The following is a 115,343-nucleotide window of genomic DNA, read 5'->3' on the forward strand; positions in this document are numbered from 1 at the left end:
GCCGGCGGTGGTCTTCATGGTGATGTTGCTTTGAGGAGCGACATCACCATCAAAGGTGACAGTGCCCGCGATGGTCTCTATCCAGGAGGCACGGGTAAGGGTGGTCTGGTTGAGAATAATAGAACCGCCCTCGCTTTTGACGATTTGCTGGCCCGAGAGATTCTCTAGCGTGACAGAGCCAGCGGTATCCTGGATATTGGTGTCGCTCGTTTCGGGCGTGGTGATGTCAAGCTCCAGGAAGGTTGTCTCGCTGCTATAAGTGAGGTTGGAAGCCTCCTTCCTGGTCTCAGCCCGGTTGATGTATGAGGTAATCGTAATGGTATTACCTTGCTGTGAGTAATTGGCTTCGATGGTATCGCCGTGTGCGGTATGCTTCGTGCCCTTGATAATAACTTGCTGAGCGGATCCACTGTGGATATGTATAGTGGCGGCATCGCTCTGGATGGAGATTAAGGGGCGCCCAGAGACGGTATACATATCCTGCGAGACCTCTACATTTTGCTGATCATTGTAGAAAAAATGCGAGATCGTATCTCCACTGCACGCGTTCACGAGGAGCAAAAGCAGGCCCATGAAGAGCAGGAGCGGGCTAGCACGCGCCGAGGCATTGATCAGGCGCTTGCACGCAGCTTTATAGCTTGAAAATAGAAGACACATCTACTTTACCTCCACCTTTTCCACCCGCATTGATACTCTCTCGAAGATAAGATTTGCCGAACATGTGTAGCTAGAGTATGCTTCACTCAAAATTATACTCCTGCATACAAATGTAGTTAATAATGACCTGATGGGCATTAGAATATAACGTAAGTAAAAAAGGGGCTTCAACTCTACAACTGGAAAGTTTAGAGTAGCCAGCGTGGCCAGCACTAAAGGCCTGGCCTGGAATTTCGAGAATGTGCTCTAGAAGATAGGCTTTGATCTCCTCAAAACCGGTCTCTTCATTTACAGGAAAAACCATGTTCACTATTCCAGGGTTTCCACATATCCTTTCGTTCCGTTTACCCGGATCCTTTGTCCGTCTTTAATCAGCTTGGTTGCATTTTCTACGCTCACGACCGCGGGAATACCGTACTCCCTGGCGATAACGGAGCCATGGGTCATCATCCCGCCCACTTCCGTCACCAGGCCTTTAATCGATACGAACAGCGCTGTCCAGCTGGGGTCGGTAAAGGCTGTGACCAGGATATCGCCCTCCTCAATGTCGGCCTCCTCCAGTTTTAAAACGATCCGCGCCCGTCCTTCAATGGTCCCTGATGAAACAGGGACTCCTATCAAAGCGCCCTTGGGGAATGCGCCAGTGTCGTACTCACCAGTGATAATCTCACCATCAGATGTCATCACACGGGGAGGCGTCAATTTCTCAAAGACCTCGTAATCCCCTTTTCGCTTCGTGATGATACTGTAATCCAGTTGGTACGTGCTGGCAACCTTCCGGAGTTCCTCAAAGGTGAGATAATAGATATCCTCCGGCTCTTGAATCACTCTTTTCTGGACCAGCAGGGCAGCCTCTTTCTTTAAAGCCTGCTTATAAACATAAAAACGCTGCATAAGGGCATACTTGGGGTATTCCCGGAAGCCGACAAAATTGCGAAAAACGCTGATCATCTTCTTCGTCTTTTTCGCCTTGCGTTTGCCACCAGGCAGACATTCTACCCTGCTGATCAGCTCTTGTTCCTTCTGCTCTGCTTCCAGCCGTTTCTGCTCAAATATCGTCTTGTGGGAACCCGGCTCGAAATTCTTGACATTAGTGATGATCATGGGAATCAGCAACGTCGGCTTCTCAGCCCATCGTGTCCTGGTAATATCAATTTCTCCAGGGCCGCGCATGCCGTATTTTCTGAGATATCTCCGGATGGAATCACTGACGGCTTTGCCGCCTTCTAGCTTCTCCAACTCCTCAAAAAAGGTTTCATCGTCGGCATGTTGAAAATATTCCAGCACAGCTGGATATGGCCGGACAACGTCCGCCACGTCTAAAAGCTCAAGCCCCATTTCCGTGGTGACATTATTGGCTACCGCTTGAGAAAGGACATCGGTAATATTCTTTTCATCCAGCCATTTCTTCATGTTTTTGTTTAGCCAACTCGATGGATAGAATCCAACAATGCCCACGCCATAGTTGTCTAACACAATTGTCTTAAAGGCCTCATCCAAATCCTGCAAAATAAAATCGAACAGCTCGTCTCCTGATTTGCCGTTGATCCTCTGCGCTACATCCTGCGTCAGCGCGTCATTTTTCGCGATCATTTTTTGCATGAGACCCGCGTCATTTTTCCGATAGATTTTCATCGCCTGGAACAGCCCGGAAACCATCTGCCCGGTCGTGCCGCCACTCAAGCCCTGTGTTGTCTTCCCACGGGGCAATGACTTGATATACCCTTTCCTTTTCAGGACGTTGGAGAGCGCTTTCTGGATCAACATGTCTACCGAACCGAGACCGTTGTTCACAAAAATCTTTCTTGCCACTGGCGAAGCAAGATCATGAGAGATGTCCATATACCACCTGCCGCCAGCCTCGACCGTTGACGCACCAAGCTTGCTCAGCCACATCGGGGCAAAGGACAGGCCTAATGGTTTGAGGACATCTGTCATCATCTGCTGGTGACCAAGCGACATATAGACATGATTTTTCCCATCGTTCACCTTCGGCACCGGATATAAGGTGGTAATGGGACGACTCTGAACGATATACAATTGACCTTTAGAAAGACACCATTCAATGTCCTGGGGGCGGCCAAAATACGCCTCGATCCTTCTGCCTGTTTGCTCAAGCTGTAACATCTGCTCGTCCGTCAGAGTTTGTTTGTTCTGCTGGTCAGGCTCCAATGGCTGTTCCTTCGTGCCTCCTTCTGTTAACGCATAGATTGCCAGCTTTTTCGTCGATATCTTCTTACTGATTATCTTGCCCTCTTGTACTTTATAAAGATCAGAATCCACCAGTCCGGAAACCAGCGCCTCACCAAGGCCGAAGCTGGCATCGATGGATACCACCTTCCTGTTCGACGTGATCGGATCAGCTGTAAACAGAATCCCTGCTGCCTCTGGGAAAACCATTTTCTGGATGACGACAGACAGCTGGACCTTGTTGTGGTCGAAACCGTTCTGCATGCGGTAAATCACCGCCCGGCCCGTAAAGAGGGACGCCCAGCACTTGCTGATGTGTTTCAGGATGGATTCCTTTCCTAGAATATTCAAATACGTATCCTGCTGGCCCGCAAAGGATGCCGTCGGCAGATCCTCCGCTGTAGCACTGGAACGCACAGCATAGGCATTGTTCTCTCCCAGTTGTATAAGATGGCTGGTAACTGCTTCTTCAATATCCTTTGCAATTGCTGTTCCTTCGATGACGCTGCGCATTTTTGCGCTGATTTCACGAATCCTTTCCCTGTCCTCCACCTGTAAAAGAGAGAGTTGCTCCAGCAGAGCATGAAACTCTGGTGTTTGTCCGATGATGCTTTTATATGCTTCGATAGTGACGCAGAAGCCCTCCGGTACTCTTACCCCATCAATTCTGGATAGTTCCCCCAGGTTGGCACCTTTACCCCCGACCATCGCAAGCTTGGTTTTATCGATTTCCTGAAAGCCAAGTACATATGAGTTCATACATATTCTCCTCTGCATCTTTAACGTTTGGTGTGAATGAGAAAAGGGTTTGCTCTCGAATCATGCGAGGAGAGCCTGCCAGCGTGAGAAATCTTCGCTCCAGGACTGCCGCAGGCACCCTGGCTTCATGTCCAGCACTCGCTCTAGTGCGTCAGCCGTCGCCTCGCCAATCTGGACCAGCCGAGAGATGTCGGGATGCTCGCTCTCCTCCGCTAAGAGAAGTTCAACGGTGGCATATCCAAGATCTTCAAGCAGGGAGAGGATCATTCTCGCTGCCTGATCAGGATAAGGAGTGGTGAACACGCCTTCTTCTGTTCCCTGCTGAATAATCTGCGAGAGCCAGGGAGCCAGTCGTTTGACACGGGCCAGGTAGAGTTTCTGGCGAAAGAGGGCGTTCTCATCGGCATACCAGACGCGCATAAACGCGAATACCAGGTCCAGGTTTTCTTGTTTGTGCTGGTTGAGCACGGCAAAGACGCGCAACAGTTTGTCCTGGGCGGCCATTTCGCGAGAAGACACGATGGGAAGCACGAGTTGCTCGGCTTGCTCTCCAATGCGTTCCACCAGCGCCATCAGTAAGGCTTGCTTGGATTCAAAATAATGATAGAACGCGCCCCTGGAAATCTGGAGCGCCTCCAAGATGTCCTGGGTCGTCATCTGCTCATAGCCTTTGGTCGTAATGTAACGCGCTGCCACATCCAAAATGGCGTTGCGCTTCTCGGTGTATTCATGGACTTTGACACTTCGGGTCATCACATCTCTCTTTCTTAGACCGACAAACGGTTTATCTATAGAGAGAATATAGTTGACAGGAGAGCCGTTGTCAAGGACATTTTCTCGGATGGCGTGAGTCGATTTTCAGACTCACTGTAGTCCAAGGACAAAGCATGGAAAGGTTGGTTAGAGAAGGGGAACCTGTGGAAACGGCACCTGCGAACCCTCCTCCAAAGTTGCATCCAAAGGCAGCTGCGATTAGCCAAGCAAAGCGAGGGGAGCGCCTGACCCGCTATCAACAGGTGGTGGCCTTACGCAAGCTTGGCTTCTCGATGCTGGCGATCGCTCAGAGTGAGGGAAACCTCGCCACGACCTCGGTAACAACGACGTGCAGTATCCCTTGCAAAAAAACCTTGATGTCAATCCCCCATGCGAATTGTAGTGATGCAGTCGCCATTGTGGGAAGCATCTGGATAAGGTGGGAAACTGCAGGTGAGACGAAAGGGGAAGTTTCGCCTCACCGCGAGCGAGTCTCAGTTACCCATAGAGTTGGCGAAGCTTTTCTCGCGCTACTCCTCCCATATCGGTGTTATCGCTCCACTGATCGATGTTCCCGATCAGCCGCCCTGCCGCAAGCTGTCGGACTGCCGGGTCGGCAATCTGCGCCACAAGAGCTTGAGCGAACCGTTCTCCGTGAATGACGGGAAAGGGACGGTCATAGAAGCGAGACACGGTCGATGGCTGTGTCCGACACACTCCTAGCTTGTTTTGTAGACGGGCCAGCACCTCATACGCCTGGGCAAGCGCTTCGCTGCGTTCACTCCAGGTGCTCGCGATCTCGGCGCGCCAGAGGAGGGGCGCGAGTTCAGGTGCGCTACGTAATCGCCCAAAGGCTGTGCCAAACCACTTGGGGTAGGGAGCATACTGCCTCTCCAGCAGAAAGCACAGGTTCATGATATCACGCACCAGGCGCGAGCCGATAAGCGCCGAGCCAAGCTCGTCTCCCCCACTGCCAGCGCGCGGCATCAGATGCTCTTCCTGCCCGATCCGCTGCCAGCCACAGGCCAGCAGGTACAGCCACACATCATGAGGATACCAGGCAAAGCGCGCGCGGACCGCCGTGAGTTCGCCCACCTCGTCCTGGTAGACTTCCCCGGCAACCAACTCGCCCAGCAGATGCGACCGGAAGGTGAGCCAGTCGGCTGCCTCCAATGGTTGGGTCAGATCGTAGCCAAGCTGAACGCGTACAAAGTCGCGCACGGTAATCGCGATCACGCGATGCTTGATCGGTCCGGCAAGCGGTCTAGTCATAACGCGCATCCTTGGCTCGACAGGGGCTGGGAACGAGACAGGATACGCCGCAAATGTTTCAGGGAGGCTGTGGCTCAACAGGTCGCCAATCGCGTCCCTTTGCCCGATATCTTCCTCTTGCAGGAGAATGAACAAACGTGGCCCCCAATCGTGGTCAACAGACAGCTCATTGTCAAAACCAAGCACCTCGCTGCCTTGACCAAGCAGGGCGGCGGCATAGCGCAGGTCGGGAAACACGGAAGTTACCAACGGACGAACCGCCTCATGAAAAAACTGGCGGCTCAACTCAAGACCGGACACAAAAATGGGCATAGTCATTCCTTTCCACAAAGTCAGTGGGAAATCAACGAGGAATCGGAAAGGAAGGGGAGGCAGGAGTACAGAGACTCCCTCTACTTTAGAGGCGTCCGGCTGATTTGTTCACCAGAGAGCGATGCTCTCTACCATCGCACATGATGGGAGCTCAGAACTCAAGCCAGGGTCCCTTCCAGAAGGTTGAGGAGCAGAGATAGAGTTTTCATGGGAATAGCCCTCCTTTGCTTGATTTATCTTATAATAACCGAAGAACATACAGGATGTCAAGACCTACATACGAGACTCCGCTCACAGCGGACTGACCGCCCGCATCTGCGTGCCATACCGTGTGCACTGTCCACATGCTCCAGGTGAAGTTTGCCATTCAGTCAGCTTTTTTGCAAAGAATATTGCACATCGTTGTTACCAGGATCGTGGCGAGGTTTCATCATGGATCATGTTCTCTTAGGCAAATGACATAAGCAAAGCTGAAGAGAACCATAACACAGACAGGAAAAGAGAGCCTGTTTGCCAATCTAAGCGGAGTAGCCCTTGGTTTCTATGGGTCAAGGGCTACTTTCATTCAGGGCAGTTCGACTCCTTCCTGCCTGCTCAAGTGCTCACCTTATTGCACAAAAAAAGTATCTTATTGGCTGGCTAGATGCGGATGGGTCCTTGCCTGATACGTGCGAGTGCTTGCGGTACGCTGGTATGCCACTCAATGCGCTCTTGCATCCAGGTAACGCCAGCATTCATATAGGCCCTGGCGATTGCGCGGTCCTTTTCGGGGTCCGTGCCTGTTTCAAGTGTGCTCGCGATGACATCAAAAGGTGCGTCATTGGTGCGATATTGCTGGATATATGCGCGAATCTCGCGATAATCCTCGGCGGTCAAGGCTTTATCCCAACAGATAGGATTGATGCCATCCCAGCGTGCTGCGCGTTGAAAGGGCTTCTTATGTGGCCATGTTCCTGCCAGCCAGATGGGGATGCGTGGCTGCTGAACTGGTCTAGGCAGGAAAACTTCTTCGTTGACCTGGTAGTGTTTGCCCGCGTAGCTGAATTGCTCGCCGCTCCAGAGCCCCAAAAGCACCTCCAAACCCTCATCGAGCATCTCGCCGTGGCGCTTGCTGTCTGCGGACTCTTGAAAGCCACTATACTCCTGGCGGCGGTCGGAGCCGATGCCCAGCCCCAGGATAACGCGTCCTTGCGAGAGGTGGTCAAGAGTGACGATCTCGCGAGCAAGCTTCCAGGGACGACGGCGTGGCAAGGGCGTTACCAGCGAACCCAGTGTAATTTTGCTTGTTGTCATGACCATGGCGGCCAGCGCGATCCAGGGATCGGCTGTTGGCTCTACGAGGTTGCGGCCCGGATGAATGTGGTCCCAGATAAAAAAGCCATCCCAACCTGCAGCCTCTGCTTCCCGGGCGAGTTCCGCGAGCAAGCGGGGGTCGCTATAGGCGCCAAAGTTGGGAGTATTAAGCGCAAATTTCATGATGTAGATTGATCCTTTTCGCTTTTGCTGTGCCTGTATTGTATGTCTGTTTAATGGTAGAGGCAAGGCCTTTGGTCTGACGCAGAGACTCAAGTCGTCTTGTTGAGACTATTTATGCCTGTGATACGAGTTATATATGTGAGGGTATTCTTGCGATGCCATTCCCCCTACATAAAATGAGCAGACCCGCCTCGTGTGAAAGGTAGTAATAGATGCAAGTAATCAAAACTCCGGCAGAGACACAGCCGGAGGCCAACCTCCTGGTACATAAGAGAACCTACTTCGCGCTCTGGCGCCCCGCCGTTACCGATCCTGCTCCCAGGCTTCTTATCGGTGAGTTTGTGCCTGGGGAACCGCCAACGTTAGGCCAGGAGCAGGCTTTTACCCTATCTCCTTCGGCAAAAGGTGAGGGATTATGGGATATTGCGGCTAAGGACTGCCAGCTCGAAAACGGTAAGATCTATCACTACTGGTTTGAGGTCACCGATAGCAATGCCTACAAGGAAAGCCACCCGCGTATCCTCTGTACCGATCCCTTCGCCCTCAATGTCGATTGGCGTTTGCTCTCGCCAAAGCCAGAAGATGACGCGTTTGGCGACGAAGACCGCTATCCGGCGAGCGTGGTGAAGTATCGGGATGGTGAGCTGGTGTCGTGCGATCCCGAGGGCCAGAGTCCCGATTGGCGCAATGATCCCCCTCTGGAGACCCTGCCGGTCAACACGCAACTGGTTATCTATGAACTGCCCACAGCCTGGGCTAGAATGCGCAAAGAGGGCGGCGTGCAGGTCGCGGGTGGCAACTTTCGTGATGTCCTGGCGCTGGTCGATCCTGGGGCCATACCTTTCAGTTTCTTTGGCTTGACTGTGTTGCAGGAGGGGCGAGCGCATCTCCGTGACCTGGGCATTACGGCATTGGAGTTGTTGCCGCCCGCTGATAGCTATGTCGATGGTGGATGGGGCTATGCCACCACCAATTACTTTACTGCCGACTATAACCTGGGCAGTTATGGTAAGGGCAGGCGGCCTGCACCAACGACCGAGCTGGCGCGCTTGATTCGTGCCTGCCATCAAAATGGCGTGCGTTTCTTCGCGGATGTTGTCATGGCCTTTGCGGCCCGCAATCCCTACCGCTCAATCAACTACGCCGATTTCTTTGTCAAGGCGAATTCTGGCGATCCCGAAGAGTATGTGGGGGATATCAAGCGCGATGGCTTTGGTAGCGACCTGTTCAAGTATAACCACGAGGTCGAGGGCTATGACCCATTCACTGGGAAGCAAGGCAAATTTATTCCGGCGCGCTCCTTTATGCTGGCCTATCTCGACCACTGGATGCGTTACTATCGTATCGATGGCGTGCGCATCGATAGCATCGTGAATATCGCGAGCTGGGATTTTGTCGAGAGCTTTAAAGATCTGGGGCATCGCGTCTACCAGGCGCGTTGGGTGGAGCAGGGCAACGAGCCTGAGATCGCGGGCGCACGTTTCCTGGTCACCGGTGAAGAGCTGGACATGCCCCTCGACTTGGTGCATCAGCATCGCGTGGATAGTCTGTGGAACGAGTACTTTAAGCGCTATATACGCGCGGCCATTATCGGTCAGCAGCATCCCGATGAGGAGAGCTTCGAGAAGACCGTCAAGAAAATGGTGGATTGCCGCCTGGTGGGTTTTGGTGATGGCTCGCAGGCCATCAACTACGTCACTTCGCATGATGTCGAGGGCTATGGAAATGAGCGACTCTTCGACTACCTGAATAGCTGCGGGGTCGACGAGAAGGAGCAGCGCATCAAGCTGGCCTTTACCTGTCTGATTACCTCCGTTGGTGTCCCGATGATTCTGGCTGGCGAGGAGTTTGCCGACCAGCATGACACGCCTGCGGAGGGACCGGAGAAGCAGCGTGATGCCGTAAACTTTGAGCGGCGCTATGATCCCTGGCGTGCGCGCATTGTAGATCACGTGGCCCGCCTCGTGCGCCTGCGCACCAATTGCGAATCGTTATGGGTCAACGAGACGGAGTTTATCCATAGCGATTTCGCGGATGGCAAGCGGATTATGGCCTGGGTGCGTGGCGAGCCAGATAGCCGCAATAAAGTGGTCATCGTAGCCAACTTCAGTGATTACGGGACCCCGAACCCTAAGGGTAAGCGCTCGGAATACGTCATCAACAACTGGCCTCAACTGCCCAAAGGCATGCGCTGGCGCGAAGTCACTCAGGATCGTGTTGTGCCTACCAAGCGTGCCGGGCGCGAGCCAATTCTCCCCTGGGAATCGCGCGTCTACGTCGCAGAATAGCATCACTCAACCAGCTCCCCAGACCTGGGGAGCCGGTTATATACCCTTCTTCATACCTCCTTCTATCAAGCATTTTGTTTCTTTTTACTCCTTGATGTTTCTTTCTATGTGAGATCTACGAAGTTAACGACGTATAATTAGTGTAGGATAGTTAAGCAACGTATGTATACATTTTGGGTGAAGAGAAGCCGTACTATAGTGGCTTGGCGCTGCGAAATACCCTGAAGGGCGCAGGTAGATGCCGGTCGAGAGCGAAGGATCGACCTTTCTCCTCGTTATTGGCTTCACAACAATTGATAGGGCAGTATACGTAACTCCTCGCACGGCATCAGGTAGTCAGTTCATATCGACAACCTATTCTGTAGTCGTATTGTCTTTTTTGTGATTTAGTGTACGTTATAGCCTCAAAGGAGAGTTAATGTTATGCCTTCGGGTAGAAAACGCTCTATACTTATCTGGCCAGTGCTTCTTACCTTGCTGGCCCTGCTTGTTACCGCCTGTGGTGGTAGTTCAGGGGGAAATGGTAATGGGTCTGGAGCCAAGCTCTCTAACGACAAGCAGGTGTACGTCATTCCGGTGAGCGGTATATCGGATGTCGCGACACTCGATCCAGCCCTCTCGACTGACGCCCCTTCGATTAACGCTCTCAATCTGATGTTTGTAGGCCTGGTACAGCTCGATGATAATCTGAAGGTGTATGGCGAACTGGCCCAGAACTGGAGCACCTCCAGCGATGGTCTAACCTGGACTTTTAAGCTGCGCGACGGCCTCAAGTTCAGCGATGGCAATCCCATCACCGCAGACGACGTGATCTTCAGCATTGACCGTGCGCTCAAGCCGGAGCTGAAGTCGACGGTGGCTCCAGCCTATCTGAGCCTGATCAAGGATTCAGACAAGCGCTTTGCAGGCAAGGTTCCCACGTTGATCAATGATAGCCTCTTCGCGCCTGATCCTACAACGGTCAAGATCGTGACCAGCCAGAGCGCGCAGTACTTCTTGCAAGCCCTGACCTACCCGACATCGTATGTTGTGGAGAAAAGCTTTGTGCAGAAGTATGGCGATACGGATTTTCTCAAGCACCTGAACGAGGGTGGCTGCTCAGGTCCCTTCAAACTAGACCAGCATATCTCTGGTAAGCAGGTCAGCTTTGCGCCTAATAGCAATTATTGGGGGGGCAAGCCTCAGTTGCAGAAACTGGTATACGCCTTCTACAAAGACCCACAGACGGCCTACAAGGCCTACAAGACCAACCAGGTTGACCAGGCTGGCGTGCCAACTGCTAACCTGGATGAGGCGCGCTCCCTGCCCAATAAGCAGTATCGCCAGGTGCCTCAGTTGACCATCGACTACTTTGCGATGAACTACCTGGCCAAGCCCTTTAACAATATCAAGATCCGCCAGGCTTTTGCCCTCTCCATTGATAAAAACGCCATTCAGGATCGTATCAACAAGGGTGCGCGCCTGGCGACCAACCACATCGTGCCTCAAGGTATGCCAGGGTATAATCCCAACCTCAAGGCTCCTGGTGGCGTGACCAGCACAAAGGGCGATAAAAACCTGGCCAAGCAGCTTTTCCAGCAAGGTATGCAGGAGGAGGGTTACACCCTTTCAAACTTCCCTGCTGTGACGGTGACGGTCGCCTCTGGTGGCTCACAGACTGCCAAGAACCTCTTCCAGTTTGCACAGCAACAGTGGAAGGATGCTCTGGGTGTCACGGTGACCATTAACGACGAGGACTTTAACAAACGCCTGGATGATGTCTCCAATACCGTGGGCAATGGCAAATTGCAGATGTGGTTTGCGGCCTGGGGCGCGGATTATCCCGATCCTGAGGACTGGACGACCCTGCTCTTTGGCAATGGCTCAACTAACAACTCGACCAATTATGGGATGGGGAATTCCAAGACGGTCTCGATGCAGAAGCAGATGCAGGACTTGATGCTGAAGGCTGACGTCAATCAGAACAATACTGAGCGCCTCGCCCAGTACAATCAGATTGAGCAGCAACTTGTGGATGATGTCGCCTGGATTCCCATTGACCAGCGTGCTACGAGCTATGTCCTCAAGCCCTGCGTGCAGGGAGTTGTGGATAATGCGCAGAGCCTTGTACCTCCGGGCGATTGGGCCAAGATTTACAAGACCAGCGATTCCCCCTGTGCTAACACAAACGCCTATAAATAGGATGTTCCTGATAGTACAGGTTAGCAGGGAGACAGACATATCGCTTGTTCTTTCATGCCCTCTTGCCGGGAACATGCGAGGGAGAGTGTGCGCTAACGCACCTCTCCCTTTTTCGCTTTATCAAGCTGTACCGAAGGTGACGCCTTTCTCGCGCAGCCAGCGCCGGTAGGCGATAGAGAGCCTGTCTGAGCGCAGGTGTAGCTCGGCCTGGAGGTCCAGGGGCAGGAGTTCGGGCCGCTGTGATTCGACGACTGGAATATCCTCGAAGAGGATGCCCTCCTGGAACTTGATGATCTCCTCGTCCGGCTCATCCTTTGTCGTTGTCGCCTCATAGGTCCAGACCAGGGAGTGATCGATATCTACAGGCGTGATGGTAAAGAGCAGGGCCAGCCCTGAATTATCCTCGTCCTGCTTCGCCAGGTAAGCCGTGAGAGGGCGTAGAACTTTATAAATATAATGCATATACGCGCCTTGGCCTATGCCAATGGGATTAGGCTGCCAGACACAGATGTCGTTGGCGACAATTTCATCCGGCGTCACATCGACTTGATAATCAGAGAGAGCTGTATGCTCCAGGTCGCCCAGGCTTCCCTGGTGAACGAAGGGGAAGTGTGCCACATCCAGAAAGTTCTCGATCAGGCGTGGCCCTCCGGCGTGCACCTTGTAAGGGCCACAGACGACAGCCTTAAACCTCTGGTCGCCCCACTCGGGAAAGACGGGTATATCATGCTCTGGCTTTCCCAGCGAGACCCAGATGGTGTTGTATCGCTCACGGGCCTGGTAGACCTTCGCCTGGGCCTTAGCAGGCGGACACTGCTCAGGATGGGCGGGGAAGCGAATGCAGCGCCCCTCGCCGTTATAGACCCAGCCGTGATATGGGCAGGCCAGCGTCGTTTTAGTTGCCTTGCCCAGCGAGAGTTTCGCGCCACGGTGAATGCAGAGATCGCGCCAGGCATGGATCTCCCCATCCGCGCTACGCCATAATACCAGGTCCTCGCCCAGTAAACGTGCCGCAACCGGTTTCCCCTCGACAATATCAGCAGAACGGGCAATAGGATGCCAATCATTAATTAAGACAGTATCTTGAATCAGCATAGTTACTAGCTCTCTCCCGGATTACGCTTGCGCGCTTGTTAAAGCGTATCTTAACCCGAAAAAGGCTGAAGAGCAAGCGGCAAGCCCCTCTAAGTCTGTCCCGGCTCGCAAGCTCGCCTCTGGGTAAGGGGTGTAGGTGGCAAATGTTGCTTTGCAGCATTTGCCACCTACACCCCTTACCCAGAGGGCTGCAGGCGCGAAGACTTACCTGGGAGAAAACATACACTATACAAATACACGATTTATAGAGTATACTTATCTTGAGCATCTCAACACAATATAGCGACACTAATGTAGGGTATAGACACTTCTACTGATCCTGGACGTGGATATGTGATGGTGGAGGAGAATAGAATGCTTGGTCTAGATAATCCTCTGGTCGCGAAATTTTTTAGCGTGGTTGATAGCAACACCTGGCGTTGTAAGCAGACAGGCTATACCATTGCCGGGAATATCCTGAGCTTTTACCGCCTCTTTGGCACTACTGGCATGAATGGCCTGACGCACATTGGGTTACCCCTGGGCAACGCCTATACGCCCGAACCTGGCAAGCCTCGCTCATACCAGAAATTTGAGCGCGCCATTCTAGCCTATGATCCTCAGCACACATATGACCGTCCCCCTGGTAGTGGTGATGTCTACTTTATGCATATTGACCACCCCCTGCCTCAAGGCTCAACGCCGGTTCCACCCTCTCAACCCACCCCGGCTCCATCTCCAACGCCAACCCCCACTCCCGTTCCTAAACAACCTCCAACTCCCGTCCCGACTCCAACGCCTGCTCCTAAGCCACCACCTGCTCCTAAGCCAGTGGCTGGCAAGAGTAACAATTTTCCCGCAGGACAATGTACTTATTGGGCAGCCTACCGCTTTCACCAGGTGCATGGCGTCTGGGTGCCCTGGCTTGGCGATGCGTGGAAATGGCCTGACCAAGCCAAGAGCAACAACTGGGTAGTCTCACGCACGCCAACGGTGGGCGCCATTATCGCCCTTCAACCTTATGTGCAGGGCGCGGGCAGCCTGGGCCATGTCGGCATCGTCGAGTCAATAACCAGCAATAAGAGTGTACATACCAGTAACTACAACTGGTACGCTGACGGAGGAGGCTGGGGCATCTGTTCCTACTGGGACTTCCAGTATAACTCCTCCATTGATATCGCCTTCATTTCGCTGGCGAGTTAACCTTGCCCCGCCCTGTAGGGTCCATGCCAGCATGGACCCTACAGGGCGGGTGTACCACGTAGGCTTCGCCTACACTTGCACGGGCGAGATCTTATCAATGGCCTTGAGTTCATCCTCGCTGAATTCGAGATTCTTCAGCGCGGCGACGTTTTCTTCGATCTGCTCGACCTTCGAGGCCCCGATCAGAACGCTGGTCACGGCCTTGTGGCGCAGATTCCAGGCCAGCGCCATTTGCGCGAGACTCTGGCCGCGCTCCTGCGCAATCTTATTCAGGCCGCGAATCTGCTCCAGCTTCTCAGGTGTGAGCATCCTTTCGGCGTGCTGTTTGTCCCACCATTCAGCCGCGCGTGAATCACTGGGGATATTATCGCCCAGGTACTTGGTGCTCAGCAGACCCTGTGCCAGGGGGCTGAAAGTAATGACACCGCTCCCCGCGCGCAGCGTATGATCAAAGAGATTATGCTCTGGCCCGCGTCCCAACATGTTATAGTATGGCTGATGGATCGTAATAGGCGCCAGGCCCATCTGTTTGGTGATCGCTACCGCCTCCTCAAACTGCGCCCCCGTGAAGTTGCTCACGCCAATGTAGAGTGCCTTGCCTTGCTTCACAATCAGATCGAGGGCCGCCATCGTCTCTTCCAGCGGTGTCTCGGGATCGGGACGGTGCGCATAGAAGATATCCACATACTCCAGACCCAGGCGCTTCAGTGACTGATCCAGGCTCGCCACAAGATATTTCTTCGAGAGGCCATCGCCATAGGGGCCGGGCCACATATAATAGCCTGCCTTGCTCGAGATAATCAGCTCATCGCGTGGCATATCGCGTAAGATCTTCCCCACCACCTTCTCCGCGTTGCCCGGAGGGCGACCATAGTTATTGGCCAGGTCAAAATGGGTGATGCCCAGATCGAAGGCTCGATAGAGGCAGGCACGCGCCACCTCTTCGCCGCGATAACCACCAAAGGTCTCCCAGGCTCCCAGCGAAATCGCCGGCAGGCGCAGCCCGCTACGGCCGCTACGGCGATACTGCATCCGCTCATAGCGATCTTCAGCAAAGCTCGTCACTTGTGTATCTGACATACATACATCGCTTTCTAGCAAAAATACACACTTACTTACCACCAGGAGCAGCCAGTAGACCGCACCGGTTCCCCTATTAGTATGTCACGTTTTTAAGTTTATCGATATATCTCTTTGCTATTTTAGCCACACACTTAATGGACCAAGGAGCGTAAAGCCAGCGCGTAATGCAGTTTCCAGGCTCTCATCTTGCTCATATCCAACAATAGGAAGATCAGGATAGCAGGTAGCTATCATGCTGACCAATCCTTCCCAGTATTTTTCCGGCTCTTGCTCGGGAGTAAAGACGTTGGAGAGGCCTACTACTCCGGTAGTTCTATTAGCAATCGCTCCTGCTACGATCTGCTTTGCTTTGTAAGCTGCGATAAAGCAGATGTCTGCATCATGCAAGAGTGTAGGGAGGAAGAGTTGATTTTGAGACAAAGATGTTTGGGACCATGCCTCTTCCCAGCGTAGCAGTTCCTTCTCTGATGTGATTTGCCGCCACTGGAGATCAGTGTCTCTCGTCGAGGCAGTTTCTCCAGATAATTCCCTGAGGATCCATTGTGCTTGAAAGAGCTGCTCAAACCCAAAGGGGGCGAGATCCAGGGTCGCGAAACTATCCTTCACGGAAACACTGTATTCCCTTTTAGTAGTAAGAAGCTCAGCAAGAGTGTTATGCTCAAGGTTAATGTTGGCTTTTGGCATGAGCGTCACGAGATTGGGGTAATAGATTGGCGTTTGTCGTTGGCAAACCCAGAAATCATCATGAAACTCCCCCAGGATATTATGAGACCGGCAGATAGTATCGCACCAGACGGCGTTATTATATGCAGCTAGTTGAGTAAATGATTGCAATGGTTCTATTCCCCTTTTTCTTATGTATTCATCAAGGCACATTATTGTACACCATCGGTGATGGTAGTCCTTTTAGGTTGATCCATCCCTTCAGGCTGGGATTGAAGAGGAGGGAGATGGTTGAGAGCAGGTAGATGCAGCCGAAGATGAGGATTCCTGGTGTGATGCCGAGCCAGTCGACGAGGAAGCCAGCGATCAGCCCGCCGATGGGCATGCCCAGGAAAGCCATGGCGGTGAGGGCGCCGAAGACGCGCGCCCGCAGTTCTGCCGGGACTAACTCCTGCTCCATGGTGCTCAAGATGGGATTGATAGGACCGATTGCCACGCCGCCTAAGGCGTAAGAGACAATGAGTATAGGCAGGGGCAGGCCCAGGGCGAGCGCGAAGAAACGCAGGATCGTCGAAAAGCAGAAGCAGAGGCCGAAGGTGAGCCGCCTGGGGAGGCGATGACCAATGGCGGCGAAGAGGAGGGTTCCCGCGAAGGCCGCCCCCCCCAGGCCGCGCTCAGCCAGCCAAGCGCAACCGGGCTTTCCAGTATCTTCTGCCCATAGCTTGGCAGCAGTACGCCAGACATTCCCTGGTCGAGCATATTGGTAATCATGATGGTGATGGCGATGGCGAACATGACCGGTGTGCCGCGTAGAAATGTCAGCCCCTCTTTCAGATTTTGCAGATAGTTGCCCTGCTCTTGTCCCTGCTCACGTGGCTTTGCTTTGCTCGCTGGAATGCTCCAGGCGAGCAGGAGGGCCGAGAAGAAGAAGGTCGCGCCATCCACCCAGAGCAGGTTGCTGGTGCCAATAACTAGGATCAGTATGCCAGCCAGGGGCGCGCCAAAGAAGCCAGAGACACGGCTGACCCCATCATAGAGCGAGTTTGCCCGCTCGGCAGGCATCCGCGATAGCTTGATCAGGTCTGGTAGGAGGGCATAGCGTGCCGAACTGCCCGGCGTCATAAGCAGGCCTGCCAGGAAGACCAGGACCTGCAACTGCCAGAAGCTGAGGCCGATGGTCTCATAACACAGGGGAATGAGCATGACCGCGATGCCACTGGCCACGTCCCCCAGGATGCTGACGCGCTTGAATCCCAGCTTATCAAGAAGCTGGCTACCGAAGAAGGATGAGAGCACGACCGCGAGCATCTCAAAGAAGGCCGTAATGCCCGCTTTGGACGCGCTGCCCGTGGTCTGTAGGACCAGCCAGGGTATAGCGATAAACATCAATCTATCGCCAATCAGGGAGACCGTATTGGCGAGGAAGAGCGCGTAGATGGGCAGCGAGCGTTTCTCTGGTAGCTCTGTGTTCTGCTCAGCTTGAAGATTCTTTTCCTGTTTCATGTTTGCTTCCATTGCCTAACCTCCATAGATGCTGAGCACATCGAAACGCTCGCGAGTCGCGACGACCTCAATTTTGGCCGCACTGGTAATGCTTTCACAGGTGGCGACGAGCGCGGGCGCACCCTCGGCCTCAATCTGACGTGGTGGCAGGAGGCGGATGCGTGGATAGCGGCGGCGGAAGGCCTGGACCTCTGGCAGGTCGAAGGCCAGAGTATCCATACAGGTATGGCAGCGAGAGTCACAGTGATTACAGCGCAGGTCAATAACGATGCTGTTGTGCTGGCGTACCCAGCTTGACGTATCGGCAGGTATACCAAAGTTGAGTGGAATGGGTTGACCGCATTTGGTGCAGGTGACGGAGCCTTCTCGTAGAGCGGTGCGGTAATGGTTGCTGGACCATTTTTCCAGGCGTGTGAGCGCGGGCTTAAAGCTTTTGAGGCCCTCCAGGAACTTGATACCGGTATTCCAGGAGACATAGTCATTCACACGTGGACAGCAGCCGGGACACTTTAAGTAGAGATCACCCTGTACCGGGTCGAGCTTTCCCAGCAGGCGGTGTTGTCCGCAGTGGTGACACCAGAGCGCGAGCTGAGTCCATTCCGCGCTCTCATTGGGAGCGTAAGCTTCTGTTTCCAGTTTAAACTCGTCGGTCAGGACGCGGCGCAGGGCCAGGGTCCCGCGCTTGAGGCGCATAGAGGCGGTATGAATATTGACTCCCATCAGGCTGGCGACCTCGGAGAGCGATGACTGGCGCACATAGCGCTCAAGGAGTGAGGTGCGAGTCTCGGGTGAAAGCAGGTCCATGGCGCGGTCCAGTAGCTCGGCCAACTCTTTGCGCTCCAGCTCAACCTCCATGTCGAAGTTATCGGCCAGTGTCTCTTCAAGGATATTCAGGCTCTCATCTGGCCCTGTTTCTAGCTGAAGGCTTTGCTCCTGCTGGCGTCCCTGCTGACGGGCCCAGCGCAGGTAGACGTTGCGCGCGATCCCTGACAGCCATGCAGAAATCTTCTCTGGCTCGCGCAGGCCTTCTAGATGTTTCCAGGCCTCTAGCAATGTCTCCTGTACCAAGTCCTCTGCCACGTGTGCGTCTCCAGCCAGGCGGGTGCAGAGGCGCAGCAGGCGCGGTCTCTCGCTTATGAGGATGGTTTCTATATTGTGTATGGCTTCGTCCATATTCTCCATCGGTACGTCCCTCTCGAAGTAGTCTATCATGTCTATTACTTCTATGTCGCGATTTAGGGAAGCGATTTAACGCAAAATTTGACTGAATTTTGTATTTTCTCAGAATTTCTCTGTAGTATCAAAAAAAATGATGGATGCAATCGAAAGCCATTGCTAACGCCTGGGCTTGTAGGTGTGTTAAAGTAAGGATAGTTAGTTTGCATATTTGAGAGATGAGGATAAACATATATGAATGCAAATCGTGCTCAATTAATTGCTACTTTGGAGCAGACACATGGGGCGCTGGCGGGATTGACCGCGAGCTTAAGCGATGAGGTGCTGGACTTTCGCCTGGGCGCGGAGGAGTGGAGCACACGCGAGATCCTGGCTCACCTGGTAGACGACGAGATGTTTGTCATGCGCACGCGTGTGGAGCGTATGGTCAAAGAGGAACATCCTACGCTTGCTGATAATGATGAGAAGAAGTGGCATAGTCATCGCAACACCTCACGCGACGCTGTGAGCGAGTTGTTGCACGACTTCGCTATTCAGCGTGCGGCTAGCCTGAATATCCTGACTTTCCTGAGCGAGGAAGATTGGGCGCGCACAGGCTTCCATCCCGGCTACGGCGAATTTACCGTCGAGAAGTGGCTTGAGCATTGGGGCGAGCATGATCTCGTCCACATTCGCCAGATCGAGCAGAATAACACTGCATATACAGCTAGCCAGCGGTAGCACGTCCGCTACTTGCGTACGCGGCTACTGGTGGCTGGCCTGGGAAGTCATCACACACGATGACTTCCCAGGTTCTTATGTGGCAATTTGTTCGGACAAAATTTCCCAGTGAAGTCTTTGGGCGTGTGCCGAGATGTGGGGCCAGCAATTACCGTTGTGGTGGGAAGAGGTGGTTAAAGGGCCAGAGGCTGCTCAGGACGGTGAGAGGCGAGATGGAGGCGTTCATGCTGGCTGGTAACTGGTGCCTGACTGGCCTGGTGGGCTGGGAGTGCCAGAAGATGGCGCCAATGCCGACGAATACAAGCAGGATCTCGATGGTCAGGAGCAGCCATTCATCTCCCAGGTGGGCTTGAAAATTGCGCTTGAAGAGAACCTCAGCAAGCAAGAGGAGCAGGCAGAGCAGGCCGTAAGTGCTGAGATAGAGGCGATGCCGCGCAGGTGGGCTGTGGTGAAAGAGACTACAATGGGCGATGAAGACGCTGATCGCCAGCAGGGCAAAGGGGATGGGCGGTGAGTTGTCGCGCCACCACATGATGTTAATGAGGAGCCAGGAGATAGCTCCTTGAGCCAGGAGCGTGGGATACAGTGGCTCAAAGGCCGTACAGGCGCGTAGGATTCTACCAAATGTGCCTGGCTGATCTGTAGGCAGTTCGGCGAGTTTGAAGCCAAAGGTGAAGGTGAGGAGCCAGAGGAGACCGAAGAGCAGCCAGATGAGCACGATCTGGAAGAGATAGGGTACATCAGGCACGTGGCAGATGAGCGCGTCACTACTGCTAATCCTGGCCGAGGGGCAGAGCAGGCCATCCCAGGTCAGCATGCCCACGACAATGGCAAATGTACAGAGAAACGCGGCCAGGAGCCACCAGCGCGGGTACCAACCGGCATACTGGCGAATGATGTCTCTCAAGGGCTCAGATGACGGCTCTTCACTCTGAGTTTGAACTGGCTGGGTCGCTGTCGTGGTGGGCGTGGGTGTAGGTTCGTACATAGCTTTCCTCCGTTGCCAGCAAGTTGCCGCGACTAAAGGTGGCGATAATGAGCCAGGGATGTGCTTCGGACAGGTATACAGGGTAGGCGTCGTCAGGGATATGGAGCGCGTTCCGTTGTAGCTCTCTTTCACGCCCACACACAAAGGTCATGCTCTGCTCAGACATGCCAGGTCCCGGCTGGTAGAGTAGCTTACGCGCCTGTGTGAAGGCTTCGCGCCAGGAATCATCCTTCGTAAGAGCGGGACCGAGTTCCGTCATCTCGCCGGAGCAGTATGGTTGTATAATCTCCCGGGCGAAGGCTATGAGCTGGCGGCGCAGGTTATCCTGGTTGCTGGTAGGCAGGCTCTGGCCTGTCGCTGTAAGCGTGCGCAAGAAGTGCTGCTGGATGGCTGGCAGGGTCTGATGCCAGGGCTGTACGGGGGCGAGCGTGCGCATCTTATTAACCTGCTCGACGATCTCCTCAAGTATATTACTCAGCCCACGCTGCAAGAGCTCTCCATTGACCACAAGCACGTCGCGCGATCCAGCAGGGCTGTTGTAGAGCTCCTGCTGAAGGCGCTCGGCCTGCTCGTTAAACTGGTCGCGTAGAGTTACAAAGCATGGGGCCAGGTTATGCAGACGCTCGCGTAGATCGTGGACTCTGTCTTGTAGCTCCCGCAAGAGCTTTGTGCGCAGTTCGTCCTCGCGAAGCTCGCAGCGGTGGATATACGCCAGGCGATGGAAGTCTAGTAGGTCGGATCGGGCAACGCGCACGGCCTGCTGACGCTGATAATGAAAGAGGCCATGCGCGAGGAATGTAGCTGTGCTCACGCTTGCTATGATGTTTGCTAATACGCTTATGGGATATAGGAGAGGCAGGGTGATGAGTACGGCAATGAGAAAAGGGAGTGCGACCAGGGCCTGAGCCGCTGGAGAAGGTACTCGGATCTCACGCCGAGTGAGACGCTCCCCCAGGCGTTGAGCGATTTCTGCCTCTTCAGCGGTCAGGCCTGGCGAAGGCTGCTTGTCTGCCTGAGGTGGCTCTTTGGGTGCGCCAGGTGTGGCTTGAGGGAGGCCAGCGCGTGCTGCAAATGTGCGCATGGTCTCGTTATAGCCTCGTTGATGGACGCTCTGCCAGGCGAGGCAGCGCCTTTCGAGTTGTGCCACTTGCGCGGCAAACTCGTCGATATAGAGCATGGCGAGATGTAGCCCGGTCTCATCAACCTGGCCGGTCTCTGCAATGATCTGCTGAAGCCACATGTTAATGAGTGTAGACATGGCCTGCCAGGCGAGCGTGGCGCTTGCATTCCATGCGTTATAGCGCTCAGGAGCCTTCTTCGCGCGACACGCGACCAGCTCGCTCCAGTTCATAGCCGCTCCAGGCTGGTGAGTGAAGGCGTGCTGTACTGCTTCGGGCCAGAAGCAGGCGAAGAGCGCCTGCGCTTGCTCTGAGAGCTGGCTGTGTAGCCGAGCAGCGTCTTCAGAGTTTGGTACCTGAGATGGAGGCGTTGAGCGTAGCCCATCCAGGCTGGGGGCGAGGTGCTCTGGGTGCTGGTGTGGATGCATGCTCCAATGTAAGCCGTGTGTGGTATTGGTTAGAGGACGCTCGTGACTGTCCTCCAGCCAGTGGGTAAGCGTCTTGGCGAAGCCACGCGCCCCGGTCTGTAGCTCCTCCCGCCTGTTTGTCGCGATAGGCATTTCCTGGAGACAGCGCCGCCATTGCTCAAGGAGATCTCTACCAAGGCGTAACGCACAGTAGTCTTGAATGGTCTCTCGGGGAGAGAGCACCAGGCTGGTGCTAAGGCTACCCACAACAATTGGCGTGGCCGGACTGGTGCCACCACGAATCATTTCCATGAAGAAGGGTTCGGTCGTGATACTGGTGAGTAGCAGGGTAAAGAGCGCCTCCGCGATGGCATAGCAGGTCTCGTCCTCCGAGAGAAAGGCCTGCTGTGGCTGGATCGAGTTCCCTTGATAGAGGTAGCAGAAGTGAGCTGGGAGCACAAGCTTCAGAGGTGCTTCCAACTGGTTACTCTGCTGGGTGCGGAGCATAGAGCAGATGAACGAATGATTATTGTTGCGTTGTAGTTGAGCCTGTAGGGCTTGCTGAACCTGGGCGAGAGAGCTGCGTGTGGGATCTCCAATGATATAAATTTGTGCGCGAGGATCAGGTACAGGATAGCCCGCGCGTGTAATTCCCGTGATGAGCCGGTTGGATTGGATCTCTTGCAAGGTGTGTGTGACCAGGAGTTCAAAAGGTCTTGCCTCTGCTGTGGATATTTGCGCCTGCTCAAGTGGGCGGGTCAGGGGGAGTCGGGTTGCCATGCGTTTCTGTGTGTCGAGCTGAAGCAGGGCCATACCCTGGCAGAGAACACTGTCCGGCTTTGTCCGCTGGAGGAGCGACATGAACTGTGCGCAAATATGCTGCCCCGTCTCATCGACGAAGATGACCAGCCCCGGGCGAAAACGGAGATGAATAGGTGCACGCATGGTCCCCCTCCTTTCTTAGGATTCAGCGGGCTTCTGATCGCTTGTTTGCGACGTTGGCTGTATCACTGGAGTCGAGGAGCGGCGGATGACCATCTCGGGCAGGGGAAGAGCATAGCCGAGCGCGTTCCTGTCTGTAACCAGGCGTTCAGCCTCACCTGAGCTATGGACCGGCATCAGACCGGTGCCATGGCTCTCCTCCCAGGCGCGCTGGAAATGCTGGTAGCATTCCATGGCGCTATTGTGTTCGAGATAGAAGTCGCGCACCGTGCTGAGGCTCAGTGCGTGCAGGCCATAGCTGACTTGCAGACGATGCGGATCATGCATGACGTTGACCAGCGGGGTCTGCCCATGACTGGCGAAGGCGCTCATATGTTGTAGGGCCTGCTTGAAGAGGGCCTCCTGACTGCCATCGCGCCAGGCCAGCCCCATAAAGAGCGAGCTATCCAGCGTAGAGAGGCCCTCCGGCCAGAGTTCGGCCTCAAAGGTCACGAGGCTAGAGAGCAGGCCATAGATGTGCTCCAGGTGCGCGATGAAGTAGCCACTGATCTGCTCGCCACGCGTCTGCCCGTTATACGCCGGTGGCGTAGCCTTATCGAGGAGTTCAAAGAGATTCATATCCGCGAAGCGTTTCGTGTAGTACTCGCGAAAGAAATCGACCACGCGGTCCGCCAACCGGGCGGCGATATAGCGCTCAATGGAGAGCGTATTACTGCCGGGGGCGCTGGTCGTGCGCGCAAGAAACTCGGTACAGGGCTTGATGAAGTCCTGGTAGTTAATGGCCTGTTGCTCATCTTCCAGCGGCATGTCTCCAGCCGTGGACCAGCGATAGAGGCGCTCCACAGCGATGTTGTGATCATTGAGTGTACGCAGCGTGCTCAAGTCGAAGAGATGGCGCTGGTGAGGGTGAGGGTTTTCTAGCTTGCCATACCAGGCCATGCTGGCCTGACCCTTCAGGCGCAGTTCACGCGCCCGCTCGGTGGTGCTGGCGCTCTGAAACCAGGAGAGCGACTGATTGAGGGCCTCGCGCACGCGTTCATTGAGATCATGCAGGAGATGTTCCAGTAAGTGGTAGCGCGTAGCCAGGGCGTGGCGGCGCAGGCGCTCATTGTATGCCTCGGCCAGGGCACCGGCGTAGTCACGTGTGACGCGGCGCAGGGCACCAGGCAGGTGGGGCTGGTGCACAAGTCGTTCTTCAAGCTCATAGGGGCGCATGGGGACCCTGGGTGGCTCTCCCTCCTGCAAGCGCTCAAGCATAAAGCGATACTCCTGCTGGAGAGAACGCAGATGCTGCACGCGCCGGTTAAAAAGGCTTGTCTGACCCGTATCATTCTCCTCAAAGGTGCTGACGCCTTCAATATGTCGATGCTCTTCACGAGCCTTCAAGTCAATGACCTCTTGCATACGCGCCTCGGTATTGAGCTCGAAGCGCTCTAGTTTAGCCCAGAGGAGATCGAGATGGGCCTGCGAGGCCTCCTCGAAATCGCTGCTGCGGAAGACGCCCAGGCGCACTGCGAAGGGATTACTCTCGTCGGCCTCGATGCGCCCTACGCTATTCCATTCCTTGCTCCAGGCCCGCCGCTCGTTCTCGCTCGTCTCTCTTGTGGCAGGTTGATAACTGGCGAGGAGGGGAAGCAGGTAGGAGGCCGAGACCTGGGCGAAGGCTTGAGCTGTCTCGGGGGCAGGGAAGCGTACCTCAAACGGACAGGTCGTGCCAAAGAGTGTGGGCAGGCCACGGTCATCCGTCGAGCCAAGGGTGCGACGATCCAGCCACTTTGAATGCTCCAGGAAGCCAACTCCAGCCGCGTTCGTTGTACGTTGAAAGAGATCCATGCCGACTATGCGCGCTGTATCGATGCTGTCGTTCATAGAGGCATTGCCGATCAGGTAGATCTCGTTAGCGATGGGGTCGTTGGTCAGGCGGTGCATGCGGTTGCGCATATATTTCTGATACTCGCCCGTGGGAGATGTGGCGGCGGCGCGACTATAGGCCAGTACCTCTAGCAGGCAGGCGGTGGCATTGCTCTTGCGCCAGCGCAGATCGTTGGCGGTCGCGCCATTTATGGCCTCGGGAAGCATACAGAAGACATTGATGCGCTGTTTATACTGGTGGTGCGTCAGAATTTCGCGAATCATGACGGCGATATCTACCAGGATGCCGCTACCGGTGCCGCCGCCGAGGAAGGCGACAATATTGGCCTGCACGCCCACAGTCTTAGAGATATTCTGCTCGCTGCCCAGGCGTGCCACAGCTACCAGGGCGTGCTCCAGCACCTCATGAATATATTGATAATTGAAGCAGGCCGCGACATGACCGTTGTTGCGGATGCCGCCTGCGCCATTGGTAAAATATTGTGGTACGCGCTGCTGGATAAAGGTATGCTGGTCACTGGCATCGATGCGCGTGGCGCTGGAGATGCCAATAGGGACCGAGATGCGCAGGGGAAACTCCAGGAAGACATTGTTGTGCTGGTGGCGAAACTCGACCAGGGGGGGCGGAGGATCGTCGGTATCGATATAGACCAGGGCCACGCGCTGCTGATCGCCTGGCTTGAGGACTCGCATATGCCGCATCAATTCGAGACCGGCCAGGGCCGAGGTGCTCCCAAGAAGCACCACCAGGTTAGGTGTCAGGACGCGTGATGCCGCGACCGTCGCCGGAAGTTCAGACTCTAAACGGATCTCATCTTCATGCATGCTGGCCATACAGGTCTCTTTCTAGTCGCAGATTCTAAAAGATGTCATCTTCAGAGTTGTCTATGTGCGCGGCTTTGCGCCTCTTCTGGTGCCGGTTGGACCTGGAAGAGGAGGTGTCGGGCCGACCTGATTCTTCGTATAGCTTATCAATTTCCTCTGTGTCGGGAGTGTGACGGGCTTGGATATGATAGGTAGCCATCGCCTCGCCTGGATCTTCTTCGGGTGGGCGATAGTGTAGCTCGTGTAGCTCCTGGAAGGCTGGCTGGACTGGCTCACTATCGCTCTTGTGCCAGGAGGTGCCAGCAGAGGCATCCCTTGCCACCTCGATACCACCACCGTGTTTGAAGCGGAGGCGGAGGCCGGGTGGGAGACCAGCCTGACGGGAGCGCAGGAGCTGGGGATGTAGCAGTGCCTGGAGAGGTCCGCGACGCGCACGTTGCAGGCGGATGTTGCCTACAGCCTCGCCCTCCTGGCTGACCAGCACCTCGCCGAAGGGATGAGGCAGGAGCGCATAGCGCACGAGCAGCACCAGGAGCAGCAAGAGCAAGCCATAGAGCAGGGTAATCAACCAGGCCCGCAGCGTTTGAAGCCAGGTGGGGGCGACCAGGGCAACGCGCAGCTCACGCTGAATCGTTCCGAAGTCGCCATGGCTATCGGCGAAGCTCCCGCGCGTATGGAAGAGCAGGCGGTAAGGTCCGCTTTGTGCATTGGGCAGAGCTAGCGCAAAGCGTCCACCCTGGCGGTTTTGTACCTGCACGGGAACTGGATCTTTCGCGTTGGGCGGGATCGCCTCGGCCCGCACCTGGGCGTGAGTATATGCTTGCTGGCGTAGCAATGTCTGTCCCTCGATCGAGGCGGCGGGCTGAGCTGGAATTCCCTGGAGGGGCCACTGGCTCAGCCACGCTATGGGCGAGAATGGCAGACCATAGAGTAGGCGTAGGGCCGTGTCCCACTCAACCACTTGGACTGTAATCTCCTGATCGGTCGGTTGCTGCGTCGCTGGGGAGAGCAGGTTGGGCTCGGGAAAATGTTCGAGGCGCAGCGAGCGCAACTGACTGCTGAGCGTGTGCGCGAGGCTGACGCTATAGCTATTGACCGTGATATCGTAGGAGCCTGAGGGGGCGTTCTCAGGCACAAAGATGGTGCCCGTATATGTCCCAGGCGTTGCCTTGCTATCGAGCGCGAAGTCCTGACTATACTGGCCCCCAGCACCATTATAGGCAACATGACCAGTGAGCGAGACGGTATTATCGGTGATTGCTTCGCCATGATAGGTCAGGTGAGTGCTGACCGTGATGGGCTGGCCCAGGGCCAGTGCTGATTGTGCGCCGCTTTGCAGGTTGGCCTGTGAGATATCGAGGGCTGAGAGTGCCAGCGACGAGGCCTTTAAGCTTTTCATCAGGAAGCGTCCCGAGCCAGTCACGGCCAGGTTCCAGTCTCCCTGCTGGGGGCGGTCAATTGAGTAGATGACATAGTAGGGGTCAGCGTTAGAGACAAAGACGCCCGGTTGTGCGCTGATGTTATGTCCCTGCGGATCCTGGAGCACGACTGTAGTACCTGGCTGATCCTTAATGACGACTACGTCCAGGTTATCGGTATAGCTGGTCACATTGAAGGCGCGGCTGACGCTGCCATTGGGTTGGGTTAGCCCGATATCATCGCCGACCGTCCGGTGATTATGGCGGGCGAAGATATCCACAAAGAAAGGCGCGATATTCAGGGGCGAGGGCTGGCCCTGGATAACCCCGTTGGCATCGTCATAGAACTTGCCCGAGGTCGCATTGGCGAGGCCGCTGAGAAACTCGTGGAATGAGTGGTAGGGCGTTCCGGCCTGGATAGGCGCGTTATTGCCCAGCGCGATGGTATCGATGCTCCAATTGTGCTGCTTAAACTGTGGGAGAAGCTCGCTCTGAATGGCATTCACCTGGTCATTCGTGCCTGGATCGGGATTGCCATCGGTTAAGAGCACGACCGAGCCTGGGCGCGGCTGGTCCTGAGTAGCCTGCTGAAGCATCTGAAGCGCTCTGTGTAGCGCATCATAGGTCGGTGTAGTGCTATCGGGCTGGCAGTGATGCGATTGCTCAGTGATGGTCTTTTGCAGCGCCTGATGCTGCAAGGGCGTTGCCATCTCGCCGGGGTTGGCCCAGCTTTGAGCCAGGGGAAAATTATGTGGTCCGCCGGTCGTGCCATTGCCATCGAGGGCCACAACGCCGATATAGTTGCCGGGTCCACTTAGATCGATAAAGGCATTGGCCGCCGAGCAGCGCAGGCCAGCGGGATCGCTCGCGCTCATCGAGCCGGACATATCCAGGACAAGAATCGTGACTGAGTTCTGCTCAGCAGGTGTCAGGCCAGCCCCTCTGCGTATCGTCTGAGCTAACGCCTGTGAAGCGGGAGAAGTAATGGAACCTGTCAGCAAGAGAGCGCTGAGGAGTGCGCCAAGTATATAGCAAATGTGGAAGAAGGCCTTCATCACACACATTTCCAGATAGGTAGTAAGTTGACTGCTCTCTATTCACTATAGTCCCCACATCCAAGCCAGGCGATTACTGCTGCGTCATTTGCGCTCGCTTCCCTGCTCTTTGGCTTCAGGCGCTCCTCAGGCTTTATACATTAGATTGTGTGCTTATTTGCTGATAGGCGTCCCTCTAGAGTCTGCTGGGCGGCCAGCAGGAGAAAGGGAATGAGGATGAAGAGCAGGCGCGAAGCGGCCATGAGAAAGAGTAGTGTGTTCCAGGTGATTGGTGTGGCATAGAGAGCTAGCGCGACGCCGATCACCGCCAGCAGCACGCCTGTGACCAGGACAATCGTAGCCCAGCGATGCCAGCCTCGGGTATCGCGGCGGTCCTGGGCGATGCTCTCGGTAAATTGCCAGCAGACAAAGAGGCCATCGATGAAGATGAGGACTGCGATCAAATGTCCAGGTTGCGCGATCCAGGTTTGCGCCACGTTTGTACTCCAGGTCGCTGCGAAGTGCAAGGCCAGCGCGATCAGAAACGTGGCGAATACGCCGATGAGGATGTATACGTCGCGAATGGAGCGAGCAATCGTCAAAACCACGCGCATAGAGGTGTAATGCCTTTCTCATGCTTATAAAAAGCTGTATTTAACCCTGGAGTCCACGGCGTTCGCGTATCCCGCGTTCGATATTGGCGAAGATTAGCGTATCAATTGCCACGCCGATGGCGATAATAATGAGCATTACGGCCATGACCTGAGAGGCGTCAGAGAGATCGCGCCCGTTGTTGAGCAGGTTGCCCAGGCTCAGCGAGACGTAGATCAGTTCAGCAGCCATCAGTGAGCGCCAGGCGAAGGTCCAGCCCTGTTTCAGCCCCTCTATAATAGAGGGTAGCGCGGCCGGAAGAATGACCTGCGTGGCCAGACGCATACCGCGCGTGCCGAGCGTGCGCGCCGCCCTGACATACAGCGGGGGCGTATTCTTGATGCCATTGACGACGCCAAGTGTAATCGAGAAGAGGGCGCCCATCACGACGACAAAGGTGATCGCCTGTTCCGTGAGGCCAAACCAGAGTATGGCCAGCGGGAGCCAGCACACACTGGGCAGGGCTTGCAGGCCTAGGATCAACGAACCCACGGTCTCCTCCAGAAGGCGGAAGCGCCCGATGAGCGCGCCTAGCGCTACCCCTAGTACGAGCGAGATCGCGTATCCAATCGCCAATCTTTGCACACTTACCAGCGCACCCTGGATATACTGGCCACTACTGATGCCATCCACCAGGGAGGCGAACACAGCCAGTGGACCCGGTAGGGCATAGGAGGGCCAGATGTTTAGGATAGCAATGATGTGCCAGGCCAGGAGTAAAAGTGCGTAGAACACGAGGCGGCGCAGCCAGGGACCAATTGCTGCGTATGCTGGGCGTGTCGCTGTTTGCGGTGTCGAAAGTTGAGCGGTCGCCTTAGCCATTGTGTACCACCTCTTGTTCTCCCATAGCATCCTTCAGAACCGCCAGGATCTCGGCGGCCTGGTCTACCAGGCGATGATCTTCCAGCGAGCGGGGCCGGGGGAGATCAATGCGGAAGTCACGCACAATCGTGCCGGGCCGGGGTGAGAAGACAACTACGCGGTCGCCCAGGGCCACCGCTTCATGCACATTATGGGTGACAAAGACAATCGTTTTTTGTGTTGCCGACCAGATGCTTTCGAGTTCAGCATACATGCGGTCGCGCGTCAGGGCATCCAGGGCGCCAAAGGGTTCGTCCATCAGGAGTACAGCCGGATTGATGGCCAGGGCGCGTGCGATAGCCACACGCTGGCGCATGCCACCCGAGAGATGATGAATGTAGCTCTTCTCGAATCCGGTCAGGTGAACCATGTCGATGAACTTCTGTGTGAGCAAGGCCCGTTTCTTCGCGGGAAGACCAGCCTGGCGCAGACCGAACTCGACGTTGCCGCGTACATCGAGCCAGGGGAAGAGCGCCGCCTCCTGAAAGAGCAGCACGCGATCGGTACCCGGTCCCTGCACAGGCTTATTGCTAGCCCAGACCGTACCATTACTGGCGCTCTCCAGGCCCGCGATAATGCTGAGCAGGGTCGATTTACCGCAGCCACTAGGACCAACAAAGCAGACAAACTCGCCCGCCTCAATCTCCAGGTTGACCGGGCGCAATGCCTCGACGGCCTGTGTTCGCCCAGCGTAGGTTTTGCTAACCTGCTCTATTTTCAAAGGGATCCCATTAGGCTCTACAGATACACTCTGGAGCTGGGACGGTAACTCAATAACTGGCGAGCGCCGAAGCATCATCTCTCTTCCTCCTGCTATAGCTTGCACACACCTTTGGCATAACGGCTCGCGCCTGCGGCGCTCGCCGGGGGTAGTAGGTGTGATGGATGCTGGCAGCCTGCGGCTGCCAGCATCCATCACACCTACTACCCGAAATTATGGGGTAGAGATGGCCGGTTTCCCTTTGGCAGAGAGGACCGCGTTGAGATCGCTGAGCTGATACAGGTTCTTCAGATCGGGCTTGCTCTTGCCCAGGAAGCCGAGCGCGAAGGCCTGGTCAGCGGCCTTGTACAGGGCACTGGGCAGTGGATCATAGGTGATGCTCAGGTTGGCAAAGGCCTGATCGAGTTCATTTTGTGGGAGTGCTTTGCCTGAGAGGCGCTTGAGCTCGCCGTTGATGATCTTCTTGGCGTCATCGGGATGGCTCTGAATATAGCCAACGGTATCGACATGGGCCTCCAGGAACTTCTTGACCAGGTCGGGATGCTGATCATAGAAGGCTTTGCGTACGACAACATTGGTCGTCACAAACTGTCCCTCGGGCCAGAGGGTGCGCTCATCGACAAGAACCTTGCCCTTGCCCTCAACCACCAGGCGGGTGGCATAAGGCTCAGGCACCCAGGCGCCATCGATTTTGCCCTGTTTGAACAGAGAGAGAATATTGGCGTTATCGGTTGGGATAACCTGGACATTGCCACCCTTATCGGTGCTTTGCAGACCATGATTCTGGAGGTAGTTGCGCAGCGCAACGTCCTGAGTATTGCCGAGCTGAGGCGTAGCCAGCTTCTTATTAGCCAGGTCAGCGGGCGTCTTGATATTTGGTTGTACCACGAAAGAGGCGCCACCGCTGGCGGCCCCGGCAATGATGCGTAGCGCTGAACCCTGGCTCTTGATATAACCATTGATGGCCGGGTTGGGACCGACATAGCCGATATCGATGCTCTTGGCGAAGAGGGCCTCAATGAGCGCGGGTCCCGCGTTAAAGGTCGTGGTTTGCAGGGTAACATTTGATCCAAGGGCTTTGGCGAATGCCCCTTGCTGTACGCCGACGACTGCGACCGCGTGGGTGATATTAGGGAAATACCCCAGGTGGACCGTGACCTTGCCATTGCTGCTGGCATTCGCGTCCTGCCCAGCACATCCAAGCAGAGCAACGGCGAGCAAAGCAAACAGGGCCAGGATACTCCAACTGTGTGGGAGCTTCTGTTTCATTCCTTTGATTACTCCTCGAAAAAAGTTACTTCTTATCCGAAAACTCTGAGCGCGAAGCGCTAGTCACGTAAGTGACGTTGGGTTTCGGAATAAGATCTTAATAGAGTAAAGAGAACTCGTTTAGGTGAAAGCTTGCTTCGCATACGCCGTTGTATTTGTCACAGAGCAAATATATGGCGCGTCTTTATGCCACGGGTTCGCGCATGGCCTCGATAAGAATGCGGGCGACCTCTGGACGCGAGAACTCGCGTGGTGGGAGCGTCCCCTCACGCAGCAACTGGCGTACCTTTGTTCCGCTCAAGGCCACATGCTGTTCCGCGCCATGCGGACAGGTCTTCTGTGAGGCCATGGACTGGCACTCGCGACAGAAGAAGGCATTTTCAAAGAAAATGGGTGTAATGCCGAGCAGGGCGGGATCAAATTCGGCAAAAATCTTCTGCGCGTCATAGGTGCCGTAGTAGTTGCCGACGCCCGCATGATCGCGGCCCACGATAAAGTGTGAGCAGCCATAATTCTTACGCATTAAGGCGTGGAAGATAGCCTCGCGTGGGCCGGCATAGCGCATCGAGGCCGGGAGCACGCCCAGAAGGACACGATTCGCCGGATAGTAGTTCTCCAGCAGCACCTCGTAGCAGCGCATACGTACAGCGGCGGGAATATCATCGCTCTTAGTATCACCAACAAGGGGATGCAGATAGAGGCCATCCACGGTTTCCAGGGCGCACTTCTGGATATACTCATGCGCGCGATGCACTGGATTGCGAGTCTGGAAGCCTACAACGCGTTTCCAGCCGCGCTCGGCGAAGAGCTGGCGCGATTGCGTGGGTGTGTAGCGATACTGTGCGAAGTTCTGCTGCTGCAAGGACACGATGCGTACGGGGCCACCAAGCAGGACATCTTCCTGCTGATACACAACCTTGACGCCTGGATGGGCCTCTTCCTCGGTGCGGTAGACCTGGCGTGCCTCATGCCGCTTATCATAGGTATACTTCTCTTCCAGCGTCAGTACAGCCTGTAATTCGCCTGCCTGATTCACGAGCGCGACCTCGGAACCCTCCCGGAGCTTTTCAGCCTGCTCACTTGAGACTGCCAGGGTCACGGGTACAGACCAGGGGAGACCATTGCTGAGGTGCATCGTGTTTACGACGCTCTCATAATCCGCGCGGTTGAGAAAACCCTTCAAGGGGCTATAGGCACCATTTGCCAGTTGTTCCAGGTCCGCGAGCTGCCGCGAGCCGATGACGATGTGAGGAAGCGCCTGGGCACGTTCACGAAGCTCTTGTTGTTCGGCCTGGCTGGCAAGGTTGATGATCAATGTGCCGCCATGAGGAGCAATCAAGCCGTCTGTCATGAGTATCTATCCTGCCTTTACTGTAAATAAGAATTCTATGGGTGCGATGTCGTAGGGTCAGAGCTTGCTCGGACTAAGGCCAAGCCAGCTTGGCTTCTACAGGGTTGAAATTGGTGTTTCGAGATAGCTGGCATCCAGGTACTCTAGCTCCACGAGTTTGTGCAGGATGCGCTGCACGCTCTCCTCGATAGTCTCGGCATTGGTCTCGATGATCAATTCAGGATGCTCTGGCTCCTCATAGGGATCATCCACGCCGGTAAAGTTCTTGATCTTGCCCTCGTCCACCAGTTTGTAGAGACCCTTGACATCGCGGTCGCGACAGACCTCGATGGGGCATTTCACGTAGATTTCGGCAAAGTTGCCGATCTCCTGACGCGCCCACTCGCGAGCCTCGCGATAAGGCGAGATGGCGGCGGAGATGCACACTACGCCATTGCGTGTGAGCAGGCCACAGACGAAGGCGATGCGTTTGATATTGGTATCGCGGTCCTCGCGGCTAAAACCCAGGCCCTTGCTCAGGTGGGTACGTACGATGTCGCCATCAAGAATCTCAACATTGCGTCCATGCTGTCGCAGGCGCTTCTCAAGGGCATCGGAGAGGGTGCTTTTCCCGGCCCCGGAGAGGCCTGTAAACCAGATCGTAAATCCTGTATTTGCCATGCTTGACTCTCTTCCTTACTTCTCGCGCCTGCGGCGCTCGCCTGAGTTGTTGGTGTGGTGGATGCTGGCAGCCTGCGGCTGCCAGCATCCACCACACCAACAACTCGGAAAAATGTGCATTGTGTTGAATAAAAATACGCGTCACTTGTGCCTAGAAGGCGTAGGCTTCGTAGAGACGCCACTCGGGATTGAGGTCGAATTGAGCAATGTTCTGCTGCGCGACCTCGCCATGCTTGCGCCCACGTTTCAGGAGGATGCGCGTATGCTTGCCATCGACAAGCACCCAGGCGTTATGCTGCGCATTATAGCTGCAATCCTGGAGCCAGCTTGTGCCCGCATCCACCTCTTCCTCAATCGTGGTGCCGTGACCGGAGGAATTGAGGCGTACGAGCAAGGCTCTGCCGTGGACGGTGTCGGCGACGGTAAAATGCTCCTCATCCAGGATGCGTACTGAGTGGGGATGGTCCAGTCCTTCAAGGATGGTCTCCCACTTCCCGCTTTCGCGATCAATGGCGATAACCGTACCCTGGTGGAAGAGGGTCGCCAGGATGCGTCCATCGGGTAGCTCAGCCACGGAGTTCACATGGGTGGTCTGCTGGAGCGTGCCATATTTGATGATGCGGTGATCGGCCTCTTTATCAAGCTCACGGAGCTCGCCTGTGGGAGTGTGGCTAAAGCCATGGTCGGTGGCCCACCAGGTCCAGAGTACCTCGCCCGTAGGGCTGAACTCGACCAGGAGATCAATGCCTGTGCTGGCGACGAGATAGCCGCGACGGGTGCGTGAGACAGAGTGCAGGGCATTAAAGAGTGGAGAGCTAATAAAGTCGTTCTGAAGGGTTTGCAGTTGCGTATCAACCCGGTGGATGCTATCAAAGGTGGTGACCAGGACATCCTTCTCGAATGGTGCCAGTCCCGCCGCCATGCTCAGGTTGAGCACCTTCTGTGTGGCCCCCAGGTCATCGATAAGGCAGACCAGGCCGCCGAGATCACCCCCAGGCTTCTGTTTGCTTCCAAGGACGGTCAGCGGGCAGGAGGTCTCCTCGCGTGTCTGGGTCCAGTGTTGTTTGAGCGTCGAGTGTTGCGTGGAAATACAACTGAGCAATAGCTTCATGCAGGAACTCCGTTTACCTATATGCCTATCAGGATAGCCTGTCATCGTTATGACCAAATCAACACTCCGTTCCCTCTATGGAAGCCTGCAAGTCGCCCCTTTGCGCTCATGCTCTTATGCCGCTACCCGCAAATATGTTGACTTAGTTTATCAAGATACTAATAATATCCTTATTAACTATACCGTATAGGATTCTTGCTTGTCAATTGTTAAAGTGCAGCAAAAAGGGTGTGGGTGGAAAACTGAGCGAAGCTCAGTTTTCCACCCACACCCTTTTTGCTGCACTTTATTCTTAAGCCACTGGCAGTTCATCCTGCGGCTGGAGTAGTGGGACCTCTACCTGGACCGTATCGGGATATTTGAGGCCGGTGCCCGTGTTGAGCAGAACTACACGCTCGTCTGCTTTGATCCAGCCACTGGCGCGTAGTTGTTCCGCAGCGGCGAGGGTGGCAGCACCCTCGGGGCAGACGAAGAGACCCTCCGTGGCGGCCAGCCTGGATTGAGCCTGGAGTAACTCTTCATCGCTGATGGCGATGGCGCAACCATCGGTGTTGCGGACCGCTTCGAGTACGAGAAAATCGCCCAGGGCCTTGGGGACGTTGATGCCAAAGGCAATGGTGCGCGAGTTGGGCCAGAGCTGAGAGTCAGGCTTGCCCTCCTGCCAGGCCTGGACAATGGGGGCGCAGCCGGCGGCCTGGACCGCGACCAGCCGTGGCAGGCGTTCACCAATCCAGCCCATCTGCTGTAGCTCGCGCAGAGCCTTGTAAATACCGATGATGCCTACGCCGCCACCGGTGGGGTAGAGAATGACATCGGGGACATCCCAGGCGAACTGTTCCGCGAGTTCATAGCCCATCGTCTTCTTGCCCTCGATGCGGTATGGTTCCTTGAGGGTCGAGGCCTCGTACCAGCCATGGGCCTTGACGCCACGCCCGACGATGGCTCCCGCGTCATTGATCAGGCCATTGACCAGGAAGAGCCTCGCGCCATTGATGGCGCATTCGTTGCGCGTAATGGTTGGTGCTCCCTCGGGCATGACGATCACGGCCTCGATGCCCGCTCTCGCGGCATAGGTCGCCCAGGCGCCTCCGGCATTGCCATTGGTCGGCATGGCCAGGGTTTTAACGCCCAGCTCTTTGGCACGTGACACGCCCACGGCGGCGCCGCGCGCCTTAAAGCTGCCCGTAGGAATCACGCCCTCATCTTTTACATAGAGATTAGGCATCTCCAGCTGCGCCCCCAGGCGCTTGAGGGGAATAAGTGGCGTCATGCCTTCGCCCAGGGTGACGACATTCTCTGGCGAGCGCACTGGCAGCAGCTCGTGATAGCGCCAGAGCGAGGGCTCACGCCTCTGTAACTCTTGCTTTTCGAGCTGCTTGCTTGCAGCCTCCAGGTCATAGCGTACGAGCAAGGGTGAGCCACAGGTACAGAGATGCGCCTGAGTATCTGGATCATAGCTTGCGTGACAGCGCGGACATTCCAGGTGGTGAAGAAAGCTAAAGGCCAAGGTATACCATCCAATCTAGTAGAATAAGGGTATTGGTATGATTGTTACCAGTATTACAACACATTCACTCTCGATTACAAGGCTTGAAAGGAAATACATGAGATGTCAGCACAAGAGAAAACCACCCGTGAGCGCGTAGGGCTGGCGATATTTGGCGCCACCTCGTCTGAGGCTATTGCCGCGATTGTGGCGGCTGAAAAGGCTGGAGTGCGCCAGGTATGGATGACGCAAGGGGGACTGTCTCCCGATACGCTAACCATCTTCGCAGCCGCTGCGGTGCAGACGCAGAGTATTCGCATGGGAACGTCTATTGTACCCACGTATCCACGTCATCCCCTGGCTTTGGCGCAGCAAGCCCTGGCCTTAAGTGACATCGCTCCAGAGCGTTTGCGCCTGGGTGTGGGTCCAAGCCATCGTCCGATTATTGAGGGTGGCTATGGTATCCCTATGCATAGCCCGCAGGAGCACCTGCGTGAGTATGTGACTATCTTGCGTGCGGCGCTCTGGGATGGTAAAGTTGAGCATCAGGGGCGCTTCTTTACGGTCAAAGGCACACTTCCACGCGTGCCGCAGACGCCGATTCTGATATCTGCCTTGCGCGAAGGGGCTTTTCGCCTGGCGGGTGAGTTGACCGATGGCGCGCTCTCCTGGGTTTGTCCGGTTCCCTACCTGCTTGAGAAGGCCTTGCCAGCGCTACGAGCCGGAGCTGCGAAGGCTGGACGCCCGGTCCCACCCCTGGTGGCGCATATTCCGGTGGCCCTCAGCCAGGATCGGCAGGCGGTGAACGTGGCGGCGCGCAAGCAATTGGGGCATTATGGGCATCTGCCTTTCTACGTCAGCATGTTTGCCGAGGCGGGCTTCCCCGTTTCACCCGAGGGCGAGCTGAGTGACGCGCTGCTTGAGAACCTGGTGGTCACAGGGGATGACGCCGCGATTGCGGAGCACTTCAAGAAGCTACTGGCATCCGGCCTGGATGAATTGCTAGTTATGCCCATCGTTGTGGCAAATGCCAAAGATGAACGAGAGCGCCTGGCTCGCTTGATTGGTCAAATATAATACCAGGAGCGTGCGCCCGGGATGCTCGTACTGCTTTGAGGAGGTCTGAATATGTCTTTTCAGCCAGAGGCGCCGGGTGATTGGGGCGTCATGCGAGAGATCCCTGACGTGCGTGCGACTGCCGAGACACTGCTCACGGCGGACGGTTGCCCGCATTTTGTGCGTGGTTGGGTCAATGAACATGCCACGCGCGTGCTCTTGATCCTGCATGGACTCGGCGGACATAGTGGATGGTATATTGACCTGGGCAATGTCCTGGCTGAGCAGGGCATTACGGTCTATGCCATGGATCATCGCGGTTTTGGCCGCTCGGGTGGAATGGCTGGTCATATTGATCGCTATCGCACATATATAGATGATGTTGTATTTATGCTCGCCGAAATACGCAAGCGTCACCCAGAGGCGGCTATATATCTCCTGGGACATAGCATGGGTGGCCTCTTTGCCACTTATGTCGCGGCTCGACACGGCGAGGATCTGGCCGGAGTGATCCTGCTCAACTCCTGGATTCAGGACACGGCAAAGGTTCCCTCGTTAACTGTGCTGCAAATCCTCATGGGAGGTCTCCTGGGGTCCCAGCGCTACTGGACAGTTGGTGATGGCGCGAAGTCAATGACGATTAATCCTGAGGCTATACAAATGCTTGAGGCGGATAGTTACTGGGGGAAGCGCCAGACGGCGGCCATGCTCGTCCAGGTCTTGCAGATGCGTCTCGCGGCGCTCGCCCGGGCCAGGCAGGTCACAATTCCCGCGCTTGTCTTACAGGCCGAAGATGATGCCGCTGTCTCTATTGGGACCAACCGGAAGCTCTATGAGCACCTGGCCAGTCACGATAAGACCTGGAAAGACTATCCCGGCTACCACCATGATAGCCAGTTTGAGCATGACCGCTCCCGCCTGGATGCCGACCTGATTGCCTGGCTGAAAGAGCACGCGGGGTAGAGCGGATTTTCAATCCATAGGTGGCACCACCACGCGAGACGGCTCCCAGACCGGTATCTACCGCAAATAAATGTAATGACTACTTTGCGGTAGATGGCAAAAATTAGGTTTATGTATATTTTGTCGCTCTAGAGTTCTTGTGTGTGCCAGAGCCAGCGGGAGTGCGCACGTACCGCTATTGTTCCATTACGCGTGATGCGTTGCAGGCGGCTGAACTCCTCTCCAGCCGTAGGCCAGGGGTCGAACCAGCTCTGGATTGCGAATTGCTCGCCAAAACGAATGCTTTCGGCATACTCGATGTCGTAGGAGCGGATCTGGGGCATGGCCTTGTCGGGCGTAATGCCAGCCTGCGCATAGGCCTCCCAGGCAGCATTATCCAATGCCTCAACATAGGCTGCGTTGTTCATGTGCTGCATTAAATCAGTATCGGAGAAGCGTACTGTAGCCTCAGAGCGGTGTGGCTCGCTTTCGGGAAAAGGGGATAGTGGCGCCTCTGGCTGCTGAGGTTGCGGACCATCCGGTAGCCATATTTCGGCTGTACCTTCGGGCATACGCGTAGGACGCCCACGCTTGTCCACATAGACCCAGAGCGTGCGCGCACTAACTACAGGCGTATCGTGTGGCTCGCCCGCCAGGTAGGCCGCGTAGCCGCGTTGTGCAGTAATGCGTGTGAAGCCCATGCCAAAGGTCTTTAAATCAAGTTTGGTATGTATCTTGATCGGAGCCGCGAAGGAAATAACGGTTCTCTTTACGATCCAGTAGCCCTCTCCCCCCAGTTGTATGTCCTCAGCATCTAGAGAAGCGATCTCTTGCATATAGCGTAAGAATGCCGCTGGAGTGAGATAGCCATAGTTATCACATTCATCATAGCGAACGGTGTGTGTATGATAGAATTGTCGATTCATTCTCCCATAAGTTCCTTTATCCATTTCTCTGCAATTCTCTAGATTATAGAACACAAGCCGAATCTTTGTCATTCCTGATTGAGTGATTGGTGCTATTCAATGATCCGTAAACGCTCGTTACATGCGCCTACACACAGCTCGCGTGGTTTTTCGCAGGTGCCATCCTTTAGGCACTTGCAAATCGCGATTGTGCTGGTGCTGACCGTGCTTATCGTGGGCACGGTTGGCTACATGGAGATTGAGCAGCTCTCCTTCTTCGATGCCCTCTATACCACTGTGGATATGATGGCCACGATAGGTAGTAGCTCACATCCAGATACCGAGGCCGGTCGCATTTTTACCTTATTTGTTGTCGTCTTTGGCGTCGGCTCGCTCCTCTATACCTTTGGCGCGGGCATGGAGTTTATCATCGAGGGACATTTTAATCAGGCGGTCAGGAGGCATCTCATGGATAGAAAAATCGGGGCCTTACGCAACCATTGTATCATCTGTGGCTTTGGGCGCGTTGGTTCGCAGATAGCCGAGGATTTCACGGAGGAGCAGAAGGTCTTTATCGTGGTCGATGAGAATGAGCAGAATATTCAGACCTGTCTGCAATGCGGCTACCTGGCTCTGCAGGGCGATGCGACGCGGGATGATATCTTGCGCGAGGCAGGCATTGAGCATGCGCGGACCGTGCTGGTGGCGACCGATAATGATGCGCACAATATTTCGATCACCCTCTCGGCGCGCCATCTCAAGCGTGAGTTATTCATTGTAGCGCGCGCCAATCGCGATGAAACCAAGGTCAAGCTCAAGCTAGCAGGGGCGAATCGCGTGCTCTCACCCTACACGATCAGCGGTCACTATATGGCTAACCTGGTCTTTGAGCCAGCCATGGTCGAGCTCTTTGAAGCGATCATGCAAGCTGAGACTGGAGACCTGGTGGTTGAGGAGGTGGAGCTTGCGCCAACGGCAAAGATTATTGGTCAGACGATGCGAGATGCTCAGAATACGCTGTTGCACCAGGGGGTGGTGCTGGTAGCGCTTAAGCGCTACGGGTCTATATTGAGCACTCCTACACAGCACCTGCTCATCACCAGGGGAGATAGCGTGGTCGTTATTGGCAAGTTAGCGCAGATAACCGCCTTTTGTCATAAACACATGAGCGCTGCCCATAAGCAGATGTTTCAGGAGGAGTAGCCAGCCTGGCTTACAACATTCTCAGAGGCGCGTGATGGGTGCTTTCATCATCTTTTTTATACTATTTGCTCTTTCTTCTATCCTTGTATACGCCTCCCAGCTTTTTGGGATCACCTTTCCCAACCAGTTTTTCGCAGCTTGACAAATGCGTCTATTACTAGTTATGATATTTATGTTGATTTTATTGATCAACAATATCATATTTAGATAGGCGAGGACGTGTTGCGTCGCGTTTCTGCCTGCTGGTGTAACGGCTAAGCGAAAGGAGTAAGGATGCGCTTCTCCCTCTTCTACAATTTTGATGTCCACCCTGAGCAGATGACAACGACACTCTATCAGGAGGTCGAGGCTCAGGCGATTGCCGCGGATATGTCGGGTTTTGATGCCATCTGGCTGGCGGAGCACCATTTTGCTGCCTATGGGCGTATGCCCTCGCCGCTACTGTACCTGGCCCATCTTAGCGGTTTAACGCAACATATTGAACTGGGGACAGCGGTTGTGGAGGCATCTTTGTATAATCCCTTGCGCCTGGCCGAGGATGTGGCGCTCTTAGATGAGCTTTCTGGGGGTCGCCTCCGCCTGGGAATTGGTTCAGGGAGCGCGAGGAAGAGTGAAGAGTTCGCCCAATTTGGTGTTGCTCTGGAAGAGAAAACTTCGCGTATGCTTGAGATCGCGGAGATCTTGCGCCAGGCTTTTGATGAAAGGCGTATTGACTTTCAAGGGCGTCATTATCAGTATCGCGATGTCAGCTTGCAGCCTCAATCGCGTCGCGCCGCCTCACAACTTCTCTGGCTCGCGGCCAGTGGTTCGACCTCCAGGATTGCGGGCCAGCAAGGATATGGCTTGCTTGTGCCCAGGGGCGGCCAGTTCGAGCAGCATAGGCAATTGATTACTGACTATCGCCAGGCGCTTGCTGGCAAGCGGGGACATGTCTCGGTATTGCGCTTTGTCTTTGTGGCTGAAACGCTTGAGGAGGCTCAGTTCCAGACGCGTAAGGCGATTGCGCGCTATGCACAGTATGACTGTGGTATTACCTGGGATGGACGGACAGATACCAGGGAGTATCAAGATATTTTGCAGCGCTTAAATGTCATCCTTGGTACTCCAGAGCAGGTGGCTCTACAACTACAAGCCTGCCAGGAACAGCTCTCGTTTGAGGAGATCATGTGCCAGGTGCATGCTGCGGGTATAGAGTATGAAGATGCCCTCAAATCGATCCAGTTATTGGGGCGAGAGGTTATTCCCAGCCTCCAGCCTACACCGCCTGTCCGTTCCCAATTGGAAGCAAGCGCAATCAAGCCAAAGAGGCAGAGTCTTCGTCCTAGGCAGCAGCAGCGCCTTTGGGCTTGAACTGGACTTGAATTGCTAGAAGACGCAGAGAGGGCCCATGTATGCAAGAGATCATGAGAGGAGGAGAGTGATGCGAACTATGTCGAGGCAGGTATCCCAGAAAAGAGTCCTCCTGGTAGCATCCGATATTAACTCTGGCTTTGGACTGTCGCAAGCCATTAAAGAGGCAACTCCCTACCAGGTGATCTTTGCGATCAATGTCCTCCAGGCCCTCAAAATTCTGGCGGCGGTCCAACCTCATCTCGTACTGGTAGATGAGCAGCTACAGGGCATAGATGGTGCAAGCTTTATTGACCATATCCACTCATTACTGCCTAAGCAAGGGATTCCGGTTGTGCTGCTCACAAAAAACTGCTCTCAATATCCTCCCTTTATCGTGAGCGCGACCACGCTGAATATGGCCTGCGATCAAGACTTTCTGGTCCACCATTTGCAGCACCTCCTGGAACATACTCTTGCAATACCACCTCTCAAAGGGTAAAGAAGAATGGTGCCCGAATTTGACAGTAAGCTGTGGCGCATGGTACGGTTTGAACAAGCGACTATAAGGAGGATATTTTATATGCGTTTGCTTACTTTTCAATCGCCCGCCGGGCCACGTTTGGGTATCCAGACCACACGAGGCGTTGTGGATGTCGTGGTCGCGCGCGAGCAGCTGTTTGCGCACTCGACGGAATTTGTGCCAGATACCATTGAGGAGGTATTTGCCACAGGCGAGCGAGGCCTTGCGGCCTTGCGCCATCTGCTCAAGGTAGTAGAGGCTCAGGAGCAGCCGGGGACGTGGCTGCTGGCTGAAGAGTCCCTCCAGTATGGCCTCTGTGTGCCGCGCACTGGCAAGATCATCTGTGTTGGTCTTAACTACAGGCGCCACGCGGCTGAATCGGGCATGGCGGTCCCTGAGAGTCCGGTGCTCTTCCCCAAGTATGCCAATAGCTTCGCCGCCAGCGGTGAGGAGGTTCCCTTACCCGGGAATGCCGTTCAGTATGATTACGAGGCGGAGTTGGCCGTGGTCATTGGGCGGCAGACGCGCTTTGTCGGCGTCGAAGAGGCCCTCTCTTCGGTCCTGGGCTACTGCAATGCCAACGATCTGAGTGCGCGCGAACTTCAGTTCCGCACTAGCCAGTGGCTGCTGGGTAAAGCCCTTGATAAGTTTCTACCCGTGGGTCCCTATCTGGTCACAGCCGATGAAGTCGGTGATCCCCAGCGCCTGGGTATTCGGTGCTGGCTTAATGGAGAGCTGTGCCAGGATTCTACGACCGCCGACATGATCTTTCCCGTGGCTTATATTATCAGTTATTTAAGCCAGTATCTTACTCTGGAGCCTGGCGATGTGATCAGCACCGGCACGCCCGAGGGAGTGCTTATGGGTAAGCAAGATCCACAGTGGCTCAAGCCCGGAGACGAGGTCATTGTTGAGATCGAGGCGCTTGGTCGTCTGGTAAATAGCATGCGCTAATGCTCATCCCTGAGTATCGAAGTGAATAAATCTGGTCATGCCATTGTTGTGTATCTTTAGAGAAATTGTATCTGAAAAAGCGAAAAAGGATATAACATAGATGGCACTACCCCTCTCTGTGCTTGACCTCTCGCCGGTTGAGGCAGGTTCAAATAGCCGCGAGGCACTCCAGAACACCCTCAAACTGGCCCAGCTGACGGATCGGTTGGGATATACGCGCTACTGGCTTGCCGAGCATCATAATAGTAGCATGCTCGCCAGCTCATCCCCTGAGATCATGATTGGACACGTGGCCCAGGTTACCAGGCATATTCGTGTTGGCTCTGGTGGCGTCATGCTACCAAATCACTCACCCCTCAAGGTGGCGGAGAATTTCCGTATTCTGGAGGCACTCCATCCTGGACGTATCGATCTAGGGATTGGGCGCGCGCCCGGCACGGATGGTAAAACGGCGCTGGCGCTACGTCGCTCACGGGCCGCGCTGGGAGCCGATGATTTTCCCGAACAGTTGGCTGAGCTACTGGCCTATGCCGACGAGGGCGAAGAGCTTCCAGCGGGCTATCCCTTTAAGTCAGTCAAGGCGGTCCCCACCGATGTTCCCCTCCCACCAATCTGGCTGCTTGGGTCAAGTGACTATAGCGCGCAGGCCGCGGCCTCGCTTGGCGTTGGCTTCGCCTTTGCGCACCACATCAATCCCGCTTTTGCTGTGCCCGCAATCCAGATATACCGCGAGCTATTTACGCCCTCTGAACGCTTGCAGGAAGCTAGAGTTATTCTGACTACAACCGTCGTATGCGCGGAGACTGATGCGCAGGCACAGGAACTGTCTGACTCTATGGCCCTGGCCTGGGTGCGTTTGCGTACGGGGCGGCCTGCTCCCCTGCCCAGTCCGGAGGAGGTTCGGGCGTATCGCTATACCGCTATGGAGGAGGAAGTGGTGCGTGAGTATCGCTCGCGGCAGATGATTGGTCGTCCCGAGGTGATACGTGAGAAACTGCTGAGCCTGGTGAGTGAGACGGGTGCGGATGAACTGATGCTCTCTGCTATGGTGTATGGATATGCGAACCGGGCCAGAACCTACGAACTGCTGGCCGAGGCCTTTGAACTCTCCGCACCAGTTATGGCAGAAGACGGCCCAACCTGGGAGTAATACCCTATTTGAGAAGGCGTTGAATAAGGTCTTCTAGCTCATCCAGATCAAAGGGCTTGGCGAGGATGGCTTCAACGTGAATGCCTTTGATAGCGCGAGCTGTGCTCACGGCACTGAGCATAATGATAGGAGGCAGAGCCTGCCTCCTATCAGAGGCCTCTTCCTGGAGGGCTTTGACAAAGTCACCCCCATTGAGGACTGGCATCATATAATCTGTAATGATGAGTAGTGGCCAGCGTTCAATGGCCAGCGAGAGCGCCTCCTGCCCATTGTAGGCTAGCACAGGTGTATACCCTAGTTCTGTAACAAACTCGGCTAGTGTCTCAGCAATAGCCACCTCATCATCGACAATGAGAATGGGTGATGTATCGGTTGCGAGATGAGCACGGCCCTGTAACGTCATACACTCCCCCTCTCTGAGGGGGGGGCCTGGTAGATTGGCGAAAGGTAGCCAGAATGTCCACTTGCCTCCCTGGTGAGACCCGCTAGCGTGTCCAGGCCGCTCTCCTGAGGAGTCAGGACACGAACGCCTTCAGGCGAGGTGATGATAAATTCGCGCAAATTATGATCATGAGCCGAAAAGCGCATCTTGAGCACAGAGATGACACGATGCAGGCGGTTGTTGACCGCCAGGTGCTGTACCAGGATAACGTTTTCCGCCAGGATAGAAAGTGCGTCTGCGGAGAAATCCACGTCGGTTGAGACAGCCTTGGGGGACTCTTTGAGTGCGAGTAAGGTAATGTCTCTGGATCTTAACATCGCCAGCAGCGCTGCCAGGTAGTTGGAGACGCGATCCTTGCCACTACTTTCTATCACGGCACGTTCGAGTTCGGCGATGCTGTCAATGACGACGCGTCGTATGTTGTTCTCACTGAGTATGTTGAGCATGGTTGTCGCAACCTGGTCAGGATCAACTTCAACAGGTTCCCAGCGCTGCAATGTCAGGCCGCCACCAGGAGCCAGGGCTGCTCGAAGTTGTTCACCGAGCTGAAAAGACTCCGCTTTGAGCAGAAGCTGTTCACGTGTCTCGCGGAAAGTGAGAAATAAGGCGTTCTCACCTTTTGGGATGCCTGAAAGCGCGAATTGGAGCGCGAGGAGTGTCTTGCCTGTCCCCAGGCTGCCAGCCAGGAGCGTACTGGTCTGGCGAGTCAGGCCGCCTCCCAGGAGCGTATCCAGTTCGAGAAGCCCAAAGGTGACGCGTTCCTTTTTGTGTTCCACGCTTTTCGTGTCGGAACGAGTAAGCTGATGGCTGCAGGCCTCAAGGCGAGGATAAACCTGCACTCCATCCTCACTTAGCACCATACTATGCCGACCCAGCATTGGTGCGCGGCCACGTACTTTGAGTATTTCCAGGCTGCGGAAGGCGCGCGTCCCGTTAAGGGTGAAATAGAGGCCAATAAGCAAATCGCCGGTGGTCATCTCGGGGAAGAGGGTTGGATCACGCGGATCAGCTTCTGTCGTGATGATCGTTGTCGTTCCGAGCAGGCTCAGGCGTGCACCCAGGTCATACAACAACTGGCGGCTCGTAATAAAGTCTGGCTCCAGAGCACGAATTGCCTGAAAGCCGTCCAGAACCACCAGGTTAGCACGCGTCTGCCGGACAGCAGCCACGATATCCTGCGCTGCCGGTGGTTTGCTCTGTGTCAGGAACTGCTGTATGCTAAAGATCTGTACCTCATTACCTACAAGCTCGGGGGCAAAGAAGCTATATGATTGGAGATGACCGAGCAACTTCGTTGTTGGCTCCGAAAGTGCCGTTAAAAGTAGCGCCTTCTGCCCGCGCTTGGCGGCGGCGAACGCAATCTGACTTGCCAGGGTGGTTTTGCCGCTGCCGGGTGAGCCAAGGATAATCGCGAGCGAGCCTTTGGGTAATCCTCCCCCTAACACTGTATCAAGCTGAGGTACGCCTGTAGCTTCAATCATGGTTGACGATGAAGACCAGGTTGGCGTTTGATCCGCATCGAATGATGGTGTACTCACATTTTCCTCTTCTATCATTGCTTGCTATTTATTAGTATGACACAAAATGCTTGCACCTGACCAGTGTTAATGGCCTGCCCTCCAGCTAACTGTTTTCGCTAGTAATGGCGACGATTAGACCCGCCAGCAGTGCCACACGTTTAGGAATGGGAGGAAGTTTAACATACTCTGTGGCAGTATGAGCACCCGAGCCAATCGCGCCCAACCCATCAATGCTTGGGCACCCTTCGTCCGCCGTCTTACAGCAGTCCGAGGCACCGCCACGCGTCTCAGGGGCAAAGCGTGTATGCAGAATGTTTTCCGTGATAAACCGTATTTTCTCAGCCATGCCCAGGCTTACTTCCGTTGCAGCCATAGGAACCATAGAGTCAGGCTCGCTGGTCAATGTTAATTGGACGTCTGGCACAAGCTGATTGCGTAATAATTCACGCCAGCGTGCCTCGGCGTCGAAGCGGTCTTCAAGGCGCAGGAAGCGGATATCAAACATGATCTGGGCAAAGTCGGACACAATATTGGCGCGTGATCCTCCTTGAATAGGACCCGCGTTAATGGTAAAGCCTGGACGCCAGCCCATGAAGCTTTGGGCCTGGACAATCTGGTGAGCCAGTTCTAGAACTGCATTTCGACCCTTCTCAGGGCTACTACCCGCGTGCGCCGCTCTGCCCTCGGCGGTGAGGCGATAATGCGCGCATCCCTTGCGCCTGGTCACCACGGTCCCAATAGCGCTTGCGCCTTCCAGCCCAAGCACATAGGGTTTCTCATCGCGTGCAATCTGCCGTACGAGGCTGGCCTGGTAGCGATTCGAGATCTCCTCGTCGGGCACAGATAAGAAGATCAGCTTCTTAAAATTCCTGTAGTCATGTTGCTTGAGGATCTCCAGGGCATAGATCCCCTGGAGCAGTCCGGCCTTCATATCAACGGTCCCCGGACCATAGAATTTATCTTTATCAAGCTGTGTGTGTGTCTGGGCGGAACCTACCGGGTGGACGGTATCGTGGTGGCCAAGGAGGAGACAGGTGGGAGCGTGAGGATTATCTCCCACAAGGGTGCCGATGAGCGCATTGCCGCGTGCATGTTCTACAATGGTTGTTTGCATCTCAATGCGCTGGAGGAGAACCGCGAGCTGGTCCGCCATCGTATCCAGACCCTCTTTATGCTCGGAAGGGGAATCAATGAGCGTGAGTCTGTGCAGGTCTTCTGTGAAACGTGGTATCGCCTCTTGCATGTATGCCAGCCCATTTGTGACTACGGTCTGGACGGGATTTGAGGCATCAATGGCATAGCGGGTATCCAGGAAAAACGACTCCGATCTCTCCTCTGGCTGAAGCATGACAACCCCTTTTCACTTAAAAGCACAACAATTCATTGGCGGCTCAGGCATGATTAAGTGTAGCAGAGGATATACTACGATGCAAGAGAGTAGGATTGGTCGTTGCAAGATGTGAGTAAAGATATGGGCGTGGATTAGGGGCATTCGCCCGCAATCCACGCTCATATTTCTTACGCGTTCACCTGTTTGTCGAAGTTCTTGAAGAACTGGTCGAGCATGCCTTTAACGGCGGGCTTGACGATGAGTTCGGGAACAGCGGCGACCTTGCCCGAGAGGCTGGCAGTCGCTTTGTAGCTAAGCAGGGTGGTCGTACCCTCTTCGGCCAGGTCGACGGAGCAGTGAGCGCTAACACTGCCCAGAGAGCTCCGAGGCTCGGCGACATAGACGAGGTGGGAAGGCTCTACGATGTCTGTGGTCTGCAGGAAGACATCATATGAACCATTAAGAATCGCAAAATTGAGCGTGATATTCAGTTTAAGATAGCGTCCATTGGGGAGATCGACATACTCTGCACTCTGGCAATTAGGGATACTCTTCTTGAGTACTTCAGGGTTAAGGAGCGCGTTAAAGACGGTAGCACGCGGAGTTGGAATCCGCTGTTCTCCTGTGAAATCCATTCTTATCAATTCCTCGCAATAGATGATACTATATATTTTTGCAGAAAGCGGTTGGCTCTGATCGCCTTGCGCTTTACTTACATTTGCACTCTATTATATGCCTGAACATTTATTTTTATCAATGAGGATGCTAAATAGTACTGTCATAGAGCAAGGGATGTGGTGGCTTGGCGGAGCCAAGCCACCACATCCCTTGCTCTATGACAATAGCCGTCAAAGGCCGTGCAGCTCGGGTGAATAGTGGGGTGTGCGCGATGGATTCTTCTCCTCAAGATCACCACTAAGATAGTGCTGGCAGACGGAGCCAACAATCTTGATGAGTTGCTCGTCAGGAATTGTGCTCAGGGCCTCGGTATGCAGCAAACTGCGCATAATATTGACGCCAATAAGCTGAGATAGAGCCAGCTCGGCGCGCAGGCACCCATCGGGTCCGCCAACCTGCTCTGCGATAGGTTGCAGGAATTGCTCGTTTAGAGCCTTGCGGAGCATGTCAGAACTATCGTTGCTCGACGCGGAGCGGATCATAATGAGGAGCGGATCGCTGGCGTCCTGCTTGCTCCAATGTGATATATAGTGGTGAATCAGGTTATGACCCAGGCTCATTCCGTCTCCACCGGGAAGCCCACTACAGCCATCGCCTTTATCCAATGTCGCCAGGAAGAGATCTTCTTTTGAACCGAAGTAGCGAATGACCAGCGCGGGATCGATACCGGCTTTAGAGGCGATGTCGCGAATGGTGACGCGCTCATAGCTATCGTGCGCAAAGAGCGTACGCGCCGCCTCTAAGATGGCCTGGCGTGTCGCGCCCGCGTCACGCTCGCGCCGACAACGACGAAAAGTGTTTTTAGCGGTATCTCGTAAACTCATCTCGACTCCTCATCTTCCTGGACCCGCATGTACCTCTAGCAACTACTCAGTCCCTCTATTTTCATTATCAATCATAACATAGTCAACAGGCGTTGACAAAATAGGATGAGATAGTTTATAGTTGACTTACTAAGTCAACAGGTGTTGACAAATGGATATAGTCGGGCCTGAGGGTCCATAAAGAAGGGCGAATATTTATGTACTGGGTTGCGCTTGTCTTGCAGGTATTATTGGGGCTGGCATTTCTCGCGGCTGGTTTCTCGAAGGTAACACGTAATAAGCAGATGGTGGAGAACTTTCAGAACCACTATCACTATCCCTCTGGTTCATGGTCCTGACCGGGGCGCTTGAAATTGTGGCTGCCCTGGGTTTGATTGTGGGCATCTGGGTGCCGGTTCTGGCTACATTGGGCGCGGCGCTTCTGGTCTGTATCATGTTGGGTGCGGTCCTGACGCATGTTCGCCTAAAGGACGCGATCTCTGGTACCGCTCCTGCGGCGGTCCTGCTCATACTGGTGGTTGCCTTGCTGGCTATTCATCACCCTTTGGCATAAATCAAGTGTTGTGGACGTTGTGGTCGTGGGAGAGCCAGGCCACAACGTTTAGCGATGCGTATCCGAGCGGCGCTCAAGGCGACGAGGGTGCAGGCGCTTCTTCTCCTCAGGAGGTACACCATGTGACTCGTCAGCTTCCTGCTTGAGAAAGACCTTTTCCTCAAACTCCTCCAGCAATTTCTCACATTGTTCAATACTCTGTAAGGCCTCATCACGCCTGGCGGCTCCAAACCAGTCGCGCTCAACGGTGCGCTCATACCAGCGCCGAATTTTGTCGAGTTCCTGGCGAATCTCTTCGGCCTCGGCATAGGTAAAGTTCTGGCGAAAAGTCTCGAACTCGATCTCTTTCGTAAAATTTACCTGGCAGTTCTCGATGATCTCGTCGTATTGCAGGTTGCTTTGAGCCAGAAAGCCATCAATGATCTTCTGCTCCTCTTCTTCGGGTAAATTATTTAATGGGAACAGGTGATAGCTCCCTCCCAGTTCCGAGACACGCTCGCAGACCTTCTCCAGTGTCGCGAGCAGCGGCTCAGTATGGGGAAGGATACAGACGCTCTGTTGTAGGTAGAGCGCGCCAGTGCGTTTTAGCTCGCGCCAGATGCCGACGCGCGCCGCCGAAGGTTGGCTTGGTACCTGGTAGATGAGCAGAATATATTGATGAGAATCCACTTTTTCACCTTTGGGATAAGCAAACGGTGGCGGCGGGCCATGCCCACCGCCACCGTTTCCACACTAAAACTTTAACCTTTAACGATGGCGGCTATACGCCTCGCGGCTCAGGGTAGCGATGAGCACGACCAGCGCGGCTATGATGAGTATGAAGCCGCTAAATGGTCGCAGCGCGGCTAACACACTTACTGTGTAGATGAGCGCGAGGAGGATGAAGGCGATCAAGATTCCCACAAGGATAATCATATCGCCAACGATAAAATTATATACTGCTTTGATAGCATTGAGAATAGGCCTGAGTACAATCATATTGCTTTGCCTCCACGTAATGAGAGAAGACTATGAGCGAGCGACATTGGCGGGCGCGGCCAGTTGGCGCTGGCGTACACTCTTGAGCCAGAAGATGATTGCCAGCGAGGCCAACAGGTAGAGCGCGGCCAGTATGATCAAGAAGGCGTCCGCGAACGGCCAGGCAAAGCCAAAGCCCTCGGCGGTCCAGAAGGTGCCGAAGGTCGTTAACATGATGCCAACCACAAATTTCAGTGTGTTCTCAGGTACCTTGGTCAACGGAGCCTTGATTAACACACCAGCAAGGATGACCAGCAGACCCGCCGCGAGAGCTCCAATCGTAGCTGAGGCGATGCCCCCGATCCCTTGTTGAGTGACGGCGTTACTACCGAAGGTAATGACGATAAAGGCCACCTCAAGGCCCTCCAGGAAGACCGACTTGAAGGCCAGGGCGACAGCAGTAGGCTGTAAGCGCTGTGTAATGGCCTGTCCACTCGCCTTTAGCTCAGCCATAGTCTCCTCAAAGATAGCCTCCTCGTCATGAAGCGCCTTCAGCCCGCTATAGCGCAGCAAGGCTTTTTTGAGCCACTTCAAACCAAAGAGTATAAGAATACAGCCGACCGCCAGGCGTAGTGCGTCGAGTGGAACATACTGAACCAGGGTGACGCCAAAGATGGCTACGATAACGGCCAGGGCTGCCACCGCTGCCAGCGTGCCTACGATGGCGCTACGCCAGTTGATGGTGACACCGACGACAAGAACAATAGTGAAGGCCTCAACAAATTCAACCGCTGACGCCAGAAAGGCTGCGATAGTGATGGCCCATTGCATGAGTCAAATCCTCCTCGATAAGCTCCGAGTCTTTGCTTGCTCTGCGATAAAATCAACCAATTTTTCCGGGTAACAACGAGAAGCCAGGGGACTTCTCTCTATCTATTATGTAACATGTTTTGATTTGTAGCAAGTGTTACACATGAAAGAGGAGGGGGTGTGGTGGAAAGACAGGGCTAAGCCTGTCTTTCCACCACACCCCTTCCTCTAGGGTCCATACCAGCATGGACTGCTACCGGCGCTGAACTTTAATTGTGCCGACATTGGTACTCAGGTTGAGGCGCGCCAGGGGTGCATTCCCAACGATTTCGCTGCCGAAATCGTTATCTACCGTTCCCATATTGGTCTTTGCCTTCAGGGCGAAGGCGCTTGTCGAGGGAAGGGTGACATGAACCGTGCCTGCGTTGGTGTGCAGGCGGTAGTCGTACGCTCCACCTAACTCGCCATCGAAGTGGATCGTCCCCGCGTTGGTATCGACATTTGTGTTCCCTGCAAGCTTGACCCCCTCAAGATGAATCGTGCCTGCGTTACTGTGCAGGTCACTGCCTGTCTCAAGTATAGATTGAGAAATGTGAATGGAGCCAGCACTTGTTTTGGCCCTGGCATAACCTTGAATACCCTGTATATGGATGGCTCCGGCCTGGCTATCTAGATGTACCTGGCAGTGTTCGGGGACAAAGATATTCAGGTCCATGTGTCCCGATTTAATGCCCTGTGTAGCAATATTGCGGCTGACAATACTAATGTTGTCTCCCTCTTGCTGGCAATCAAGTACCAGGTCTTCATTTTTGCCAAGCACGCTGCTGATATGCTTGACAGCCTGGACCACGACTTTATCTCCCTCGCCGCGCTGAATACGAATAGGTCCCGCTGGGTTATTAATATGGAGCGTGGCTTGTCCGGAGACGGCAAACTGTTGTGGATGCAATGGGGTAGCCCGGTCGAAGCCAAATTTGGCAATAGCAAAAGCAATAGCGATAATACCTATAAGGCCGAAGATTGAGCCAAAGGCACCCGAAAACAGACCTTGCACGATGCTGGACAATATTGCCAGGCCAATGATAAGCAAGACGATTTGCCCGGCTGAAAGGTTGCGCGCCCGGATGAAGGGAAATGCCTGCTGCCCCGCCTGCTGTCCTGTCTCCTGTGCGTATTCATTATAAGTGGAGGCTCCGTTATAGCCCTCCTGGTAGGCGCGCTCCTGACCTGATCCCTCTGGATTGGCCTGCTCAGAGGCAGGCCTGTTATAGCGAGGGTAGGCCTCGTATGAAGCCTGAGGTTGCTCATAGGGATCATTATTGTAGATCTGTTGGCCGCCAGAGGATTGCTCCGGCGGCTGATACATAGATTCCTGGTTGCTCATTGAGATACCTCGCGAATGTCAATACCAGACTCAGAGGCGACGATACGAAAATGCCTGGCCTGTGGGTATTTCTGCACTTTCTCCTGAATGACGCTGTCCAGGCGCTGCTCAATTTCTTGATCGCTCACACCTGGCTGTCCGCCGCAGTTGTTAATATGTGCCTGCCAGCCAAAGATGGCTGCACCATGTTCCGCGGCATACTCCTCGCCCACGTTATTGGCCGCAGGCACGGCCGAGCCACCGGCATAGGATTCATGCCAGTAGTCGTTGGAGCTAAGTCCGCTTGCGCGCTCAAAGGCAGCCCGCGTGGCGGCCACGAAGCGCTTATCCATACAGGTACGTAAGAAACCAAAGGTTTTGCTATCGCTCATACTCACTTTTCCTTTTCCATCTATATACTACTTCTCCGAAAACCTGAGCGCGAAGCGCTAGGCACGCGAGTGACGTTGGGTTTCGGAATAAGAGCATAGTATGCCTGGGAATGTACCAGGTAGTAACTGTTCAGTCTGGGTACACTAAGATATACGTACGTTTGGGGGATTAGTCACATCAACATAGCAAGAGAGCCCCGACGACTCTGTCGGAGCTCTCTTGCTGGTTATCACCCCCCCAATGGATGTCTACTGGAGGATGGATTTTAGTGCACTTAGCGCATCTATCGGACCTAATGCATCAGGACCGGATTTGCGATCTCTTCGCTGCCCGCAACGGCCTCTTGCGTGGCCTGGCCCTGGCTGCTACCGCGTAGCGGCACTTCTTTGAGGAAGAACAGTAGAACGAAGCCAACGATGGTAAGCCCGAGCGAGATCAGGAAGAGGTTATGGATACCCAGCGCTAAGCCATCTTTGACGGCGCCCAGGATCTCGCCGTACACAGTCTTGCCCGCAGGGCCAAATTTGGCGAAGAACGCCTCTGTCTTCGTCTGAGCATCGGTCGAGAGCAGAATGTTAGGGTTATCAAAGCTAGAGAGAAGCTGATCACCCAGGCCGCCGGGAGCGTGACCACCAATCATGTCGAAGAAGCTCTTCACATCGGTTGATAGCGCATTATGGAAGGCCGGCTTATAGGTATTGAGCAAGACCGAGCCGAGGGCCGCGCTGGCAACCGAGCCACCAATCTGGCGGAAGAAGGTCAGCGACGAGGTGGCCTGGCCAATCTTTTTGGCTGAGACCGAGTTTTGCACGATCAGCGTATATAGTGACATGCCGAAGCCAAGGCCGAGGCCAAGCACGATCATGGCAATGATCAAATCTGCCTGTGTGGAGTTGACGCCTAGGCGCAGCAACAGGAGCATACCGCCAACGGTAACGATCATGCCCACGAAGGCGATCCATTTGTAGCGACCAAAGCGCGATACGAGCTGACCCGAAATGACGCTGGCAAGGATCAGTGAGAGCATCAGTGGCGCGAGCAGGAGACCGCTATTAGTGGCGCTGATGCCCAGCACGCCCTGCGCATAGAGCGGCAGGAAGAGGATGCAGCCAAACATCGCGATATTGGTGATCATAGTGATCGCTACCGAGACCGAAAAGACGCTGCTCTTGAACATGCTTGGCTCGATGATAGGCTGTGCGTCGCGCTTCTCAAGCGTATGTTCATAGACGAAGAAGAGCGTCATGAAGACGAGAGCCACAGCGAAGAGCCCCAGGATCTGCCAGGAGAGCCAGTCGTATTCCTGCCCGGCCCAGGTCAGACCCAGCATCAGGGGAATGGTGCCCGCCATCAGGAGCGCCGCACCAATATAATCGATGCGTGTATCCTTACTCTTGGATCTTAGAGTAGGCATCAGGAAGATCAGTACCAGCAGGGCAATGATGCCAATAGGCAGATTGACATAAAAGACCCAGCGCCAGGTCGAGTTATCCGTAATCCAGCCGCCGACCGTTGGCCCGAGAATGGAGGAGAGACCAAAGACGCCACCAGTCACGCCCTGCCACTTGCCGCGCTCGCGTGGTGAGAACAGATCACCCACGACGGCGATAGCGATAGGCATGAGGGCCGCCGCCCCCAGGCCCTGGAAGGCGCGGAAGGCGATCAACTGGTTCATTGACTGCGCGGCGCCACACATGACCGAGCCAGTCAGGAAGAGCACAATACCAATCAGAAAGATAGGTTTACGACCGAACTGGTCCGAGAGCTTGCCATAAATTGGCACCATGACCGTGGAGGCTAGCAGGTAGGCAGTCGTTACCCAGGTATAGCGATCAAAGCCCTGTAACTCTGAGATGATGCGCGGCATCGCCGTCGCGACAATCGTCTGGTCCAGAGAGGCCAGCAGCATTACAAGCAGCACGCCAGCCATAGTGAGGAGCGTTTCGCGGCGGGTGAAGCGAGGTTGCTCTACATCTTGTACAGGGGACGAGGCTGGGGACTGCATCTTGTCATGAGTTATTGTTTCCATACATATCCTCATATCTATTCTATAGTTATTCTGGCTGATTTTGTGTCATACCATAAAAGCAGAGTGTTTTTAATTGTTGTAGTAGCTCGTCTGGCGTTAGATCATGTTCCAGCAAGACGTGATCATGGGCGCGCGGTGAGAAGAGACTAAGCATCATAAAGAGCATGACGCGCGTCGAGACATCCGTGCGAAACTCGCCCACGGCCTTTCCTTCATCCAGCAGCTTACTCACTTTCGAGATCAGGCACTCCCACATTTCGCGAATTGAGCCTCTCTTCTCGTTTACCAGGCGCTTCAGATCGACGCCGGTGTAGGTCGAGGAAAGCAGTTTGGCGCGCCGACCATAGAGACCCTCATGCAGATAGGACATGATGTTCTCTAGTCTGGCGCGCGGTGTCAGCTCTGCCTCTAGGATAGCATCAAAGCCTTGCAAAAACTTCTGCATATCACGTGCGAAAATGGTAGCGACCAGCTCTTCCTTACTTGGGAAGTGCGTATAGATCGTACCCTTGGCGATACCGACGCGTGTAGCGATCTCGTCCATAGAAGTCTCGTAGTAACCCTTCTCCTCCAGGACCTCCTCTGCGGTCTGTAATATCAGGTTCTCACGCTCCTGACGTTGTTTTTCTTTTAATGTGAGATGTGGTGTAGGTGTTTGCATAGGTCTATCCAGGTTTCACTATGTCTTCTCGGCTATTCAGACGCGTGAGTAATAGTCTGACCACAAAGATGGTTTCTGACCAGCTCATATTTTATGACTTCATAGTCATTATTTTACGACAAGGTCACCAATCTGTCAAGAGGAGATTTTTTGCTTGTCAGCACAACCATTTGCTTGTATACTGTAAAACTGCATTGGTATATTTAATGGTATTTGTTGGGTTGTGAGCTGTAGTTATGGCTGAAGATTTTGAGATCCATCCTGTAGAAATCCACTTGCCTGGCTTGCTGAAAGTTCTGGTGAATACGCGCCAAAGATTACTGTGCGTATCGATCACGTTTCGCACCAGCTTTTGATAGAGGATAATGGCTCGGGCCTGACGCATAGCGAGATCAATACCTTTCTGGCAACTGTAGGCCGGGGCTATACGCGTGAGTTGCGTGAGCGCCTGGGGAGTGCCCAGCGTGAGGAGGCCCTGGAGTTGATTGGTATGTTTGGCCTGGGTCTGCTCTCCGCCTTTATGATCTCTTCACGCATCGAGATCACGACGCGCAGCTATCAGTCGCCTGAGGAGGCCTGGCGCTGGATTTCGGATGGTGGACAGAGCTATGCCCTGCGTGCCGCGACGCGCGACGCCATTGGTACCACCGTCCGGCTCGACCTGCGCGAAGACGCCCTCTTCCTGCTGGACACGAGCGTCTTGCGCGAGGTGATAGGTGGCTATGCGCAGTTCCTGCCTATCCCTATCATGCTTGGAGACGATCTCGAACCCATCAACCTGCATTCCGCGCCCTGGGCCGAGGAGCTTGAGGAGGGGCTAGGCCGTACCGCGCTCTATAGCGCCTGGGTGGAGGAGCGGACTGGCTCACGCCCTCTGACAGTACTTCCACTGACAACTATTACTCCCTCCGATGGGCGAAGCATTCCGCTGCATGGCGTGCTCTATGTGCCGCCGCGCTCGGTTATCTCGCTTCAGGAATACGGAGATGTGACCATCTATGTGCGCCATATGCTCATTACCGAGCAGGAGCGTGATCTCTTGCCCGCCTGGGCTCGCTTTGTCAGCGGTGTGATCGATTGTCCCGTGCTCAATCCAACCGCCAGCCGTGAGTCGCTGCGCCATGACGAGACCTATACCGCGCTCCGCGAGGCGCTGGAGAAGTTGCTGCTGGAGCATTTCTCCTACCTGGCCGAGAACGCGCCCTTCGATTGGTCAGCCATTGTGCAGGCCCATAATGACCTGATCAAGGGCTGGGCCGTGCGCTCGGCAGCGCTCTTTCACTATGTATCGGAGTTGGTGACCTTTAAAACCAGCCGGGGTACGCTGACCATTCCCGAATATCTGCGCGAGAATCCGGGGCGCATCTTCTACTATGAGGACGACGATGGGGTCACGCAAGCCCTGGCCCTCTTTGAGGCCCGCCGCCTGGCCGTAGTGGACGCCCGCTGGTTCGCCGACGTGGCCTTCTTGAAGACCTATGGCCAGGTCTATGGCGTCCCAGTCGAGGAGCTGACGCCCGCCGCCAGCTATCTCTTTACCCCTGTAGAAGATCCTGAGCAGCAGTGGAAGGCCCTGGTAGCCTCCTGTCGTGCCGAAGGTCTCCCGGTCAAACTTCTGGCTTATGAGCCTGAGCACTTGCCGATGATCCTGCTCTATCCTCCCGGAGCCGAGCGCCTGCGCCGCGCCCAGCAGAATATGGACCAGGGACGCTTTGTTGGCCCCATTCGCTCGCTGGTGCGTGGCTATTTAAAGCGCCAGCAGGTCGACGATGCCGTACTCAAGGGTGTGCTCCATCTCAATGTATGCAACCCGCTCCTGCGGCGTGTGCGTGACCTGGGAGTGGAACATCCCCAGTTTCAACCTCTGGTGCGTATCCTGGTTGCCAATGCGCGTATGTTTGCTGGCCAGGGCCTCTCCGCTCACGATGCCATCACCTGTTTTGAGCAGATCAACGGGGCGCTCTCGCAGCTGGCGGGTCTCGACCTCACCGCCTCAAATGCTGGCGTGCCCTTGAGCTCCTCCTTGCTCACTAAACTGGGCCTGCATCCCGAGGCCGCCGGGCGCCTCTGTGCCGCCTGCGAAACTATTGAAGACTTGCTTGCAGCTGATGTGCCTAGCTTGGCGGAGCGCACCCGTATCTCGCCTCTGATGCTGGAGACCATCCGCGAAGAGCTAAGCAAACAACCTGAAACCTACGACTCGGAGAAGGATAATTCAGATGGCTAACGATCCCACCGATATCTGGGCCTGGACGCATGCAGACGAAGAGCGTTTCGCGGCGGAGGATGGTCCAAAGAAGACTATGATCCGCTACTACTATGAGTTCTGGCAGCAGTATAAGAGCGATGGCGATTCCGCCAACCTGGCGATCAATCAGGCCCTCGACATAGCGCGCTCAACGGGTGACCTGTGTTGGCAGCTTCACTTACGCCACTGGCGGCTCCAGCTCTGGCTGCACCAGAACAATATCAAAAAGGCCTTGCCCGAGGCCGTGGATCTGCTGACGCTGGCGACCGATGAGCGTGTGCGCGATGTCCCACAGCGGATCTGTGCCTATCATGATATCGTTGAATGCTATGTCGAGATGGATGCCGCTGGCTACTATGAGGAGATTGTCGAGAACTCGCAGCATATTCTGGCTCAACTTCCAAAGCGTCATTCCTGCGCGACCTGTGCGCGTCTGCATATCGCCCAGGCCGCGGCAGATGCCGGGCGCGTGCCAGAGGCCGAGCTATGGCTGAAGCTCTGCGAGGCCAATATCACAGAGGGGCGCTATCCAGAGCTAGTCACCTCCTTTGGCAATAAGTACGAGGCGCTGGAGAAGTGGAAAGAGGCGGAGCGCTACTATCGCGAGGTCATGGATATAGCTCGCAAGCGCGAGAGCATGCCCGATTTTATGAACGCAGTATTAGGGCTGGCGCGTGCCAAGGTTGCTCAGGGCCAGGCTCAGGAGGCTGCCTCGCTGCTCGATAACGTACGCGGAAACCTCAAGTATCGTGGCTCTACTCCTCAACTCGCCCGGCTCTTAGAGGTTGAGGGCCACCTGGGACATGCCTTGAAGAACCCGCAACTTGCCGTCTCGTCCCTGACGCGTTCGGCGCTCATTAACCTGGACGTGGGCCGCTATCGTGCCGCGGCCCTGAATGCCTTGAGCGCCGTCGAAATTGCGCGTGCCTCCGACCTTAAGGAAAAAGAGAGCGAGGAGGCGCTTGAGATCGCAGCCCAGGCCGTAGGCTATATGCCGCCAGCCTCGCGCGATGTCTATGAGCGCCTCGCCACGCTTGGTCGTGAACCCATACCCGCACCCCTGGAGAAGCCGGGCGCGGTGCCTCTTACTCCTGAGCAAGAAGAGGAACGGCATGCGCGCAAGGAACTTATGGCCCTGGAGGAGATGCTTCAGCAGAACATGGCATTGGGTGATGCCCGAGGCGTTGCTATCATTCTCTTCCGCCTCTCCCGCTGGTACTACGGACACAAGGCCCAGCGCGCCGCCGTCGACTACCTAATCTGGAATGCCGCCCTGGAGCGCTGGCTCAAGCTTGCGAGCGAGCAGCGTGAGGATGCAGTAAGTGCACTCTCAGGCATTCGCCAGGAACTCCCCGATGGAACAGTCGATGCCGCCCTGGAGGCCGCAGCGGCCTCACTGCCTGAGCTGCTGAAGCCCTTGCTGGCAGAGCAGGTCTCGCCTGTACGCTGGTCCTGGCTTGTGCACTGCGTTGGGCAGGAGGTGCGCGGCGAACCTGTACTGGAGGAAGAGCCAACCGAGAAAGATGCCGATGGCGGCTTCAACGACTGGCTCGAATATAACGCGGGTACCATCGCGCTTATGCTTCGTTTCTCCCAGAAAGCCAGTTCCAAGGAGCGTGAGCAGTGGGCAAGCGCGCTGGATCAGCAAGGGAAAGCTATCTCAAAGCAGGCTCAGGAGCATCCCGTACAGGGCGAGGGTGCTGAGGAGCAGCTACAGGTAACGCTTGCGCTCATAAAGAGCCTCGCCGCCTTGAGTCGGGGAAGCACAGTCGAAGAAGCGCGTGCCCTCGCCCTGCCGCCCTTTGACAGGCTTATTGACAGGATTGGGGCCATCTCAAAGTTGCCCATCTGGGAGATGCCCGGCTTCGCGCCCCTCGATCTCATGGTTGAGCAGGCTGCACGCGACACTGTACGCGCCCTGACTCGTGTGGATGAGCACCGTAAGGAGCGCCTGCGCCGCCTGGCCTTCCGCCTGCAATTAATGCAATACGACCTGCTCGACGTGCCAGAAGCCGAGGAATTAGAACCCATCTCGCGCTTCCTCGAAGCCCTGCGCAAACTGCTCCTGAACGATGGCAAGCGCCTCCCTAAATTTGACGAGCCGCTACCCGAACCCTTCAACGGCCTGCTCGCCGCTACCTTCAAATCCGCCCAGGCTCAAGGTGTGATTGATAACGAAAGCCATCCTCCCACTCATAACTGAGTCAGAAGTGCCAGCGATGTGCGGGCGATCAGCCCGCACATCGCTGGCACTTCTTTATTCTTGCGAGCCACACAGTGGCGAGGATTCACTACACGATGTGTGATAGAAAGATAGATGCAGGTTTCTTGCTCTCTCTGCTCTATTCCTGAAGTTGTGGGCTTAAATGCTTGATAGACTGGTTCATGAAAAGGCTTCTGCGTTACTGATGACGTCAAGGTTTTTGTATCACCTGCTCTTGTGTCTTGTCTCGAAAACAGGCTGACTCGTTTCGAGAGAACATCATATGAGAAACCGCTATTCTTCCTCTTAAAAAGAAAGAGACAGTGAGTTAAAAAATACCACGATAAGGAGTGCTTTTGATGAGAAAAATTATCGTCCTCTCTTTCATAACGCTCGATGGGGTTATGCAGGGACCTGGTGGGCCAACAGAAGATCCCAGTGGGAACTTTACTTATGGTGGATGGACAGTTCCGTACTTTGATGATTCCCTTGGCAAGATCATGGAAGAGCAAATGAGTAGGCCATTTGATCTCTTATTGGGGAGAAAAACATTTCAGATATTTGCATCCTATTGGCCACATCATGAGGGTGAAGGAGCTGGCATCAACAAAGCAACAAAGTATGTTGCTTCGAATACACTTACAACACATGAGTGGAGTAAGTCGGTCTTTTTAAATGGCAATATTGTGGATGAAATAAAGAAACTCAAACAACAAGATGGTCCTGACTTACAAGTACACGGGAGTGGCAATCTCATTCAGACGTTATTGAAGCATGATTTGATCGATGAATTCTGGCTCAAAATCTTTCCTGTGACACTCGGTACGGGAAAACGCTTGTTTGATCAAGGGGCTATCCCCGCTTCCTATACATTGGTTGAATCTCAATCTTCACCAAGTGGAGTGATTATTGCTACATTCAAACGTGCGGGAGAAGTAAAAACAGGATCATTTGCCTAATTGCCCACGATGGAGCAGGCCTAAAGGCCATCCTGAATGCGGCGAAGGATCTCTGAACGTAGAGAAGAAGCTCTCTCGAATGTGAGAGCTTCTTCTCTACGTTCAGAATGACAATTCTATGAAAATTCCTGTACAGTACAAGTATTGTTTTGCAAACAACAATATACACTAAGAGTGTGTGTTGTGCTCCACAATACGCTGGAGCATGGTCTCAACCTCTTCCAGAGGCAGCTCACGCATAATCCTGATGCGAGACTTCAATGCGTCATGCAGCACAGGATACATATTATTGGGCCGCCAGGTGAAGGTCGTAGTCTTCTCGCCAATCAGGATGACTGGCATACCATCAAAGCGGGGAATTTCATAGAAGCTGGCGGAGCCGGGGAAGAAGGCAAAGGCGTTGAGTTCATAGCCCTCTTCATCCTGCTGTAGCGCGCCAGGATAATAGAAAGCTAAGCGCTGCTCATCGCTTAGCTCCTCTGCTCGCTGATGATCCTCAGGCGCCAGGTCGCGATTCTGCGCGTAGCGCACGGCCTCGGGATCAACGGGCTTTGCGTTAAGGTAGCCAGGCCCCACATGTTCTAGAAGCGTATACTGCAACAAGGCATAGCAGTGATACATGCGGTCCTGCACACCCTCCAAACGCACCAGGAAGCCACGCTTATCCAGCGGATCGAGAACGAGCAGCTCTTTATCATCCAGCAGATTCAGCAACTCTTTGATGTAGACCAGCGGATCATAGCGCTCACGCTGTTCCTCGCACAGTAGCCAGACATCATTTACAAGCTCACGTATATCCTGGCGTTGCTGCCACTCTTTGCGCTTCTGCTTATCGCGTGAGAGCATCGTCATCGCCGCCAGGAGCGTAAAGTTCAGTGCATAGTGCGCCCGTGTGGCTTCTGGAAAGTGCAGGAAGAGCTCCTCAGCGCTCAAATCACGACAGACTTTCCTATAGCTCAGTGCCTGCTGCAACTGGCGTAGCGTAAGCTCCAGGGCCACCTCAATTGGGAGCGCAACGTCGCCGCCCCGCTCTACCAGCGAGCCACACAGCAGAGCCAGCGCCCCCGCGTGAAAGCCATCCACGTTGGTCAGCAACGGAGCTAGCTCGCGCAACGCCTCGTCAACATCTTGTATCGAACGAATAAAATAGTGCACCTCTTGCCTCGCGAACACCTCCTGGCCCGCCTGCATCTCTTTCAGATCACTTGGCCGCTCCAGGAAAGCGATAAAGCGTTCCTTTTCCAGCATGAACATCCCTCTATCTAACTCTTTTTCCTCTATCGTACAACATATATACGTCCCACTACGCAGGAAGTAGGAAGTGTGAGGGATAGAAAAAAGACCCTGAAGCATCTTCGCTTCAGGGTCCACATGAGGGTGGAGGAATCAGGAATAGTCTTAGGGTATGACCACGTCCTGGAGGATGACCGGGCCCTTCGTGTAGTCAAGCTCACTGGACTGCTGCACGTTGCTGGGTGTGAGCACATCCATAACCTTGGGCACTGTGGCGGGATCGACTGTGCAGTGGGGATCACTGCCCACCGTCGCGCAGACGCCAAAGTTGTAGGGCTGGGGCGTCGAGGCGAAGCTGCGCGCCTGGTCAGGGCTGTAGCCGTCCTGCCCGGTCAGGGTGACCGTGAAGCCCCAGCCGGAGCCGGGCTGGCCCAGCGTTGCCTTGGGAACGCTGAAGGTGATGTAGCGTGAGATGGCATTGGCACTGATGTTGATCGTGCCCAGCATCGTCCCGCTAGTGTCGACGTAGCGTTGACCAAAGCCCTGGACCTCTAAGAGCTGGCTCCAGGACGCACCTGGATCGATGCTATAGTTACGCTGCGGATAGGCCGCCGAGGTTGAGGTCTGGCTGGCTCCAGGCTCGTGTACGTAGACGTCGATGAGCTGCGCGCCCAGTGGGCTGCCAAAGGTCGGCGTCAGATCGCGGACCTGCACCTTGAAGATGATGTTGGTGCCATCATCGTAGACGCGGAAGTCCTGCATATCATAGGCGCCGGGATGAAAGTCGCTGGCGGTCGGATAGGCATAGTTGCCCGGACCGTTATCGTCGTTACTCGGGTCAGTTGTCTCAAAGAGAAGTTTGCCGGGCGTGAAGTCGTACACGATGCTACGCGTATCATGCGCGGTCGCGCCGTCCGGGCTGACGGCAACGGTGTTGAGCACTGTAGTTCCACCTGTGACCGTAACTTGCAGTGAGAAGGAGCCATCCGCGCCCGCGGTTGTGCTATAGGTTGTGGTCGCGCTCTGCTGATCAGTATTGGTCGCGGCGACATAGACTGTGTTGCCGGGTGCGGTCGTACCGTTGACCGTGATGGGTGAGCCATTGACCGACGAGAGATTCTGCGGCGCGGTCACCGTGAGTGAGGTCTGGCTAGTGTGATTGATAACGTAACGCTCGTAGGTGTTGCTGGGTCGCTCAAGCTCTTTTTGCGCGGCCAGATTGTTGAAGAGGCGCACATAGGAGGCCGAGGCCCAGGTCAGGGGAGCTGCCGAACCAGCGGGCTTCCCGTTCTGGAAGCCGATGGAGGCTGTTGTGGGATCGGTCCCGTAGGGCGAGGCCGCCAAGTTGGGCTGCTCCCAGTCCTGCTCAGGGATCAGGCCCACGCCAGAGCCAAACTTGCGCAGCGTGTCCAGCAGGGTCGCGGCGCTATCGTAGTTGCCGCTTGATACATCGTACTCGCCGCGCTCCTCGGTCAGCAGCGGCCAGAGGTGTCCATTACCCTGTCCGCTGGGCGCCCAGGGATGACCATCCTTAGAGCCGTCGCCATAGCCATCACCATTGTAGCGATACCAACCGCTGCCGCTACTGGTATCAACCTTGATGGTCTTGTCAACAACGTTCAAAGAGTTCTGGATATCGCTATCGCTAGCGGGAAGCAAGCCCAGGCGAACCAGTTCCAGGAAGCCTGCGTCGATAACGGTCCGCTGATCCTGCGTGAGGCCGCCATTGCCCAGGTTATAGCTGATGCTGGCATTGGGATCACCGGTCTTGGAGAGACGGATAAAGTAGGGTTGACTCGAAAGCGAGCCATTGGTCGTCACAGTCCACTTCTTGATGGAGCGCTGCCAGTCATCGGCCACGCCCAACCAGATTTTGGCACTCTGTGTATCGCCATTTTTCGTCGCGATATCCGAGGCCGCGACCAGGCCCGCTATCTCGGCGGCAATCGTCGAGGGTGAGTAGCCGCCCTGCTCCTCCCAGCGCTCCACCCCAAAGCTTGGACCGTGACTGATCACAAAATTGGCGGCAGGCTTGATATGTTGAGTATAGAGCGTGGCGTCGGTCATGTTGAGCTGATAGGCCATCAGAATGGGGTAGCTGGCCTCATCGAGCTGGGTTCCGAAGGAGTCAGGCGCGGTCTTGCCGTTGAGCAGGCTATTGCGTGGCATCGAGCCATCAGCCTGCTGCTGGCGGTCAAAGAGATAGTTGACCATCGCGCGCGCCGTCGCCAGGTCTCCATCCACATAGAAGCCGGTCCAGGCCTCATAGAGGTCGCGCGCGAAGACCTCGCGATAAGAGCCAAAGTAGCTGTTATTAGGATCACCTGCCGAGACGGCCTGTCCCCAGGGAGAGGCCAGGCTGGCCACCACCGCGCCAGGGTAGGTCTTATCCTCCGAGGCTTTGATCACATTCGCATTCAGATAATACTCTTCAAGCAACTGTTTATATTGGTCAGCGGAGAGGTGTGGTTGTTTGATTGCTCGAAGCTTTAGTTGGGCGTCGTACTGCACCCATTGCAGGGTATATTGAGCCAGCATTTTATCAAAGTCGCGCTTCAGTGAACTCTCAGCAGTCTTGACTGCGTCGGCCTGGGTCTGCCCGAAGCCCAGGGTAAAGGTCAAGTTACTGCTATGTGAGAGATCGGCCTGCACGGTCTGAACGAGGTTGCCGTTGTTGGCATCCGTATAGAGCGCGGTCAGACTGTGCGACTTGTCCAACTGCGTCAATCCATCGCTCTGTCCATCCACAAAACCGCTGGTCGCCTGGAGGAAGGGTTGTGAGGCGTCCAACGCGCTATAGACCGGCACGGCATAGTCGCGGTTGGCGGCATTGGACTTTGTATTGGTATCGAAGGCGATGGGAACCTGATGTCCCGTCGAGGTATCGATAGTGCTGGAATCACCTCCACCGTTGGCGGAGCCGCCCCCACCATTGCCATTGATTGTGGCGTCGTAGCGCAGATAGAGCTTGTAGTCGGAGAGCTTTCCGGTCAGAGGCTGGAAGCGTAGGCGCATCACCACTGTATTGGCGTTGGGATCGGTCAGATAATCGGTCACGAGGCGATACTTGCCGCTTTTGGCGGTCGTCGTCACGCGACAGGCCAGCTCAGGCCCATTGAGTGCTTGCACGCTGTAGGTCATATCGCGTGTTTGCAAGTCCGTGAAGCTGCTGCCATCGGTCACGACATATTGCAGCGTCTTAACATTGGTATTGTCGATGGTTGGATAATAGACATCGCTCAATACGCCATTGGCGAGCGTAAACCAGACCTTAGAGGTCGTATTGCGAGCGGTTCCCAGGCAGTCTTTGCGCGCCTGGTCAAAGTAGGAGAGCGCGCCTGGACCATCGGGCGCGGAAGAACTGGCGGCTTGAGCGGCCAGAGTTGCCCGTGTTCCCAGGCCAAGCAAGAGGAGCGCGAAGGCCAGACCCAGGAGGGTGCGCCAACGCGAGAAGCGCCGCGTGGGCGTGGCATCCATACCGGTTTTCTGCATTGAAAGCCAATCCTTTTTGGAACTAAAACATTGATTGTCTACAGATCTAATGAGTACAGCATCTATGTTTCGCCATCGAAACAGGGGTTTAATGAGCGTTTTGAGTATAGGCAGCCATTGATGCGTGTCTTATATAGCGCTTCAGCTAACCTATGTATTCCATATAGCAAGAGTATATAGCACACACAGGGTTGTAAATATTAGAGAAAGCAATATTTGTGCCAGAAAGTGTGCTACACACAAGCAAGTAGGTAATAGAGCATGCAGAAAGGGCAGGAATAGCTCTTTGGAGATGGTTTGTAAATCTACTATTGACCATAAAACTAAAAGGCCTTAAGGTATTTAGGTTTTGTGCCAGGCACAAGTGTGTTATCTGTGTAGCACACTTGTGTTTGCATTTACACAGAAGTTAGGGGTAGTAAGAAAAAGGGCATTGTTTCACTCGCACCAGGTATATGAAATTCAAAAATGGGAGCTGTATATATATGTCTCGTTGCATATGTAAACAGTTCCTATTTACTTTTGAGGGCGGAATGGATTATTTTTAGGGAAAGAATTGGAGATGTGGTGGGAGGAATAGTATTGTGGATATGTTGCGATGTGGGGTGTGTTTGCAGCAAATTGTGGCGGGGAATTGTGCTTGCTCCACAAGCACAGGAGTAGATAAGGATAGGCAGAGGCCCGCGGTAAGGCTAGATTTTGCGGGAGGTGATCTGTCGAGATGGCACGCCGAGGGCGAGGCCTTTCGCGGGCAGCCAGTGCGTGGAGACTGCTTTCGTGCGAGCCGGGTTAAGCCCGGACTTGTGCCGTTGGGTGGAGATTACTGGGATGGTCCATATCCCGTGGGTCAGCGGGGCGAGTACTGGATTAGCACGGAGGATTATTTAACGGGCACCCTGACTTCTGAGACATTTATCCTCGAAGCCTCTTCTCCCTGGTTTACCTGCCTGCTTGGTGGTAGCGATGTCAACGACGCCTGTAGCATCTCTCTCCTGATCAAGGCCAACGAGAGTAATAGCTCCCGTCTGAGCGATAGCTATTCCAGAATTTATATAGCCAGGGAGAACAGCGACTTCTTCCAGGTATTTCAAGCTACGAGCCGTGGCCATGAGATGATGCGGAGAGTGGTCTTCTATGCCCAGGAGTTCGTGGGTGAGTGGATCAGTGTGCGTATAAGCGATAGTTCGATCAGCGGGCATATTAATGTCGCTGATGTGCGCTTCTCGGCTGAGGATCCGTTGACCCTGGAGACGGAGGCGGGCGAAATAGATCCCGATGCGCCTGTGTGGGGCTTCGCCGATCTGCATACGCATCCGATGGCGCACCTGGCCTTTGGAGGTGTCATCTTCTGGGGGCAGCCGGATGGCCCTGTAGATGAGGCTATGGCGAAGTGTGTGAAGGCTCATGGCATCGCCGGTACAGGCATCGCTGGTCGCCGCAGCAGCATCTTGATGTCCTTCTTTGAGCAGATTGGTTATGGCATAAATGTAGGGCACCTGGTTGGCGGCTATCCACAGTTTGATGGTTGGCCACGCTTTACCACGCTTGTACACCAGCAAATGTATATCGACTGGATACGGCGCGCTTTTGATGGCGGTCTACGCTTGCTGGTCGCGCACGCGGTCAATAACGAGATGCTGGCGAGCAACTACAATGGGCAGGAGCCATACGATGATAAAAGCGTAGTTGAGTGCCAGATTGCGGCCATGAAAGAACTTGCGGCCCGGCATCATGACTGGATGGAGATAGCCTATACGCCCGCCGAGGCGCGGCGGATTATTCACCAGAACAAACTGGCTATCGTGCTTGGTGTAGAAGTTGACTCGCTGGGGAACTGGAAGCAGCCGCAACTGCCCACGGAAGAGGAGATCAGCACCTATCTTGCGCACCTTTATCATGATCTCGGCGTACGCCACCTCTTTCCTGTGCATATGGCCGATAATATCTTCTCAGGTTCGGCGATCTATTATGACCTCTTTAGCCTGGTCAATCATTACCTGCATAAGGATTATTTCGCGGTTGAGGATGGCAGCGCCTATGGCATAGAGTATCGCTTGCAGGAAGATCCGGGCCTGGCCATCGATATCGCGCGTGTGACGCAGGGCTACAACCCGCCTTATCGCCAGGTGAGTGGCGGCCATATGAATGGTAAGGGTTTGACTGACCTGGGACACTTCTTATTATGCCAGATGATGAGCCTGGGGATGCTCATAGAGGTTGACCATATGTCTCATAAAGCTGTTGAAGCGACACTGGACCTGGTAGAGCAGTATGACTATCCTGTGGTCGCAGGACATACAGGCTTTCGCGAACTGGCTCTGAAGCGCAATGAAGAGACCGCCTGTAATCAGAAGTGTGCCAGCGAAGGTCTGAAGACAGCCTTGCAGATAGAGCGTATCGCCAAACTTGGAGGTATCATAGGGCCACTTGCCTGCCAGGCCGATGTGCGCGAAGTCGGCGAGGTCATTCCCAGTTTACAGGGGAAGGTGCACGGAGACTGTGCAGGCTCGTCTAAGTCCTGGGCGCAGGCGTATCTCTATGCTGTCGAGAAAATGGGCGGGCGTGGCGTTGGCTTTGGCACCGATACTAATGGGTTTGCTAAGTTTAACGCTCCGCGCTTTGGCCTGAACGCGAGCTACTTCCTGGACTATGATGTGCCGGGCATGGGGCGCGATTCCAGGCGCAGATCCTTGAGGAGAGAGCAGGTCGAGGCGCAGGAGAACGGCGTGCGCTATGATGAGTCTCTAGCTGATACTCATCACTACCGCTTTGAAGGCGTGCTTGAGGGCGATGTCTATGATGGCTTACAGCGTGATGTCTGGCAGGCTATTGGCCTGTACAAAGCGGGCTGTGATCCCTGGAAAAGCCCGAATATTCTAAACTATTTTAATCGAGCGGTACACTTTGCGAAGGGTTTCTTCGCCCTGGATGATGCGCAATTGGAGCGGCCAGGCCTCCTTACCGGGAATGAGCCGTGGGAGCAACGCGTTGCCTTCTTAGTGAAAACGGGCCAGGAACCGGGGATAACGGAGCGTGATCCACAGCCAGTCCACGAGATGTATCCCAGGGTAATGGCTATCTGGCAACGCTGGGAGCAGATGGAGGGAGATAATCCTCCTCTCAAGCGCTGTTATACGGGCGAGCGCGACTTTGATATTAATCTGGATGGCGTTGCGCACTATGGTCTGCTGCCCGATCTGCTCCAGGACCTGAAGAACGTTGGCCTGACACATGAAGACCTGGTCCCCCTCTTCCGCTCGGCTGAGGATTACATACGAACATGGGAGAAGTGTGAGCGCCGAAGCTGGGCTATAGTTGAGAGCAAAGACAAATGATGGCGGGTTAATAGGCGCCCGCTACTGGCGTACGCGGCTACCCTTGACACGTCAAGGGTAGCCGCGTACGCCAGTAGCGGGCTTTTGCTCTCTTCTACAGATGTTTATTTAAGAAGGCCAGGGCCTTGCTCCAGCTCTCCTGGCTGGCGGCAACGCTTGGTCCCTCTTGCTCAAAGGTCAAGAAGGCGTGGCCAACGCCGGGATAGATAGTGAAGTCAATATCTTTATGGGCGGCCAGAGCCTTCTGTTTGTATGCCAGGACATTATGAACGCCCACGGCTGTATCGTCCGCGCCAAAGAAACCAATGAGGGGAGCCTGGAGCTGCTCTACTTCGTCAATAGGGCTCTCGCGCCGCTGGGGTATGGGATTATTGTTGACCGGGAAGCCATAGTAGATAACACCCGCATCAATGGCTGAGGTGCGTGATGTTGCGTGCATCACCAGCGTGCCACCCAGACAAAAGCCGATGACACCCACCTTGCGCCCCTCGCTTTTGAGCTGAGTAACGATGGATTGAACATCTTCTAGCTGGGTTGCAAGGCTACTCTTGCTTAAGCGGGTGACAGCGGCCTCGCGGTTGCGATTAGGAATGCTGCCCTCGCGAGAGAAAAGATCTGGCAATAGAGCCGCGTAACCTTGCTCAGCAAGGCGTCGGGCCATATCGCGATAAAAAGGGCTCACGCCATAGATATCATGTAAGATAATGACGGCTGGCTGCTGTTCACCAGGCTGGTAGCCATAGGCGAAAGTTGGGATCGTACGACCACTCCCTGGTAGTTCTACGTTCTGTTCGGTCTCGTGATTGTAACCGCTGTTATCACCTGGATGACACATACTCTAAGCACACTTTCTAGTGTTAGGGATGATACACTTCCTCGAAATTTCTGGCCATTATGTGGCTCGCAGGGGTATGGGTTGTTCGTGCAGAAAGGCTTGCAGCCTTTCTGCACGAACAACCCATACCCCTGCGACAGGATCGCCGTTTGATTGCTATATGACTATAGTATAGTCATATCTCCAGCCACATTTCATACCTTTGCGAGTACGCAGCGGCGAGGCGCTTCAAACATTCGCAAAGGTAATCATTCTGTGATGATGATACGTGTCTCTTCTGAAGACAGAGCATAAGTGTGTATGTTACAGAAGGAGACATTATGGATCTGGGTGAAGTAAACGTAGAACTATGGGAGCGGAGAGTATCTGTAGGGTTAGGTGGGGCATTCGTTTTGGGTGGCATGGCACGCCGCTCCTGGGTTGGAGGGGTGCTAGGCCTGGCTCTGCTCTACCGGGGCCTTAGCGGGCATAGCTACCTCTATGAGCTACTCGGGATCAATACGGCGAACAGGCTCAAAGAGCCAGAAGCCAGGCTCACTGAGCTTGAGCGTTCGATTACTATTCAACGACCCGCTGAAGAGCTGTACCGGCTTTGGAGCGATCCATCTACGCTTTCAAAGATTATGGGAGATAGCGTGGAGGTTACCAGGGGGACGGGCGATCATATGCACTGGCGCGTAAGTTTGCCCCTGGAGCGCCACCTGGAATGGGAGACGCATACCGTGGAGAACCAGCCGGGACGGCTTTTACGCTGGCAATCACTTGAGGGCGCGCCAATCTCAAATGATGGAATGGTTAGTTTTCATCCTGCTCCCGCAGACTGGGGAACGGTCGCGACCCTGCGCTTCCGCTTTGACACGCCAGGCGGCTCAATTGGGAGCGGCGTGATACATACTCTGGGTATCATGCCAGATATGATCGTGGAGAAAGCGTTGAGGCGCTTTAAGAGCCTGGCCGAAACGGGTGAAATTCCAACGCTTGAACACAATCCAGCGGCCCGCGCAACCGCTTACGCGCATTAAGGAGAAGAAAGCTATGCGAGCACTCTGCTGGAATGGGGTCAATGATCTCCAGGTGGAGACCGTGCCCGATCCCGAGATTATTAATCCGCACGACGCCATTTTAAGGGTCACTATGTCGACCACCTGCGGCTCAGATTTGCACTTCATTGATGGCTACATTCCGACAATGCGTAAGGGTGATGTCATCGGGCATGAGTTTATGGGCGAGGTGGTGGAGATTGGTCATGAGGTGAAGAAAGTAAAGAAGGGCGACCGCGTGGTTGTACCCTCCTTTATTGTCTGTGGCGCTTGCTGGTATTGCCAGCACGGCCTCTACTCGCTCTGCGATAATACGAATCCCAACGCCGAGCTTCAAGAGCCCGTGTTGGGCTATCCAACTGCGGGCATTTACGGTTATACTCACGCCTTTGGCGGCTATGCTGGCGCGCACGCCCAGTATGTGCGCGTACCATATGCCGACAACGACTGCTTCCATGTGCCCGAGGGATTGCGTGATGAGCAGGTCATCTTCCTCTCGGACGCCGTGCCGACCGGTTTTATGGGGGCGGACTTCTGCAATATTCAGCGTGGAGATACAATCGCCGTCTGGGGATGCGGTGGTGTAGGCCTGATGGCGATACAGAGTGCCTATCTCCTGGGGGCCGAACGCGTCATTGCCATTGATCGCTTCCCCGAGAGATTGCAGATGGCGAAGGAAAAGGCTGGCGCTGAGACGATCAACTATACCGAGGTGGATAGCGTTCTTGAAGCGCTCAAGGAGATGACTGGAGGGCGTGGCCCTGATGCCTGCATCGATGCCGTGGGCATGGAGGCACATGGAACCGGGATAGATTATATATATGACCGTGCCAAGCAGGCGTTGCGTTTTCATACGGACCGGGGTGAGTCGCTACGCCAGGCAATCATGGCTTGTCGCAAGGGCGGAACGCTCTCAATTCTTGGCGTGTATGGCCTGATGGATAAGTTTCCTATTGGGGTCATTATGAATAAGGGGCTGACGGTGCGTAGCGCGCAACAGCACGGACAAAAGTATGTGCCACGCTTGCTGGACTATGTACAGAAGGGCCAGCTCGATCCCTCCTACCTGGCAACGCACCATTTCCCGCTGGAAGAGGCCCCAGTTGGGTACGCTATATTCAAGCATAAGGAGGATGGTTGCGTACGAGCCGTCTTCAAGCCCTAGCATCGAGCTGTGGGAGACCGACGCTGCTAAACATGCGTCTACATCTGGATCAGATGTAGATGCGTGCTTTAGCAGCGTCTATCTCTTCTCTTACTCAGGCTTGAGCCGAGTTCTGTGCCTGTTTTTTGTGGTGCTCTTTGCCTATGTCTTGCGCTTTCTGCGTGATAAACACCAGCAATGCCAGGTGCTTAAGCAACGCCGCGTTGATTAATGGCTCCTCCGGGAATAAATCTGAGCTACCGACGTGTTTTTTCATGGCAGAACAATTTATACAGCTATGAAAAAACCAGAAGGAGCTTAGATACATGCAGTATCTAAAGGCAGGTGATGTTGTGTCCGGTTCTGAGCTTCTTTGACGTTTCTGATGAGAGGTTTTGACACCTGAACCTGACACCTTATTTTATTTGAGACTATCCAGATCCTCTAACTGACAAAGGTGAGCAAATCAGAAAATTCAACCGGTTGAAGCATATCATACCCTTTCTGAGGAACTTTCACATAATGCCATTGTTGACCGGTCAATTGGGTTGCGTTCTCACACCATAGGTTAGCTGCTCGATCCTTATACTGAACCTCAAGGGATTCCTGTCCTTTGGTTTCAACCAGCCACATTTCATCCTGATCAGTTTTCACAACAAAATCCGGATAATAATAGCGCAAATTGGCATTATTATCTGTGTATTCTATTGAAAAACCAAATTGTTGTGGTAGTTTGGAAAATGCCTGTACATCCTTGGCGTTTTCCAGGAATTTAGCAAATTCGTATTCAAAGTCATTATCACAGGGAACAAGATTGAGTACGCATTTTCTAGCGTCAAGTACTGAACGAGAGAAGGCAAATGGTTCTATTGCTGATAACAGGCGATCCTGCCCCTCAATACTTGGCTCCAACTGCTCGATCAGTTTCTCTTTGAGTGCACGGCCAAAGACATCAAGGACTACGTATCCAGCAACACGATGGTTCATGGCTTTGATAATCGTTGAATCATTAAGTGCTACTATTTCTCCAAAGGCTCGCTTCTCAAAAAACTCCCAGACTTTAGGAGCCAGTGAACTGAACTGACCTGGCAATTTCAGATTAACAGCAATGAGCTTTGCATAGTAACTGACGATTTCATCTGGTCGTTGGACATCTTTGATAGCATATTCACGCTCAAAGAGTTTTTCCATTGTTAAAATATCAAAAGCCTGATACTGAAATTTTCTGATATCGGCATCTGTCGGTTTTCTGGGGAGTGGATCAGGACTAAACCGAAACCTTGTAATGTCCAATGAACCTATTTCTTCAGCTAGAGTCTTTTTACGAGTAAGCATTGGTGAGAGTCTGGGTAACGAGAGATCAAAGGCTGCTTTGTCAGGCAGTTTCGGTGCAATGGTAATAATCTTGAGTTTATCTTTACCAGGCTCAAAGGTATCAAGTTTTATGTCCTCTAGCTTTTCCAGATCGTCCACAAATGCGAGAAAAGCTTTGTTGCCAATAATATCTACGCGTTCAGAATAGCTTTTTCCTCGAAACATTAAGCGTAGTCCGCGGCCAATTGCCTGTTCTGGCAGAATATTGGCAGCAGCAGTATAGGGGCGAAGGCCAACAACTACCGTGACATTTTGGACATCCCATCCTTCGCGAAGCATGAGAACACTAACAATTGCATTCGTTGGATTATCAGGATAATCTACTTCACGAGCCAGTTTTCGGGCAGCATTAAGGTCTTTCTTCGTAATTTCACCTGATTTGTCAGTATGGATGACTAAGACTTTTTTATCGCCACCAAACTCAGATGGATAGCGTTTTCTCAACCAGTCCCCAACGTCTTCAGCTTCTTCTGTGGTATTCATCATAATAAAGAGTAGCGGCTTTTTGTTGAGTGGTGAAAGCTGCTCTTTATACTCTCGCCAGCGCTCCACTCCTGCTGTTAGATATCCCTCATAGCGGACACTGGCAACCGGACTTTTGGCTTCCTCAAGTTCTGTAATACCCTTCACCGGTCGTTTGACAATACCATCAATGATTGCTTGTCTGATAGGATAATCAGAAATAACCCAGGGGAATAAGCCGCCTTTAGCAAAGCGGGGAGTGGCAGAGAAGTCTAGTTGCGAAGCTATGGGCAAACTGGTATGCAGCCTTCTGATCACGTTATTCCATTCATTTTCCTCATCATGCGTATGATGTGCTTCGTCGTTGCACACTAGTAACTGGCCGTCGCGCTTGGCAAGCATCTCAGTAAAACTTATAAGTTCACTACTAATATCGTCTTTGGGTTTTGGTCCAAGCATTTCTGTCATAATATCAGGCTCACTATTGCCATTTTTCTTGCGCTCTGTCTTGTCATACAGTTGCTGAATATTGGTGAGAAAGAGTATACCATCAGCTAGCGCACGTTCCCTTTCTCCGCGCATGATACAATCAAACTCCCAGAAAATCTTGAATTCACGTGGTATAAGCGGATCGCTATTGAAAATGCGGCTATCTTCAAAATCACTTTTGAGCCTTTCAAAAACAATCACATTGGGAGCAAGAATTAAAAACGTTTTGGCGTAGTCACTAGCATCTTCTCGAACAGCATTAAAATATTGCCAGACAATAGCAAGTGACATTACCTTTGTTTTTCCGCTGCCAGTTGCCATCTTTGTGGCATAACGAGCAAACTCATCGAAGCCTGGCAGTTGCAAGCCATTGTTGGTGGTAGCATACTGTTCTAATAAATCTTTACGATTTCGTACCTTTGCCACTTCATATACATAGATAAGTGTTTCAATGGCTTCCCGTTGTGCCTCATGATAGGTGAAAAGCTGCCCGGTTGGGAGTTTATGATCGGTAAAAAACCAGAAGTTCAAAAGTGTCCGAGTCGTCTCAGTTGCACCTTTATATCCACTCTCCCGCCAATCAGCGACAAGCCTTCGTAATGCAGGCACACAAGGAGCAGTTTTGAGAAATGGCGTTTGATCAAAGAGACTAGGTTGCGTGTCAATCTTTGTTACCTTGCGAGCACGAGCCATAATAGTCACCTCCTATGACTGACTTCATTGAGAGCCGTAGAGAGAATTGCTATCCCTGCACTTCTATGGTTACAGCCTTGGTTGTATCATTGCCTAAAATATCAATGGTTTTGATGACAATCGTGTACGTACCAGGCTGATCATATGTATGAGTGGTTTTTAACAGAATCTTTGGCTCTTGCTTTGAACGATAGCTTTGCCATTGGTTATGGAATGTGTCCTCCCGGTAGTCCCAATCAATAGCCCAGTAGTCGATCCACTGGCTCCAATGAGAAATGGCTTTTTTAACATCTTCTGGCACATCATCAGGAGGCATAAAGAAGTTTTTTAGCTCAACTCCGACAGTCTTTCTATATTGGTTTATATCCACAGCAAGAGCAGCTAACTCATAAAAATAGATGTCGCCTTGTTCAACTGCTTTCTTTTCTAGCACTTCACGAGGAATCTTTTTAAAGGAGAGCCTGATATTTGCATCTGCTGCCATTTGCTTGGCCGTTTCATTAAGATCAAAGGCGAAATCCCATCCGAGGATATCGATCCCATTACTGTGCTCGCCAGCATCTTTTCCCCTGACTTTCCAGAATTCATTGACAATTGCTTTGACTTCACCAAGGGCAATAGGTGCATCTACTGAGCCAACATGAACCAGCCTGCCGCTCTTCACTCCATGAATCCAAGTGTATCCATCAATGGGGGTTGCATGGTAGAGTTGGAGAATAAAGGCATAATAGCGTAATTGTGCATTTATCCGCTGAGTTGGATCGTCAAACTCACTAACCTGCCAAGCCTGCCGCTCATATTTACCTAAATTCTGCACGACAAACGGTTTTATATTCTCAATACTAAGCAACCGTTTGCGAGTAGTATGGATAGCAAAACGGCCTAAGTCACATGTGATCCATCGACGTTCTAGTTTCTCAGCAACCGCCGCTGTAGTACCACTTCCACAGAAACAATCGAGGACGAGATCACCTTCGTTAGAGGAGGCTTTGATGATACGCTCAAGGAGTGCTTCGGGTTTTTGAGTTGGATAGCCTACACGCTCAGCTCCAACAGGATTAATTCGGTCAATATCATCCCACACATCCAAGAGGGATTTACCCTTTAGTTCCTCTCGATATCTCTTGTATTGCGGCATTGTGCCATTGGGAGGCCAATAAATGCGTCCCTCGGCATCAAGCTTATCGAGTGTGTCTACACCAAATTTCCAGTGCATTCCTTTCTTTCCTGGATCGATGCCACGCCAAGGCATGCCAGATGGCCCTTTACGGGTTCCAGAAGCGCAAAGATCGGCACGCCAATAAAGTCTGCCGTCACCATCATCGAACCGATAATATTTGTCGAGATATGCTGGATCGTAGTCCGTGCGTACATCATTCCAAGTCCAATTGGCCGATCTTCCATAAAAAAGAAGTACATCGTGTACTGGACCGTATCGTTGTGCGCTGTTGTGTGAACTTGTCCGCTTCCAAATGATTTCGCTCTGATAGTTATCTGCACCAAAGACATCATCCAGTACTGTTTTTGCATAATGAACAACTGTTGGATCCAAGTGCACATAGATACTACCATCGTTAGCTAGCAGATCATGTAGGATTACTACCGTCTCGTAGAACCATTGAAGATAGCTATCAAGCCCTTTTCCCCAAGTATCCCTATATGCCTTTGTTTCAATAGCGCTTGGTGTTTTAGTAAAACTTTCATTACTATCCGGAATCGCAGTTGTAAATGAAAAATCAGCCCCAGTGGCAAAAGGAGGATCAATATAGACAAGATTTACTTTCCCAGCAAATTCTGACAAAAGGCTGGGAAGTACATATTTCTTATCACCCCAAATCAACCGATTACGCCATTCCGTAGGTCGTCCAGATGAAAATAAATCCAGCGTCAGTTGACGCTGCTGTGCTGACTCATTCACAGTCTCCACCGTCTGAAACGGCAAGGCAATTCGTACTGGCCCAACCCTTTTGCTATCTTTGTACTTGCCATCCCATATTAACTCGGTCAAGGTGCTTGTCTCCTTACTATCAATGAATCAATAAAAAAATGTTGCTTATACGGCAGATCAAAAGCTTAATCGATAGAGGAATTAAAATGAGGTTGTGAAGATATGCGCTACTTTTGCTACCTCAAAAGTGAAGCATAATAGATATTTCATGAATAGTTCTGCTTTGATACAGTTTATATCACTTTGTGAGAATAATGCAAGAGATATGAGACAAAAAAACAGTTTTCTGTTGCCAAAAGACGGAGGGAAACGCTATGCTTAATTGGTTGGAATTTCTTTCTTCACGTTCGAATAGCTCCTTCAGCCCTTATTCTTGAGAAGTGTAGTACTTTATTATAGCTCTTGATGGCTAGTCGGGATGTGAGAGGAGTTATATCGTGATGAATTTCAAGGTGGTAGTATGAAGCTATAGTATGTTCCCGATTGTATTTCCGCTCTCTAACCTCTTTTGCATGTAATTGAAGCGGTTTTGACACCTGAACTTGACACCTTATTGGTTTTCAGCTTATTGCTTTTCTATGGATGTTAGAGTTTAAAGCTTTGAAATATGTGGCGCGGAATCGACGGGATGCTACTTATTTACAATAACACTGCGTAACAGGCTGCTACTTTATAGCACATAAGCATTATTTTATGATTATAACGCACATTCCCTTAATTTTCCACTCCGAAATCGTGTTCAAACGCATTACGAGCTAAAAATGCTGCAAATTTTGCTAGAAGAGCTGTTGAATGTGATTGGCAAAGACGACCAGAGCGTTTTAAGTTATAGCGAATACTCCAGTCATCTAAGTTAATCTCACCCGTAAACAAATTCTCTTTTGTACCTGGTAAAGATACCAAAGGAACAGAAAGGATTCTTGCTTTTGCAAATCCAAGTACGTGCTCTGCCTCTGCTGGGGGAAGTTTACTACAATACCCATATATTTGTTGATACTGCTCAAATAGCTCTTTCGCTTCTATGACCAATTTTTTATAACGATCTTGCCAAGTAGGTATGACATATTTAGGGCAATCAGCTTTAACATTTAAATATGCATATCCATCATCTTGGTAGGCACATAGGTCGATGATTAAGAGTTTCACCGAATGTCTTTTTTGAAAGCTTACATATTTTTCATGTCCATTTTCAGTAAAGTAAGGAAGCTCAAAAAAGGCATCTTGATCTAACGGCTTGCCGTCGATATTTCGTCTTCCTATTGTCTCAGAATCAATGATCTCCGCGAGTATGATTTCTGTGACTGTTTGCTTGCGTTTACCTTTCGGGCGTATCATTAAATCGCAAGGCTGTGCTAATAGAATAAATTTTTTTGTTTCGTTTGGTAATATCACATCAAATATGTCACCCAGCTCAACAGGCATGTGTAAATAATTGATATAAGTTTCATCTTCATAGATTTCAAGGCGCTGGACCTCCCATGAACGATGTTTAGGCGCTTCTGTCGAGTGCGTAGATACTGTGCTGATAGGCCTGATATCAGCTGCAATCTCATGCAATTCATCTTTTGACCTAGCTAGTTCTCTAGCTATAGATCGCTGGTAAAGTCCAAATAATCTAAATAATGTATCTGGTTCCCAAACTCCTTCAAGTAAAGACGTTTGAAAAATAATATGTTCAAAATCATAAATATCAATAAGATTGACCTTACTTTTCGCCTCGTCGTGAGCCTGCCCAATTATACCAGCAACAACTTCTTTTAGCTCCTTACATTTGGGGCTGAGGGCGGTTAATTTGATTAATCGAACGAACTCTAATGGGTCTTTATGGAGTTGTTGTTTTGAGATAAAAATAAATTTATCCCGATTGCCTTCTTGATTTTTTATATATTCATTTAGTTGTTCGTGTTCCTGCTCTGGGGCAAAAGTATGGCTCAGTAGACCACACATGATAATATCACGCTCTTCTGAAGTAAGGATATCCTCAATTAGTCTAATACCTTCGTGAGAAGATCCGCCTTCTTTACTAAAATCTTGATCGAAAAGAAACAATGTTTTAGTTCTTTTGGCTTCGCGCAAAATTTGAGGTTTACGCTTTCTCCATTGAGCAAGAGACAACTCTTTAAAATCAAAGGAATTTAATAATGCATGTAATGTTTCAGCATATCCATGATCGGTGTTACTATTCACCTTTGTAAGTAATTGTACAAATACCCTTTTTTTATCATCATCTGAAAAATTTTCCCATAATGCTTCAATATCTTTTTCCCTTACAATATCTGGGTCAATAAATATAATAGGATTAAGCTCAGGTATTGTTTGCAGTTCTTCTATCGTTGTCTGCTCATAAAGAGTTTTAAACTTTGCAAAAGAGGGCTGTTGGTCATATTGATCATCTACACAGACAACACGTCCAATATTTAGACTCTTAAACAGCTTTTTAACTGATTCTTGAGCTTTTTGCATTATACTCTTACTGACACTAGCTGTTGTTCCGTTAGTGTTTGTTGTTACCACTTAGGCCTCCTGTAAAGTCTATTTCAAACACGTGTAACCTGTCGTATTTATTCCGTGATGCAGCAAGAGAAATCCCACAATTTTCTGAAGCCAAAAGTTGCTGTACAATAAATAGACCTAGACCTCGTCCTCTTCCTTGGCCTTTAGTAGTCACGAAAGGTTCAAATAATGATTTCTCAATGCTAATATCTATACCGCGACCATTGTCAGATATCCTAACAAATGGCTTTGAGAGCTCAACAGAGATAACTCCACGTGCCATTCGCTTTAATCTTAAATCTTCCCTTAACCAATATTCACTATTTAAAAACAAATTGTCTATTATTTGATTGAGCTTACCTTTGTTTATAAATATAGCAAATGCCTCTTGTTTTGGGTTTTTGATTTGCATTTCTATATTAAAAGACGCAAATCTCACTTTATAAAAATCTTCAAGTTCTAAAAAGTATTCGTATAATGCTACATGTTCTCTATTTTCTCTTACATATCGAAGAGAAGGCTGGAGATGAGATAGCTGTTTTCGAAGCGATGAAACTGCTGTATTAATGTAGCGTGTGAAGCCAACTAGCTGGATTTCCTTATTTCCTCGGCTTGCAAGGTAATCCATAATTTGTCGGTTACGATATGCTAGCTGATCTATAATATTGGTGATTTCATGAGAGAGAGACTCTGCTGTTAAGCCTAAACCAACCGTTTCATAAGTTTGGCTAAGTTGTTCCCCTAGTAAAGCAATCTGACTCTTAAGGAGAACTACTTGATTATTGAGACTTTCAACATTTTTTTGCAGCTCAGGAAGGTTCTGTAAGCTGATTTCAACTTGATTAAATTCTTTTTTTGCGCTTTCTACCTTTTGTGTCATACTCTGTGTTACCATTTTTATTGGCTGGGTATCAATACCCTTATTTGGAGTAATTGTTTCAGTAAACTTTAAAATCGTTGCTGTATCATTTGCAACTTCTTCTAATGCATCTTTAGATTTTCTTAAAGACTCTCCATAAGAAACCGTTGATGCGAGATTAGCAGTTATTTCTTTATAAATTTCTTCAGTTTCAACCTTCTTATTATTTTGAGCTCCAGATTTTTCTTTTTCTTTAAATCTATTGTATTCTCTCCTAATATATGTTTGTGCGTCTATAGTAAATCGGCTAACTTCTCGAATAAGAAGGATAAAATTTTCATAATAAGGATTAGCTTGAAACCCTTCTCTATCCGTTTTTTCCTCTAAGACAGCATTATCTTTTGCAGAGAGTGCTATATATCCGGTAATATTTCCAGGCCTAAGACCATAGAATGATCTACCTGAAGTTTGTAAATTTCGTAGTTCGAGTAAGTCACTATCAATACGAATTCCAAAACCATCACGATAAACTCTTAATCCTCCAAAGTCTTTTATAAAGCTTTTAAGGACAGTATCACCACCTAAGTTAGAAGCTATTTCTGATCTATCATCTAGATAGAAGGAATCAATTTCACCATAGAAAGGGCCTGGGTTAGCAGCTTTTCCGTATAGCAGCTTGACCTTGTCAATTTCAACAAAGTTGCGCAGATATTCATATTCAACATACCAGGTTTCTTCATCAGATTTTTTGAGTTTGTATCTTTGAGATTGACTTGACTGTAGAAGAAAGTCGAGGAATTTTTTCCCTCCGTCTTCTTGAAGAAAATTTCTATATTCTAGCTTTTCCTCGCTAGGAGAGTATCTACCTGGCCTAAATAGATCCAGTTTCGCTTTACCTTTTATATGTAACTGTTTTTCATTGAAAACAAATTTATAATTAATGATGGCTGCTTTTTTAAATTGACTACTATATTCAGCAAGCTCAAGGCGCCTTCCGTTGAAGATGGCAGAAACAATGAAATCTCTAGTTTCCATGTAAGGGGAAATTAATTGAGATAGTTTTATTTGAAGATCATCTACAGGTTTTAAGCTACTTGCACTGTCTTTCCATGACTCTACATCTTTAAGACTTGTGATTAAGAGTTTCGTCCCTTGAGATCTTTGAGGTGGTATCTCTTCAAAAAACACAGGGACTTCAGTCAACGTGATATCTCTCTCGAGGAATGATTTCCATGAAAATGCTACATGATACTCAACAGGGCTTCCTACAGGTCTGGTAAAAATTTCTAGGTTGAATGCTAGACGCTGCGCACACAATCTGCCTAAACCTTTATCTCCTAGTGGGGTACGTCCGCGCTCAGTGGTCTGTCCTAATCTTTTCATCTCCCGTTTAGGTGAATTAGAAACAGTCAACCAACCTCTTATAATTGTAGCTTCATCCATCCCAATACCATCATCTTCAATACTTATGTATCCATTAGCATTGGGATAAAAAGATTGTTTCCCAGGTGAACTTTCTGTATCAACGATAACTTTTGCATAGCTGGCATCTGCATCGTAAGAATTCTTTACTAGTTCTACTAGGGCCTGAGCTACATCAGTAATTAATGTCTCTCCCAATTGCAAAACTACCGACGCATGTATATCAAAATGATGTTTCGATTCCTTTTCTTGCATATTTTAACTACTCATCACCCTTTTTCATAACTAAAACAACTTCTGAACGCATTGTAGAAGATGATTTATTTCGTAAAGCCATACGCTTAGTTGGTATAGCTCTTTGTAGTCTGGTTACTAAAACGGCACCTCGTGCATTCAAAAGTTCTATCAGAATTTGGTCAATTGGAATTGGATGATTACCTACACGTCGATTCCCTACAGTCCAAATCATGTATGCTTTAGGTTTTAAAGATGTTAATATTGGATCAATGCAGTTGTTAAGGTCACGATAAAAAGCCGCAACGCGCACGCTTCTATCTTTGGGTTCATCCTTAAGTTCAGCCATGATTTGCCTAAAACTTTTTGATTGTCCTTGGACATCACTCGCTGCTTCTAAAGCTTTATCTTTAGCTCCTCCTAGACTCCTACTATCAATCTCTTTAGTAGTTTTAAGCCATTCTGCTCCAACAGTGTCATCAATATCCTTTAAATCTATCCACTGTAAGGGGAGATAGGAATGCTGTCCATAAGGAACTGTAGTTCCATTATCTCCGTAAGGAGGTGAGGTAACCAATAAGTCGTAGGAGTTCACATTGTATGCAGGTTTAGCTGTATCACAGTGCTTAATTTCAACGTATCCCCTATATTGGTCGTCTACGATAAGCCCTTTATCTTTAAGGGTTTTCTTTTGTTTGGCTAAACTAGTCAAATTGCGTTTCGTGATGGTTTCAAAGATATTGATAGGAGAAATAGTGGCATCTCTTTTTTTGATGTCATCTTCACTCCTTATATGCAGCTTGAAGGTTGATGTCCGGGAATTACTAGTTAACCGAACTGTTTCAGCTAGAGCTACCCAACAAAATCTACGGCACCACAACTCTGCTTCATTTAAGATAGCTTTCCTTATATGAGAGAGCTCTATGGCAATTTTGGGTTGGAACCATTTATCTCTTCCAGGAAAATCTATATCTATTTTCGTGTTATGATCATTTCTTGCAGCATTGATAATTATTCCTAACTTTTTTTGTAATATTTGATCATAAAATGGCCCCATTTTTGCACGACAGATCAATATCGCCAGAGGATTAATATCTTGGCCAGTAAAATTTAGCCCTTGCATCATCGCTTCTGCCATTGTGGTTCCTGAACCAACAAATGGATCGAAAATATGGTTTGTTCCTGGGGCGACTTTCCTCACAGCGGCTATTAATTGCCCTTGCATTTTGGGAACCATCATAGCAGGATACTGAAAATAAACGTGTGTATGTTCTCTCTCTGCTCTATCCCGAAATGACCAAAAATCGGTATTTTCGTTAGAGTATGAATTTAACAATTGTTTTAATTCTTCAGATGAAGTTTGGTCTTTAATCACAGCACCTATCTCCTGATCGCAATAATTTGTTGCTTCAATGCAGAGAAAAAGGTCTTAACGGCACCATGTGATGGAGTGAATATAAGGTTATTTTAACATTTCGTGAGCTTTTTTACTATCCCTCTTTCTGTATGTTTTGTTTCTTCTGTTGAAAAGGGATACAATTTCATAGTGATCAGATAAAATAAGTGTTAGGGAATGGTACTTAGTCTGTGATAGTGCAACAATTCTTCGAAGAGAGTCGTTGGATGCATTACTCTGGCCTTTTTTTAGATAAAACTAATTTCTTACTATTCTACTTGTTTTCTATCTCCACTTGACCTTTCCTTTTTCCTGGACCCTATTCGCCTTTGTAGACTCAAAAAAAGATCCTGGTAGCTGCACACTACCAGGATCTTTTATTTGCTTTCTTGCACTTTTGATATCCTCCCTTTTTCATGTGGTATTGGTGGATCATCTACTTGGTCGAGGGTATCTAAAAAGTGCTGCACCTGTCTGTTGGCTTTTTTTAGGTCAGTTAACAAGTAAGCATTTTGTTTCCCCTCTAGTTTCTCGAAGCCAAGGAATCTCACCAACCTCTCGCCTTCGTCGCTGGCAGCTATGGCATACCATTTTTTGATGTCATATTGTCTGTCTAATGAATATGCCCAACGAATGGTATTGCGAATGATGAATATTCCTCTGTCAGCGTCCTTCTGTTTGTTTCCTGTGTGAGTGATGGAGATGCTAGGAATATAAACGGATAGATCGGGATCGTTCCACTTTCTAATTGCCCATTGTGGAATTTCTCTCTCTCGTATTCGTCCATCAATGAGAGAGAAGATTGTACTTTCTGACATTGGGATCATTGTTATCCCTCCAGCTCTCTCGTCTCCATCTCTGGCAGTCATGAAGATGTCGTAGTTGGCTTCTCTCCATTCGAGAAGAGTCTCATATTCTACTACATCTTCTTCATCGTAGATTCTACGACTGTTTTGATATCCTGCCCATAAATCGTTATTTGTTGATGGTCCGAATGTAAGCTTGGTCTTCATTGATTTCTTCATTAGCCTGTGATGGGCATCTATAGCCTCTTTAGGGAATTTTCTTCCTCTTTTTCGTCCTGCGGCAAGTTCACTAGGAATGATACCTTCATCAACTTCTCTATAGAATGTTGATCGCGACTTGTCGAGTAGCTTCATAACCTCATCAGCGGTGTAGTATTGCTCGCTCAATTGCTCCCTCCATATGGGATTTAAAATTTATTTTATTCCATACTAAGAACAATGATATTATAACAGATTTGCACCTGACTTGTCTCATGAGAATTGAGACTTAAAATTAAGGGAAATAGTATTGACAAACTTAATACATGCAGATTATAATTGACACATCGAGAATAAATACTTAAGGATTAGAGTAGTGATAAGTAAAGGAGGTGCAAAGCGCAAACAAAAAACCGACTGATGCTGGAACATCAATCGGTTTCTTAACAAGCTTTTTCGATTTTTTTTACTGTTACTGTTGTGTTTTATCGTCGGTGCCTGTCATCCTCTAGTATCTCATAGAGCAAGGGCACCGTCAAGGAGGATTGTGTCTCTATGGCTCTTACCTTCGCTAACGCGGTGCTTGTTTTCGCCGTTTTCGCTGTTTTGTTCTACATCATGTTTTCGCTAGCCTCCAAGGTGGTGAAATCAACGCCTGTTGCGGTCGTTCTTGGGATTGTGTTCTTGATCGTTGTTGGTGCTCTGGCGCGTGTCCCGCAGGCGACTGCGCTCGTCGCGTTCTTCACACATCGCTAGAGTGAGGGGCATGATGAAGCAGAGGGAAAGGAGGCCCTTAGATGTCTACTGCCGCGACCACCTCTGTCAGACGAAAGGTCACGATTTTACAGAAGGTCTTGTTTCGGGCTGGTTCACGTGCCGTCGTTCTGACTGTCGTCAAGTCGCCTACTGCCCTGGCTGTCTCGGTCGCACTCTTACCAGTTCTGTAGTGTGTTGGTGCTCGTTGCATATCCCTGTTGTCCAGTGAGGTGTGCTGTGGTCTACCTGCTGCATTTCGAACGGCGATACTGGCACGCTGGCCACTATCTTGGCTGGACGCAGGACTTACCAGGGCGTATGCGTGCTCACCGAGCTGGTGATGGCGCTCGCCTGATGGAAGTGATCAACGAGCATGGTATCCGCTGGGTCGTCTCTCGGGTCTGGTGGGATGGTGATCGCACGCTAGAGCGGGCACTCAAGGCCTAGCACAATGGGCCGTTGCACTGTCCGGTCTGTCGAGGTGAATGCACTTTTGAGGAGTGTCATCCCTTTCTTGATTGGCTTCTGGCACAGCAACGTTACACGGCTGTTGACCAGGTGCCGCAACAGTTCGCTTTCTGGTAAAAGTCGTATGCTTGTCAAGTTGTCGAGTTGTTTAACGTCTTCCTGGCGGGCCTGCCTCTGGTGGGTGGGCTAGCCAGGACATAAAAAGGAGAAACACAGTTATGGGAATGTTCTTAGAAGGAACTGTCAAATCTGCAAACGCTTTCCAGGTTGGCCAGACAGGGGAAAAGTTCCTGTTCACGATGAACGTCGTTGACGAGCTGGGCAACACCTTTAGTTGCCAGATGTGGGACGACGATCCCCAACAGCCTCAACTGATTCAACAGCCTCCCGCTCGTCGTCAGCGCGTGCAAATGGCCGTGGTTGGCTACAGCGTGCGCATGCGCAAGAGCAAGGATGGGAAGGAAGTCCCCCAGGCCAATTTCATCGTCTCGGATGTTCGTCTTGCGGCTGCGCCTGATCTGGCTGGCGCTGGCGGTCGCTAGTGTGTCTGTAAGGAGGTGTGCCTATGTCTCTGCGTTTTGTGGTTCGCACCTTTCTGAGCCTGCAACGCTTCGAAATCTTCCTGGCGGTGATGCTGCCGTTCTTCCTGATTTTTGAATCGTCGCTGGCCAATGGCTCGGTCTATGCCGGTGGCCATCTCAACTTTCTCTCGCTTGTGGGCTTGATTGCCTTCGGTCGGGGCCTCTTCTTTGAGGTCCTGACGTACGCAAGCGCAAAACTGACGAAAGTGCTGATAGCTCGCGGCCACTATGCTGGTGCGGCTTTGCCTGGCCTGATTGCAGTCTGGTGCATCATTGTCAGCGCTGGCAATAACCTCGGCTGGGTCCTCTCAGGTGGTGACTTTGATAGCATTTTTGCCTCAATGGGCCACCTGATGCCGTCTGCCTTCCTCTTCTCCTACAAGATGGGCCTGGGTCTGCTACTCCCGCTCTCGGTGGGTATCCTGGCACTGGTCGATGTCTCGCACCTGATTGAAGAGGCCATGGAACGTTCAGCTCTGGACGAGCAAGCAACCGAGGTCATCGCTTCTGAGATGAACCGCAAGCATATGACCCAGGCCTTAAAAACGGCAACGAAGGAAACAGCCGCCGATTATCAAGCCATTGCAAAGGCGCATGTGCAGCAGTATGTCAAGCGGGCACAGAGTGGTGACCTAAGCTTCTCAACCCATAGGGAACCCAAACAGGTGAAAGCAAAAATCACGCCTGTCCAGCCTGCACAGATTGGCCCTACCCAACAGCGTGGGCAATTGCCGCCACCACAACAGCCTATACCTGGTCAAGGCTATCCTGCTCAGCAGTACACGCAGCCGATGCCAGGGCAAGGCTTCGGACAGCCACAGGGTCAGCCCTTCCCTGGTCAATTCCCGCCAAACCTGCAACCGCAGGGACAGCAAGGCTACTACCGCCAGTAGTGCATACTCTTTCTTCCCGTATGCTCCTGGTGAGCATGCGGGAAGAAGAAAGGGGGTCTTCATCATGTTTGATATGGATGCGGCAATTCAGGCAGTGCAACAGGCTGTTGCTCGCCTTGAGGGTGAACGTTCACAAGCGGCCTGTGTTCATCTTGCGTTTGTTCTCTGCTATCGGGTGACGATTCTCGAACCATTCCAGGCTGATAGTGGATGTATTCAACTTGAGTGGCCTGGTCTTCCAGGGGCATCTGTCTACTTTCGTCTTGATGTACTTGCTGATGATCTGCTTGCATCTGCTCGTACATTCCTCGACCAGGTCAGTGAGGTGAAGTGATGGGACATATGCTCTTGCAGGCGATGGCAAATGGCAGTGAGATTGCATCCTGGGTCTATCGTCGAGCACCTTACCTGACGGAGCTTGTCGAAGGTGATCTGTGCGCCGTGGCCAAAGCTATCAATGCTCTGGAAGCTGATCAGTATGATCTTCACGCCTTTTTCTATGGCCTACAGGCCATATCGCGCCTGGAAGGGATCGCCCATGTTGCGGGGCTAGAAAACACGATACATTCCCTGTGGAATATGGCTTTACAGTTGCAGGGAGTGATGAGTCCATTTCTCGCGTCGGCTTCCTCAGTGGTCTCTGATGAGACAGTTGAAAGCGAGGTGTACTAGTGGGCAAGGGTGCTATTCGCCGTCAACAAACATCACAGGTGGCGCTACGCCCACTGGCTGAGTGTCTGCGTGAACTGGCTCATTGGCGGGTCGTGTTGGCTCCAACTGATTGTGTACGATGGCTTATCGGAGACTGTGAATACATCACACCTCGCCAAGCGTCTGAGCTGGTCTATCGCGCTGCGATTGAAAGCAACGCGGCTTATGTCGAGTACTACGAAACCAGTCGTGATTCTGATCTGGCGGCGATGGTGGCCGCCATTGGTCCCGATAACCGGGCCTGGTCACTCTTTTATGTGTATGTCGCTGCTTAGGAAGGAGGTCAAGGATGGCACAAGCCTATGGGTTATGGCCTGGGGTCGTGGCGATTGCTGCCGATGCCAATCTGTTTTGCATCCCCTGTGCGATGCGCTTCTATGGTGAAGAGGTGATCCAGGCCGTGATTGCTGGTGAACCTGGTTGGCAGTCGTACACCGATCATGAGGGCAACCCGTTTACTCCTGTTTTGCGGGGAGCTGAGGACCTGCATTATCAGTACTGTGGTGGAGGCGGGTGCACAACTCACCTCTGCGACGAGGATTGTCGATGCTATCGCGCTTCTAGTGGCATGGTGTTTCTATAGGCCTACACATATGTAGGGGAAAGTGAGAAAACGTATGCATTTTACACCTGATGAGGCAAGCCGCGAACTGATGCCGCTGGGCGTGATCGTCGTCCAGGCTGAGGATGGTTTGTATGATGTCGTCGATACCAATGATGATGCCCATAGTTCCTATGGCCTGACGGCTGACGAGCTGAACGAGCTGGTTATGGTGATTCTTGCCGCTGCCTATGCGTGGTAGCTCGCGACCAGAAAGGAGTGTCTGAGTGATGCAAGTTCAAGGTGTCGAGCAGGTGACGCGCTGTATTGGCTGTCAGAAGTTATTCGATGATGCCTTTGTCCAGCCTTGCCAGTGTTGCGGGTGGTATGCCTGTCCTGGGTGTTGCGCGACGGTCCCGACCATGATTGCGATTGGTGCGCAGATGATTTCTGTCAGGGTTCACATTTGTATCAGTTGTATCGGCCCCCAGGTCTTCGCCTGGCTGCGCGAAACCGGGGGTGAAACGGAATGCTAGAGGTTTGCACACATAACACCTGTATCGGCTGTGGTGGTTGTCATGAGCCTGACTGTCTTGTCTCTCAGCCCTATTGCCTCCCGAAACGTTGGAATGTTGCGCTGAGGTGTGCGGAGATCGCCGGGTTCACAGTCGGCTTTTGTGATGGCCTGGTGGTGATAAGCCAGGGAGATCAGCAGACCTGGTATCCCTTGACTGAGGACGGCTTGCATCTCGTCGAGGCCTGGCTCTTCGTCTTTCAAGATCAACGTTTGCTTGCTAAGTATGCTTAGTTGTTCATCCTGTCAACCGTATGGCAGAGGAACGAGCCGAACATGTACACGCAAGAACAATTTGAGGCTGCACTTGTCATCATTGAGCAGCAAATGAACAATGCGCGATTCTATCCCACGCCTAGCGCGTTTGCGAGTACTTCGCTCATCACGCTTGTGCGAGAACTTGCAACCGGGCTGTTTTTTGATGGGCCTCTGACTGCGGGCCAATTGCAACGCATTGATGCTGTTGTAGAGAACTATCAACAGATTATAGCTGGCTCATTTCGCTGAGCTCTTGAGGGTGCGCCTTCGCTGGCGCATCCTCGCCCATTTGGCCTCTGAGGGCGCAAAAGGAGACATAACCTTTGACTTATGTTTTGAAAGGGTGGGAAGAGCCGTGTTGCATGCTCGTGCTTCTTGTCAAGCGGCTGCAAGGCACATTACCACAACGAGTAGAGCGCGGTTTTGGCATGGGTAGCTGAGTGTTGCTCTTAGGAGACGTGCAAGGGCCTGGATTTGCGTTGTAGCGCGATTCTGAGCCTCTAAAGCTCTCAATTCGGCGTATTTCTGGTCTTTTGAGCCTGACATGTATTTTTACTGATTCATTTTGCTTATACATGCTTTTACTGCTGATCTGATGTGATGTGATATAAAAGGAGGTGCTCTATGAGCCTGGCGTTTCAGGATGTGGACGTGTTGGCTTCGGCCTGCATCGGTCGGCGCAATGATTATGCATTGCAAACAGCCGAGGGCCGATACTATCGCGTTGGTCAACCACTCACCTATGATCTGCTGCATCTGCACCTGGCGGGACACTACACGCTAGGGACCTATGTGATTGATGAGTCGGGTTGTTGCCAGTTCGCAGTGTTTGACTGCGATAAACGCGGGGGCCTGGTTGACCTGGTTGGCATACAAGAGCAGTTGGTGGCTGATGGGATTGTGTCCTACCTGGAGGCCTCCCGCCGTGGTGGGCACCTATGGGTGTTCCTGGCCTCGCCGGTCTCTCCTGCCCAGCTCCGTCGCTGGCTTCTGCCCTACTGCCCTTCCGAAATCGAGTTCTACCCCAAACAAGATACGGCAGGTGATGGCTTTGGTTCGCTGATTCGCGTCCCGCTGGGTGTCCATCGCCTGACAGGAGAATGGTATCCCTTTGTGCGCCTGGTCCGTCAAGAGTGGACGCGACACCTTGAGCCAGTGGCCACGACAAAAGAAGCTTCGTTGGCCTGGCTCTCAACAATTGAACGGGTTTGGGTCCCTGAGTTGGCGGGTGTTGAGGAAATGTCCTCGCCGCAGTCCTCGCACGTGCTGATGCTTCCCAGCGTGTCTACTGACCAGGCTGCATGCTATGCGACCATTGCCGATTGGTGCCGCGCTTATGATCCCTACCAGGTCATTGGTCGGTATATCGCGCTCGATCAAAACGGGGCGGGGTGTTGCCCATTTGGTGAGCATCATAGTGCTGGCCAGGATCGTCATCCCTCGTTTCAGGTCAAGCCGCTGCGAGGGAGTAGTTTGAACTGCTGGTACTGCTATACCTGGCGACAGGGTGGCTCGCTCTTTGACTTTCTCCGGCTCTTTTATGGCGTGGATGCTGCAAGCCTGTGGGCGCGTCTGCGCACTGGTGAATGGATGTAGAAAGGAGGTCCCAGGTGAGAAACCACATTTGCTCTCATGCTTCTTGCACGCATGCACGCCCGTACGCCGGTTCGCCTGAACCTCGGGACGCCCGGCCAGGCACGCCTGCCCTCTGCCTGATCGTGTGCTGGTGGACGCCTGGCGCTCGCATCACGCTAGCACGCCGACCAGGTTCCTCTGCACGCATCCGCTTGCACCTGGTGATGGGCACGCCTGTCGTGAGGGAGCTGGTGTCCGATGTGCTGAGCACGCCAACTTGGCACGCTGACCAGAGCACGCGATCCGCTCCCCACAGACACACCATGTTAATCACCCCGCCCCGAGGTGCGTTCACGCTCGGGGAAAGGAACACCTGCACGCCTGTCGATGGTTGCGCGCACCACGAATACAGTAACACGTGGTGCGCTATCTACTTCTGTCTATTGTTGGCTTTCTAGATATACAAGGAGGTTGCCTATGCCTGACTATGATGTGGCCCTCTGGCTGCGTCCGCCAAAGGGAACGTCTATTCCCTATCGCTCTGAGGTTGTGCAAGCACCTGACCCATTGCAAGCAGTGCTCTTGCTGATGCATCGGTATTGTCTTGTCGAGGTCGGGTATGCCGCTGCGCACCTGGTGGGTACAGCAGAGATCACACGCTACTACCAGGTTGAACTGTTTGAGGATGAAGGCGGCAATTTGCAAGGAGGGTATCTCTCATGACAAAAGCGCCTGCACTTGATGAAAGGCTGCTCTACTCGCCGCCTGAGTTGAAAGCGGTTGGCAGTGGCCCTGATACCTTTTCGGTGAACTTCAAGTTTGCTGGTCCTGACGGCAAGCCCAATGGTGATACCTTGTCGGATACCGTTGTCCAGCGGCTTGAAGAGTGGTTACATCTGGCACGTGAGGAACATGAGGATGTGCCGACGGACATGGTTTTCCGCTATGCGCTGGGTGATGAACAGATCGCGCAAACCTTGAAAATGCGCCCACATGGCTATGGGGTCTGGTCCTGGCTGCTCTACTGTGATGATCTCAAGCTCTCGATGGGCCATGGCTCGCTTAATGGCGGGGTCTTTTGCCAGGCGCGTTTCTCCTCGCATCTGCTTTGGACGCTGGGCGCTGAACAGGCCACCGTGGCGCTAGAGTCCACGCTCTATGATCTGCTCGGGTCGATGCTCTATCAGCAGTCCTCTGAGCTGCATATCTGCCTGGATGTGCAAGGCCTCGATTTCGCGTCCCTGGACTGGCAACGTGCGTTTGTCTCGCGGGTGACACGTATGCGTGAGCGTCCAGAAGTGCCGATGGAAGAGGAACTGGAAGGCGGGCTTTCGCCTGCGGAGGTCAAGCGTCTGGAAGAGAACATCAAACAGGGATTGATTGAGCAACAGCATAGCCCTATTGCAACGACTGAGCACCGACGCCTGGCGACGTTGGATTTTGGCTCGCATGCCTCCGCGCTCTCGGCACAGATTTACAACAAGTCGAGGGAGATCAAAAAGCATCGCAAGGAATGGTTTGAACCGATCTGGCATTCAAACGGTTGGGATGGTCATACGACGGTGTGGCGGATTGAGTTCCGTTTCCGTCGCCGCTTCCTGGCTGACTTTGAACTGAATGAGGCCTTTGAAACGCTCGATAATATTCAAGCGCTCTGGGCATATGCAACGACTGAATGGCTGCGCTATGTGGACCTGGACGCCTCGCAAGATAGCAACAAGTCCAGAATTCCCACGCATCCTTGTTGGGAGTTTGTGCAGAAGGGTTTCGGCGCTCTGGATGATGTTGAGCCGATGGACGAACAGGCACAGCTTGCCTGTAGGCTAGAGAACCTGGTTGAAGAAAAGCCGCTCCAGGTGCTTGAGAATGTGGCCGCCTTGAACCTGGACCGGCAATTGTTTGATGAAACTGCTCTGGCAGAAGATGATCTGTCTGCTCTCACAGAGATGTTGCAAGAAGGGCGGTGCATGGTCGGTGCTGGCCACTGGTGGAGCTGGGTGCTAGAGATGGTGCAGAAGCCTGTTTATAAGCGGATATTAGACGAGTATCGGGGCATGCGGCTGACACTGGGAGACGAGTCGGCTGATCTGCTGCGGGAGCTGGCACGTGAGCACCTGGCGACGCTCTCCCCTGACCAGGTCAAGCCGCTGGTGCTGCATCTCTCCTCTGAACCCTTCCAGGTGGTCCGGGCCAGGTTGGTGCGGCGCAAGAGGAGGATGGCGAAACTCAAGGCGTGCATTGCTGGGGTAACTGGCTATATGCGCTCTGCGGTGGCGCTCTCTGGTGATGAGATTCCTATCCGTGATGGGCATGGCACACTGCCAAGCTTCACGATGTCAATGGCCTGGCTCTTCAAGAAAATTGAGGAGTACGACAGCGAGCGCGGGCGGGTGCATATGGAAGAGGTTTTCAAAAAGCGTTTGGCCTATGGCTTTGTCACGGCTGAAAAGATCGAGGAAGAGCGGCGGCTCTATGGCGTCGATCTGCATAAAGAGGATTGGTCCAAGATTGATTTGATCTTGGATGACGCAAGGCGGCGCAACTCTCGCGCGGCTGCAAGTGATGCTGTTTTTCTTGATTAGCAAGGAGGTGTGTTATGGCACGAATAAGCAAGAAGCAATCCGAGCAACCATTAATGCCTACACCTATGGGGTTACTCGATGTTGATGGTGCTGCGGCCTGGTTCGGGGTGAGTCGTGCGAAGCTCTTTGAGTTGATGCATGAAGAGGGCTTTCCTGTGATTATCATTCCGAAGAATAATATCCGTTTCGACCCGAATAGCTTGTATCGATGGGCTTTAGAGCGACAAGTAAACGGTCGTTATGTTGCCTAGTCATGAGTAAGAGAAAGGAATGGAAGCTATGCCAAGATCAAAAAGAGAAGATGATGGGAAATTAAAGCGTCGTGCTCGTGGAGAAGGAACCGTAGTGCAACATTCTGATGGGCGTTGGATTGCGCGTGTGCCGCTCGGGAATGGTAAACGAAAGGAGGAATACTATAAGACCAAGCAGGAAGCGGAACGGGCCAAACGGCGTATGTTGAATGAGCGTGATGCTGGCAAACTGGCGACGGAGCGTGAACAGACTCTTAAGGACTACTTGGAGTATTGGCTAAAGGCGCACCGTACAACTATACGCAAGACGACCTATGAAATGTATCAAAGGAACTTGGCGGCTCGCGTTATTCCTGTGCTTGGTCATGTTGGATTGCGCAAACTTAAGGTGGAAATGTTCCAGTCGCTTTATCAGGAGTGGGAAGAAGAACAGCTTTCACCGAATACTATTCGTCTGATTCATAGGATTATCAATGAGGCCTTAAATGATGCGGTGAAGTGGAAAAAGCTTGCTTACAATCCTGTGCAGAATGTGAAGTTGCCGAAGACTCGGAAAGTAAAAATCTATGTGTTGACTGATGAAGAAATAGAGCATCTGCTAAATTGTGCTCAGCGTAACCGCTTGTATGCTCTGTTTCGGATGGCGTTACTACTAGGCATGCGTAAAGGTGAGCTGCTCGGTTTGAAGTGGTCAGATATTAATTTCGATACGGCTACTTTGACAATAAAGCGTACGGTGTCTTATGTGCGCGATCCTGCAACTGGTCATAGCGTTTTTCATGTCGGTTTGCCAAAGACGGAGGCTGGTGAACGTTCTATTCATTTACCATTAGATATTGTGAATGTGCTGCGCGAGCACCAGGAAAAGCAGAATCAGATACGTGCTTCAGTTTCTCTTTGGAAAAATCTTGATTTAGTGTTTTGTACCCGTGGCGGTAACTATATAACTCCTCAGAGTCTTACCAGGTGCTTTGATAGGCTGCTTGGGATTGCGGGCCTGGAACATATGAAGTTTCATGCGTTGCGTCATAACGCTTCTCGTATCCTAAGAAAGTTGAAAATTGACCCAGTGGTGAGAATGGAAATGCTAGGCCATACCAGTCTTGAAATGACGGATATCACATATGGTCATGCAACACAGGAGCAACATAAGGAAGCTGCTGAAGATATAGACCGTCTCTTTGGAGAGAACTTGTAACGCTCTGCACTAATACATGTAAATAAGCCTCTTCTTACACGCGATACGTTGGTGAAAGCGAGGCTCTTAACGGAGAGTAGAAGCCTTCTATCAACTTTTGTTCAGAAGAGTGAGACAGGAGAACACGATGATGCTTTCTTCCCCCAGAAAGGCTTTATGCCTCATTGTAATAGGCTTGACCATCGCAATAGTACTTCTGACAGGTCTATCTGCAACTGCATTTGCCTCTTCGACGCGCACTACTCCCTGGTACCCACAGAATAATCAATACAGCAGCGGAAATGGCGGCGGTATTAATACTAATAACAAATACTATTATGGAACCTTCCAGGGAAATGATGGAAACTCGGGGTACAACTGGGGCAGCAACCAGGATAACTCTGACAATTATGGCAACCAGGTGATCTATCAGGGTCACTGACAGAAAAGCCCCTCAAAATCCGCTCAGGGATTGGTAGGCAGGTATGGTGGAGAGCCAATGCCCCGACAAGTAAGTCATTTACCATTAAATTGACACCTTAACCGATATCTGACTTGGTCGGGTATCGGTTATTTTTATGGAGCCGGAAAGGCCTTGAATCGGCTCATCGCGTAGCTTTATAAGCTTTTATAAATCGGTGATTTTGACACCTTATTTTGACACCTTATGCTCTATACTTTTCTGGTTTAGCTTAGACTTTTATGGATGTGGATTGATTGGACATTGTAGCTCGAAGGTGCTTATAATGCCTGTGTAGAGACTTTAGTTACATTGATTTTATGGAGGTTATGATACATGCAGTATCGTCGTCTTGGTAACACGGGTACAAAAGTGAGCAGCGTGGCATTGGGTGGTTGGATCAACTACGGTGAGGGGAAAACAGCCCAGGAGGCGGCGCAGCAGGTTATCCGCACGGCGTATGAGAAGGGCATCAACTATTTTGATATCGCGGATGTTTATGGTCGTGGTGAGGCGGAGAAGGAGATGGGGGCGGTCCTGCGTGATTTCCCACGTCATACCCTGGTAATTGCCTCGAAGGTTTTCTGGCCTATGAGCGATGATGTGAATGATCGAGGACTCTCGCGCAAACATATCATGGAAAGTGTGGAAAAGAGCCTGAAGCGCGTTGGCACGGACTACATCGATATCTACTTCTGCCACCGCCCAGATCCAGAGACTCCGCTACTGGAGACGGCGCGTGCCATGGACGACCTGATTCACCAGGGCAAGGTGCTCTACTGGGGAACCTCTATGTGGGAGGGTTCACAGATCGCCGAGGTCTATCAACTTTGTGAACGCTACAACCTCTATGCACCAGTTGTCGAGCAGCCACAGTATTCCATGCTCGAGCGCGAGCGCGTTGAGCGCGAGATTCTGCCAATTATTGAGCCGCGTGGAATTGGCCTGGTTGCCTTCTCGCCCCTGGGTCAGGGCATACTGACAGGTAAGTATGATAATGGTATTGATGAAGGTACACGCTTCCACCGCGAGACATGGGTACGCGATCGCTTCTTCAACGACGCCAACGTGTCTCGTGTACGCAAGCTCAAAGAGATTGCTGACGAGCTTGGCGCCAGCCGCGCGCAACTGGCACTGGCCTGGGTGCTGCGCAACTCCGGCGTAAGTAGTGCCATTATCGGCGCCACCCGTCCCGAGCAGGTCGAGGACAATGTTCAGGCCATCGACTTCGTCGAGAAACTCGGCGATGAGGTGCTCCAGCGCATCGACGCTATCCTCGCGTAGGCGGAGGTGCGCTACTGACGTATGCGCTTACGCCCCCAGCATAGGGGCATACGTCAGTAGCGCATCTCTATAATTTCATTGCTTTCCAATCGCGCAGGACCTGGTAGTGAACGGGAAAGGCGAGAGGTGGGAGCTCTTCCCAGGCAAAGAAAGCAAATTCGCTTACCTCTTCAGCCTGGATGGCTAAATGGCTGATCTGATTACCAGGCAGATGCGCATGAAATGCAGCCAGGACGTTCGAGCCTCCTTCTCCACCATAAATACCGATTAAACCGTCTAATTGAATATCAATATTGGCTTCTTCCTTCGCTTCTCGGATGACTGCCTCCTGAACTGTCTCACCAAGCTCAATATAACCTCCACAAAAGTTCCATAGCCCTCTCGCTGGCTCTATATTTCGCTTGAGAAGCAATAGCTTTTTCTCGTATTCGATTACCACTAACGCGACTAACTTTGGCTGTGGGTAGTGAACATACTGGCACTCTGGGCAGAAGAGGCGGCGAACATCATGTATCTCTTTCTCGATAAGGGCTGTTGCACAGCGTGGGCAATAGATAAATGTAAGGTGAGGCATACCGGTAGATACTCCTTGTTTGTATGTTGATAAGATGGCAAGGATCGCTTCTAGATGACTACAGCCTCTTTGTGCGCTGGAGTTGTTCTAGCGCAAGCCCCTTGCCTGTATAAGCAGCAGGATCGTTTGGATCGAGGGCAATGGCCTGGTTATAAGCCACTAGAGCCTCTTCATAGCGCTGAAAATTGCTTAAGGCATCCCCTTTGCCATTAAAAGCGACAGCGTCATGAGGATCGAGAGCTATCGCCTGTTCAAAGGCGACCAGAGCCTCTTCGTAGCGCTTTACTTCAAGGAAATTTTTGCCCTCGTCTATCCACTGTTGCTTTGTTTCCTTGGCAGTTTGTCTTCCTTGAAAGGAAGGTTCAATTGTTCCAGCTACAGGAAGGTGTATTGCTGTAGATTGTCGAATAGTCGGTTGCACAAAGGGCTCGCATAGAGCAGCGAGAAAGGCCGAAATATTTGGGTAACGGTCAGCACGTTGCTTCGCCAGCGCTTGTAAAATAGCTGTTTCTGTTGCCAGGGGTATTTGTTGATTGTGTTCGCGCAGAGGTACAGGAGTTGCCGTCAGGTGTTGAAAACCCAGAGCAAAGATACCAGGCGCGGTAAATGGCACGTGTCCAGTGAGCAGCTCGTAAGCGATGCAAGCGAGAGCGTATTGATCGCTCTGTTTACTAATAACGCCCTGAAATTGTTCTGGAGCCATGCAGGAAGGCGTGCCGCTAACGTCTGCTATATGCTTACTATTGACCGTCGAGAGCATAATAGCAATGCCAAAATCGGCGAGCAGAGCCTCCTTCCGCTCATTAAAAAGGATATTTTCTGGTTTAAGATCTCGGTGAATGATCTGTTGATCGTGAGCATATTGCAACGCTTGCCCTATTTGTTGCAGGAGTGAAAGTGTCTGGGTAAGGGGAAGGATCTGCTTCTGCTGCCTGAGGAGATGGCGCAAGGAACCGCCAGGAGCATAGCGCGTGATCAGATATGGCTGGCTCTCGCTAAAACCAAAGTCGAGCAAGGGCAAAATATGTGGGTGCTCAAGCTGAGCAAGAAAGTGGGCCTCTTGCGTAAAGTATTTTTGTTCAGTAGAAGATTCTAGATGTGTGTGCAGGAGTTTGATGGCTACTATTCTTCTTTTGAGATGGATATGCTCTGCTCTATAGACGCTCCCAAAAGAACCGCCGCTGATCCTTTCGGTAATTCGATAGTTTCCTATTATCTGGCCTATTTGCGTGCTAGTCTCCATAGTGGCCCACCTGCTTTTTTTGAAAATTTATTTACCTGTCTTGATATTATGCATGCTCGATTGGTAGATAATGATCGCCGATGCATGGAGCGAGTTGCAAGGTGCTTGCGTGTCCCTCAGGGGAAAAGCGGCCAGAGCCGTGCAGGCGTACCCGGAATGATCTCGAGCTGGACGTGACGGATAAGTAAAAGTTTGCACATGATGTAACAATATCATGTAAATTGTGATAATTCTAGTCCAGAGCCTCTGCCTGTTAGATGCGTGCGCACGACTACACGAGAAATTGTGATATGCTGTGCTTTAAAAAACAAGCGAGAGGAAAGCGATGAAACGGAAGCGCGCAGATAGAGGCGATGGCTGGAAGCGTATCAGCAAGCATCGATTTATGTTACAGGTAAGCGAGACAGAAGCTTTCCAGGGGCATGTAAGCCTGATCTATTTTGATGAGGTGCGGGAGCCACTATGGGTACCCTATGTCGGACAGAGTATCTGCATAGTAGATGATGGATACTCCTGGTTGCAGCTCTTTCCACAGGGTGCCAGGCATGCCGCCACGGTCATGTTTAATGCGCAAGGTGAGGCTGTGCAGTGGTATGTCGACATCTGCAAACGCACATTTGTAGATGAGCAGGGAGTATTGTGGTACGACGATCTGTACCTGGATATCATCTTTCTCCCTGGCGACAAGATTGAATTGATAGATGTCGATGAACTGGATGAGGCCCTGGAGCAGGGCGTTATTTCGGATGATGAGTATAACCTGGCCTGGAATGAGGCCAGCGTGCTCTTGACCCAGATTAAAGAGGAGCGCTTTCCCCTGGTGCCACTGGCTGAGCAGTATAGAGTTAGTTTGCTGGCGCAGATGCCTCTTGCAGGGGCTTGAGGGTTGCCACATAACTTCTCGCGCCTGTGGCGCTCGTCTGAGTGGTGTGATGCAGGTTGGTGGCCGAAGGTCACTAGCCTGCATCACACCACTCCATACCCATTTACATAAATATTGTTACTAAAGCTTGCAATTTGGTAAGAGGAAGTGCATACTATAAATAGAAGTTGTAATACTTCTTTTCATATAAAAGAGTACTCGTTGTGAGAAGAGAGTAACAATACATTCTAACTATTGTTTCTCCCTATTGGGACTCTCTTTTTCTGGATGAAGGTGGTGGAAGAGTGGAAGATGCCTTGAACGAATCATTTGACCAGGACGAAACCACAAATGAGGAAGATTTTATCATGACCATTTTCCCCCAGGCATCGGGTGGCCACCCTGAGCCGGGGCAGCCGCCTGGCAATGGGTATAGTCCGCAAAACACGAACACTCAGCCCAATTCTCCAGCCCCTAATGGCTATCCCGGCTATCCTAATTTTCCAGGTCATAATGGGTATCCAGGACAGCAGGGACCCGGCAGATATCCTGGCCCAAGACCGGGGTCGGGAGGGTATCCAGGACCCTACCGTGGCCCCTGGGGCTATCCAGGTCCACAAGGACCTGGTTGGTATCCAGGTCCTCAGTGGCCAAATGGCTATCCTGGTTATCCACAGCCAGGAGGGTATCCAGGTCCTCAGGGACCTGGAGGTTATCCTGGCTATCCCGGGCAACAAGGTCCGAATGGTTATCCTGGCTATCCACAGCCAGGACCAGGAGGGTATCCCGGACAGCCAGCCCCTAATGGCTATCCCGGCTATCCCGGGCAACAGCAGTATCCTGGTTCTCCGCAACCGGGAGGGTATCCTGGACAGCCAGGTCCGAATGGTTATCCCGGGCAGCCAGGCCAGAGTGGATACCCTGGTCAACAACCGGGACCTGGCCAGCAGTACCCGAATGGCAACCAGTACCCGAATGGCAACCCTGGACAACAGCCAGGCCCCAATGGTCATCCTGGTTCTCCGCAACCGGGACCGGGTGGATATCCTGGTTCACAGACAAAACCACAGAGCCAACACCTGGCAGCGTCTTTGCCTCAGACCCCTCATCGCCACCACCCGTGCCTCAGACGACTCCACCTCCGCCACCACCTCCAATGGTTACTGGAGCTGCAGGTTATGTCTTTAATACGGGACCACAGATTGTTGCTGCGCGGGGCGCGATTGTCTTCAACAACACTGGCCTGTTGACGGCGGGTATTGCGCATAGTACGACGACCAGCCCGGAGAAGATTGCTATTGCGAGCGCTGGACTCTACCTGATTCAGTTCTCGGTATCCGGCTTTGGTCCCAACCAGTTTAGTGTCTTCCTTAATGGGACGAGCGAGATTGTGGGGGCGACCTACGTTTCCGGCGATCAGTATCAGCAGAATACTGGCCTGGCGCTTGTGGTTCTGCCAGCCAATAGCTTCCTTACGCTGCAAAACCGCGCGGATAGCCAGGTATACCTGCAATTTCCTCAGGATGGGCAGCAGCCTTCCTTTGTGAACGCTTCGCTTTTTGTGCAGAAGTTTCCGTAGGAGTTTTGTAGTAATGCGGCCCTGGTCGTTGGAGACGACCAGGGCCGCATTAGCCGCATTACTATATTACGTAGGAGAGTTCGCCTTCGATCAGAACGTCTTCGCCGATGGTCTGTATGTGTACTTGCTGGAGTTGTAGAGCCTCGCGCATGACGGCGAGTCCTTTTCCTCCAAGGGGCGAGAGTGCGGCCTCGCCTCCAACAAGCTTGGGGGCAATGAAGGCCGCGACATGGTCAATACGCTGCTGGTCGAAGGCGCTGCCCAACGTGCTGTTGCCGCCCTCGATGAGCACATGCATCACGCCCTTCTGGGCCAGGGCGGAGAGGGCCGATGTGAGATCGAGCTGGCCAGTTTTATTGCTGGCCACCTGAATGATCTCAACGCCAGTGTCGCGTAGCCGTTGTTGTTGCTCTACCGGGCAGTCTTCTCCCACGATAATACATGTACCGCTTGCCAGGCCAGGTTGGAGCAGCTTGCTCTGCGCTGGTAGCGTACCCTGGGAGGCCAGGATGACGCGCAAAGGCCCCTGGCGGGGAGCGCGCGCATAGAGGCGCTCCTCGTCCGTGAGGCGTACTGTTAGCAGAGGATCGTCGGCGCGGACCGTGCCAGAGCCGACCAGGATAGCGTCCACGCGGTCACGCAGGTTATGAACCCAACGCCGGGCCTCTGGTCCACTGATCCAGTAGGCATCGCTACTGTGGGTTGCGATCTTGCCATCGAGGGTCATGGCCCACTTGGCGGTCACATAGGGGCGCTGCTGGCGTATAAAGGTGGCGAAAGGGCGGATGATCTCATCTGTCTCCTCGGCCCCGACGCCTATTGTAATCTCGACCCCAGCCTCGCGCAACTGTGCCAGGCCCTGTCCGCTGACCAGGGGGTTTGGATCAAGCGAGCTGACGATGACGCGCCGAATGCCAGCGGCCAGGATGGCCCTGGTACAGGGTGGTGTGTGAATCGTGACGCAGCATGGCTCAAGTGTCACGTAGAGGTCGGCCCCTCGTGCCAGTTCGCCCGCTTCGTTGAGGGCGTGTACCTCGGCGTGGGGTCCGTAAGGGGGCGAGGTTGCTCCTTGCCCTATGATGACGCCATCGCGCACCACAACGGCCCCTACGGGTGGGCGTGGAGCTGTACGCCCCTCAACCGAGTGCGCGTGAGCAATGGCCAGGCGCATCGCTTCCTGATCGTCCATGTTTTCCTCCTGTGACATTAAGCTTGCTGCCGCTACGTATAATTATAAGCTACAATGAGGGAAATAAGCGACAGGGGAGGTTGCGGGCACTGCCCGCAACCTCCCCTGTCGCTTATTTCCCTCATTAGATTTTCTCGATGGCAGCGATGCGCGTCTGGACGTCGCGAATGCGCTCTATATCGAACTTCTCTTTACGGTCAAAGGTATAGATGCCGTTCTGCTCCTGGTAGACATCGGTGAGCTGGGTGTAGCAATAACCGAACATCGCGGCATCATCCAGGAGGACATCGCAGAGGCCCTTGAAGCGGTCATAGAACTCGTCGAGGGACCTGGGCGCGGCACCATATCCCCAGCTATCCTTGCCTGGCTCAACCTCAGGGTTCCACCAGATGCCACCGAACTCGCTGACAAAGTATGGTTGGTTGCGGTATGGGACGGAGATCTCTTGCTCGCGGTGGCGGTTAATGAAGGGCTTATTCTCCCCGGTTCCGGCGTGATTGGCCGCGAATTTGGCTGGGTCCTGCTCGTAGTCATGGCTATCGTAGATGTCCGTCTCGGGAACGCGGTGGCTGTAGCCAGACGTGTCGAGGACTGGGCGTGTGCTATCCAGGGCCTTGGTAGCCAGGAACATTGCGCGGGTAACTTCATCGAGCACGGTGGTGCGGTCAGTGAGGATCTGCCAGGTCTCATTCAGAGGACACCAACCCACGATCGAGGGGTGAGAGTAGTCGCGTTCAATCGCTTCTAGCCACTGAGTGACATAGGTCGCGCCAGGTTGCTGGTGATTATCCTCGCGTCCATACCCACCGCAACCCCAATCGGGGAACTCGCCCCAGACCAGGTAGCCCAGGCGATCCGCATGGTAAAGGAAGCGCTCCTCAAAGACCTTCTGGTGGAGGCGCGCTCCATTAAAGCCAGCCTGCAGGCCAAGCTTGATGTCATGGACCAGGGCCTCATCGCTGGGCGCGGTCATGATACCATCGGGATAGTAGCCCTGGTCGAGCACCAGGCGTTGGAAAACTGTCTGGCCATTGATCTTGACGGCCTTGCCATCGATGGTCACGCTGCGCAGGCCTGCGTAGCTGGTCGCGGAATCAACGGTCGTCTCTCCGTTGAGAAGTTCGATCTCCAGGTCATAGAGATAGGGAGACTGCGTGGACCAGTAGTGGCGGCGCTCCTCGGGAATAGGCAGCGTCACCTTGGGAGAGAAATCACGGTCGGCGGGCACGCTCACGGTGCAGACCTCGCCCGCGTCATTTTTCAGGCGTACGCGCAGGGTTAAACCCGTGCCCAGGGCGCTCAGAGGCTGGGTCAGGTGGAAGCAGCCATGCGCCACATCGGGCGTAATGCGTGGACGCTTGAGCGAGACGGCGGGGACTGGCTCCAGCCAGACCGTCTGCCAGATGCCGGTTGTGCGCGTGTAGAGGCAGGAGTAGTTTTCATAGCGTTGGGACTGCTTGCCGCGTGGCTGGGGAGGCTGTGCGGTATCACGCGCACGCACAACAATAGTTACATCACTACCAGCCAGGCCAGAGGGGATCTCACAACTAAAGGGCGTGAAGCCGCCGCGATGACGAGCTACCTCGGTACCATTGACCCAGACGGTGGTATCGTAATCAACGGCCTGGAAGTGGAGTAACACGCGTTGCTGACCCCAGGAACTGGGAATGGTCAGGGTACGGCGATACCAGACTGCGGGCATGAAATCGGTGTTGCCGATACCAGAGAGTTCGGACTCAGGGCAGAAGGGAACGAGGATACGATCTTGTAGTTCACGCTGCACCAATCCGCGCTCAAGGCCGCTATCACCGGCGTCGATCTCAAACTGCCATTCACCATTGAGGTTAAGCCACTCAGAACGGACAAATTGAGGGCGAGGGTATTCTGGACGAGGTATGCTCATAGGATCTCTCCTTTGTGAAATCGAACTACAGTGTTTCTTCTTTATGGTAGAATACAGCGAAATGAGAGACGAGTCCATGAGTGAATTCCAAATAGACCTTTGTGAAACCCACATCATTGGGTCGCATACACATGAGCAAATGGTGGGCAAGCAGGCATGCCAGGCCTTTGCTTTACATAGAATCGGCCTGGTAGGCATATCGCAAGCACAGGCACCATTCCGCTTTGTGCGCCAGCAACCGGCAACCAGCCAGGTGCTACTCTGTCTGGAGGGCTGGGGCATGATCCTGGTAGAGAACGAATGGCGGCGCTGCACACCTGGCACAGCCTATCTCACGCCGCCAGGAGTCTTACACGCCTATCACGCCGTCGAAGAGGTACCCTGGACTGTCTGTTGGGTTGCCTATGATGACAGCCTTGAGCAGGCAAGCGTTACAGGTGAGAGTCCACGCCAGGTCCAGGTTGACCCGCAGCCCCTGGCCACCGTCATCGCGGGCCTCTACCGTGAGTATATGGACCAGGCCGAGCAGGTGGCCATGCAACAATGGACCGAGCTTATCGCCCTGTATGCCCAGCGCATCATTGGACCTGAGCGCCAGGAACGGCGCTTGCAGCAGCTCTGGGAGGCCGTGAATAACGACATCAGCAACGACTGGACCGGTGAGGAGCTGGCGGCGCGGCTGGGGATCAGTGGCGAGCAACTGCGCCGTCTCTGCCAGCAACAACTGGGCCAGAGCCCAATGAAGTACCTGGCCCTCTTACGCATGCGCCGCGCCATGGCCCTGCTCTCCAGCGATTCCTACAGCGTCGAGCAGGTCGCCTGGCGTATAGGCTATAACAACGCCTTTGCCTTTAGCACCGCCTTTAAACGCCACGTCGGCGTCTCCCCCTCGATCTACCGCGAGCAGATAAGGGGATCAGCGAGCCACTAGCTTGTTCACTTGACAGAGGTTTGGCGGTCATCTATACTAAAAGAGAAATAAATGACCAACAGCCCATTTTTATGAGATAGCTGTATGCGACGAAGCCTTGTTGAAGGGGAAGAAAGCCTATGCCAAAAGTTGTTGATGAGCAGATGCGTGAGGCCACGCGTCGCCATATTATCCGCCAGGCGGCGAGCGAGTTTGCGCGCCTGGGCTTCGACCAGGCCAACATCAACATGATAGCCGAGCAGGCGGGCATTGGCAAAGGGACCATTTACCTCTACTTCGAGAATAAGCGTGAGCTCTTTCTCTCCATGCTGCGTTATATCGCGCAAGATCACCTGATGGCGATTCGCGCGGCCCCCGCGACCGATGGAAATATTCAGCAGCGCCTGGAGCGTCTTTTCTGCGCCTTTGTGCAACTCGCTCAGGAGGAGCGAGATAGCTTTAACGTCTATATGAGCGCTCTCTACGGCGTAAACCGGGCTTTCCAGGCCGAGGCGACCAAACTGATGCGGGATTACCTGGCGACCATTGCTTTTATGCTGGAGCAGAGCCAGGCGCGAGGCGAAATTCGCTGCGCAAACGTAGAATCGACCGCGCTGATGGTCCTCTCGCTTATGGAGTCTTTTGTACTCTCAGCTAACGTGCTGGGACAATCCGAACAGGTTATTCTCCAGCAGGCCAGCAAGGTCGCTGAAATGGTGCTACACGGTATTGCCTCTGCATAAGGGGACAATACTGTGCTCTTTTTTTACTTTTTTATTGAACGACCGCCCACTCATAATTGTTGATAGAAGAATTGTAATGAGAGGACAAGAATTTTTGCAGGAGGTTATCCCTGGTTTATGAATACATCTGCTATTGTGACGTTTCTGCGGCGCCTCTTTCATATCAGGCGAGGCCGGCGCAGTTTTGAAAGTCCACGCTATCTGCTGAAGTGGCTGCTCATCAGCACTTTGATTGGTCTGGTGGCGGGTGTGGGAGCCATCGCCTTTTACGCGGCCATTCACTTTGCGACTGACCTCTTCCTGGGGCGCCTGATCGGCTATCTTCCTCCCAGCCCCGCTGGTGAGGGCGAACAGACGACTGTGATGTCCTTCTGGTCGGCGACACGTCCCTGGCTTCTGCCCGTTGTGACGACTCTCGGTGCCTTGGTCTCAGGTATTATCGTCTTTAACCTGGCGCCTGAAGCGGAGGGGCATGGAACGGATGCGGCCATCGCTGCTTTCCACGAGGGGAAGTCGATCCGGGCGCGTATTCCCCTGGTCAAACTGGTGGCCTCGGCGATTACGATTGGTACGGGTGGTTCGGCGGGGCGCGAGGGACCTGCGGCGCAGATCAGTGCTGGCTTTGGTTCGATCCTTGCTAATGTGTTGCGCCTGGATGTCCAGGATCGGCGTATCGCGCTTGCAACCGGTATTGGGGCCGGTATCGGGGCTATCTTCCGCGCTCCTTTGGGGGGAGCAATCCTGGCGGCTGAGATCCTTTATAAGGATGATCTGGAGGTAGAGGCGATTATTCCCGCCCTTATGGCCTCCATCATTGGCTATAGCGTCTTTGGCGCCTGGTCTGGTTGGCAGCCCATCTTTGCCACTTCGCCCAATCTGGCCTTTACCTCGCCGCCTCAGTTGCTCTACTATGTTGTCCTGGGTGTGCTTTGTGGTTTGCTGGGTCTGCTCTATGCGCGTGGTTTCTATGGTATCACGCATATCTTCCATCGCCTGAAGCTGCCCAACTGGTTTAAGCCAGGGATCGGCGGTTTGCTTGTGGGCCTGATCGGGCTGGTGATGCCGCAGGCGCTGGGCATGGGCTATGGATGGGTTCAGGTCAGTATGGGGCCAGGCCTGCTCTCACTCCCATTGTGGGTGATCTTGCTTCTCCCTTTTGCTAAGATTCTCACCACTGGCCTCTCGATTGGCTCGGGTGGTTCAGGTGGCATCTTTGGCCCGGGCATGGTGATTGGTGGTATGGTGGGTGCTTGCTTCTGGCGGCTCTGTTACCATGTCTTTCCTGGCCTGCCCGCGACGCCCGCGCCCTTTGTGATTGTGGGTATGATGGCTCTCTTTGGTGGAATCGCGCATGCCCCGCTGGCGGTCATGCTGATGGTCGCCGAGATGACCGGAAACCTTTCGATGCTGGCGCCCGCAATGATCGCGGTTGGCATCGCCACTATCCTGGTGGGTGGCACTACGATGTATACCAGCCAGGTACCAACACGGGCCGACTCGCCCGCGCACCGTCTGCAACTCTCCTTCCCTCTGCTCTCGACCCTCTCTGTCCAGAAGGCCATGCAACCGCTCATGCTACGATTCGCTCCTGGACAGTTTCTCTCGCAGGCGGAGGCGCTGCTTGGGCAGCATAAGGCGAGTGGCGCACCAGTTATAGACCAGGCTGGTAACCTGGTGGGTGTATTAACGATGGCGGATATCGAGCGTATCCCGCGCGAGGAGCGCGCGCAACGCTTTGTCAATGAGGCCATGTATGACGACGTTCTGACCTTCTATCCAGATGACACACTTGATGAGGCGCTGGAGGGGCTCAGTACGCGTCGTGTAAGTTGGGCGCCTGTGATAGATGCCGAGGGGCTGACCGGCGACCGCAGCGTGCTGGGTTTAATCTCAGTCGCGGATATTGTGCATCTCTATCGCGAAACTGTCGCTAAGGACGTGCGGCGCATGCGTGGCCTGGTAGAGGGTACGGTCATGATTGAGACGACGATTGAGCCACGCATGCGCCTGGCAGGGGTCGCGCTCCGCGAGGCGCAGCTACCGCCTGAATCCCTGGTGGTCTCAATTCGCCGCTCAGGTGAGCTACTTTTCCCCCGTGGAAGCAGTGTTATTGAGGCGGGAGATGTCGTGACCTTCATGGTGAGCATCAAAGCTGAAGAACAATTACATCGCTACCTTACCCAGCGCGAAGCTCCAGTCTTGCTCGGAGCGGATTAACGTTTAGCCTGGTTAGAGGAACCCTCTCGCTCTGTCTCGGCGTCTGCGGCGCTTCTTTTGGGGTATTAGGGATGTGGTGAAGAAATGCCTGCGGCATTTCTTCACCACATCCCTAATACCCTTGCTCGCCACGTAGTGGCGAGTTGTCTTGAGAATGAGGATGGCGTATGCAACTTACCATCATAGTCATCAGCATAGATGGGTAGATAAATAGTTCAGTTACCTTCTGTCCTGGTCAGGCGTGTGCCCTCGGTAAAACATGTTTTGGCGAGCTTTCATCGTGAAAGAGAGGAGCACACATGGCAGCACCATTACAGCAGAGATCGACCTGGACCGCTAATCGCCGGGTCGCCCTGATCATTGGTATTGTGTTTACGTTAATTGGACTCGTGGGCTTCTTTATTGCTCCCGGTATGGCGCCACGCAGCTTGCTTGGTTTGGACGTGGATCGTGTGCACAATATTGTGCACCTGGTAACTGGACTCCTGGGGCTTATCGCGGCCTTTACCGGCTGGTCACGCCTGTATAACCAGATCTTCGGCGTGGTGTACCTGGTGATTGGCCTGGCAGGGCTGGTCTATCCAGCATTTTATTCGCATGGTATGCTCTTTGGCGTGATGCATGTTAATGCTGTGGGTCATGTGTTTCATCTGGTCGTCGGCGCAATTGCTGCCTATGTAGGCTACTTTGTGCATGACTATAGCCGGGTCGAGGAGCCTTATGCCAGGGAGAGCCAGAGGAGAACCTACTAACCAGCCCTGTCTGATAGACGCGCTGGAGAAGCATACAAGTGCTTTCCAGCGCTCTTTTTATCTACTGCTACTCTAAGTGCTAAATTTTAAGCACCCAGAGCCTGAAAGAAGGTGTAGCAGGACATTGCCTGGTCGAATTGCTTTCCTCTATTCTGTTAATAAGGTAGGAATGTGGCGTGTTTTTGCAGGCTCAGCCCGCAAAAACACGCCACATTCCTACCTATAAGTAAGGCCCACGAAACGGGCCAGAGCTGAATGGTGTACCTCATGGAGGAGGCTGTATGACCTTTTTAAGAAAGCTTTTGCAGAAGCGGGGAGGGTTGTTGTTAAAGGTGGCTGGGGGTCTTATTCTTGGAGGCATAGTGCTTGGGGGAGGTGGATTGATCTATTGTGGCATCATGAGCCACACGGCGCGCGAATTACCAAAGCCAGGTGGCCCGTATGCGATTGGGCGAACCGTATTTGACTGGGTCGATCAGGCGCGGACCGAGACTTTTGCCCATAAGCCTGGGATCAAGCGAGAACTGATGGTCTGGGTCTGGTATCCCGCGCAGTCAGGCGCGAGCAAAGAGGCAGCAAGTTATCTTCCCTCTACGTGGGCGCAGGCCTAGGACCAGTATCATGGCGGCTCTCTCTTTGGAGACTGGCTTATTTCGCGGGCTGAGACTATTCGCGCACATGCATTTGAGAATGTGCCGCTTGCCACGAACCAAGCTCGCTACCCAGTGCTGATTTTCTCGCCTGGCATGGGTCTCTTGCCCACAGATTATACTACTCTGATTGAAGACCTGGTAAGCCATGGCTATATCGTCGTAGGCATTGCGCCAACCTATAGTGCCTCCGCCGTGGCCTTCGCTGATGGCCGCGTGGTCCAGGCGACTGACGAGGGAAAAGACGGCAGCGACCTCCGACCCGGCAAACGTTATCAATGCGCATCTCCAGCAGATTGAGAAGATCTGGGCCGCAGATGCAATTTTCGTTATGAATCAACTAGAGCGCTTGAATAGTTCCGGGCAGAGCCTGTTTGCTGGCAGGTTAGATCTGAAGCGCCTGGGGCTTTTCGGGCATTCTTTCGGTGGAGCGACCGCCGCGGAGGTCTGTCACCTGGACGAGCGTTGCAAGGCTGGCATCGACCTGGATGGAAACCTCTTTGGCGATGTTGTGCAGCAAGGGCTTACAAAGCCATTCCTCTTTATGCATCATGGTACTACAGACAATTGTAACGACTGCAAGGACCTGTTCACGCAAGCTCGCTCTGTGCTGAGAACGGTACCCACGGGCGAGAAATACATGCTTGGCGTTGAAGGCATGAAACACATGAATTTCTCTGACTTCTCGGTCATGTTTTCGCCCTTTAAGCTTATGGGTATACTTGGTCCCATTGATGGAGCACGAGGATTAAGTATTACCAGTGCTTATGTACGGGCCTTCTTTGACACCTATCTCAACCAGAAGCCTTCGCCTTTGTTGCGCGGTTCGGCCTCGGCGTATCCTGAAGTATGTTTTGATCAATTGTAGCAGAGGAGCGGCGCCGCTACAGCTAATAGTTGTTTTCGCCTACAGAGGCCTTACATTCTTGACAGGCTCATCTGTTGATTTTATGATAGGTGAGCCTGTTTGTCTGCTTTTGTAATAAATTTAAGAACATCTTTGGAGAAACATGATGTTTAAGCCGCTCCGTTTTGATCCCATTCTCAAGGCTATTCCAGGGCTGGCCCATCTGCGCCTGACTCCTCACGCGGCGCATAATGCGAAGAAGCACGCGCGCGCGCATGTGGATGAGCAAGTGGAGATAGATCAGGTTCAGGTGACTCCCAAGGGTCTCAAAGAGACGCGTATACGTGAAAATATCCAGAAAGACGTGAAGGTCGAGCGGAGGAAGGGCGAGACGACGACCGAGGTTCATGAGCGCATCACCGAGGACATTAAGGTCAAGAAGGTTGAGCGTGATGGTGCGCCGAGCGAAACGTTGATGCATGTGCATACGACTATCGAAGATGTCACGCATATTGAGATGACGCCGCCTCATCCCCCGCGTGAGGAGACGCCAATCTACCAACGCACACATCATCACTTGGTGCATGTTCTGGACACGCCCTGCGCGATCTGCGGTGTACGTAATTCAACCCTGCAAGATCCCAAAGAGAATCCCTTTGGCGCGCAGGATATTGAGACGCACCACTATCCAATCGAGAGGAGCCTGCTGAACGCCTGTGATCCAAGGAAGGTGCATCACATCTTTCCCCAGGTCAAGGATTATGAATCTCTCGAGGATTTTGTTGATTCCGAGGCGAATATGATGGTGTTGTGTGATATCCATCACCGCCATCCCCACTATGGTATTCACCATATCCTGGCGCAGGACTTCTTTGTGCAGCCATTCCTATATGGTGGGTACGAGGTCGTTGCGGAGGCTGACGAAGTGGAGAAGGTCATGGTAGCCAACGAGCGCGTCATTAAGCGCCATGCCCCCAAGGGACTTGATAACTAACCTAAAAATAGTGCGAGGCCAGTTGACAGCCACAGGCTGCCGACTGGCCTCGCACTATTAAGATTATGAGTTGCTTAAGGGGAGGGTAAACCAGAAGGTTGAGCCCAGGCCCGGGGTGCTGGTAACGCCGACGCGTCCACCCTGGCGCTCAATAATTGAGCGGCAGATGAAGAGGCCCAGGCCCAGGCTGACCCCGGAACCGTTGCGTACATGAATGCCAGGGGCGCGATAGAAGCGTTCCCAGATTCGTTTCTGCTGTTCCTCATTCAGTCCAGGTCCCTCGTCACGTACAGAGACAGAGACCGCGTTTGACTTCAGGAAAACCTCGACGGCGACGGGCTTATCGGTGTCAGAGTATTTCAACGCGTTGGTCAGGTAGTTGTTGATGACCTGTTGCACGCGCTCGGGATCGGCCTTGATCCGTATTTCAGCCTCCTCAGGCATCATGAGCTGTATCCTACGATCAGGATGCAGCGTGCGTTGGTCCTCGACACAATCCTGAAGGCTCTCGACGAGATTATATAGACGCGGGCGCAGTTCCATGCGGTCGGCGCGCACACGCGAGGCATCGAGGAGATCATGGACCAGCCGGTTTTGCAGCTCAAGCTGATGCTCGATGCGCTGGAGATTCTTCCGTAACAGAGACAGTAGATCGCTCTTCTCCTCCACCTGTGGCTGGCTGCCAAGCACGCGCTGTACCTTGCGTTCAGAGACTTGAACACACATCTTTGCTGCGGTAATTGGCGTACGTAACTCGTGTGCTACGACACTGATGAAGTTATCTAGCTCAGCCAATAGGTGCTCTACCTTATGGCGTGCCTGCACCTGCTCGGTAACATTGGAGCCGATGATAATCACACCATCGACGTTCCCATGAGAAGCAAGCATAGGCTGATACGCTACGTTATAGTATTGTTCAACCAGGGAGCCGTCGTTGTGCTGATCGACAAGAACACGATGCTCGACAATCGAATGTTCTTTGCCAGTTGTACCTACTTGTTGAATCACAGGCGTGACTTGAGAGGCATACTCAGGCAGGGCTTCTTGTAAGGTTTTGCCCAGAATCGGGCGCTGACCAAAGGCCTGCCAGGCATTAGGATTAACAAGTTCAACGCGCTGCTCATCTTTGCTCAGGACAATAATGGGAACAGGAGCTTGCATAAGTATGCGCGAGAGATTCGCGCGTGCAGCCTCTGCATCGGCGCGTGCTTTGATGGTCTGATGGTGTGCACGCTGTACCTGTGTGCTCAGCAGGGTTATGCCCAGGCCAACCAGGGTAAACATAAGCATGCTATAGAAAAACTCAATCTGCTCAAGTGCCAACGAGATATGCGGTGGCAGGACCAGGAAGCCTAGCAGGAACGTACCCCAGAGTGTTGCAAGCAGGCCTGGAAGCGCTCCCCAGCCCAGAGAGACGATGAGGATGCCCAGCACTACAGGTGCGCTAACAAAGCTTAATTCCGGAGCGATACCTTTGAGGTAGAAGATTCCCAGAACTGTCAGGAAAGGCAGCAGTAGAGCCAACATATAGCCAGCTGAAGGTCGGCGTAGAGGGGCTGGCAGATATGACGGTGTAAAGGCTGAGGCTCCCCAGAACGCATACAGGCGTTTCCAGAAACCCTGATTGCCTGGATTTATGCGCCAGGTGTCCTGCTCAATAGAAGATGCAGGGTGCTGCGAAACCTGTTCTTGGAGCGTTGAGGTTGATTTTTTGTGCTTGATTGTGTGCATATAAGCCTCCTTCGAGGTTTTAGCCGCTGGAGCACATCACTTTATGTGAGGCTCGTAACTGCAAGCACCATGCAGTATATGTGTATAGGTCTTAAAAGGAAGAGACTCTCATAGGAGTTTGTGTTTGAGCTGATAATACCCTTCTCTTATATAAATCGAACGCAATTGCCAAAACTTAAGGTCAGCCAGTAATTTTAGCAAGAGAAAAGGCTTTCCGGATCTCTACAAGCCAAAAAGCCTTTAAGCAGTTTTTTGATGTTGGGTGAGGGGATTACGCGCCTGCGTAGGTGACGATGAGGTCGGTGATATAGCCGAGCATAAAGCCGACGAAGAGGCCCCACATGATGATCTCGTTGGAGGCCATGCGTTTAGCGACGGCGAGCAGTTCTACAATTACATAGAGAATCGAGCCAGCCGCCAGGGCCAGGAAGAGGATAAAGAGCAGATCAGACTGGAAGGCCATGCCGACAACGGTGCCCAGGAAGGTCGGGCCACCACCAATGAGGCCGACCAGGGCAATAAACTTCCAGGAGACGGTCTCGTTTGTGAGAGGACCAGCGATGCCAAAGCCCTCCGTCATATTATGCAGGCCAAAGCCAATGATGAGGATGGCCGCGAGCGAGAGCGCCCCTGTGGCCGCTGACTGACCAATAGCCAGACCCTCAGAAAAGTTGTGCAGGCCGATACCGATAGCGATCATGAGCGCTAGCAGTTTGGGAGATGGCGTCCTGACTGACTTGATCGCTGTCGCCACAGCACCACCTGTCGCCACGGTCTGGGCTTGCTCCGTCTGCGCAGACATGGCGGCTTTGCTCGCGGCAGCCCCAACAAGTGCAGGCGATGCCTCAGCGCTATCAGCCTCGATGATTACGCGTTTGCCAGGTTTGTAGCGTGCGATGATATATTTATTAAAATACACGAGGCCGAGCAGGCCAACCAGAAAACCTACGATCATCAAGAAAGCTTCGAGGAAGACGGTGCTGGCACCAGTATGCTTCTGGCTCAAGGTTTCTAAAGCGCTATTGATGGGCTCTGAACCCTTGCTGATCACGTCATAGAAGAGAAAGACCAGTACGCCCGCCGCCAGCATGCTGGCAAAAGTCTTGAACGACTGCGGGGCTTTTTTAAGAAAGGCCAGAGGGAGACCGAGGTAAATAGTAAGTCCGGCGAAGGCCCCTAGAAGGACAATGGTTCCTGTAGGCACAACTGAATCCTTTCGTCGTGAGTATCTGTATCTCTTAAAGAGGGGCAGGATTGACACGACATGTATATGTATTTTTGTTTTTCTGCGTCGGCAAATAGTGCCAGCAAATATTGACATTAGGGTACGCTAATATCCGACTGCTATGCTTGGGATTTTAGCACTTTATCCCAAAAAAAATCAAGAGGTGAGGAAGGAATAGACCAAACGTATGAGCGAATATCTTTTTATGGATGTGACGGACTACACATTCGTCCAGTTGAGCGAGATGCATAATAGTAGCTTTACCGATTATTTCTTTCCTATGCATATGACGCCGCAGATGCTTGCAGACTTCTGGCGCATCAATCATATCGATGCCAATCACTCTGTTGCCATGTATAGCACTGAGGGCGAATTCGTAGGCCTGGCACGCCTGGGAGTACGTGGGACGCGTGCCTGGTGTGGAGGATTTGGGATTGCGCCCGCCTTTCGTGGGAGGGGCGTAAGCCATCTCCTGGCAGAGCAGATGGTGTATGTAGCTCGCGAGGCTAACTTTGAGACGCTGCAACTGGAAGTCTTAACCCAGAATGAGCGCGCGATCAAGACTTACAAGAGGGCTGGCTTTGTCGCTCGTCGTCGGCTACTGGGACTCGAAGTCGCGACCGCGACGCTACCAGAGGCTGAGTCACTGCATGTTGAGCGTGTGCCGCTTGAGACGCTGCTGCCCTGGCTGAGCCACGACGCGGAGCTTCCTTGCTGGGGACGTGAACTGGCGAGCCTGCTGGCGCTGAGCACTGAGACGATTGTCGCGCCCGGTCCTGGTCGTGGTATGAATGGCCTGGTTATACAGCGCTCTCATGGCGTCACCCGTGTGCAGGCCGCCGTGCTACAGAGCGAACTAACTGACGCGGAACTGGCGAGCCTGTTGCGTGAGGCTGCGGGCGAGCATGCGAAGATTCAGATCTATAATGAACCTGCGAGTAGCGCTCTATATGCGCGCTGTCTCAGGCTTGGCTTCACCGAGCTCTTTAGCCAGCACGAGATGCTGGTACGTCTCTAGAGTTTAATGCAGGCGTAAGCTGAGACATAAGTTTAGCGAGCGCCTGCGTCCGACTTTTTACCTCAAGCTTACCGCAGATATTGGCCACATGCTTCTTCACTGTTCCCTCACTGATAATTAACCTCGCAGCCATTTCGCGATTGGAAGCTCCTTGCAATAGCAGATCAATGACCTCGTTTTCGCGTTGCGTAAATAGCTCGCGCCTTGCGTGCTTCAGGGTTGGTATAGCCTGGACTACAGGATAATAGCTTGTCAGATTGCCGAGCTGGTTATCCGCCTGGGGTAG

Annotated in this window: 104 protein-coding genes and 1 pseudogene (2 of these 105 only partly in view); 52 read left to right on the plus strand and 53 right to left on the minus strand. The window is 52.9% G+C overall.

The window, feature by feature from the left end; all coding sequences use genetic code 11:
* The 5 genes from JMJ16_RS41320 to JMJ16_RS41340 all read right to left on the minus strand — a co-directional run.
* Positions 1–657, minus strand: the 5' portion of a protein-coding gene (locus JMJ16_RS41320; protein WP_201391041.1) for a hypothetical protein. 168 nt of this gene lie to the left of the window's left edge; 657 of the gene's 825 nt are visible here — the first part of the coding sequence; the start codon lies at positions 655–657; the stop codon falls past the left edge of the window.
* Positions 658–966: 309 nt separating this feature from the next.
* The gene (gene ppsA, locus JMJ16_RS41325) at positions 967–3,606 is read right to left on the minus strand and encodes a phosphoenolpyruvate synthase (RefSeq protein WP_201391043.1); all 2,640 of its coding nucleotides are present in this window, start codon (positions 3,604–3,606) and stop codon (positions 967–969) included.
* A 60-nt stretch (positions 3,607–3,666) separates the two neighbouring features.
* Complete coding sequence (locus JMJ16_RS41330) at positions 3,667–4,359, minus strand: TetR/AcrR family transcriptional regulator (RefSeq protein WP_201391045.1); 693 nt, start codon at positions 4,357–4,359, stop codon at positions 3,667–3,669.
* A gap of 498 nt (positions 4,360–4,857) precedes the next feature.
* Positions 4,858–5,943: a DUF4037 domain-containing protein gene (locus tag JMJ16_RS41335; protein ID WP_201391047.1), complete on the minus strand. Its 1,086-nt coding sequence runs from the start codon at positions 5,941–5,943 to the stop codon at positions 4,858–4,860.
* Positions 5,944–6,582: 639 nt separating this feature from the next.
* Positions 6,583–7,419, minus strand: a complete 837-nt coding sequence (locus tag JMJ16_RS41340) for an LLM class flavin-dependent oxidoreductase (protein WP_201391049.1) — start codon at positions 7,417–7,419, stop codon at positions 6,583–6,585.
* Positions 7,420–7,631: 212 nt separating this feature from the next.
* Between JMJ16_RS41340 and JMJ16_RS41345 the strand changes: the two genes are divergently transcribed.
* Together JMJ16_RS41345 and JMJ16_RS41350 are read left to right on the plus strand one after the other, a co-directional pair.
* Positions 7,632–9,707: an alpha-amylase family glycosyl hydrolase gene (locus JMJ16_RS41345; protein WP_201391051.1), complete on the plus strand. Its 2,076-nt coding sequence runs from the start codon at positions 7,632–7,634 to the stop codon at positions 9,705–9,707.
* Positions 9,708–10,130: 423 nt separating this feature from the next.
* Positions 10,131–11,888, plus strand: a complete 1,758-nt coding sequence (locus JMJ16_RS41350) for an ABC transporter substrate-binding protein (protein ID WP_201391053.1) — start codon at positions 10,131–10,133, stop codon at positions 11,886–11,888.
* 120 nt (positions 11,889–12,008) lie between these two features.
* Here the strand turns inward: JMJ16_RS41350 and JMJ16_RS41355 are convergent, their stop codons facing one another.
* On the minus strand, positions 12,009–12,983 hold the full coding sequence (locus tag JMJ16_RS41355; protein WP_201391055.1) for an aromatic ring-hydroxylating dioxygenase subunit alpha: 975 nt from the start codon (positions 12,981–12,983) through the stop codon (positions 12,009–12,011).
* A gap of 354 nt (positions 12,984–13,337) precedes the next feature.
* On the opposite strand from JMJ16_RS41355, the gene JMJ16_RS41360 reads away from it, so the two are divergent.
* Positions 13,338–14,165 (plus strand): CHAP domain-containing protein, encoded by an 828-nt coding sequence (locus JMJ16_RS41360; RefSeq protein ID WP_236601919.1) that lies wholly within the window; start codon positions 13,338–13,340, stop codon positions 14,163–14,165.
* 69 nt (positions 14,166–14,234) lie between these two features.
* Here JMJ16_RS41360 and JMJ16_RS41365 read toward each other — a convergent pair whose 3' ends face one another.
* From JMJ16_RS41365 to JMJ16_RS41385, 5 genes and pseudogenes are all read right to left on the minus strand, one after another.
* Positions 14,235–15,245, minus strand: a complete 1,011-nt coding sequence (locus JMJ16_RS41365; RefSeq protein WP_201391059.1) for an aldo/keto reductase — start codon at positions 15,243–15,245, stop codon at positions 14,235–14,237.
* A gap of 117 nt (positions 15,246–15,362) precedes the next feature.
* On the minus strand, positions 15,363–16,082 hold the full coding sequence (locus tag JMJ16_RS41370; RefSeq protein WP_201391061.1) for a hypothetical protein: 720 nt from the start codon (positions 16,080–16,082) through the stop codon (positions 15,363–15,365).
* A gap of 31 nt (positions 16,083–16,113) precedes the next feature.
* Positions 16,114–16,593, minus strand: a complete 480-nt coding sequence (locus tag JMJ16_RS41375) for an MFS transporter (protein ID WP_307813385.1) — start codon at positions 16,591–16,593, stop codon at positions 16,114–16,116.
* Positions 16,581–17,426, minus strand: a pseudogene (locus JMJ16_RS41380) (MFS transporter); the annotation flags it as partial. The pseudogene JMJ16_RS41380 and the gene JMJ16_RS41375, both read right to left, overlap by 13 nt.
* A 3-nt stretch (positions 17,427–17,429) precedes the next feature.
* Complete coding sequence (locus JMJ16_RS41385; RefSeq protein WP_201391068.1) at positions 17,430–18,587, minus strand: RNA polymerase sigma factor; 1,158 nt, start codon at positions 18,585–18,587, stop codon at positions 17,430–17,432.
* 237 nt (positions 18,588–18,824) lie between these two features.
* Here JMJ16_RS41385 and JMJ16_RS41390 point away from each other — a divergent pair, with 237 nt between their 5' ends.
* Entirely contained in the window at positions 18,825–19,310 is a 486-nt protein-coding gene (locus tag JMJ16_RS41390) for a DinB family protein (protein ID WP_201391070.1), read from the plus strand.
* A gap of 148 nt (positions 19,311–19,458) precedes the next feature.
* Here the strand turns inward: JMJ16_RS41390 and JMJ16_RS41395 are convergent, their stop codons facing one another.
* From JMJ16_RS41395 to JMJ16_RS41450, 12 genes are all read right to left on the minus strand, one after another.
* On the minus strand, positions 19,459–20,298 hold the full coding sequence (locus JMJ16_RS41395) for a hypothetical protein (protein ID WP_201391072.1): 840 nt from the start codon (positions 20,296–20,298) through the stop codon (positions 19,459–19,461).
* Positions 20,237–22,768 (minus strand): hypothetical protein, encoded by a 2,532-nt coding sequence (locus JMJ16_RS41400; RefSeq protein WP_201391074.1) that lies wholly within the window; start codon positions 22,766–22,768, stop codon positions 20,237–20,239. Before JMJ16_RS41400 ends, JMJ16_RS41395 begins: the two co-directional genes overlap by 62 nt.
* A 15-nt stretch (positions 22,769–22,783) precedes the next feature.
* Complete coding sequence (locus tag JMJ16_RS41405; RefSeq protein ID WP_201391076.1) at positions 22,784–25,471, minus strand: tubulin-like doman-containing protein; 2,688 nt, start codon at positions 25,469–25,471, stop codon at positions 22,784–22,786.
* A 25-nt stretch (positions 25,472–25,496) separates the two neighbouring features.
* A complete protein-coding gene (locus tag JMJ16_RS41410; RefSeq protein ID WP_236601988.1) occupies positions 25,497–27,935 on the minus strand; it encodes a VWA domain-containing protein in 2,439 nt (812 codons plus the stop codon).
* Between the two features lie 140 nt (positions 27,936–28,075).
* A complete protein-coding gene (locus JMJ16_RS41415; protein WP_201391080.1) occupies positions 28,076–28,528 on the minus strand; it encodes a hypothetical protein in 453 nt (150 codons plus the stop codon).
* 40 nt (positions 28,529–28,568) lie between these two features.
* Entirely contained in the window at positions 28,569–29,387 is an 819-nt protein-coding gene (locus JMJ16_RS41420; RefSeq protein WP_201391082.1) for an ABC transporter permease, read from the minus strand.
* Positions 29,380–30,225, minus strand: a complete 846-nt coding sequence (locus JMJ16_RS41425) for an ABC transporter ATP-binding protein (RefSeq protein WP_236601920.1) — start codon at positions 30,223–30,225, stop codon at positions 29,380–29,382. The genes JMJ16_RS41420 and JMJ16_RS41425 overlap by 8 nt, the downstream gene beginning before the upstream one ends.
* Before the next feature lie 135 nt (positions 30,226–30,360).
* Positions 30,361–31,416 carry an ABC transporter substrate-binding protein gene (locus JMJ16_RS41430; RefSeq protein ID WP_201391084.1) on the minus strand — a complete coding sequence of 352 codons (1,056 nt, stop codon included), beginning with the start codon at positions 31,414–31,416 and terminating at the stop codon, positions 30,361–30,363.
* 184 nt (positions 31,417–31,600) lie between these two features.
* Positions 31,601–32,767 carry a sulfate adenylyltransferase gene (sat, locus tag JMJ16_RS41435; RefSeq protein ID WP_201391086.1) on the minus strand — a complete coding sequence of 389 codons (1,167 nt, stop codon included), beginning with the start codon at positions 32,765–32,767 and terminating at the stop codon, positions 31,601–31,603.
* A 96-nt stretch (positions 32,768–32,863) separates the two neighbouring features.
* Complete coding sequence (gene cysC / locus JMJ16_RS41440; RefSeq protein ID WP_236601921.1) at positions 32,864–33,427, minus strand: adenylyl-sulfate kinase; 564 nt, start codon at positions 33,425–33,427, stop codon at positions 32,864–32,866.
* Positions 33,428–33,578: 151 nt separating this feature from the next.
* Positions 33,579–34,538: a hypothetical protein gene (locus JMJ16_RS41445; RefSeq protein ID WP_201391088.1), complete on the minus strand. Its 960-nt coding sequence runs from the start codon at positions 34,536–34,538 to the stop codon at positions 33,579–33,581.
* A 292-nt stretch (positions 34,539–34,830) separates the two neighbouring features.
* Positions 34,831–36,045, minus strand: a complete 1,215-nt coding sequence (locus JMJ16_RS41450; protein ID WP_201391090.1) for a threonine synthase — start codon at positions 36,043–36,045, stop codon at positions 34,831–34,833.
* Between the two features lie 102 nt (positions 36,046–36,147).
* On the opposite strand from JMJ16_RS41450, the gene JMJ16_RS41455 reads away from it, so the two are divergent.
* Positions 36,148–37,101, plus strand: a complete 954-nt coding sequence (locus JMJ16_RS41455) for an LLM class flavin-dependent oxidoreductase (RefSeq protein WP_201391092.1) — start codon at positions 36,148–36,150, stop codon at positions 37,099–37,101.
* Positions 37,102–37,152: 51 nt separating this feature from the next.
* Positions 37,153–38,043, plus strand: coding sequence for an alpha/beta hydrolase (locus tag JMJ16_RS41460; protein WP_201391094.1), 891 nt, complete (start codon positions 37,153–37,155; stop codon positions 38,041–38,043).
* Positions 38,044–38,171: 128 nt separating this feature from the next.
* Here the strand turns inward: JMJ16_RS41460 and JMJ16_RS41465 are convergent, their stop codons facing one another.
* Complete coding sequence (locus JMJ16_RS41465; RefSeq protein ID WP_201391096.1) at positions 38,172–38,948, minus strand: acyl-[acyl-carrier-protein] thioesterase; 777 nt, start codon at positions 38,946–38,948, stop codon at positions 38,172–38,174.
* A 99-nt stretch (positions 38,949–39,047) separates the two neighbouring features.
* Here JMJ16_RS41465 and JMJ16_RS41470 point away from each other — a divergent pair, with 99 nt between their 5' ends.
* From JMJ16_RS41470 to JMJ16_RS41490, 5 genes are all read left to right on the plus strand, one after another.
* Positions 39,048–40,130: a TrkA family potassium uptake protein gene (locus JMJ16_RS41470; RefSeq protein WP_201391098.1), complete on the plus strand. Its 1,083-nt coding sequence runs from the start codon at positions 39,048–39,050 to the stop codon at positions 40,128–40,130.
* A 273-nt stretch (positions 40,131–40,403) separates the two neighbouring features.
* A complete protein-coding gene (locus tag JMJ16_RS41475) occupies positions 40,404–41,480 on the plus strand; it encodes an LLM class flavin-dependent oxidoreductase (RefSeq protein ID WP_201391100.1) in 1,077 nt (358 codons plus the stop codon).
* Between the two features lie 70 nt (positions 41,481–41,550).
* Positions 41,551–41,961 carry a hypothetical protein gene (locus JMJ16_RS41480; RefSeq protein WP_201391102.1) on the plus strand — a complete coding sequence of 137 codons (411 nt, stop codon included), beginning with the start codon at positions 41,551–41,553 and terminating at the stop codon, positions 41,959–41,961.
* A gap of 81 nt (positions 41,962–42,042) precedes the next feature.
* A complete protein-coding gene (locus tag JMJ16_RS41485; RefSeq protein ID WP_201391104.1) occupies positions 42,043–42,936 on the plus strand; it encodes a fumarylacetoacetate hydrolase family protein in 894 nt (297 codons plus the stop codon).
* A 100-nt stretch (positions 42,937–43,036) separates the two neighbouring features.
* The gene (locus JMJ16_RS41490) at positions 43,037–44,086 is read left to right on the plus strand and encodes an LLM class flavin-dependent oxidoreductase (protein WP_201391106.1); all 1,050 of its coding nucleotides are present in this window, start codon (positions 43,037–43,039) and stop codon (positions 44,084–44,086) included.
* Positions 44,087–44,090: 4 nt separating this feature from the next.
* Here JMJ16_RS41490 and JMJ16_RS41495 read toward each other — a convergent pair whose 3' ends face one another.
* The 5 genes from JMJ16_RS41495 to JMJ16_RS41515 form a co-directional block, all read right to left on the minus strand.
* On the minus strand, positions 44,091–44,489 hold the full coding sequence (locus JMJ16_RS41495; RefSeq protein ID WP_201391108.1) for a response regulator: 399 nt from the start codon (positions 44,487–44,489) through the stop codon (positions 44,091–44,093).
* Positions 44,486–46,066 (minus strand): ATPase domain-containing protein, encoded by a 1,581-nt coding sequence (locus JMJ16_RS41500; protein WP_201391110.1) that lies wholly within the window; start codon positions 46,064–46,066, stop codon positions 44,486–44,488. Before JMJ16_RS41500 ends, JMJ16_RS41495 begins: the two co-directional genes overlap by 4 nt.
* An 85-nt stretch (positions 46,067–46,151) precedes the next feature.
* Positions 46,152–47,396, minus strand: a complete 1,245-nt coding sequence (locus tag JMJ16_RS41505) for a M20/M25/M40 family metallo-hydrolase (RefSeq protein WP_201391112.1) — start codon at positions 47,394–47,396, stop codon at positions 46,152–46,154.
* Positions 47,397–47,566: 170 nt separating this feature from the next.
* Positions 47,567–48,013, minus strand: coding sequence for a CoxG family protein (locus JMJ16_RS41510; RefSeq protein ID WP_201391113.1), 447 nt, complete (start codon positions 48,011–48,013; stop codon positions 47,567–47,569).
* 213 nt (positions 48,014–48,226) lie between these two features.
* Positions 48,227–48,880 (minus strand): TetR/AcrR family transcriptional regulator, encoded by a 654-nt coding sequence (locus tag JMJ16_RS41515; protein ID WP_201391115.1) that lies wholly within the window; start codon positions 48,878–48,880, stop codon positions 48,227–48,229.
* A 197-nt stretch (positions 48,881–49,077) separates the two neighbouring features.
* Here JMJ16_RS41515 and JMJ16_RS55030 point away from each other — a divergent pair, with 197 nt between their 5' ends.
* Both JMJ16_RS55030 and JMJ16_RS55035 read left to right on the plus strand, forming a co-directional pair.
* A complete protein-coding gene (locus JMJ16_RS55030; protein WP_236601922.1) occupies positions 49,078–49,218 on the plus strand; it encodes a DoxX family protein in 141 nt (46 codons plus the stop codon).
* A gap of 17 nt (positions 49,219–49,235) precedes the next feature.
* On the plus strand, positions 49,236–49,433 hold the full coding sequence (locus JMJ16_RS55035; protein ID WP_236601923.1) for a DoxX family protein: 198 nt from the start codon (positions 49,236–49,238) through the stop codon (positions 49,431–49,433).
* Positions 49,434–49,481: 48 nt separating this feature from the next.
* Here JMJ16_RS55035 and JMJ16_RS41525 read toward each other — a convergent pair whose 3' ends face one another.
* From JMJ16_RS41525 to JMJ16_RS41555, 7 genes are all read right to left on the minus strand, one after another.
* Positions 49,482–50,102, minus strand: a complete 621-nt coding sequence (locus JMJ16_RS41525) for a Chromate resistance protein ChrB (RefSeq protein WP_201391117.1) — start codon at positions 50,100–50,102, stop codon at positions 49,482–49,484.
* Between the two features lie 78 nt (positions 50,103–50,180).
* Positions 50,181–50,411: a hypothetical protein gene (locus JMJ16_RS41530; protein WP_201391119.1), complete on the minus strand. Its 231-nt coding sequence runs from the start codon at positions 50,409–50,411 to the stop codon at positions 50,181–50,183.
* A gap of 30 nt (positions 50,412–50,441) precedes the next feature.
* A complete protein-coding gene (locus JMJ16_RS41535; protein WP_201391121.1) occupies positions 50,442–51,221 on the minus strand; it encodes a COG4280 domain-containing protein in 780 nt (259 codons plus the stop codon).
* Between the two features lie 232 nt (positions 51,222–51,453).
* On the minus strand, positions 51,454–52,584 hold the full coding sequence (locus tag JMJ16_RS41540; RefSeq protein WP_201391123.1) for a DUF4097 family beta strand repeat-containing protein: 1,131 nt from the start codon (positions 52,582–52,584) through the stop codon (positions 51,454–51,456).
* Positions 52,581–52,955, minus strand: a complete 375-nt coding sequence (locus JMJ16_RS41545) for a hypothetical protein (protein ID WP_201391125.1) — start codon at positions 52,953–52,955, stop codon at positions 52,581–52,583. The genes JMJ16_RS41540 and JMJ16_RS41545 overlap by 4 nt, the downstream gene beginning before the upstream one ends.
* A gap of 293 nt (positions 52,956–53,248) precedes the next feature.
* A complete protein-coding gene (locus JMJ16_RS41550; protein WP_201391126.1) occupies positions 53,249–54,985 on the minus strand; it encodes an MDR family MFS transporter in 1,737 nt (578 codons plus the stop codon).
* Between the two features lie 25 nt (positions 54,986–55,010).
* On the minus strand, positions 55,011–55,646 hold the full coding sequence (locus JMJ16_RS41555) for a TetR/AcrR family transcriptional regulator (RefSeq protein ID WP_201391127.1): 636 nt from the start codon (positions 55,644–55,646) through the stop codon (positions 55,011–55,013).
* 322 nt (positions 55,647–55,968) lie between these two features.
* Here JMJ16_RS41555 and JMJ16_RS41560 point away from each other — a divergent pair, with 322 nt between their 5' ends.
* The 3 genes from JMJ16_RS41560 to JMJ16_RS41570 all read left to right on the plus strand — a co-directional run bounded on the left by JMJ16_RS41560 (position 55,969) and on the right by JMJ16_RS41570 (position 61,056).
* Positions 55,969–57,873, plus strand: coding sequence for a hypothetical protein (locus JMJ16_RS41560; protein ID WP_201391128.1), 1,905 nt, complete (start codon positions 55,969–55,971; stop codon positions 57,871–57,873).
* Positions 57,866–60,097 (plus strand): hypothetical protein, encoded by a 2,232-nt coding sequence (locus tag JMJ16_RS41565; protein ID WP_201391129.1) that lies wholly within the window; start codon positions 57,866–57,868, stop codon positions 60,095–60,097. Before JMJ16_RS41560 ends, JMJ16_RS41565 begins: the two co-directional genes overlap by 8 nt.
* Before the next feature lie 359 nt (positions 60,098–60,456).
* A complete protein-coding gene (locus JMJ16_RS41570; RefSeq protein WP_201391131.1) occupies positions 60,457–61,056 on the plus strand; it encodes a dihydrofolate reductase family protein in 600 nt (199 codons plus the stop codon).
* A gap of 168 nt (positions 61,057–61,224) precedes the next feature.
* Here the strand turns inward: JMJ16_RS41570 and JMJ16_RS41575 are convergent, their stop codons facing one another.
* Together JMJ16_RS41575 and JMJ16_RS41580 are read right to left on the minus strand one after the other, a co-directional pair.
* Positions 61,225–62,304 carry a hypothetical protein gene (locus JMJ16_RS41575; RefSeq protein ID WP_201391133.1) on the minus strand — a complete coding sequence of 360 codons (1,080 nt, stop codon included), beginning with the start codon at positions 62,302–62,304 and terminating at the stop codon, positions 61,225–61,227.
* Positions 62,305–62,454: 150 nt separating this feature from the next.
* A complete protein-coding gene (locus JMJ16_RS41580) occupies positions 62,455–65,781 on the minus strand; it encodes a glucodextranase DOMON-like domain-containing protein (RefSeq protein WP_201391135.1) in 3,327 nt (1,108 codons plus the stop codon).
* Positions 65,782–66,371: 590 nt separating this feature from the next.
* On the opposite strand from JMJ16_RS41580, the gene JMJ16_RS41585 reads away from it, so the two are divergent.
* A complete protein-coding gene (locus JMJ16_RS41585; protein ID WP_236601989.1) occupies positions 66,372–69,116 on the plus strand; it encodes a membrane dipeptidase in 2,745 nt (914 codons plus the stop codon).
* A gap of 94 nt (positions 69,117–69,210) precedes the next feature.
* On the opposite strand, the gene JMJ16_RS41590 is transcribed toward JMJ16_RS41585, so the two are convergent.
* Positions 69,211–69,951 (minus strand): dienelactone hydrolase family protein, encoded by a 741-nt coding sequence (locus tag JMJ16_RS41590; protein WP_201391138.1) that lies wholly within the window; start codon positions 69,949–69,951, stop codon positions 69,211–69,213.
* A 320-nt stretch (positions 69,952–70,271) separates the two neighbouring features.
* Between JMJ16_RS41590 and JMJ16_RS41595 the strand changes: the two genes are divergently transcribed.
* Positions 70,272–70,973: an SRPBCC family protein gene (locus JMJ16_RS41595; protein WP_201391140.1), complete on the plus strand. Its 702-nt coding sequence runs from the start codon at positions 70,272–70,274 to the stop codon at positions 70,971–70,973.
* A 13-nt stretch (positions 70,974–70,986) separates the two neighbouring features.
* The gene (locus JMJ16_RS41600) at positions 70,987–72,156 is read left to right on the plus strand and encodes a zinc-dependent alcohol dehydrogenase (RefSeq protein ID WP_201391142.1); all 1,170 of its coding nucleotides are present in this window, start codon (positions 70,987–70,989) and stop codon (positions 72,154–72,156) included.
* A gap of 94 nt (positions 72,157–72,250) precedes the next feature.
* Here the strand turns inward: JMJ16_RS41600 and JMJ16_RS41605 are convergent, their stop codons facing one another.
* The 7 genes from JMJ16_RS41605 to JMJ16_RS41635 all read right to left on the minus strand — a co-directional run bounded on the left by JMJ16_RS41605 (position 72,251) and on the right by JMJ16_RS41635 (position 84,698).
* Positions 72,251–72,412, minus strand: a complete 162-nt coding sequence (locus JMJ16_RS41605; RefSeq protein ID WP_201391145.1) for a hypothetical protein — start codon at positions 72,410–72,412, stop codon at positions 72,251–72,253.
* A 167-nt stretch (positions 72,413–72,579) separates the two neighbouring features.
* Positions 72,580–75,153 (minus strand): DEAD/DEAH box helicase family protein, encoded by a 2,574-nt coding sequence (locus JMJ16_RS41610; RefSeq protein WP_201391147.1) that lies wholly within the window; start codon positions 75,151–75,153, stop codon positions 72,580–72,582.
* Positions 75,154–75,202: 49 nt separating this feature from the next.
* Positions 75,203–77,161 (minus strand): DNA methyltransferase, encoded by a 1,959-nt coding sequence (locus JMJ16_RS41615; protein ID WP_201391149.1) that lies wholly within the window; start codon positions 77,159–77,161, stop codon positions 75,203–75,205.
* A gap of 654 nt (positions 77,162–77,815) precedes the next feature.
* Positions 77,816–79,615 (minus strand): hypothetical protein, encoded by a 1,800-nt coding sequence (locus JMJ16_RS41620; protein WP_201391151.1) that lies wholly within the window; start codon positions 79,613–79,615, stop codon positions 77,816–77,818.
* Positions 79,596–82,130, minus strand: a complete 2,535-nt coding sequence (locus JMJ16_RS41625) for an ATP-binding protein (RefSeq protein WP_201391153.1) — start codon at positions 82,128–82,130, stop codon at positions 79,596–79,598. The genes JMJ16_RS41620 and JMJ16_RS41625 overlap by 20 nt, the downstream gene beginning before the upstream one ends.
* Positions 82,131–82,137: 7 nt before the next feature.
* A complete protein-coding gene (locus JMJ16_RS41630) occupies positions 82,138–83,484 on the minus strand; it encodes a DNA methyltransferase (protein ID WP_201391155.1) in 1,347 nt (448 codons plus the stop codon).
* Between the two features lie 398 nt (positions 83,485–83,882).
* Positions 83,883–84,698: a helix-turn-helix domain-containing protein gene (locus tag JMJ16_RS41635; RefSeq protein ID WP_201391157.1), complete on the minus strand. Its 816-nt coding sequence runs from the start codon at positions 84,696–84,698 to the stop codon at positions 83,883–83,885.
* Positions 84,699–85,064: 366 nt separating this feature from the next.
* Here JMJ16_RS41635 and JMJ16_RS41640 point away from each other — a divergent pair, with 366 nt between their 5' ends.
* The 21 genes from JMJ16_RS41640 to JMJ16_RS41740 all read left to right on the plus strand — a co-directional run bounded on the left by JMJ16_RS41640 (position 85,065) and on the right by JMJ16_RS41740 (position 96,620).
* Entirely contained in the window at positions 85,065–85,265 is a 201-nt protein-coding gene (locus tag JMJ16_RS41640) for a hypothetical protein (RefSeq protein WP_201391159.1), read from the plus strand.
* Positions 85,266–85,306: 41 nt separating this feature from the next.
* The gene (locus tag JMJ16_RS41645) at positions 85,307–85,456 is read left to right on the plus strand and encodes a hypothetical protein (protein WP_201391161.1); all 150 of its coding nucleotides are present in this window, start codon (positions 85,307–85,309) and stop codon (positions 85,454–85,456) included.
* Between the two features lie 46 nt (positions 85,457–85,502).
* Positions 85,503–85,712: a hypothetical protein gene (locus JMJ16_RS41650; protein WP_201391163.1), complete on the plus strand. Its 210-nt coding sequence runs from the start codon at positions 85,503–85,505 to the stop codon at positions 85,710–85,712.
* Positions 85,713–85,951: 239 nt separating this feature from the next.
* A complete protein-coding gene (locus tag JMJ16_RS41655; RefSeq protein ID WP_201391165.1) occupies positions 85,952–86,275 on the plus strand; it encodes a hypothetical protein in 324 nt (107 codons plus the stop codon).
* 23 nt (positions 86,276–86,298) lie between these two features.
* Positions 86,299–87,207 carry a hypothetical protein gene (locus tag JMJ16_RS41660; protein WP_201391167.1) on the plus strand — a complete coding sequence of 303 codons (909 nt, stop codon included), beginning with the start codon at positions 86,299–86,301 and terminating at the stop codon, positions 87,205–87,207.
* A 64-nt stretch (positions 87,208–87,271) separates the two neighbouring features.
* Positions 87,272–87,541 (plus strand): hypothetical protein, encoded by a 270-nt coding sequence (locus tag JMJ16_RS41665; protein ID WP_201391169.1) that lies wholly within the window; start codon positions 87,272–87,274, stop codon positions 87,539–87,541.
* Positions 87,541–87,879: a hypothetical protein gene (locus JMJ16_RS41670; protein ID WP_201391171.1), complete on the plus strand. Its 339-nt coding sequence runs from the start codon at positions 87,541–87,543 to the stop codon at positions 87,877–87,879. Before JMJ16_RS41665 ends, JMJ16_RS41670 begins: the two co-directional genes overlap by 1 nt.
* A complete protein-coding gene (locus JMJ16_RS41675) occupies positions 87,879–88,193 on the plus strand; it encodes a hypothetical protein (protein WP_201391173.1) in 315 nt (104 codons plus the stop codon). The genes JMJ16_RS41670 and JMJ16_RS41675 overlap by 1 nt, the downstream gene beginning before the upstream one ends.
* Before the next feature lie 14 nt (positions 88,194–88,207).
* Positions 88,208–88,501 (plus strand): hypothetical protein, encoded by a 294-nt coding sequence (locus JMJ16_RS41680; RefSeq protein WP_201391175.1) that lies wholly within the window; start codon positions 88,208–88,210, stop codon positions 88,499–88,501.
* Between the two features lie 34 nt (positions 88,502–88,535).
* Positions 88,536–88,721: a hypothetical protein gene (locus tag JMJ16_RS41685; protein WP_201391177.1), complete on the plus strand. Its 186-nt coding sequence runs from the start codon at positions 88,536–88,538 to the stop codon at positions 88,719–88,721.
* Positions 88,722–88,749: 28 nt separating this feature from the next.
* Positions 88,750–88,995 carry a hypothetical protein gene (locus JMJ16_RS41690; protein WP_201391179.1) on the plus strand — a complete coding sequence of 82 codons (246 nt, stop codon included), beginning with the start codon at positions 88,750–88,752 and terminating at the stop codon, positions 88,993–88,995.
* Positions 88,989–89,267, plus strand: coding sequence for a hypothetical protein (locus JMJ16_RS41695; protein WP_201391181.1), 279 nt, complete (start codon positions 88,989–88,991; stop codon positions 89,265–89,267). Before JMJ16_RS41690 ends, JMJ16_RS41695 begins: the two co-directional genes overlap by 7 nt.
* 42 nt (positions 89,268–89,309) lie before the next feature.
* The gene (locus JMJ16_RS41700; protein ID WP_201391183.1) at positions 89,310–89,540 is read left to right on the plus strand and encodes a hypothetical protein; all 231 of its coding nucleotides are present in this window, start codon (positions 89,310–89,312) and stop codon (positions 89,538–89,540) included.
* 375 nt (positions 89,541–89,915) lie between these two features.
* Positions 89,916–90,887 carry a CHC2 zinc finger domain-containing protein gene (locus tag JMJ16_RS41705; protein ID WP_201391185.1) on the plus strand — a complete coding sequence of 324 codons (972 nt, stop codon included), beginning with the start codon at positions 89,916–89,918 and terminating at the stop codon, positions 90,885–90,887.
* 14 nt (positions 90,888–90,901) lie between these two features.
* The gene (locus tag JMJ16_RS41710) at positions 90,902–91,324 is read left to right on the plus strand and encodes a hypothetical protein (protein ID WP_201391187.1); all 423 of its coding nucleotides are present in this window, start codon (positions 90,902–90,904) and stop codon (positions 91,322–91,324) included.
* Between the two features lie 19 nt (positions 91,325–91,343).
* The gene (locus JMJ16_RS41715; protein ID WP_201391189.1) at positions 91,344–91,589 is read left to right on the plus strand and encodes a hypothetical protein; all 246 of its coding nucleotides are present in this window, start codon (positions 91,344–91,346) and stop codon (positions 91,587–91,589) included.
* Positions 91,586–93,448, plus strand: coding sequence for a hypothetical protein (locus JMJ16_RS41720; protein WP_201391191.1), 1,863 nt, complete (start codon positions 91,586–91,588; stop codon positions 93,446–93,448). The genes JMJ16_RS41715 and JMJ16_RS41720 overlap by 4 nt, the downstream gene beginning before the upstream one ends.
* A gap of 14 nt (positions 93,449–93,462) precedes the next feature.
* Complete coding sequence (locus JMJ16_RS41725; RefSeq protein WP_201391193.1) at positions 93,463–93,699, plus strand: hypothetical protein; 237 nt, start codon at positions 93,463–93,465, stop codon at positions 93,697–93,699.
* 28 nt (positions 93,700–93,727) lie between these two features.
* Entirely contained in the window at positions 93,728–94,897 is a 1,170-nt protein-coding gene (locus tag JMJ16_RS41730) for a site-specific integrase (protein WP_201391195.1), read from the plus strand.
* A gap of 127 nt (positions 94,898–95,024) precedes the next feature.
* On the plus strand, positions 95,025–95,318 hold the full coding sequence (locus tag JMJ16_RS41735; RefSeq protein WP_201391197.1) for a hypothetical protein: 294 nt from the start codon (positions 95,025–95,027) through the stop codon (positions 95,316–95,318).
* Positions 95,319–95,672: 354 nt separating this feature from the next.
* Positions 95,673–96,620 (plus strand): aldo/keto reductase family protein, encoded by a 948-nt coding sequence (locus JMJ16_RS41740; protein WP_201391199.1) that lies wholly within the window; start codon positions 95,673–95,675, stop codon positions 96,618–96,620.
* Between the two features lie 67 nt (positions 96,621–96,687).
* On the opposite strand, the gene JMJ16_RS41745 is transcribed toward JMJ16_RS41740, so the two are convergent.
* Complete coding sequence (locus JMJ16_RS41745; protein ID WP_201391201.1) at positions 96,688–97,194, minus strand: NUDIX domain-containing protein; 507 nt, start codon at positions 97,192–97,194, stop codon at positions 96,688–96,690.
* A gap of 58 nt (positions 97,195–97,252) precedes the next feature.
* Positions 97,253–98,437, minus strand: coding sequence for a serine/threonine-protein kinase (locus tag JMJ16_RS41750; protein ID WP_201391203.1), 1,185 nt, complete (start codon positions 98,435–98,437; stop codon positions 97,253–97,255).
* 325 nt (positions 98,438–98,762) lie between these two features.
* On the opposite strand from JMJ16_RS41750, the gene JMJ16_RS41755 reads away from it, so the two are divergent.
* The 3 genes from JMJ16_RS41755 to JMJ16_RS41765 all read left to right on the plus strand — a co-directional run bounded on the left by JMJ16_RS41755 (position 98,763) and on the right by JMJ16_RS41765 (position 100,878).
* Complete coding sequence (locus JMJ16_RS41755; RefSeq protein WP_201391205.1) at positions 98,763–99,320, plus strand: DUF402 domain-containing protein; 558 nt, start codon at positions 98,763–98,765, stop codon at positions 99,318–99,320.
* A 405-nt stretch (positions 99,321–99,725) separates the two neighbouring features.
* The gene (locus JMJ16_RS41760; RefSeq protein WP_201391207.1) at positions 99,726–100,487 is read left to right on the plus strand and encodes a hypothetical protein; all 762 of its coding nucleotides are present in this window, start codon (positions 99,726–99,728) and stop codon (positions 100,485–100,487) included.
* Entirely contained in the window at positions 100,456–100,878 is a 423-nt protein-coding gene (locus JMJ16_RS41765; RefSeq protein WP_201391209.1) for a hypothetical protein, read from the plus strand. Before JMJ16_RS41760 ends, JMJ16_RS41765 begins: the two co-directional genes overlap by 32 nt.
* A 61-nt stretch (positions 100,879–100,939) precedes the next feature.
* On the opposite strand, the gene ribD is transcribed toward JMJ16_RS41765, so the two are convergent.
* Entirely contained in the window at positions 100,940–102,067 is a 1,128-nt protein-coding gene (gene ribD / locus JMJ16_RS41770; RefSeq protein WP_201391211.1) for a bifunctional diaminohydroxyphosphoribosylaminopyrimidine deaminase/5-amino-6-(5-phosphoribosylamino)uracil reductase RibD, read from the minus strand.
* A 124-nt stretch (positions 102,068–102,191) separates the two neighbouring features.
* Complete coding sequence (locus JMJ16_RS41775; RefSeq protein ID WP_201391213.1) at positions 102,192–103,970, minus strand: glycoside hydrolase family 2 protein; 1,779 nt, start codon at positions 103,968–103,970, stop codon at positions 102,192–102,194.
* 76 nt (positions 103,971–104,046) lie between these two features.
* Here JMJ16_RS41775 and JMJ16_RS41780 point away from each other — a divergent pair, with 76 nt between their 5' ends.
* The 8 genes from JMJ16_RS41780 to JMJ16_RS41815 all read left to right on the plus strand — a co-directional run bounded on the left by JMJ16_RS41780 (position 104,047) and on the right by JMJ16_RS41815 (position 111,083).
* On the plus strand, positions 104,047–104,901 hold the full coding sequence (locus JMJ16_RS41780) for an AraC family transcriptional regulator (RefSeq protein ID WP_201391216.1): 855 nt from the start codon (positions 104,047–104,049) through the stop codon (positions 104,899–104,901).
* Between the two features lie 119 nt (positions 104,902–105,020).
* On the plus strand, positions 105,021–105,623 hold the full coding sequence (locus tag JMJ16_RS41785; RefSeq protein ID WP_201391218.1) for a TetR/AcrR family transcriptional regulator: 603 nt from the start codon (positions 105,021–105,023) through the stop codon (positions 105,621–105,623).
* A gap of 117 nt (positions 105,624–105,740) precedes the next feature.
* Positions 105,741–107,840: a chloride channel protein gene (locus tag JMJ16_RS41790; RefSeq protein ID WP_201391220.1), complete on the plus strand. Its 2,100-nt coding sequence runs from the start codon at positions 105,741–105,743 to the stop codon at positions 107,838–107,840.
* Positions 107,841–108,139: 299 nt separating this feature from the next.
* Positions 108,140–108,592 (plus strand): DUF4383 domain-containing protein, encoded by a 453-nt coding sequence (locus JMJ16_RS41795; RefSeq protein ID WP_201391222.1) that lies wholly within the window; start codon positions 108,140–108,142, stop codon positions 108,590–108,592.
* Positions 108,593–108,873: 281 nt separating this feature from the next.
* Positions 108,874–109,203: a hypothetical protein gene (locus JMJ16_RS41800; protein WP_201391224.1), complete on the plus strand. Its 330-nt coding sequence runs from the start codon at positions 108,874–108,876 to the stop codon at positions 109,201–109,203.
* Positions 109,204–109,260: 57 nt separating this feature from the next.
* A complete protein-coding gene (locus tag JMJ16_RS41805; protein WP_255553298.1) occupies positions 109,261–109,542 on the plus strand; it encodes a hypothetical protein in 282 nt (93 codons plus the stop codon).
* A gap of 31 nt (positions 109,543–109,573) precedes the next feature.
* Entirely contained in the window at positions 109,574–110,110 is a 537-nt protein-coding gene (locus tag JMJ16_RS41810; protein WP_201391228.1) for a hypothetical protein, read from the plus strand.
* Positions 110,111–110,252: 142 nt separating this feature from the next.
* The gene (locus JMJ16_RS41815; RefSeq protein ID WP_201391230.1) at positions 110,253–111,083 is read left to right on the plus strand and encodes a hypothetical protein; all 831 of its coding nucleotides are present in this window, start codon (positions 110,253–110,255) and stop codon (positions 111,081–111,083) included.
* Positions 111,084–111,146: 63 nt separating this feature from the next.
* On the opposite strand, the gene JMJ16_RS41820 is transcribed toward JMJ16_RS41815, so the two are convergent.
* Both JMJ16_RS41820 and JMJ16_RS41825 read right to left on the minus strand, forming a co-directional pair.
* The gene (locus tag JMJ16_RS41820) at positions 111,147–112,814 is read right to left on the minus strand and encodes an ATP-binding protein (RefSeq protein ID WP_201391231.1); all 1,668 of its coding nucleotides are present in this window, start codon (positions 112,812–112,814) and stop codon (positions 111,147–111,149) included.
* 271 nt (positions 112,815–113,085) lie between these two features.
* Positions 113,086–114,018 carry a ZIP family metal transporter gene (locus tag JMJ16_RS41825; RefSeq protein WP_201391233.1) on the minus strand — a complete coding sequence of 311 codons (933 nt, stop codon included), beginning with the start codon at positions 114,016–114,018 and terminating at the stop codon, positions 113,086–113,088.
* Positions 114,019–114,226: 208 nt separating this feature from the next.
* On the opposite strand from JMJ16_RS41825, the gene JMJ16_RS41830 reads away from it, so the two are divergent.
* A complete protein-coding gene (locus JMJ16_RS41830; protein ID WP_201391235.1) occupies positions 114,227–115,057 on the plus strand; it encodes a GNAT family N-acetyltransferase in 831 nt (276 codons plus the stop codon).
* On the opposite strand, the gene JMJ16_RS55040 is transcribed toward JMJ16_RS41830, so the two are convergent.
* A protein-coding gene (locus JMJ16_RS55040) for a LuxR family transcriptional regulator (RefSeq protein ID WP_236601924.1) crosses the window boundary here: on the minus strand, positions 115,026–115,343 show its 3' end. The gene runs 1,491 nt beyond the window's last position; 318 of the gene's 1,809 nt are visible here — the last part of the coding sequence; the start codon falls outside the window, past its right edge — the gene reads right to left on this strand; the stop codon is at positions 115,026–115,028. The two genes, JMJ16_RS41830 and JMJ16_RS55040, sit on opposite strands and share 32 nt — an antisense overlap.

The sequence above is a fragment of the Ktedonobacter sp. SOSP1-52 genome (assembly GCF_016587395.1).

Bases quoted from the DNA above. Each gene is read 5' to 3' on its own strand.
- ppsA (WP_201391043.1), bottom strand. From the start codon at position 3,606: ATGAACTCATATGTACTTGGCTTTCAGGAAATCGATAAAACCAAGCTT.
- JMJ16_RS41330 (WP_201391045.1), bottom strand. From the start codon at position 4,359: ATGACCCGAAGTGTCAAAGTCCATGAATACACCGAGAAGCGCAACGCC.
- JMJ16_RS41335 (WP_201391047.1), bottom strand. From the start codon at position 5,943: ATGCCCATTTTTGTGTCCGGTCTTGAGTTGAGCCGCCAGTTTTTTCAT.
- JMJ16_RS41340 (WP_201391049.1), bottom strand. From the start codon at position 7,419: ATGAAATTTGCGCTTAATACTCCCAACTTTGGCGCCTATAGCGACCCC.
- JMJ16_RS41345 (WP_201391051.1), top strand. From the start codon at position 7,632: ATGCAAGTAATCAAAACTCCGGCAGAGACACAGCCGGAGGCCAACCTC.
- JMJ16_RS41350 (WP_201391053.1), top strand. From the start codon at position 10,131: ATGCCTTCGGGTAGAAAACGCTCTATACTTATCTGGCCAGTGCTTCTT.
- JMJ16_RS41355 (WP_201391055.1), bottom strand. From the start codon at position 12,983: ATGCTGATTCAAGATACTGTCTTAATTAATGATTGGCATCCTATTGCC.
- JMJ16_RS41360 (WP_236601919.1), top strand. From the start codon at position 13,338: ATGCTTGGTCTAGATAATCCTCTGGTCGCGAAATTTTTTAGCGTGGTT.
- JMJ16_RS41365 (WP_201391059.1), bottom strand. From the start codon at position 15,245: ATGTCAGATACACAAGTGACGAGCTTTGCTGAAGATCGCTATGAGCGG.
- JMJ16_RS41385 (WP_201391068.1), bottom strand. From the start codon at position 18,587: ATGGACGAAGCCATACACAATATAGAAACCATCCTCATAAGCGAGAGA.
- JMJ16_RS41390 (WP_201391070.1), top strand. From the start codon at position 18,825: ATGAATGCAAATCGTGCTCAATTAATTGCTACTTTGGAGCAGACACAT.
- JMJ16_RS41395 (WP_201391072.1), bottom strand. From the start codon at position 20,298: ATGTACGAACCTACACCCACGCCCACCACGACAGCGACCCAGCCAGTT.
- JMJ16_RS41400 (WP_201391074.1), bottom strand. From the start codon at position 22,768: ATGCGTGCACCTATTCATCTCCGTTTTCGCCCGGGGCTGGTCATCTTC.
- JMJ16_RS41405 (WP_201391076.1), bottom strand. From the start codon at position 25,471: ATGGCCAGCATGCATGAAGATGAGATCCGTTTAGAGTCTGAACTTCCG.
- JMJ16_RS41410 (WP_236601988.1), bottom strand. From the start codon at position 27,935: ATGAAGGCCTTCTTCCACATTTGCTATATACTTGGCGCACTCCTCAGC.
- JMJ16_RS41415 (WP_201391080.1), bottom strand. From the start codon at position 28,528: ATGCGCGTGGTTTTGACGATTGCTCGCTCCATTCGCGACGTATACATC.
- JMJ16_RS41420 (WP_201391082.1), bottom strand. From the start codon at position 29,387: ATGGCTAAGGCGACCGCTCAACTTTCGACACCGCAAACAGCGACACGC.
- JMJ16_RS41425 (WP_236601920.1), bottom strand. From the start codon at position 30,225: ATGATGCTTCGGCGCTCGCCAGTTATTGAGTTACCGTCCCAGCTCCAG.
- JMJ16_RS41430 (WP_201391084.1), bottom strand. From the start codon at position 31,416: ATGAAACAGAAGCTCCCACACAGTTGGAGTATCCTGGCCCTGTTTGCT.
- sat (WP_201391086.1), bottom strand. From the start codon at position 32,767: ATGACAGACGGCTTGATTGCTCCTCATGGCGGCACATTGATCATCAAC.
- cysC (WP_236601921.1), bottom strand. From the start codon at position 33,427: ATGGCAAATACAGGATTTACGATCTGGTTTACAGGCCTCTCCGGGGCC.
- JMJ16_RS41445 (WP_201391088.1), bottom strand. From the start codon at position 34,538: ATGAAGCTATTGCTCAGTTGTATTTCCACGCAACACTCGACGCTCAAA.
- JMJ16_RS41455 (WP_201391092.1), top strand. From the start codon at position 36,148: ATGTCAGCACAAGAGAAAACCACCCGTGAGCGCGTAGGGCTGGCGATA.
- JMJ16_RS41460 (WP_201391094.1), top strand. From the start codon at position 37,153: ATGTCTTTTCAGCCAGAGGCGCCGGGTGATTGGGGCGTCATGCGAGAG.
- JMJ16_RS41465 (WP_201391096.1), bottom strand. From the start codon at position 38,948: ATGAATCGACAATTCTATCATACACACACCGTTCGCTATGATGAATGT.
- JMJ16_RS41470 (WP_201391098.1), top strand. From the start codon at position 39,048: ATGATCCGTAAACGCTCGTTACATGCGCCTACACACAGCTCGCGTGGT.
- JMJ16_RS41475 (WP_201391100.1), top strand. From the start codon at position 40,404: ATGCGCTTCTCCCTCTTCTACAATTTTGATGTCCACCCTGAGCAGATG.
- JMJ16_RS41480 (WP_201391102.1), top strand. From the start codon at position 41,551: ATGCGAACTATGTCGAGGCAGGTATCCCAGAAAAGAGTCCTCCTGGTA.
- JMJ16_RS41485 (WP_201391104.1), top strand. From the start codon at position 42,043: ATGCGTTTGCTTACTTTTCAATCGCCCGCCGGGCCACGTTTGGGTATC.
- JMJ16_RS41490 (WP_201391106.1), top strand. From the start codon at position 43,037: ATGGCACTACCCCTCTCTGTGCTTGACCTCTCGCCGGTTGAGGCAGGT.
- JMJ16_RS41495 (WP_201391108.1), bottom strand. From the start codon at position 44,489: ATGACGTTACAGGGCCGTGCTCATCTCGCAACCGATACATCACCCATT.
- JMJ16_RS41505 (WP_201391112.1), bottom strand. From the start codon at position 47,396: ATGCTTCAGCCAGAGGAGAGATCGGAGTCGTTTTTCCTGGATACCCGC.
- JMJ16_RS41510 (WP_201391113.1), bottom strand. From the start codon at position 48,013: ATGGATTTCACAGGAGAACAGCGGATTCCAACTCCGCGTGCTACCGTC.
- JMJ16_RS41515 (WP_201391115.1), bottom strand. From the start codon at position 48,880: ATGAGTTTACGAGATACCGCTAAAAACACTTTTCGTCGTTGTCGGCGC.
- JMJ16_RS55030 (WP_236601922.1), top strand. From the start codon at position 49,078: ATGTACTGGGTTGCGCTTGTCTTGCAGGTATTATTGGGGCTGGCATTT.
- JMJ16_RS41530 (WP_201391119.1), bottom strand. From the start codon at position 50,411: ATGATTGTACTCAGGCCTATTCTCAATGCTATCAAAGCAGTATATAAT.
- JMJ16_RS41535 (WP_201391121.1), bottom strand. From the start codon at position 51,221: ATGCAATGGGCCATCACTATCGCAGCCTTTCTGGCGTCAGCGGTTGAA.
- JMJ16_RS41540 (WP_201391123.1), bottom strand. From the start codon at position 52,584: ATGAGCAACCAGGAATCTATGTATCAGCCGCCGGAGCAATCCTCTGGC.
- JMJ16_RS41545 (WP_201391125.1), bottom strand. From the start codon at position 52,955: ATGAGCGATAGCAAAACCTTTGGTTTCTTACGTACCTGTATGGATAAG.
- JMJ16_RS41550 (WP_201391126.1), bottom strand. From the start codon at position 54,985: ATGGAAACAATAACTCATGACAAGATGCAGTCCCCAGCCTCGTCCCCT.
- JMJ16_RS41555 (WP_201391127.1), bottom strand. From the start codon at position 55,646: ATGCAAACACCTACACCACATCTCACATTAAAAGAAAAACAACGTCAG.
- JMJ16_RS41565 (WP_201391129.1), top strand. From the start codon at position 57,866: ATGGCTAACGATCCCACCGATATCTGGGCCTGGACGCATGCAGACGAA.
- JMJ16_RS41570 (WP_201391131.1), top strand. From the start codon at position 60,457: ATGAGAAAAATTATCGTCCTCTCTTTCATAACGCTCGATGGGGTTATG.
- JMJ16_RS41575 (WP_201391133.1), bottom strand. From the start codon at position 62,304: ATGCTGGAAAAGGAACGCTTTATCGCTTTCCTGGAGCGGCCAAGTGAT.
- JMJ16_RS41580 (WP_201391135.1), bottom strand. From the start codon at position 65,781: ATGCAGAAAACCGGTATGGATGCCACGCCCACGCGGCGCTTCTCGCGT.
- JMJ16_RS41585 (WP_236601989.1), top strand. From the start codon at position 66,372: ATGTTGCGATGTGGGGTGTGTTTGCAGCAAATTGTGGCGGGGAATTGT.
- JMJ16_RS41590 (WP_201391138.1), bottom strand. From the start codon at position 69,951: ATGTGTCATCCAGGTGATAACAGCGGTTACAATCACGAGACCGAACAG.
- JMJ16_RS41595 (WP_201391140.1), top strand. From the start codon at position 70,272: ATGGATCTGGGTGAAGTAAACGTAGAACTATGGGAGCGGAGAGTATCT.
- JMJ16_RS41600 (WP_201391142.1), top strand. From the start codon at position 70,987: ATGCGAGCACTCTGCTGGAATGGGGTCAATGATCTCCAGGTGGAGACC.
- JMJ16_RS41605 (WP_201391145.1), bottom strand. From the start codon at position 72,412: ATGAAAAAACACGTCGGTAGCTCAGATTTATTCCCGGAGGAGCCATTA.
- JMJ16_RS41610 (WP_201391147.1), bottom strand. From the start codon at position 75,153: ATGGCTCGTGCTCGCAAGGTAACAAAGATTGACACGCAACCTAGTCTC.
- JMJ16_RS41625 (WP_201391153.1), bottom strand. From the start codon at position 82,130: ATGCAAGAAAAGGAATCGAAACATCATTTTGATATACATGCGTCGGTA.
- JMJ16_RS41640 (WP_201391159.1), top strand. From the start codon at position 85,065: ATGGCTCTTACCTTCGCTAACGCGGTGCTTGTTTTCGCCGTTTTCGCT.
- JMJ16_RS41645 (WP_201391161.1), top strand. From the start codon at position 85,307: ATGTCTACTGCCGCGACCACCTCTGTCAGACGAAAGGTCACGATTTTA.
- JMJ16_RS41655 (WP_201391165.1), top strand. From the start codon at position 85,952: ATGGGAATGTTCTTAGAAGGAACTGTCAAATCTGCAAACGCTTTCCAG.
- JMJ16_RS41660 (WP_201391167.1), top strand. From the start codon at position 86,299: ATGTCTCTGCGTTTTGTGGTTCGCACCTTTCTGAGCCTGCAACGCTTC.
- JMJ16_RS41665 (WP_201391169.1), top strand. From the start codon at position 87,272: ATGTTTGATATGGATGCGGCAATTCAGGCAGTGCAACAGGCTGTTGCT.
- JMJ16_RS41670 (WP_201391171.1), top strand. From the start codon at position 87,541: ATGGGACATATGCTCTTGCAGGCGATGGCAAATGGCAGTGAGATTGCA.
- JMJ16_RS41680 (WP_201391175.1), top strand. From the start codon at position 88,208: ATGGCACAAGCCTATGGGTTATGGCCTGGGGTCGTGGCGATTGCTGCC.
- JMJ16_RS41685 (WP_201391177.1), top strand. From the start codon at position 88,536: ATGCATTTTACACCTGATGAGGCAAGCCGCGAACTGATGCCGCTGGGC.
- JMJ16_RS41690 (WP_201391179.1), top strand. From the start codon at position 88,750: ATGCAAGTTCAAGGTGTCGAGCAGGTGACGCGCTGTATTGGCTGTCAG.
- JMJ16_RS41695 (WP_201391181.1), top strand. From the start codon at position 88,989: ATGCTAGAGGTTTGCACACATAACACCTGTATCGGCTGTGGTGGTTGT.
- JMJ16_RS41700 (WP_201391183.1), top strand. From the start codon at position 89,310: ATGTACACGCAAGAACAATTTGAGGCTGCACTTGTCATCATTGAGCAG.
- JMJ16_RS41705 (WP_201391185.1), top strand. From the start codon at position 89,916: ATGAGCCTGGCGTTTCAGGATGTGGACGTGTTGGCTTCGGCCTGCATC.
- JMJ16_RS41715 (WP_201391189.1), top strand. From the start codon at position 91,344: ATGCCTGACTATGATGTGGCCCTCTGGCTGCGTCCGCCAAAGGGAACG.
- JMJ16_RS41720 (WP_201391191.1), top strand. From the start codon at position 91,586: ATGACAAAAGCGCCTGCACTTGATGAAAGGCTGCTCTACTCGCCGCCT.
- JMJ16_RS41725 (WP_201391193.1), top strand. From the start codon at position 93,463: ATGGCACGAATAAGCAAGAAGCAATCCGAGCAACCATTAATGCCTACA.
- JMJ16_RS41730 (WP_201391195.1), top strand. From the start codon at position 93,728: ATGCCAAGATCAAAAAGAGAAGATGATGGGAAATTAAAGCGTCGTGCT.
- JMJ16_RS41735 (WP_201391197.1), top strand. From the start codon at position 95,025: ATGATGCTTTCTTCCCCCAGAAAGGCTTTATGCCTCATTGTAATAGGC.
- JMJ16_RS41740 (WP_201391199.1), top strand. From the start codon at position 95,673: ATGCAGTATCGTCGTCTTGGTAACACGGGTACAAAAGTGAGCAGCGTG.
- JMJ16_RS41745 (WP_201391201.1), bottom strand. From the start codon at position 97,194: ATGCCTCACCTTACATTTATCTATTGCCCACGCTGTGCAACAGCCCTT.
- JMJ16_RS41750 (WP_201391203.1), bottom strand. From the start codon at position 98,437: ATGGAGACTAGCACGCAAATAGGCCAGATAATAGGAAACTATCGAATT.
- JMJ16_RS41755 (WP_201391205.1), top strand. From the start codon at position 98,763: ATGAAACGGAAGCGCGCAGATAGAGGCGATGGCTGGAAGCGTATCAGC.
- JMJ16_RS41760 (WP_201391207.1), top strand. From the start codon at position 99,726: ATGGGTATAGTCCGCAAAACACGAACACTCAGCCCAATTCTCCAGCCC.
- JMJ16_RS41765 (WP_201391209.1), top strand. From the start codon at position 100,456: ATGGTTACTGGAGCTGCAGGTTATGTCTTTAATACGGGACCACAGATT.
- ribD (WP_201391211.1), bottom strand. From the start codon at position 102,067: ATGGACGATCAGGAAGCGATGCGCCTGGCCATTGCTCACGCGCACTCG.
- JMJ16_RS41775 (WP_201391213.1), bottom strand. From the start codon at position 103,970: ATGAGCATACCTCGTCCAGAATACCCTCGCCCTCAATTTGTCCGTTCT.
- JMJ16_RS41780 (WP_201391216.1), top strand. From the start codon at position 104,047: ATGAGTGAATTCCAAATAGACCTTTGTGAAACCCACATCATTGGGTCG.
- JMJ16_RS41785 (WP_201391218.1), top strand. From the start codon at position 105,021: ATGCCAAAAGTTGTTGATGAGCAGATGCGTGAGGCCACGCGTCGCCAT.
- JMJ16_RS41790 (WP_201391220.1), top strand. From the start codon at position 105,741: ATGAATACATCTGCTATTGTGACGTTTCTGCGGCGCCTCTTTCATATC.
- JMJ16_RS41795 (WP_201391222.1), top strand. From the start codon at position 108,140: ATGGCAGCACCATTACAGCAGAGATCGACCTGGACCGCTAATCGCCGG.
- JMJ16_RS41800 (WP_201391224.1), top strand. From the start codon at position 108,874: ATGACCTTTTTAAGAAAGCTTTTGCAGAAGCGGGGAGGGTTGTTGTTA.
- JMJ16_RS41810 (WP_201391228.1), top strand. From the start codon at position 109,574: ATGAATCAACTAGAGCGCTTGAATAGTTCCGGGCAGAGCCTGTTTGCT.
- JMJ16_RS41815 (WP_201391230.1), top strand. From the start codon at position 110,253: ATGATGTTTAAGCCGCTCCGTTTTGATCCCATTCTCAAGGCTATTCCA.
- JMJ16_RS41820 (WP_201391231.1), bottom strand. From the start codon at position 112,814: ATGCACACAATCAAGCACAAAAAATCAACCTCAACGCTCCAAGAACAG.
- JMJ16_RS41830 (WP_201391235.1), top strand. From the start codon at position 114,227: ATGAGCGAATATCTTTTTATGGATGTGACGGACTACACATTCGTCCAG.